The sequence below is a fragment of the Variovorax sp. GW823-FHT02B07 genome (assembly GCF_058797695.1).
Genome location: NZ_JBXAJX010000004.1, coordinates 446,850 through 560,357, shown reverse-complemented (window position 1 = coordinate 560,357; position 113,508 = coordinate 446,850). Strand labels below are relative to the sequence as shown.

The 113,508-nt window shown below is 64.2% G+C and carries 106 protein-coding genes and 1 tRNA gene (1 of these 107 cut by a window edge); 20 read left to right on the top strand and 87 right to left on the bottom strand.

What is annotated here, in order from left to right:
- Positions 1–2: 2 nt before the first annotated feature.
- Both lolD and AC1RGU_RS23395 read right to left on the bottom strand, forming a co-directional pair.
- The gene (gene lolD / locus AC1RGU_RS23400; protein ID WP_492697775.1) at positions 3–680 is read right to left on the bottom strand and encodes a lipoprotein-releasing ABC transporter ATP-binding protein LolD; all 678 of its coding nucleotides are present in this window, start codon (positions 678–680) and stop codon (positions 3–5) included.
- On the bottom strand, positions 673–1,929 hold the full coding sequence (locus AC1RGU_RS23395; protein ID WP_492697777.1) for a lipoprotein-releasing ABC transporter permease subunit: 1,257 nt from the start codon (positions 1,927–1,929) through the stop codon (positions 673–675). Before AC1RGU_RS23395 ends, lolD begins: the two co-directional genes overlap by 8 nt.
- Before the next feature lie 123 nt (positions 1,930–2,052).
- Here AC1RGU_RS23395 and AC1RGU_RS23390 point away from each other — a divergent pair, with 123 nt between their 5' ends.
- The 3 genes from AC1RGU_RS23390 (at position 2,053) to AC1RGU_RS23380 (ending at position 5,179) form a co-directional block, all read left to right on the top strand.
- Entirely contained in the window at positions 2,053–3,030 is a 978-nt protein-coding gene (locus AC1RGU_RS23390) for a hypothetical protein (RefSeq protein WP_492697778.1), read from the top strand.
- On the top strand, positions 3,027–4,748 hold the full coding sequence (gene recJ / locus AC1RGU_RS23385) for a single-stranded-DNA-specific exonuclease RecJ (RefSeq protein ID WP_062473697.1): 1,722 nt from the start codon (positions 3,027–3,029) through the stop codon (positions 4,746–4,748). The genes AC1RGU_RS23390 and recJ overlap by 4 nt, the downstream gene beginning before the upstream one ends.
- A gap of 83 nt (positions 4,749–4,831) precedes the next feature.
- A complete protein-coding gene (locus AC1RGU_RS23380; RefSeq protein ID WP_070059896.1) occupies positions 4,832–5,179 on the top strand; it encodes a zinc ribbon domain-containing protein YjdM in 348 nt (115 codons plus the stop codon).
- Positions 5,180–5,247: 68 nt separating this feature from the next.
- Here the strand turns inward: AC1RGU_RS23380 and AC1RGU_RS23375 are convergent, their stop codons facing one another.
- A complete protein-coding gene (locus AC1RGU_RS23375) occupies positions 5,248–8,394 on the bottom strand; it encodes an ATP-binding protein (protein WP_492697780.1) in 3,147 nt (1,048 codons plus the stop codon).
- Positions 8,395–8,535: 141 nt separating this feature from the next.
- On the opposite strand from AC1RGU_RS23375, the gene AC1RGU_RS23370 reads away from it, so the two are divergent.
- Both AC1RGU_RS23370 and AC1RGU_RS23365 read left to right on the top strand, forming a co-directional pair.
- Positions 8,536–8,925 carry a cupin domain-containing protein gene (locus AC1RGU_RS23370; RefSeq protein WP_492697782.1) on the top strand — a complete coding sequence of 130 codons (390 nt, stop codon included), beginning with the start codon at positions 8,536–8,538 and terminating at the stop codon, positions 8,923–8,925.
- Positions 8,922–9,737, top strand: coding sequence for a class I SAM-dependent methyltransferase (locus AC1RGU_RS23365; protein ID WP_492697784.1), 816 nt, complete (start codon positions 8,922–8,924; stop codon positions 9,735–9,737). Before AC1RGU_RS23370 ends, AC1RGU_RS23365 begins: the two co-directional genes overlap by 4 nt.
- Before the next feature lie 105 nt (positions 9,738–9,842).
- On the opposite strand, the gene AC1RGU_RS23360 is transcribed toward AC1RGU_RS23365, so the two are convergent.
- The 7 genes from AC1RGU_RS23360 to AC1RGU_RS23330 all read right to left on the bottom strand — a co-directional run bounded on the left by AC1RGU_RS23360 (position 9,843) and on the right by AC1RGU_RS23330 (position 15,109).
- Positions 9,843–9,918 (bottom strand) — tRNA-Thr (locus AC1RGU_RS23360).
- A 59-nt stretch (positions 9,919–9,977) separates the two neighbouring features.
- Entirely contained in the window at positions 9,978–10,556 is a 579-nt protein-coding gene (locus tag AC1RGU_RS23355; protein ID WP_070059899.1) for a ClpXP protease specificity-enhancing factor, read from the bottom strand.
- Between the two features lie 41 nt (positions 10,557–10,597).
- Positions 10,598–11,209 carry a glutathione S-transferase N-terminal domain-containing protein gene (locus AC1RGU_RS23350; RefSeq protein ID WP_062473683.1) on the bottom strand — a complete coding sequence of 204 codons (612 nt, stop codon included), beginning with the start codon at positions 11,207–11,209 and terminating at the stop codon, positions 10,598–10,600.
- Positions 11,210–11,304: 95 nt separating this feature from the next.
- Positions 11,305–12,081 (bottom strand): cytochrome c1, encoded by a 777-nt coding sequence (locus AC1RGU_RS23345; protein WP_062473681.1) that lies wholly within the window; start codon positions 12,079–12,081, stop codon positions 11,305–11,307.
- 37 nt (positions 12,082–12,118) lie between these two features.
- Complete coding sequence (locus AC1RGU_RS23340; RefSeq protein ID WP_070059900.1) at positions 12,119–13,555, bottom strand: cytochrome b; 1,437 nt, start codon at positions 13,553–13,555, stop codon at positions 12,119–12,121.
- A gap of 14 nt (positions 13,556–13,569) precedes the next feature.
- Positions 13,570–14,187: a ubiquinol-cytochrome c reductase iron-sulfur subunit gene (petA, locus tag AC1RGU_RS23335; protein WP_492697786.1), complete on the bottom strand. Its 618-nt coding sequence runs from the start codon at positions 14,185–14,187 to the stop codon at positions 13,570–13,572.
- A 160-nt stretch (positions 14,188–14,347) separates the two neighbouring features.
- On the bottom strand, positions 14,348–15,109 hold the full coding sequence (locus AC1RGU_RS23330; RefSeq protein ID WP_492697788.1) for a LuxR C-terminal-related transcriptional regulator: 762 nt from the start codon (positions 15,107–15,109) through the stop codon (positions 14,348–14,350).
- 923 nt (positions 15,110–16,032) lie between these two features.
- Here AC1RGU_RS23330 and AC1RGU_RS23325 point away from each other — a divergent pair.
- On the top strand, positions 16,033–16,650 hold the full coding sequence (locus AC1RGU_RS23325; RefSeq protein WP_492697790.1) for a YjbF family lipoprotein: 618 nt from the start codon (positions 16,033–16,035) through the stop codon (positions 16,648–16,650).
- Positions 16,647–19,697 (top strand): YjbH domain-containing protein, encoded by a 3,051-nt coding sequence (locus AC1RGU_RS23320; RefSeq protein ID WP_492697792.1) that lies wholly within the window; start codon positions 16,647–16,649, stop codon positions 19,695–19,697. The genes AC1RGU_RS23325 and AC1RGU_RS23320 overlap by 4 nt, the downstream gene beginning before the upstream one ends.
- 101 nt (positions 19,698–19,798) lie before the next feature.
- Here the strand turns inward: AC1RGU_RS23320 and AC1RGU_RS23315 are convergent, their stop codons facing one another.
- Positions 19,799–21,802 (bottom strand): polysaccharide biosynthesis protein, encoded by a 2,004-nt coding sequence (locus AC1RGU_RS23315; protein ID WP_492740808.1) that lies wholly within the window; start codon positions 21,800–21,802, stop codon positions 19,799–19,801.
- A 453-nt stretch (positions 21,803–22,255) separates the two neighbouring features.
- On the opposite strand from AC1RGU_RS23315, the gene AC1RGU_RS23310 reads away from it, so the two are divergent.
- Both AC1RGU_RS23310 and AC1RGU_RS23305 read left to right on the top strand, forming a co-directional pair.
- Entirely contained in the window at positions 22,256–22,690 is a 435-nt protein-coding gene (locus AC1RGU_RS23310) for a low molecular weight protein-tyrosine-phosphatase (protein WP_489058912.1), read from the top strand.
- A complete protein-coding gene (locus AC1RGU_RS23305; RefSeq protein ID WP_492697795.1) occupies positions 22,687–24,939 on the top strand; it encodes a polysaccharide biosynthesis tyrosine autokinase in 2,253 nt (750 codons plus the stop codon). Before AC1RGU_RS23310 ends, AC1RGU_RS23305 begins: the two co-directional genes overlap by 4 nt.
- A gap of 119 nt (positions 24,940–25,058) precedes the next feature.
- Here AC1RGU_RS23305 and AC1RGU_RS23300 read toward each other — a convergent pair whose 3' ends face one another.
- From AC1RGU_RS23300 to AC1RGU_RS23205, 20 genes are all read right to left on the bottom strand, one after another.
- Positions 25,059–25,367, bottom strand: coding sequence for a VanZ family protein (locus tag AC1RGU_RS23300; RefSeq protein WP_492697797.1), 309 nt, complete (start codon positions 25,365–25,367; stop codon positions 25,059–25,061).
- 59 nt (positions 25,368–25,426) lie between these two features.
- The gene (locus tag AC1RGU_RS23295) at positions 25,427–26,614 is read right to left on the bottom strand and encodes a DegT/DnrJ/EryC1/StrS family aminotransferase (protein WP_492697799.1); all 1,188 of its coding nucleotides are present in this window, start codon (positions 26,612–26,614) and stop codon (positions 25,427–25,429) included.
- Positions 26,615–26,620: 6 nt separating this feature from the next.
- Positions 26,621–27,280, bottom strand: coding sequence for an acetyltransferase (locus AC1RGU_RS23290; RefSeq protein WP_492697800.1), 660 nt, complete (start codon positions 27,278–27,280; stop codon positions 26,621–26,623).
- Positions 27,277–27,882: a sugar transferase gene (locus tag AC1RGU_RS23285; protein ID WP_492697801.1), complete on the bottom strand. Its 606-nt coding sequence runs from the start codon at positions 27,880–27,882 to the stop codon at positions 27,277–27,279. Before AC1RGU_RS23285 ends, AC1RGU_RS23290 begins: the two co-directional genes overlap by 4 nt.
- Positions 27,879–29,096 (bottom strand): glycosyltransferase family 4 protein, encoded by a 1,218-nt coding sequence (locus AC1RGU_RS23280; protein WP_492697802.1) that lies wholly within the window; start codon positions 29,094–29,096, stop codon positions 27,879–27,881. Before AC1RGU_RS23280 ends, AC1RGU_RS23285 begins: the two co-directional genes overlap by 4 nt.
- A complete protein-coding gene (locus AC1RGU_RS23275) occupies positions 29,093–30,949 on the bottom strand; it encodes a heparinase II/III family protein (RefSeq protein WP_492697804.1) in 1,857 nt (618 codons plus the stop codon). Before AC1RGU_RS23275 ends, AC1RGU_RS23280 begins: the two co-directional genes overlap by 4 nt.
- Entirely contained in the window at positions 30,946–33,105 is a 2,160-nt protein-coding gene (locus AC1RGU_RS23270; RefSeq protein WP_492697806.1) for a bi-domain-containing oxidoreductase, read from the bottom strand. The genes AC1RGU_RS23275 and AC1RGU_RS23270 overlap by 4 nt, the downstream gene beginning before the upstream one ends.
- A 15-nt stretch (positions 33,106–33,120) precedes the next feature.
- The gene (locus AC1RGU_RS23265) at positions 33,121–33,873 is read right to left on the bottom strand and encodes an AglZ/HisF2 family acetamidino modification protein (protein WP_492697807.1); all 753 of its coding nucleotides are present in this window, start codon (positions 33,871–33,873) and stop codon (positions 33,121–33,123) included.
- Between the two features lie 2 nt (positions 33,874–33,875).
- Positions 33,876–34,490, bottom strand: coding sequence for an imidazole glycerol phosphate synthase subunit HisH (gene hisH, locus AC1RGU_RS23260; protein ID WP_492697809.1), 615 nt, complete (start codon positions 34,488–34,490; stop codon positions 33,876–33,878).
- On the bottom strand, positions 34,487–35,632 hold the full coding sequence (locus tag AC1RGU_RS23255; RefSeq protein ID WP_492697810.1) for an N-acetyl sugar amidotransferase: 1,146 nt from the start codon (positions 35,630–35,632) through the stop codon (positions 34,487–34,489). Before AC1RGU_RS23255 ends, hisH (AC1RGU_RS23260) begins: the two co-directional genes overlap by 4 nt.
- 45 nt (positions 35,633–35,677) lie before the next feature.
- Positions 35,678–36,817, bottom strand: coding sequence for a glycosyltransferase family 4 protein (locus AC1RGU_RS23250; protein ID WP_492697812.1), 1,140 nt, complete (start codon positions 36,815–36,817; stop codon positions 35,678–35,680).
- Positions 36,814–37,305 (bottom strand): CatB-related O-acetyltransferase, encoded by a 492-nt coding sequence (locus tag AC1RGU_RS23245; protein ID WP_492697814.1) that lies wholly within the window; start codon positions 37,303–37,305, stop codon positions 36,814–36,816. Before AC1RGU_RS23245 ends, AC1RGU_RS23250 begins: the two co-directional genes overlap by 4 nt.
- A 362-nt stretch (positions 37,306–37,667) precedes the next feature.
- Positions 37,668–38,978, bottom strand: a complete 1,311-nt coding sequence (locus tag AC1RGU_RS23240; protein WP_492697815.1) for a lipopolysaccharide biosynthesis protein — start codon at positions 38,976–38,978, stop codon at positions 37,668–37,670.
- On the bottom strand, positions 38,975–39,604 hold the full coding sequence (locus AC1RGU_RS23235; RefSeq protein ID WP_492740807.1) for a hypothetical protein: 630 nt from the start codon (positions 39,602–39,604) through the stop codon (positions 38,975–38,977). Before AC1RGU_RS23235 ends, AC1RGU_RS23240 begins: the two co-directional genes overlap by 4 nt.
- On the bottom strand, positions 39,555–40,328 hold the full coding sequence (locus tag AC1RGU_RS23230; protein WP_492740806.1) for a hypothetical protein: 774 nt from the start codon (positions 40,326–40,328) through the stop codon (positions 39,555–39,557). Before AC1RGU_RS23230 ends, AC1RGU_RS23235 begins: the two co-directional genes overlap by 50 nt.
- Before the next feature lie 211 nt (positions 40,329–40,539).
- Complete coding sequence (locus AC1RGU_RS23225) at positions 40,540–41,445, bottom strand: DapH/DapD/GlmU-related protein (RefSeq protein ID WP_492697819.1); 906 nt, start codon at positions 41,443–41,445, stop codon at positions 40,540–40,542.
- A gap of 36 nt (positions 41,446–41,481) precedes the next feature.
- A complete protein-coding gene (locus AC1RGU_RS23220) occupies positions 41,482–42,777 on the bottom strand; it encodes a nucleotide sugar dehydrogenase (RefSeq protein WP_492697820.1) in 1,296 nt (431 codons plus the stop codon).
- A gap of 6 nt (positions 42,778–42,783) precedes the next feature.
- Positions 42,784–44,049: a UDP-N-acetyl-D-mannosamine dehydrogenase gene (wecC, locus tag AC1RGU_RS23215; protein WP_492697822.1), complete on the bottom strand. Its 1,266-nt coding sequence runs from the start codon at positions 44,047–44,049 to the stop codon at positions 42,784–42,786.
- Between the two features lie 26 nt (positions 44,050–44,075).
- Positions 44,076–45,203, bottom strand: coding sequence for a non-hydrolyzing UDP-N-acetylglucosamine 2-epimerase (gene wecB / locus AC1RGU_RS23210; RefSeq protein WP_492697823.1), 1,128 nt, complete (start codon positions 45,201–45,203; stop codon positions 44,076–44,078).
- 73 nt (positions 45,204–45,276) lie between these two features.
- Entirely contained in the window at positions 45,277–46,383 is a 1,107-nt protein-coding gene (locus AC1RGU_RS23205; RefSeq protein WP_492698268.1) for a polysaccharide biosynthesis/export family protein, read from the bottom strand.
- A 718-nt stretch (positions 46,384–47,101) separates the two neighbouring features.
- On the opposite strand from AC1RGU_RS23205, the gene mscL reads away from it, so the two are divergent.
- Complete coding sequence (mscL, locus tag AC1RGU_RS23200) at positions 47,102–47,533, top strand: large conductance mechanosensitive channel protein MscL (RefSeq protein ID WP_062473649.1); 432 nt, start codon at positions 47,102–47,104, stop codon at positions 47,531–47,533.
- A gap of 22 nt (positions 47,534–47,555) precedes the next feature.
- Here the strand turns inward: mscL and pdxA are convergent, their stop codons facing one another.
- The 3 genes from pdxA to AC1RGU_RS23185 are packed head-to-tail and all read right to left on the bottom strand — an operon-like array spanning position 47,556 to position 50,715.
- Positions 47,556–48,596: a 4-hydroxythreonine-4-phosphate dehydrogenase PdxA gene (gene pdxA, locus AC1RGU_RS23195; protein WP_492697825.1), complete on the bottom strand. Its 1,041-nt coding sequence runs from the start codon at positions 48,594–48,596 to the stop codon at positions 47,556–47,558.
- Positions 48,593–49,366: a Nif3-like dinuclear metal center hexameric protein gene (locus tag AC1RGU_RS23190; protein ID WP_062473645.1), complete on the bottom strand. Its 774-nt coding sequence runs from the start codon at positions 49,364–49,366 to the stop codon at positions 48,593–48,595. The genes pdxA and AC1RGU_RS23190 overlap by 4 nt, the downstream gene beginning before the upstream one ends.
- On the bottom strand, positions 49,363–50,715 hold the full coding sequence (locus tag AC1RGU_RS23185; RefSeq protein ID WP_492697827.1) for an MFS transporter: 1,353 nt from the start codon (positions 50,713–50,715) through the stop codon (positions 49,363–49,365). Before AC1RGU_RS23185 ends, AC1RGU_RS23190 begins: the two co-directional genes overlap by 4 nt.
- A gap of 291 nt (positions 50,716–51,006) precedes the next feature.
- Between AC1RGU_RS23185 and AC1RGU_RS23180 the strand changes: the two genes are divergently transcribed.
- On the top strand, positions 51,007–52,167 hold the full coding sequence (locus tag AC1RGU_RS23180) for a S1C family serine protease (protein ID WP_062473641.1): 1,161 nt from the start codon (positions 51,007–51,009) through the stop codon (positions 52,165–52,167).
- Positions 52,168–52,267: 100 nt separating this feature from the next.
- Here the strand turns inward: AC1RGU_RS23180 and tatC are convergent, their stop codons facing one another.
- From tatC to AC1RGU_RS23135, 9 genes are all read right to left on the bottom strand, one after another.
- Complete coding sequence (gene tatC / locus AC1RGU_RS23175) at positions 52,268–53,083, bottom strand: twin-arginine translocase subunit TatC (RefSeq protein WP_095743773.1); 816 nt, start codon at positions 53,081–53,083, stop codon at positions 52,268–52,270.
- Between the two features lie 73 nt (positions 53,084–53,156).
- Positions 53,157–53,618, bottom strand: coding sequence for a Sec-independent protein translocase protein TatB (gene tatB, locus AC1RGU_RS23170; protein WP_062471652.1), 462 nt, complete (start codon positions 53,616–53,618; stop codon positions 53,157–53,159).
- A gap of 19 nt (positions 53,619–53,637) precedes the next feature.
- Positions 53,638–53,886 (bottom strand): Sec-independent protein translocase subunit TatA, encoded by a 249-nt coding sequence (gene tatA / locus AC1RGU_RS23165; RefSeq protein ID WP_070059921.1) that lies wholly within the window; start codon positions 53,884–53,886, stop codon positions 53,638–53,640.
- 65 nt (positions 53,887–53,951) lie between these two features.
- Entirely contained in the window at positions 53,952–54,311 is a 360-nt protein-coding gene (locus tag AC1RGU_RS23160; RefSeq protein WP_070059922.1) for a histidine triad nucleotide-binding protein, read from the bottom strand.
- A complete protein-coding gene (locus AC1RGU_RS23155) occupies positions 54,301–54,690 on the bottom strand; it encodes a DUF4870 family protein (protein ID WP_056572726.1) in 390 nt (129 codons plus the stop codon). The genes AC1RGU_RS23160 and AC1RGU_RS23155 overlap by 11 nt, the downstream gene beginning before the upstream one ends.
- Positions 54,691–54,715: 25 nt before the next feature.
- Entirely contained in the window at positions 54,716–55,105 is a 390-nt protein-coding gene (locus AC1RGU_RS23150) for a phosphoribosyl-ATP diphosphatase (RefSeq protein ID WP_139701050.1), read from the bottom strand.
- Positions 55,102–55,491, bottom strand: coding sequence for a phosphoribosyl-AMP cyclohydrolase (hisI, locus tag AC1RGU_RS23145; RefSeq protein WP_095743771.1), 390 nt, complete (start codon positions 55,489–55,491; stop codon positions 55,102–55,104). The genes AC1RGU_RS23150 and hisI overlap by 4 nt, the downstream gene beginning before the upstream one ends.
- Positions 55,492–55,533: 42 nt before the next feature.
- Entirely contained in the window at positions 55,534–56,319 is a 786-nt protein-coding gene (hisF, locus tag AC1RGU_RS23140) for an imidazole glycerol phosphate synthase subunit HisF (protein ID WP_056572731.1), read from the bottom strand.
- Between the two features lie 22 nt (positions 56,320–56,341).
- A complete protein-coding gene (locus AC1RGU_RS23135; protein ID WP_492686164.1) occupies positions 56,342–57,175 on the bottom strand; it encodes a D-hexose-6-phosphate mutarotase in 834 nt (277 codons plus the stop codon).
- A 132-nt stretch (positions 57,176–57,307) separates the two neighbouring features.
- Between AC1RGU_RS23135 and AC1RGU_RS23130 the strand changes: the two genes are divergently transcribed.
- Together AC1RGU_RS23130 and AC1RGU_RS23125 are read left to right on the top strand one after the other, a co-directional pair.
- Positions 57,308–58,615 carry a dicarboxylate/amino acid:cation symporter gene (locus AC1RGU_RS23130; RefSeq protein WP_070059926.1) on the top strand — a complete coding sequence of 436 codons (1,308 nt, stop codon included), beginning with the start codon at positions 57,308–57,310 and terminating at the stop codon, positions 58,613–58,615.
- Between the two features lie 11 nt (positions 58,616–58,626).
- On the top strand, positions 58,627–59,541 hold the full coding sequence (locus AC1RGU_RS23125) for an amino acid ABC transporter substrate-binding protein (protein ID WP_492697831.1): 915 nt from the start codon (positions 58,627–58,629) through the stop codon (positions 59,539–59,541).
- Between the two features lie 15 nt (positions 59,542–59,556).
- Here the strand turns inward: AC1RGU_RS23125 and AC1RGU_RS23120 are convergent, their stop codons facing one another.
- From AC1RGU_RS23120 to AC1RGU_RS23060, 13 genes are all read right to left on the bottom strand, one after another.
- Positions 59,557–60,729: an AAA family ATPase gene (locus AC1RGU_RS23120; RefSeq protein WP_492697833.1), complete on the bottom strand. Its 1,173-nt coding sequence runs from the start codon at positions 60,727–60,729 to the stop codon at positions 59,557–59,559.
- 20 nt (positions 60,730–60,749) lie between these two features.
- Positions 60,750–61,493: a 1-(5-phosphoribosyl)-5-[(5-phosphoribosylamino)methylideneamino]imidazole-4-carboxamide isomerase gene (gene hisA / locus AC1RGU_RS23115; RefSeq protein ID WP_062471681.1), complete on the bottom strand. Its 744-nt coding sequence runs from the start codon at positions 61,491–61,493 to the stop codon at positions 60,750–60,752.
- A 63-nt stretch (positions 61,494–61,556) separates the two neighbouring features.
- On the bottom strand, positions 61,557–62,216 hold the full coding sequence (gene hisH, locus AC1RGU_RS23110) for an imidazole glycerol phosphate synthase subunit HisH (protein WP_062471685.1): 660 nt from the start codon (positions 62,214–62,216) through the stop codon (positions 61,557–61,559).
- A gap of 19 nt (positions 62,217–62,235) precedes the next feature.
- Entirely contained in the window at positions 62,236–62,853 is a 618-nt protein-coding gene (gene hisB / locus AC1RGU_RS23105) for an imidazoleglycerol-phosphate dehydratase HisB (protein WP_062471688.1), read from the bottom strand.
- Positions 62,850–63,953, bottom strand: a complete 1,104-nt coding sequence (gene hisC / locus AC1RGU_RS23100) for a histidinol-phosphate transaminase (protein ID WP_492697836.1) — start codon at positions 63,951–63,953, stop codon at positions 62,850–62,852. The genes hisB and hisC overlap by 4 nt, the downstream gene beginning before the upstream one ends.
- Entirely contained in the window at positions 63,950–64,330 is a 381-nt protein-coding gene (locus AC1RGU_RS23095; protein WP_070059929.1) for a hypothetical protein, read from the bottom strand. Before AC1RGU_RS23095 ends, hisC begins: the two co-directional genes overlap by 4 nt.
- Positions 64,331–64,342: 12 nt before the next feature.
- Positions 64,343–65,170, bottom strand: a complete 828-nt coding sequence (locus AC1RGU_RS23090) for a hypothetical protein (protein WP_095949881.1) — start codon at positions 65,168–65,170, stop codon at positions 64,343–64,345.
- 37 nt (positions 65,171–65,207) lie between these two features.
- Positions 65,208–66,530: a histidinol dehydrogenase gene (gene hisD / locus AC1RGU_RS23085; protein ID WP_159274022.1), complete on the bottom strand. Its 1,323-nt coding sequence runs from the start codon at positions 66,528–66,530 to the stop codon at positions 65,208–65,210.
- Positions 66,531–66,541: 11 nt separating this feature from the next.
- Positions 66,542–67,183: an ATP phosphoribosyltransferase gene (hisG, locus tag AC1RGU_RS23080; protein ID WP_095949879.1), complete on the bottom strand. Its 642-nt coding sequence runs from the start codon at positions 67,181–67,183 to the stop codon at positions 66,542–66,544.
- Positions 67,180–68,469: a UDP-N-acetylglucosamine 1-carboxyvinyltransferase gene (gene murA / locus AC1RGU_RS23075; RefSeq protein WP_369631365.1), complete on the bottom strand. Its 1,290-nt coding sequence runs from the start codon at positions 68,467–68,469 to the stop codon at positions 67,180–67,182. Before murA ends, hisG begins: the two co-directional genes overlap by 4 nt.
- A 42-nt stretch (positions 68,470–68,511) precedes the next feature.
- Positions 68,512–68,754, bottom strand: coding sequence for a BolA family protein (locus AC1RGU_RS23070; RefSeq protein WP_062471708.1), 243 nt, complete (start codon positions 68,752–68,754; stop codon positions 68,512–68,514).
- 19 nt (positions 68,755–68,773) lie between these two features.
- Positions 68,774–69,538 (bottom strand): ABC transporter permease, encoded by a 765-nt coding sequence (locus tag AC1RGU_RS23065; RefSeq protein WP_487847952.1) that lies wholly within the window; start codon positions 69,536–69,538, stop codon positions 68,774–68,776.
- A complete protein-coding gene (locus AC1RGU_RS23060; RefSeq protein ID WP_070059934.1) occupies positions 69,535–70,482 on the bottom strand; it encodes an ABC transporter ATP-binding protein in 948 nt (315 codons plus the stop codon). Before AC1RGU_RS23060 ends, AC1RGU_RS23065 begins: the two co-directional genes overlap by 4 nt.
- Before the next feature lie 152 nt (positions 70,483–70,634).
- Between AC1RGU_RS23060 and AC1RGU_RS23055 the strand changes: the two genes are divergently transcribed.
- Positions 70,635–72,245, top strand: coding sequence for a serine hydrolase domain-containing protein (locus AC1RGU_RS23055; RefSeq protein ID WP_492697840.1), 1,611 nt, complete (start codon positions 70,635–70,637; stop codon positions 72,243–72,245).
- 4 nt (positions 72,246–72,249) lie between these two features.
- Here the strand turns inward: AC1RGU_RS23055 and AC1RGU_RS23050 are convergent, their stop codons facing one another.
- The 20 genes from AC1RGU_RS23050 to AC1RGU_RS22955 all read right to left on the bottom strand — a co-directional run bounded on the left by AC1RGU_RS23050 (position 72,250) and on the right by AC1RGU_RS22955 (position 94,235).
- Positions 72,250–72,525, bottom strand: a complete 276-nt coding sequence (locus tag AC1RGU_RS23050; protein ID WP_062471718.1) for an STAS domain-containing protein — start codon at positions 72,523–72,525, stop codon at positions 72,250–72,252.
- A gap of 12 nt (positions 72,526–72,537) precedes the next feature.
- Positions 72,538–73,200 carry an MlaC/ttg2D family ABC transporter substrate-binding protein gene (locus AC1RGU_RS23045; RefSeq protein WP_070059936.1) on the bottom strand — a complete coding sequence of 221 codons (663 nt, stop codon included), beginning with the start codon at positions 73,198–73,200 and terminating at the stop codon, positions 72,538–72,540.
- A 166-nt stretch (positions 73,201–73,366) separates the two neighbouring features.
- Positions 73,367–74,116 (bottom strand): MlaA family lipoprotein, encoded by a 750-nt coding sequence (locus AC1RGU_RS23040; protein ID WP_492697843.1) that lies wholly within the window; start codon positions 74,114–74,116, stop codon positions 73,367–73,369.
- Complete coding sequence (gene mlaD, locus AC1RGU_RS23035) at positions 74,113–74,601, bottom strand: outer membrane lipid asymmetry maintenance protein MlaD (RefSeq protein ID WP_062471729.1); 489 nt, start codon at positions 74,599–74,601, stop codon at positions 74,113–74,115. The genes AC1RGU_RS23040 and mlaD overlap by 4 nt, the downstream gene beginning before the upstream one ends.
- A gap of 41 nt (positions 74,602–74,642) precedes the next feature.
- The gene (gene mlaE / locus AC1RGU_RS23030) at positions 74,643–75,425 is read right to left on the bottom strand and encodes a lipid asymmetry maintenance ABC transporter permease subunit MlaE (RefSeq protein ID WP_062471733.1); all 783 of its coding nucleotides are present in this window, start codon (positions 75,423–75,425) and stop codon (positions 74,643–74,645) included.
- Positions 75,422–76,285 carry an ABC transporter ATP-binding protein gene (locus AC1RGU_RS23025; protein ID WP_492698270.1) on the bottom strand — a complete coding sequence of 288 codons (864 nt, stop codon included), beginning with the start codon at positions 76,283–76,285 and terminating at the stop codon, positions 75,422–75,424. Before AC1RGU_RS23025 ends, mlaE begins: the two co-directional genes overlap by 4 nt.
- Before the next feature lie 66 nt (positions 76,286–76,351).
- Positions 76,352–77,830, bottom strand: coding sequence for a glutamate synthase subunit beta (locus tag AC1RGU_RS23020; protein WP_062471739.1), 1,479 nt, complete (start codon positions 77,828–77,830; stop codon positions 76,352–76,354).
- 35 nt (positions 77,831–77,865) lie between these two features.
- The gene (locus AC1RGU_RS23015) at positions 77,866–82,611 is read right to left on the bottom strand and encodes a glutamate synthase-related protein (RefSeq protein ID WP_307695401.1); all 4,746 of its coding nucleotides are present in this window, start codon (positions 82,609–82,611) and stop codon (positions 77,866–77,868) included.
- A 178-nt stretch (positions 82,612–82,789) separates the two neighbouring features.
- Complete coding sequence (locus tag AC1RGU_RS23010) at positions 82,790–83,491, bottom strand: transposase (RefSeq protein ID WP_492697846.1); 702 nt, start codon at positions 83,489–83,491, stop codon at positions 82,790–82,792.
- Between the two features lie 28 nt (positions 83,492–83,519).
- The gene (locus AC1RGU_RS23005; RefSeq protein ID WP_492698272.1) at positions 83,520–84,401 is read right to left on the bottom strand and encodes a class I SAM-dependent methyltransferase; all 882 of its coding nucleotides are present in this window, start codon (positions 84,399–84,401) and stop codon (positions 83,520–83,522) included.
- A gap of 14 nt (positions 84,402–84,415) precedes the next feature.
- Complete coding sequence (locus AC1RGU_RS23000) at positions 84,416–84,991, bottom strand: DUF1415 domain-containing protein (RefSeq protein WP_492697848.1); 576 nt, start codon at positions 84,989–84,991, stop codon at positions 84,416–84,418.
- On the bottom strand, positions 84,988–86,274 hold the full coding sequence (locus tag AC1RGU_RS22995) for an MFS transporter (protein WP_492697850.1): 1,287 nt from the start codon (positions 86,272–86,274) through the stop codon (positions 84,988–84,990). The genes AC1RGU_RS23000 and AC1RGU_RS22995 overlap by 4 nt, the downstream gene beginning before the upstream one ends.
- Positions 86,271–87,407 (bottom strand): deoxyguanosinetriphosphate triphosphohydrolase, encoded by a 1,137-nt coding sequence (locus tag AC1RGU_RS22990; protein WP_492697852.1) that lies wholly within the window; start codon positions 87,405–87,407, stop codon positions 86,271–86,273. Before AC1RGU_RS22990 ends, AC1RGU_RS22995 begins: the two co-directional genes overlap by 4 nt.
- 28 nt (positions 87,408–87,435) lie before the next feature.
- Entirely contained in the window at positions 87,436–88,560 is a 1,125-nt protein-coding gene (aroB, locus tag AC1RGU_RS22985; protein WP_492697854.1) for a 3-dehydroquinate synthase, read from the bottom strand.
- A gap of 33 nt (positions 88,561–88,593) precedes the next feature.
- The gene (locus tag AC1RGU_RS22980) at positions 88,594–89,142 is read right to left on the bottom strand and encodes a shikimate kinase (protein WP_062471759.1); all 549 of its coding nucleotides are present in this window, start codon (positions 89,140–89,142) and stop codon (positions 88,594–88,596) included.
- A gap of 23 nt (positions 89,143–89,165) precedes the next feature.
- Positions 89,166–91,316 (bottom strand): type IV pilus secretin PilQ, encoded by a 2,151-nt coding sequence (locus AC1RGU_RS22975; RefSeq protein WP_487847960.1) that lies wholly within the window; start codon positions 91,314–91,316, stop codon positions 89,166–89,168.
- Entirely contained in the window at positions 91,313–91,855 is a 543-nt protein-coding gene (locus AC1RGU_RS22970; protein ID WP_062471766.1) for a pilus assembly protein PilP, read from the bottom strand. The genes AC1RGU_RS22975 and AC1RGU_RS22970 overlap by 4 nt, the downstream gene beginning before the upstream one ends.
- Positions 91,852–92,532, bottom strand: coding sequence for a type IV pilus inner membrane component PilO (locus tag AC1RGU_RS22965; RefSeq protein ID WP_070059947.1), 681 nt, complete (start codon positions 92,530–92,532; stop codon positions 91,852–91,854). The genes AC1RGU_RS22970 and AC1RGU_RS22965 overlap by 4 nt, the downstream gene beginning before the upstream one ends.
- Positions 92,533–92,538: 6 nt before the next feature.
- Positions 92,539–93,159: a PilN domain-containing protein gene (locus AC1RGU_RS22960; RefSeq protein WP_070059948.1), complete on the bottom strand. Its 621-nt coding sequence runs from the start codon at positions 93,157–93,159 to the stop codon at positions 92,539–92,541.
- Positions 93,156–94,235 (bottom strand): pilus assembly protein PilM, encoded by a 1,080-nt coding sequence (locus tag AC1RGU_RS22955; RefSeq protein ID WP_062471776.1) that lies wholly within the window; start codon positions 94,233–94,235, stop codon positions 93,156–93,158. Before AC1RGU_RS22955 ends, AC1RGU_RS22960 begins: the two co-directional genes overlap by 4 nt.
- A 251-nt stretch (positions 94,236–94,486) precedes the next feature.
- Here AC1RGU_RS22955 and AC1RGU_RS22950 point away from each other — a divergent pair, with 251 nt between their 5' ends.
- Positions 94,487–96,898 (top strand): penicillin-binding protein 1A, encoded by a 2,412-nt coding sequence (locus AC1RGU_RS22950; protein WP_492697857.1) that lies wholly within the window; start codon positions 94,487–94,489, stop codon positions 96,896–96,898.
- A 24-nt stretch (positions 96,899–96,922) separates the two neighbouring features.
- On the opposite strand, the gene cyaY is transcribed toward AC1RGU_RS22950, so the two are convergent.
- Positions 96,923–97,255, bottom strand: a complete 333-nt coding sequence (cyaY, locus tag AC1RGU_RS22945) for an iron donor protein CyaY (RefSeq protein WP_062471779.1) — start codon at positions 97,253–97,255, stop codon at positions 96,923–96,925.
- Between the two features lie 12 nt (positions 97,256–97,267).
- Between cyaY and lptM the strand changes: the two genes are divergently transcribed.
- Positions 97,268–97,519 carry an LPS translocon maturation chaperone LptM gene (lptM, locus tag AC1RGU_RS22940; protein WP_070059949.1) on the top strand — a complete coding sequence of 84 codons (252 nt, stop codon included), beginning with the start codon at positions 97,268–97,270 and terminating at the stop codon, positions 97,517–97,519.
- Entirely contained in the window at positions 97,516–98,793 is a 1,278-nt protein-coding gene (gene lysA / locus AC1RGU_RS22935; RefSeq protein ID WP_492697859.1) for a diaminopimelate decarboxylase, read from the top strand. Before lptM ends, lysA begins: the two co-directional genes overlap by 4 nt.
- Before the next feature lie 7 nt (positions 98,794–98,800).
- On the opposite strand, the gene msrQ is transcribed toward lysA, so the two are convergent.
- The 5 genes from msrQ to AC1RGU_RS22910 all read right to left on the bottom strand — a co-directional run bounded on the left by msrQ (position 98,801) and on the right by AC1RGU_RS22910 (position 104,905).
- Positions 98,801–99,454, bottom strand: coding sequence for a protein-methionine-sulfoxide reductase heme-binding subunit MsrQ (msrQ, locus tag AC1RGU_RS22930; RefSeq protein WP_492698274.1), 654 nt, complete (start codon positions 99,452–99,454; stop codon positions 98,801–98,803).
- A 31-nt stretch (positions 99,455–99,485) separates the two neighbouring features.
- Positions 99,486–100,499 (bottom strand): protein-methionine-sulfoxide reductase catalytic subunit MsrP, encoded by a 1,014-nt coding sequence (msrP, locus tag AC1RGU_RS22925; RefSeq protein ID WP_159278438.1) that lies wholly within the window; start codon positions 100,497–100,499, stop codon positions 99,486–99,488.
- Positions 100,500–100,615: 116 nt separating this feature from the next.
- Positions 100,616–101,935, bottom strand: a complete 1,320-nt coding sequence (gene ccsB, locus AC1RGU_RS22920) for a c-type cytochrome biogenesis protein CcsB (RefSeq protein WP_095743751.1) — start codon at positions 101,933–101,935, stop codon at positions 100,616–100,618.
- Entirely contained in the window at positions 101,932–104,112 is a 2,181-nt protein-coding gene (locus AC1RGU_RS22915) for a cytochrome c biogenesis protein ResB (RefSeq protein WP_307584257.1), read from the bottom strand. The genes ccsB and AC1RGU_RS22915 overlap by 4 nt, the downstream gene beginning before the upstream one ends.
- 121 nt (positions 104,113–104,233) lie before the next feature.
- Positions 104,234–104,905, bottom strand: a complete 672-nt coding sequence (locus tag AC1RGU_RS22910; RefSeq protein WP_095743749.1) for a c-type cytochrome — start codon at positions 104,903–104,905, stop codon at positions 104,234–104,236.
- Between the two features lie 71 nt (positions 104,906–104,976).
- On the opposite strand from AC1RGU_RS22910, the gene yihA reads away from it, so the two are divergent.
- Both yihA and AC1RGU_RS22900 read left to right on the top strand, forming a co-directional pair.
- The gene (yihA, locus tag AC1RGU_RS22905) at positions 104,977–105,714 is read left to right on the top strand and encodes a ribosome biogenesis GTP-binding protein YihA/YsxC (RefSeq protein WP_492697861.1); all 738 of its coding nucleotides are present in this window, start codon (positions 104,977–104,979) and stop codon (positions 105,712–105,714) included.
- Positions 105,715–105,804: 90 nt separating this feature from the next.
- Positions 105,805–106,716 (top strand): alpha/beta fold hydrolase, encoded by a 912-nt coding sequence (locus AC1RGU_RS22900; protein ID WP_492697863.1) that lies wholly within the window; start codon positions 105,805–105,807, stop codon positions 106,714–106,716.
- A 95-nt stretch (positions 106,717–106,811) separates the two neighbouring features.
- Here the strand turns inward: AC1RGU_RS22900 and AC1RGU_RS22895 are convergent, their stop codons facing one another.
- Positions 106,812–107,696 (bottom strand): LpxL/LpxP family acyltransferase, encoded by an 885-nt coding sequence (locus AC1RGU_RS22895; protein ID WP_492697865.1) that lies wholly within the window; start codon positions 107,694–107,696, stop codon positions 106,812–106,814.
- Positions 107,693–108,592 carry a lysophospholipid acyltransferase family protein gene (locus AC1RGU_RS22890; protein WP_492697866.1) on the bottom strand — a complete coding sequence of 300 codons (900 nt, stop codon included), beginning with the start codon at positions 108,590–108,592 and terminating at the stop codon, positions 107,693–107,695. The genes AC1RGU_RS22895 and AC1RGU_RS22890 overlap by 4 nt, the downstream gene beginning before the upstream one ends.
- 232 nt (positions 108,593–108,824) lie before the next feature.
- Here AC1RGU_RS22890 and metK point away from each other — a divergent pair, with 232 nt between their 5' ends.
- On the top strand, positions 108,825–110,009 hold the full coding sequence (gene metK / locus AC1RGU_RS22885; protein WP_062471813.1) for a methionine adenosyltransferase: 1,185 nt from the start codon (positions 108,825–108,827) through the stop codon (positions 110,007–110,009).
- Positions 110,010–110,085: 76 nt separating this feature from the next.
- Here metK and AC1RGU_RS22880 read toward each other — a convergent pair whose 3' ends face one another.
- The 3 genes in view from AC1RGU_RS22880 to AC1RGU_RS22870 are tightly spaced (at most 37 nt apart) and all read right to left on the bottom strand, a layout consistent with a single transcriptional unit that may run on beyond the window.
- A complete protein-coding gene (locus tag AC1RGU_RS22880; RefSeq protein ID WP_492697868.1) occupies positions 110,086–112,212 on the bottom strand; it encodes a TonB-dependent receptor domain-containing protein in 2,127 nt (708 codons plus the stop codon).
- 37 nt (positions 112,213–112,249) lie between these two features.
- Positions 112,250–112,462 (bottom strand): hypothetical protein, encoded by a 213-nt coding sequence (locus AC1RGU_RS22875; protein WP_139700991.1) that lies wholly within the window; start codon positions 112,460–112,462, stop codon positions 112,250–112,252.
- Positions 112,459–113,508, bottom strand: partial view of a PepSY-associated TM helix domain-containing protein gene (locus tag AC1RGU_RS22870; protein WP_159274002.1) — the 3' portion only. Its footprint extends 153 nt past the window's final position; the window shows 1,050 of its 1,203 coding nt (coding positions 154–1,203); its start codon lies beyond the right edge, outside the window — the gene reads right to left on this strand; it ends in the stop codon at positions 112,459–112,461. Before AC1RGU_RS22870 ends, AC1RGU_RS22875 begins: the two co-directional genes overlap by 4 nt.

The following is a 113,508-nucleotide window of genomic DNA, read 5'->3' as shown; positions in this document are numbered from 1 at the left end:
GCTCAGCCCGCCAGCCGCCCCGCCACCAGCTGCAGCACGCGGTCGCAGCGCTTGGCCAGGTCCTGGTCGTGCGTGACCATCACGAAAGCCGTGCCGTGCCGGTGCGCCAGGTCGAGCATCAGCGCGAACACGGCGTCGGCCGTGCTGCGGTCGAGGTTGCCGGTGGGCTCGTCGGCCAGCACGCAGGCCGGCTGCGTGACCAGCGCGCGCGCAATGGCCACGCGCTGGCGCTCGCCGCCCGACAGCTCGGCCGGCCGGTGGTGCAGGCGCTCGCCCAGGCCCACGCTGGCGAGGATCTTGGCCGCGGCCTGCGCCGCTTCGCCGGCCTCGACGCGGCGGATCTTCAGCGGCATCGCGACGTTGTCGAGCGCGCTGAACTCGGGCAGCAGGTGATGGAACTGGTAGACGAAGCCCAGGTGATGGTTGCGCAGCCGGCCCTGCTCGGCGGCATCGGCATGCGCGATGTCCTTGCCCAGCAGCTCGACCTTGCCCGCGGTGGGCGCGTCGAGCCCGCCCATCAGGTGCAGCAGCGTGCTCTTGCCGGAGCCCGACGCGCCGACGATGGCCAGCGTTTCGCCAGCGTGCACGTCGAGGTCGACGCCGTGCAGCACCGTGAGGTCGATGCGGCCTTCGTGGAAGCGCTTGGTGAGGCCGCGGGCCTTGAGAACGACATCACTCATAGCGCAGGGCCTCGGCGGGGTTCACACGGCTGGCGCGCCAGCTCGGATACAGCGTGGCCAGGAAGGCCAGGATGAGGGAAATGATCGCGATCGGCATGATGTCGCTTTGCTGCGGGTCGCTCGGCATCTTGCTGATCAGGTAGATGTCCTTGGGCAGGAAGCTGGCGTGGAAGAGCTGCTCCAGGAAGGGCACGATCACGTCGATGTTGTAGGCGATGCCCAGGCCCAGCAGCAGGCCGCCCACGGTGCCGATCACGCCCACCATGGCGCCCTGCACCACGAAGATGGCCATGATGCTGCGCGGCGAGCTGCCCAGCGTGCGCAGGATGGCGATGTCGGCGCGCTTGTCGGTCACGGTCATCACCAGCGTCGAGACGAGGTTGAAGGCCGCCACCGCGACGATCAGCGTGAGGATGATGAACATCATGCGTTTCTCGACCTGCACGGCCGCGAACCAGGTCTTGTTCTGGCGCGTCCAGTCGCGGATGAGGAACTGGCCCGGCAGCGTGACGGCGAGCTGGTCGGCCACCTCGCGCGCCTCGTGCAGGTCTTTCAGCTTGAGGCGGATGCCGGTCGGGCCTTCGAGGCGGAACACCTTGGCGGCATCTTTCTCGTGCACCATCGCCAGCGCCGAGTCGTACTCGTAGTGGCCCGAATCGAACACGCCGACCACGGTGAACTGCTTCAGGCGCGGCACCACGCCGGCCGGCGTGACCTGTCCGCCCGGCGCCACCAGCGTGACCTGGTCGCCGGGCTGCACGAACATGGAGCGCGCCAGCTCGATGCCCAGCACGATGCCGAAGTCGCCCGGCACCAGCTTGTCGAAGGTGCCGCCCTTGGCGATGCCGCCGGTGTCGGTGACCTCGGGCTCGAGCGCGGGGTCGATGCCGCGCACGATCGCGCCCTTCATGTCTTCACCGCGCGCGATCAGCGCCTGCGTGTTGATGAAAGGCGCTGCGCCGATCACCTCGGGGTTCTTGCGGGCGTCGGCCATGATGGCGTCGATGTCCTGCAGGGCCTGGCCGTCGCGCGAGAAGATCTCGATGTGCGACACCACGCTGAGCATGCGGTCGCGCACTTCCTTCTGGAAGCCGTTCATCACGCTGAGCACGATGATCAGCGCCGCCACGCCCAGCGCGATGCCGAGCATCGACACGCCGGAGATGAAGGAGATGAAGCCGTTGCGTCGCGTGGCCCGGCCTGCGCGCGTGTAGCGCCAGCCGAGCTGCAGTTCGTAGGGGAATCGCATCAGCGGCCTCGCCCCGTGGCCTCAAGGGGCATGGGCGCACCCGCGGGGGGCGGCAAATACTCGGGGTGAGGAGCGAGGGGGTAGGTCATACGGTGGAATTGTGGCATCCCGGACAATAGGGAAATGGCCGAACCTCTCCCACGTCATCTGTTGATTCCCTTTGCCGGCCGCGGTTCCCCGGCTTGCCGCGCGGCGCTCGCGACCCTGCGGCTGCCGAACCTCGAAACCCTGCTGCTGCGCCTGACGCTCGCCGACACCGACACGCAGGACGACAGCACCCGCACCCCGCCGCACGAACGCGCCCTGGCGCGCGCGCTCGGCCTGCCCCCCGCCGACGACGGCTGCATTCCCTGGGCCGCGCTCGAAGCCCGCAAGACCGGCCTGGCCGCGCCCGGCGATCACGAGGCCTGGGGCCTGGTGACGCTGTGCAACTGGCAGGTCGGCATCGACGACGTGGCGCTGGGCGACCCGAGCGGCATCGAGATCGACGCCGCCGAGTCGATGGCCCTGCTGACCGTGGCGCAGCCGTTCTTCGAGGAAGACGGCATCGCGCTGTACCCCTCCGACACGCCGGGCCGCTGGCTCGCCCGCGCGCCCATCTTCGACGGGCTGGCCACGGCCTCCATCGACCGCGCGGTGGGGTACCCCATTTCGCAGTGGTCGCCGCTGGGCGATGCCTCGCGGCCGCTGCGCCGGCTGCAGAACGAGATGCAGATGCTGCTGTACACGCAGCGCGTGAACGACGAGCGCACCGCGCGCGGCGTGCCGCCGATCAATTCGTTCTGGCTCAGCGGCACCGGCGTCCTGAAGGACGGCGACTTGCCCTCGCCACCCCTTTCGCGCACGCCGGTCGTCGAGCTCGCGCTGCGCGACGCCGCGCTGCGCGACGACGGCCTGGCCTGGGCCGCCGCCTGGCAGGCCTTGGATGCGGGCGCCGTCGCCGGCCTGCTCGCTGAGCTGACGCGCGGCGCCGACGTGGCGCTCTCGCTGTGCGGCGACCGCGGCGCACAGCTTTTCACCGTGCAGCCGCGCGGCCTCGCCCGCTGGGCCAAGGGCCTGTTCGACCGCAACCGCGCCACGCAGGTGCTGGAGTCCCTATGAAGATCATTGCCCGGGACATCCCGCCGCGCACCGTCTGGGCGCTGGAACAGGCCGGCGTGCACCCGCTGCTGGCGCGCCTGTTTGCCGCGCGCGGCGTGCGCGGCAAGGACGAGCTCGACGACGGCCTCGCGCGCCTGCTGCCGCCCGACACGCTGCGCGGCACGCGCGAAGCCGCCGTGCTGCTGGCCGACGCCATCGCACAGGACAAGCGCCTGTGCATCGTGGCCGACTACGACTGCGACGGCGCCACCGCCTGCGCGGTCGGCGTGCGCGGCCTGCGCCTGCTGGGCGGCAAGCACGTGAGCTACCTCGTGCCCGACCGCGTGGTGGACGGCTACGGCCTGACGCCGCCCATCGCCGAGCGCGTGGCCGCGGCCGGCGCCGACATGCTGATCACCGTCGACAACGGCATCGCCAGCGTCGAGGGCGTGGCCGCCGCCAAGGCGCGCGGCCTGCAGGTGCTGGTGACCGACCACCACCTGCCCGGCCCCGAGCTGCCCCTGGCCGACGTGATGGTCAACCCGAACCAGCCCGGCTGCGAGTTCGAAAGCAAGAGCATCGCCGGCGTCGGCGTGATGTTCTATGTGCTGCTCGCGCTGCGCTCCGAACTGCGCACGCGCGGCGTGTTCGACACCGCCACGCAGCCCAAGCTCGATGCGCTGCTGCCGCTGGTCGCGCTGGGCACCGTGGCCGACGTGGTGAAGCTCGATGCCAACAACCGCCGCCTCGTGGCCCAGGGCCTGCGCCGCATCCGCGCGGGCGCGATGCCGGCCGGCGTGGCGGCGCTGTTCAAGGCCGCGGGCCGCACCGCCTCGGCCGCGACGACCTTCGACTTCGGCTTTGCCCTCGGCCCGCGCATCAACGCGGCCGGCCGGCTGGCCGACATGACGCTGGGCATCGAATGCCTGCTGACCGACGACGCGGGCCGCGCCGACGAACTCGCCCGCATGCTCGACGGCATCAACCGCGAGCGGCGCGACATCGAGGGCGGCATGCGCGACCAGGCGCTGCTGCTGGCCGAGTCGCTGTTCGCGGCCGATGGCGAAGGCGTGGAAGCGCCGCCGCCGGCCATCAGCGTGTTCGGCGCGGACTTCCACGAAGGCGTGGTGGGCATCGTGGCCTCGCGCATCAAGGACCGCTTCCATCGCCCGACCTTCGTGTTCGCGGCCAGCGCGGCGCCCGGCAAGGAGCAGGAACTGAAGGGCTCGGGCCGCTCGATCCCGGGCTTTCACCTGCGCGACGCGCTCGACCTCGTGGCCAAGCGCCATCCCGGCGTGCTGCTGCGCTTCGGCGGCCACGCGATGGCCGCGGGCTGCACCGTGGCGCGCGAGCACTTTCCTGTCTTCGAGCGCGCGCTGGCCCAGGTCGCCGGCGAATGGCTGGCCGAGGCCGCGCTCACGCGCCAGATCGAAACCGACGGGCCCATCGCCCGCGAGTACATGCGCATCGACCTCGTCGACACGCTGCACCGCGAGGTCTGGGGCCAGGGCTTCGCGCCACCCACCTTCAGCGAGGAGGTCGAGGTGGTGTCGCAGCGGCTGGTGGGCGAGAAGCACCTGGCGCTCAAGCTCAAGCACCAGGGCCAGCCCATCGACGCGATCTGGTTCAGCCACACCGAGCCGCTGCCACCGCGCGTGAAGCTGGCGTTCAGGCTCGATGCGGACGAGTGGCAAGGGGTGCGCCGGCTGCGCTTTCTGGTCGAGGGTGCGGAGGTGTGACGCGGGCGGACCAACAGGACCTGCTTCCATGAGGGCGGGCTAACATCCACGCCCTTCCACCGATACGGACCCCATCTACCGCCGTGAGCACCCTGCCCCCTTGCCCCCAATGCCATTCGGAATTCACCTACGAAGACGGCCTCAACCTTGTCTGCCCCGAATGCGCTCACGAATGGTCCGCCTCGGGCGCTGCCGCCGAAAGCGCGGCCGATGAGGCGCGGGTCATTAAGGATTCGGTCGGCAACGTGTTGAGCGACGGCGACACCGTCACCGTCATCAAGGACCTCAAGGTCAAGGGCTCGTCGCTGGTCGTGAAGGTCGGCACCAAGGCGAAGAACATCCGCCTGATCGACGGCGATCACGACATCGACTGCAAGATCGATGGCATTGGCGCGATGAAGCTGAAGTCGGAATTCGTGCGCAAGGCGTGAAACCGGCCTGACGCATGCGGCGCATGCGTCTTGCTGTCCGCTCGTCACGCCGGTGCCGCGCGGACTTCCTAGCTGGCCAACTCCCGGCAGCGTGCGGCGTCCAGCGCATGGCCGCAGGCGTGGAACTCCCGCGCCGCCGCGGCGAAGCCTTCGCGCGCGGCAGCGACACGGCCGGTGGCCCGTTCGATGTGGGCCTGCGCCTCGTGCAGCGACGCGTACCAGGCCGGCAGTTTCATCACCACGTTGGCCAGGTATTCGGACTGCTGCTGGTGGCTGGCCGCCAGGTCCAGTTCGTGCGCTCTCGCGGCCGCGATGGTGGCCGGGATGGCGAAGGTGATGCGGCAGCCGGGGCAGCTTTCCAGCGGGCCGCGCACGTTGGCCTCGGCCTCCTCCAGCACGCCCAGCGCGGCATCGGGCTGCGTGGCCATCGCGATGCGGGTGCCGTAGATGCGGTCCAGCAGGTGGAAGCCGACGTCGGACTGGCGCGCGACGTCGAGCGCTTCGTCGAGCAGGCCGCGCGCCCGGTCCATCTGCCCGCGGTAGATCGCCAGTTCGGAGCGGCGCTGCAGCGACAGCGCCTCGCCGGTCGCGCCGCCGATCGCGCGGTGCATGCGCCCGCCCGCCACCAGGTCCTGCTCGGCGGCGTCGAGCTGGCCGCTGAGCAGCCAGGCCTCGCCGCGCAGCGTGACCGCGAACGCATGCCCGCGCGCCGCGCCCAGCCGCTGCGCTTCCGTGGCCAGCGCATCGGCGAATGCGATGACCTCGGCGTACGGCCGCGAGCCGTACAGGAAGCGCTGCGTGATGCACAGGTGGCCGTCGAACACGCGCACTGCCAGCTGCGGCAGGTGGCTCGTCTCCTTGAGGTCGGCCCACACGCTGCCGTGCAGGTCGCCGCGCGCGTGCGCCGCCGCGGCCTGCGACCAGGAGGCGATCACGAGCGTGCCTTCGTCGCCCGTCTCCAGGGCGATCCGGCGCACTTCGGCCGACCGGCGCGTGCCTTCGGCGGGGCCCCCGAAGCCCAGGGCCGCCGCGCCGCTGTAGGCCAGCGCTTCGGCGAGGCGCCCCGCCACCGTGGTGGGATGCACATCCTTCAGATACTGCAGGGCACCGGGCGGGTCGCTCATCTTCACTTGCGCCAGGGCCCGCTTGGCGCGCAGTTCGTGGGACAGCGCGTCTGGCGCGACGGCGGCGGCCGCATCGTAGGCGGCCAACGTGCCTGGCCGGCCCAGCGCATCCAGGGACTCGGCGCGCAGCGCCAGGGCTTCCGGCTGCGCCGCCCGGTGCGCGAGCAGCGGCTCGACGTGGCGCAACACGTCCTCGTAGGCGCCGAGGCGAAAGGCCTGGCGCGCAGCCGCCAGCGCACACGGCATCGCCTGCTCGGCATCGCCCGCGGCGAGCCAGTGATGGCCCACCAGGCCCGGTGCCGCACCACCTTGCGCGAGCCGCGCCGCCACGTCGCGATGCCACAGCACACGCCGGTGCGGCGGGATGCCTTCGGCCAGCGCGTCCCGCACGAGGGCGTGGCGGAAGCGGTAGCGGCCATCGGCCACCACCAGCACGCCTGCGGCCAGTGCCTGGTCGAGGCGCGCCAATGCGTCGTGGCCTTCATCGGCGGCCAGCGCCACGGCCGTGGCCACGTCGAAATCTTCGGCCGACAAGGCCAACCGGCGCAGGGCCTCCGTCGTGCCGGGGTCCAGGTCGCACAGGCGTTCGGCCAGGGCCGACGACAGGCTGCGGGACATCACCGCCGTGGCGCCGTCCGACGTGGCGGTACCGCGCGCGAGCTCGACCACGGCAAACGGCAGGCCTTCGGCACGACGGGCGATGGCGGTGGCGGCCTCGGCCGTCATCGGTGCGTCGGCCGAGCGGGCTGCGAGCAGCGCCGCTTCTTCCTCAGACAGCGGCCCCAGTTCAAGGGCCTCCAGCTGGCCGGCACGCTGCAGGCGCGAGGTGTTCCGATCCAGCAGCGGCGGCAGCGCGTGCCGGCATGCGAGCAGCACGAACACCGGGGGGCCGCTCGCCGCCAGTTGCGTCAGCGCCTGGGCGCTAGCATCGTCCGCCGCGTGCGCATCGTCGACGATGAGCAGCACCGGCTTTTGCGCAGCGGTGGCCAGCAGCAGCCGGCGCACGGCGCCCACCATCTGGTGACGCCCGAGCGGCAGGGCCAGCGGCTTCACGTCGCCCGAGGCGGTCATCTGCGCCAGCACAGCCTGAGCGTGCGCACCGATGGCCTGTGCCGCGTCGGGCAGCTCGCCGAGCAAGGGCTCCACCAGGTCGGCCGCGATGCCGTAGGGCCGCGTCCAGTCGCCGGCCTGCAACGAGCGCACCTGCCAGCCCAGGCCCCGCGCTTCCTCGGCGACGCGGCGGCAGAACGCGGTCTTGCCCATGCCCGCCGGCGCGCGCACCACCGCGCCCCCCGGCCGGCCCGCGAGGCTGGCGCGCAGCCACCCCAGGACACGCACCAGTTCCATGGCACGGCCGACGAAACGCGGCGCGGCGCCCTCCAGGCCCGCCACGCATTCGCGGTACAGCGCCTCGGCCGGCGGACCGGGGCGCATGTCCATGGTCTGCAGATGGTCGCGCAGGTGGCCGTACCAGCGCAGCGCCGAAGAGCGTCGCCCGGCCGCCAGTTCCTCGCGCATCAGCTGGACATGGGCTGCCTCGTCGGTGGGGTCTTCGCGCACCAGCCGTTCCAGGTCGCCGGTCTGGCGCAGCAGCCGCAGGAACTTGTCGCGCAGCCGCTGGCGCGGCGCCTCGGTCCAGGCTTCGTAGCGGGCGTCCGGCAGGAGGTCGCCACCGTAGAGCTGTGCGGCCGCCTTGCAGGTCTGCGGATCGCCGCTGCGCAGGGCCTCGTCCGCTGCGCGCTCGAACCGCTCGGCGTCGCACGCCACCGCCTGGTCGGGCAACAGGAAAACCCGGCCGCCTCGCAGCACCAGGGCGTCGGGCTGGCCGATGAACTGGCGCGCGTGATGCGCGGCCTTGCGCAGGTTGGCGCTGCCCGCGTCGGGGTCCAGGTGCGGCCACAGGGCGTCCACCACCTGCTCGTTCGCCAGGCTGCGTCCGGGCTGCAATGCCAGCAGCTGCAGCAGCTCGGCGGCGCGCCGCGTCAGCGGCACTGAGGGAATCTGCGGGTCATCGCCGGCCACGCTCAGGTGGAACGGGCCCAGCAGCCGGATGGACACGGCTTCGGACGGCGGAGTCGGTGGGGGCGACATCGCGATTCCTTTCCCCCGGCACGGGCCGGGAACGTTTCAGGAACGCCAAGCGTGGAGCATCAGTATGCCGTCTATCGAATCTGGCGGGTGCAACGAATAGACGCATCACCCTCGCGCCCGCGGACCCTCAAGGAGTACCTCATGCATATCGCAAAAGACGCAGTCGACGTGAAGATGGAAATTCCCGGTGCCCTGATCCGGCAGCGTTTGAATTTCGGCGACGCGACCGGCTACAGCAAGATCAGCGGCGAGTACTTCACGCTGTCGGCGGGCGTCGACACGACGCCGCTCTTCCAGGGCCTGAACAGCCACAACTCCTGCCAGTGCCCGCACTGGGGGTTCGTGCTCAAGGGCCAGATCACCACCACCGACGACGCCGGGGAACAGGAGACCGTGAAGACCAACGACCTGTTCTATTGGCCGCCCGGCCACAACGTCAAGGTCGACGCCGACGCGGAGATCGTGATGTTCAGTCCGCAACACGAACACACGCACGTGATCGACCACATGATCGAGAAGGTGAAGTCATGAACCCGAACAAGGCCCTCTGGGAAAAAGGCGACTTCACCCGCATCGCCGAGAGCATGCGCGAGAGCGGTGAAGACGTCGTGCGGCACGCGCACATCACGCCCGGCATGAAGGTGCTGGACCTCGGCTGCGGCGACGGCAACACCGCCATCCCGGCCGCCAAGCTCGGCGCGCAGGTGCTGGGCGTGGACATCGCCGCCAACCTGGTCGCCGCGGGCAACCGGCGGGCGGCCCAGGCCGGGCTGTCGGCCAGCTGCAGGTTCGAGGAAGGGGACGCCTGCGAGCTGCGGCTGGAGAACAAGTCCTTCGACCTCGTCATCAGCATGTTCGGCGCCATGTTCGCGCCCAAGCCCTTCGACGTCGCACGGGAGATGGTGCGTGTCACGCGCCCGGGCGGGCGCATCCTCATGGGCAACTGGATCCCGAACGACCCCACGTTGGTGGCGCAGATCCTGAAGATCAGCTCGTCGTATGCGCCCCCGCCGCCCGAGGGCTTCGTGAGCCCGATGGGCTGGGGCTCGACCCCGAACATCATCGAGCGCTTTGGCGCGGCGGGCGTTGCTTCGGAGGCCATCAGCTGGGAACGCGACAGCTACATCTTCGACTTCAAAGGCTCGGCGGCGGAATTCGTCGACACCTTCCGGCAGTTCTACGGCCCGACCATGAACGCATTCGACGCGGCAGCCCAGGCGGGGCGCACCGACGAACTGCGCACGGAGCTGGTGACGCTGTTCCAGAGCCAGAACCAGAGCCAGTACCCCAACACCTGCCTGATCGCTGCGACGTTCCTGCGGGTGACGGTGGAGGTGGGCTGACCCGCGGCGTTCCGTCGGCTTCTGCGGCCGGTCCGGACCGCCGGACAGGTCGAGGGAGACAAAGAAAAAGCCCGGCAACGCAGGACGTTGTCGGGCTTTTTTGATTGGTGCCGCTTGTCGGAATCGAACTGACGACCTTCCGCTTACAAGGCGGGTGCTCTACCAATTGAGCTAAAGCGGCTGAAAGAAAGCAGTGCTGGCGACGATTCTAAGCGGCCGGCTTTGGGGCCGACCGCGTCGTCACTTGACGCGCTTGAGCGACGGCCGGGTGCCACCACCGGCCGGCGGGCGCGGCGGCTCGTCGGTCGGGTCGGAAGGCGCCGAACCGGCGTCGACCGTCTCGTCGCCCTCTTCGCCCGTCACCAGGTGGAACACCTTGCTGGCGTCGCCTTCGGTGCCGCGCGAGGCATCGCGCAGCGGCATGCGCGGTGCGCTGTTCGGCGAAGCCGCGGCCGAGGCGGCGTCATCGCCATCGTCGGACGTGGTGGCGGCCGGCACGGGTGCCGGGAACGCCATGCCCTGGCCGTTCTCACGGGCGTAGATCGCGATCACGCGACCGACCGGCACGCTGATCTCGCGCGCCGTGCCGGCGAAGCGGGCCTTGAACTCGATGAAGTCGTTGCCCAGCTTCAGCGAGCTGGTCGCGTCGAAGCTGATGTTCAGCACGATCTCGCCGTTCTTCACGTACTCGCGCGGCACCTGGACGGTGTCGTCGACCAGCACCGCGACATAGGGCGTGAACCCGTTGTCGGTGCACCACTCGTACAACGCCCGGATGAGGTACGGGCGGGTGGAAGAGGACTCGAGCGCGTTGATCATGAAAGGCGGCGAAAAACGAAGGAAGCAAGCACGCAGCTTACTTACTTTCGCATGACCTTTTCGGAAGGCGTCAGTGCTTCGATGTAGGCCGGGCGCGAGAAGATGCGCTCGGCGTACTTCAGCAGCGGTGCCGCGTTCTTGCTGAGGTCGATGCCGTAGTAGTCGAGACGCCAGAGCAGCGGCGCGATGGCCACGTCGAGCATCGAGAAGTTGTCGCCCAGCATGTACTTGTTCTTGAGGAACACGGGCGCGAGCTGCGTGAGGCGGTCGCGGATGTGCGAGCGGGCCTTTTCGAGCGCCTTCTCGTTGCCCTTGGCGGTGCGGTTCTCGAGCGTGGCGACGTGCACGAACAGTTCCTTCTCGAAGTTGAGCAGGAACAGGCGCACGCGGGCGCGGTCGACCGGGTCGCCGGGCATCAGTTGCGGGTGCGGGAAGCGCTCGTCGATGTACTCGTTGATGATGTTCGACTCGTACAGGATCAGGTCGCGCTCGACCAGGATCGGCACCTGGCCGTACGGGTTCATCACGCTGATGTCTTCGGGCTTGTTGTAGAGATCGACGTCGCGGATCTCGAAGTCCATGCCCTTTTCGAACAACACGAAGCGGCAGCGGTGGGAGAAGGGGCAGGTCGTTCCTGAATACAAGACCATCATGGCGAGAGACTCCTAAAAATCAAAAAGAGTGGGTCGCCTGGGCAACCCACTCTGTGGGACCGGACGCACGAGGCGCCCGGTCGGCGTGAACGGAATTACTTGACGTCTTTCCAGTACGAGGCGTTCAGTCGCCATACGAAAACCACCGACATGGCCAGGAACAGCAGCACCCAGACGCCGATGCGCACGCGGGTGTTCTGTGCCGGCTCGGCCATCCACTGCAGGTAGCCGACGAGGTCGCCCACTGCGCTGTCGAACTGCACCGGGGTCAGCGTGCCAGGGGTCACTTGCTCCCACTTGCCCGTGAACACGTCGGTGGCATGACCGTGCTGCTCGACCTTGGCGTGCACCGGCAGGCGCTCGCCCTGCAGCTCCCACAGCGGGTTCGGCATGGCGACGCTCGGGAACAGCAGGTTGTTCCAGCCGGTGGCCTTGGTGTCGTCGCGGTAGAAGCTGCGCAGGAAGGTGTACAAGTAGTCGGGGCCCGTGCCGCCGTGGCCGGCGCGCGAACGTGCGACCAGCGTCAGGTCGGGCGGCGTGGTGCCGAACCATTCCTTGGCCTGGCGCGCGTCGATGTTGGCCTTCATGGTTTCACCGACCTTGTCGGTCGTGAACAGAAGGTTGTCCTTGATCTGCTGCTCGCTGATGCCGATGTCCTGCAGGCGGTTGTAGCGCATGAAGGCGGCCGAGTGGCAGTTGAGGCAATAGTTGACGAACAGCTTGGCGCCGTTCTGCAGGGCCGCCACGTCGGTGGTCTTGTTGGGCGACTTGTCCCACGCCAGACCGCCCGATTCGGCGGATGCGGCCGCGGAGAAGGTCAGGCCCAGTGCCAGACCCATGACAGCGAGCCAGCCGGAAATTCTTTTCTTCATCGTGTTTCTCTCAAGCTCTCTTGCACTTGCGCGCGCATCAATGGGCGGCGAAGACCACGCGCTCGGGCACGGTCTTGAATTCGCCCTTGCGGCTCCACCACGGCATCAGCAGGAAGAAGCCGAAGTAGAAGAGCGTGCCGATCTGCGAGATGGTCTGGGCGATGTCCAGGGCGAACGAGCCGATGACCAGGTTGCCCCAGACGCCGGGTGCCTGGATGCCCAGGTAGCCCAGGATCAGGAACAGGAACACGAACACGCCGTAGACATACTTGTGCCAGCTCGGACGGTAGCGGATCGACTTGACTTCGCTGTGGTCGAGCCACGGCAGGAAGAACAGGATGATGACCGAGCCGCCCATGATGACCACGCCCCAGAACTTGGCGTCGAAGGTCTTGAGCAGGAAGATCACGACGGCGGCCACGACCACGGCGGCAACCTTCAGGCCCATGCCCGACTTGCCCTTGATGAAGTTCCAGACGGCAGCGGCCGCGATGATCAGCGCGAACACGTTGACCATGTCGTCGGTGGTGGCGCGCAGCATCGAATAGAACGGCGTGAAGTACCAGACCGGAGCGATGTGGTTCGGCGTCTTCAGCGAGTCGGCCGGGATGAAGTTGTTGTACTCCAGGAAGTACCCACCGGCTTCAGGCGCGAAGAAGATCACGGCCGAGAAGATCGTGAGGAACACCACCACGCCGAAGATGTCGTGCACCGTGTAGTACGGGTGCGACGGGATGCCGTCGAGCGGATGGCCGTCGGGACCGCGCTTGGCCTTGATCTCGATGCCATCGGGGTTGTTGGAACCCACTTCGTGCAGCGCGATCAGGTGGGCCACCACGAGGCCGAGCAGCACCAGCGGCACGGCGATGACGTGGAAGCTGAAGAAGCGGTTCAGCGTGGCGTCGCTCACGACGTAGTCGCCGCGGATCAGCAGGGCCAGGTCAGGACCGATGAACGGGATGGCGGCGAACAGGTTCACGATCACCTGGGCGCCCCAGTAGGACATCTGGCCCCAAGGCAGCAGGTAGCCCATGAAGGCTTCGGCCATCAGGCACAGGAAGATCGCGCAGCCGAACACCCAGATCAGCTCGCGCGGCTTGCGGTAGCTGCCGTACATGAGGCCGCGGAACATGTGCAGGTACACCACGATGAAGAACGCCGAGGCGCCCGTCGAGTGGATGTAGCGGATGAGCCAGCCCCAGGGCACGTCGCGCATGATGTACTCGACCGATGCGAACGCTTGGTTCGCGTCGGGCTTGTAGTGCATGACGAGGAAGATGCCGGTCACGATCTGGATCACGAGGACCAGCATCGCGAGCGAGCCGAAGATGTACCAGAAGTTGAAATTCTTCGGTGCGTAGTACTTGCCCCACTGGTCGTTCCAGAGCTTGGTCAGCGGGAAGCGGTTGTCGACCCAGTTGAGCAGCTTCTCGCCGGCAGGGGCGTTGGGGGAAACTTCGTGAAATTCAGCCATGTTCGTGGTCTCCCTCAGGCCTTCTTGCTGTCGTCGCCGATGAGCAGGCGCGTGTCGGACAGGTACATGTGCGGAGGCACAGGGAGGTTGTCAGGAGCGGGCTTGTTCTTGAAGACGCGACCGGCGAGGTCGAACGTGGAACCGTGGCAAGGGCAGAGGAAGCCGCCCTCCCAGTCGTTCGGCAGCGAGGGTTGCGGGCCGGACTGCAGGCGGTCGACCGGCGAGCAGCCGAGGTGGGTGCAGATGCCGACCACGACCAGCACATCGGGCTTGATCGAACGATGGCCGTTCTGTGCGTACTTGGGCGTGAATTCGTCGGGGTGACGCTTGGAGAGCGGATCGGCGAGCTGGCCATCGAGCTTGGCGAGCTCGGCGACCTGGTCAGGGCTGCGCTTGAGGATCCAGACCGGCTTGCCGCGCCATTCGACGGTGATCTTTTCGCCGACCTTCAAGGCCGAGATGTCCACTTCGACCGCGGCGCCCGCGGCCTTGGCCTTTTCGGACGGCTGGAATGTGCTCACAAAAGGGATTGCGGTGGCCACGCCGCCCGCTACGCCGGCACAGCTGGATGCGATCAACCACGTCCGCTTGCTTGTGTCGATCCGGGGCGAGCCGGAGGTCATGTCACTCATGGGGATCCTCTAAGTCTTCTTCGCTGGAGCAGGGGCTGACCTTTGCCACAGCAAGGTCAACCCGAGATTGTAGCGGGGCGCAAAAGGGTTTTTCAATGATTGCCGCGCGTGCGCACGGCGCCGCAGCACGTGCGCGACAGCGCGCGGCAACCTCTGGCGCTCAGCTCAACAGCCCGTACTGGGTCGCCTGCCGGACAGCCTGGGTTCGCGACTTGACGGCCAGCTTGCGGTAGATCCGCTTGGCGTGGAACTCGACCGTGTTGATCGAGAGGCAGATCGCTTCAGCAATCTGCCGATTGCTCCAACCTTGCGCGATCAGCCGCAGCACATTGAGCTCCCGAGGTGACAGCAGCCCGGGAGCAGGCATCGGGGGCGAGACCGTGTCGCCGTCGCGCAGCGCGGACTCGACACCCTCCGGTTTCGCGGACGCCGCAATCAGGCCGAGGACACGACGCGCGACGCGTGCGTCCATCGGCGAACCGCCGCGCTCGATCGAGCGCAGCAAGAAAGAGAGTTCGGCATCGTCGGTGCTCGTCAGCAGATAGCCGGAGGCTCCTGACGAGATCGCGGCCTCGACCAGCAAACGGTCGTCGTCCTTCGACATGGCGATGGCGTCGATCTGCGGGTAGGCACGCCGTAGGTGCGACAGGAGCGCGACGCCGCCGTCATCAGTCAAGTGCATGTCGACCAGCACCAGGTCGTAGGGCAACGCGGCCAGCAGACGGATCGCCTCCGCGTGCGTGGAGGCGATCACGACGCGGCGGCCCGGGGCCAGATCGCAAAGAAGGCGTCGCATGCGATCGGCCAGGGCTAGGTCACCCTCGACGATCAGGGCACCGAAGAATGCGCAGCCCAAGGCGGCGTACCGGCCAGCGAGTGCCGGCGCCGACTGCGCGCTGCTGGCGGACAGGTGATTCATCATGAGCAGACGCCTCCGATCACGCTACCGGCCGCGCGCCCACACACTCGCACACCCTTCGATACCCCACCTTCAGACAATCGAACCACGCATATCCCCTTGTTGTGCCCCGCGGCCTACCTTGAATGTCAACTTTCGTTTCGGGGTACTGCAGGAACAATGCCTGGGAGGCGGCCCGGCGGCCCATCGCAACGATGGCTCGGTCAGTGCGTTGATTTCATTGAAAAAATGCGGCAGTAGCGACCGGGGCCTTGCCGCTGGAGCTGCTCGTCAGTCGACGTCGTTACGGCCATCCTGGGCGGAACGTTACGTAGCATTGAGATACACATGCACCCGTCACACTCATCCACAACAATCGAGGCAATACGCGGTTACAAGGAGGCCGTGGCAAACGCCTCATCCTCCAGGCCAAATTAGTTGCGGCACACTTCTGATGCTGCTAACCTCAAGTCAAGAGCATAAAAACCCTTTGAGAGGATCACTGTGAAGACGAACAAACTGGTTGCTACCGTCGCCCTTGCCACCCTGGCAATCTCGTCGGCTTTTGCCCAAACGCAGGTTACCCCTGCGCCCGCAAGCAACAACACTCGCGCATTTGCACCAGGCCCCGCAGGCGCTCCGAGCGCAACCGCTGCTGGCCTTGGCGGCCTGACCCCCGTTCAATGGGGCGCTGTTGGAGGCACCGGCGCTTTGATGCTGGCCCTCGGTAGCAGCAACAACGGCAACGGCGGCGGCGGCTTCTTCGTCCCTGGCACCGGCACCACCGGCACGGGCACCACCGGCACGCGTTAATGCTGGTTGCCCTCCTGAAAGGAGGGCATTCGCTGAAAAGTCCGCGCGTTGCTTCCGCCACGCGACTCTTAGAACGTTGCCTTTTGGCAACGTTTTGCTTGGGCGTTGGCGGTTGCTCCTCCGGAACCTCGGCCATGCTGGATTCGGCTCGCCTGCTGTATCGCGGCGAGTCCTCAGCAACCCAGCCCGATTTCAATCCCAGCTATCGGTACCTGAGAACCAGCGTCAATGGGCGCGTCGTTTTCATGGTGCTCGGCTACATCGACCAGCGTGCCGAAGGGCCCGTCGAGGTTTGGTACAGCGGTTCGGGCGAGGTCGTTCGACTGCTGAATGGTCAACTGGTTGGCACGACCGGGCTGTCTGTCGATTGGCGTGACGTTCGACTCGCCAACCCACCCGTCTGGCAAGCTCACGCTGCCAACACCACACAGACCTACGCTCGAGAACGCGACCTGATGCCCGGCTATCGCTTCGGCATTCGCGACGACATCGCGCGCACATCGATCGCGACGCCCACCGACAGCGCGCTCGCCGGCGTGCCCGCAAGCTCCTTACGCTGGTATGAAGAACGCAGCGGGTCCCGCCCTGCGACAGCCTCCGTTCCTCCCGCCCGCTTCGGCGTTTCATTTGCTTCTGGCGCCCCTCAGGTCGTGTATTCGGAGCAATGTATTTCCCGCGACCTCTGCATGAGCTTCGAACAGTGGACACCCCCCGCACCAGCAGCCGGCACCGCGGCGCGCGCTGGTACATGAGCCCCCTCTTCCTGCGAGCCATCAGCCCCCCGCATTGGCCCCGTCGAACGGCCCTTGCCTGCGCGTTGATGGCGAGTCTTGGTGCGTTGGCGGAGCCGTCTCAGAACACGGCGACCGTCGAGCCCGCAAATGATGCCGAGGTGCGCCCCGGTGAGCGACTGAGCACTTGGTTGCTGCGTCAGCCGGAAGGCGCCGCAACGCCCGGACTGGCATGGCGCGTGCCGCAGGAACGGTTGGCTCAACAGTTTCTGAAGAACACCCTGCTCGTGCGACTTGAAGCAGCCAGCAGACGCGCACCGCGTTCCGAGCAACTCGATCGGTTGAAGCTCATCACGTGGTTGCAGAACCTGCCCGTCACTGGCCGCGTGGCGCTGGGTATCGTGGACCCTCGCTGGCTGCAGGCGCACCCAGATCAAGACCCCCTGCTGTCGGCCGGCCAGCAACTGGTTGCGCCCTCCCCGCAATTGAAAACCATCGCGGTTGTCCGCCCCAATGGCGAGTTGTGCCACGCGGCGCACGAAGCCGGCCGGACCGCCTTGGACTACGTCATCGCCTGCGCGCCCGACAGCACCCACGACTGGGCATGGGTTGCACAACCCGACGGCCGAACATCGCGCGTGGGCATCGCCCCCTGGAACGGCCACCCCTCCGATGAGCCAGCGCCCGGCGCATGGGTCTGGGCTGCGCCGCGCGGCATGACTGAACTGGTCGACGCATCGGAAGGCATCATCAAGTTCCTGGCGACCCAAGGCCCGTCGCCGCAGACAGCAGCGCTGGGCGCCACCACCGCCGCGCTTGCAGCAGCCAAGCCGGCCGCAGCAATCAATACGTCCATCCCGGTGTCAGTTCCGCCGGAAAGCGTCATCTCGGTGCGCCCCGACGCCTCGGCCCCGCAATACAAGGCGCCTCGCACAAGCAGCAACGACTGGGGCGAAACCGGCCTGCTTCAGACGCCGACGGCACGCATGGGCGAGGCCGGTGATTTCCGTACGTCGATCAGCCACGTGTCGCCCTATACGCGACTGAACGTGATGTTCCAGCCGCTGGACTGGATGGAGGCCGGCTTTCGCTACACCTCCATCAGCAACCGCGCATACGCCGCCAGCACCACTGGCCAGAGCAACAAGGACAAGAGCATCGACGTGAAGCTGCGGCTGCTGCGCGAATCCGCGTATATGCCTCAGGTTGCGCTGGGCTTTCGCGACCTTGGCGGTACCGGCCTCTTTTCGGCCGAATACCTGGTCGCCAACAAACGCTACGGCGATCTCGACTTCAGCCTCGGCATCGGCTGGGGGTATCTGGGCAACAGCGGAAACATCCGCAACCCCTTGCTGGCCCTGAGCAATCGTTTCAGAACGCGCACGGTGAGCTCAGCAACGGGCGGCGAAGCAAACTTCAAGGCCTTCTTTCGAGGGCCAGCTTCCTTGTTCGGCGGCGTCGAATGGCGCACACCCTGGGATCCCCTGACCGTCAAGCTCGAGTACGAAGGCAACAACTACAAGAACGAGCCCCAGCAGAACAACCAGGTTCAGCGCTCACCCTTCAACATCGGCCTAGAATATCGCTACTCACCCGGCGTCGCCTTCACCGCCGGCCTGGAGCGCGGCAACAAGGTGATGGTGGGCCTGACCCTGTCCACCAACATGGCGAGCATGCGAGCCAGCAAGCCCGCAGATCCGCCGCCGCCCCGCTTCACGCCCGAGGCGCCGGCCAATCCACCCGGCTGGGCCGCCACTGCTGCGGAGATCCAGGCACGCACCGAATGGACCGTGCAGCGCATCGCACCGCAGGGCGACAGCGCGCACATCTGGATCACGGAAAGCCACACGGTGTACCGCGAGGCCCGCGTGCAGCAGGTCATTGCCGTCATGCATCGCGATGCCCCGGCGTCGATCAAGCACTTCGTGCTTCACTACAACGAGCGCGGACTGGCACTGCACACGCAAGTCGTCGATCGCAGCGAGTGGGTGACGGCGCACTACCAGGCACAGACCCCCGCAGAACTGCGCGCCACGGACCAGCGCGACTACGCCCCGCCTCGCGGCCGGACCGAAGACGGGCTCTACGTGCCGACATCGCCGCAGCGCACACCCACTGATGCAACCGCCACCACATCGTCCGGCGAGACGCCGGCCATGGCGCCATGGGAGCGGCGCACGGAAAGACTCACTTTCGGCCTGACTCCGAGCTTCTCGCAGATCCTCGGCGGCCCTGATGCCTTCCTGCTCTACCAGCTCGGAGTCTCGGCCACCGCGGAGTACCGCTTCACGCCGAGCACCTGGGTGAACGCAGCACTGAACTGGCGCCTGATCGACAACTTCGACAAGTTCACCTACACGGCGCCCAGCAACCTTCCCCGCGTGCGAACCTACCAACGCGAGTACGCAACGACCAAGCGGTTGACGATGCCGGTGTTTCAGCTGACCCACGTGGGCCGACTGAACGAAGACCAGTACTACAGCGTCTACGGCGGCGCCCTTGAGTCGATGTTTGCCGGCGTGGGCGCCGAATGGCTCTACCGCCCGTGGCGCAGCAGGTTCGCGTTCGGCATCGACGTCAACCACGTACGCCAGCGCGACTTCGCGCAGGATCTCGGCCTGCGCGACTACAAGGTCAACACCGGCCACGCTACGCTCTATTGGGACACCGGCTGGAACGGGGTGCAGGCCAGAATCAGCGCGGGCCAGTACTTGGCGGGCGATCGTGGCGTCACCCTCGACATCAGCCGCCGCTTCGACAACGGCGTGACGATCGGCGCCTGGGCGACCAAGACCAACGTGTCCGCCGCACAGTTCGGTGAAGGCAGCTTCGACAAGGGTATCTACGTTTCCATTCCCTTCGATGCATTGCTGCCGCGCTCGAGCAAGTTCACTGCGAACTTTGCCTGGGCGCCACTGATCCGCGACGGTGGCGCAAAGCTGGGACGGATCAACCCGCTGTTCGAGATGACGTCGATACGGGATCCGAAGGCTTTCAGCTTCTCACCACCCGACGACAAAGCACCCAAAGCCGGGGACAACATCCTCGACTTCAAGCGGGCCCAATAGGCGCCGCCAGCTGAAAACAAAAGAGCCCCGACCCGGGGCTCTTGGTCTCACCATCACCGCCGGTAAGTCGGGCGGAAAAAGTATGAAACTGTTCTATCGAATCAGATTGCCACAGCAATCTGATTCGGCGCGGATGGCTGGTTGGCCTCGCCCACCTGCGCAGCGCTGACCGCCACTGCGAGCGGCTGAGCACGGTCACGCACACGGTGACGTTCCATATGCACCCAATCCACCACCTCTGCATGGGGCCGATAGCCGGGCAGCATCTGCGTCAGCGTGTGCTTCAGCATCGGCACATCGCTGCTTTCGAGTGCCGCATTCAGCGTCTCGAACTGGCGCCAGAGTTCATTCCAAGGCAGGCAGGGATCGTGCGCCTTCATGACACGCGGATGCGCTGTGGGCATCGCGCTGTCGCCAATCAGGAGCTCTTCGTAGAGCTTCTCACCGGGCCGCAATCCGGTCACCTGGAGTTCGATATCGCCATCCGGCGAATGTTCGTCACGGACCGTGCGCCCCGAAAGCTCCACCAGCCGACGAGCGAGGTCGATGATCCTCACCGGCTCACCCATATCGAGCACAAAGACATCACCGCCCTGCGCCATCGCGCCCGCCTGAATCACCAGCTGGGCGGCCTCGGGAATGGTCATGAAATAGCGCGTGATGTCAGCATGCGTCAACGTGATTGGGCCGCCCGCCTCGATCTGCTTTCGAAACAACGGCACCACTGAACCACTGGAGCCGAGCACGTTACCGAAACGGACCATCGAGAAGCAGGTGTCCGAGCTCTGCTGCGCCAGCCCCTGCAGCGCCATTTCGGCAACACGCTTGCTGGCTCCCATGATGTTCGTCGGCCGCACAGCCTTGTCGGTGCTGATGAGAACAAAGTTGGGAACCTTGCACTCCATGGCAATCCGGGCCGTCGTGAGCGTGCCCATCGCGTTGTTTCGCACACCCTCCGCCGGGTTGTGCTCGACGAGCGGCACGTGCTTGTATGCCGCCGCGTGATAGACCGTGTCAGGACGCCAGGCGCGCATCACTTCACGCAGCCGTGCCGCATCGCATACCGAGGCGAGCAGCGGAACAACACGTACGTTCGGCGCCAACTGCTCCAGCTCCTGGTGGATAGCATAGAGCGCGTACTCGCTCAGCTCCACAAGCAGCAGCGTGGAGGGCGACAGTTGAACGATCTGCCGACACAGCTCACTGCCGATGGAGCCGCCAGCCCCAGTCACCAGCACCACTTGGCCCTGGATGTGCTTGTGCAGCAGGTCTGCCACCGGCTCGACTGGATCCCGCCCCAGCAAGTCTTCGATGTCGACTTCGACCAGATCATTGACCTGCACCTTGCCATTGGCCAGATCGAGCAATCCCGGAAGCATCCGTACATGCAGACGCAATGGCAACAATTGGTTCAGGATTTCAACGCGACGCCCACGGCTAGCCGAAGGCATCGCCAAGAGCACGTCCGTGATGCCCCAACTGGCAGCGTTGTTGCTCAGCCAATCCGAGGACTGAATGCGCAGACCGTTGATCGTGTTGCCTTGGAGGTGCGAGTCATCGTCAACGAAAGCGCGGACGACCATGTCCCGGCTTTGGGCCAACGCCGCAGCCAGTTGCAAGCCAGCGCTACCGGCGCCGTAAATCACAACCTGAGGTAATTGCTTACGCTGCAGGGCACTCATGTAGAGGCCACCCAACCAATAGCGCGCAAACATGCGCGAGCCGGCGATGGCCAAGAACAAGAGCAACGGCACCAGCAAACCGACCGTGCGCGGCACTCCTCGCACACTAACCACCGAGAAGATCAATGCATAGCCGAGGCCAAACAGCACGCACGCGCGCACGATCGCCATGACTGCAGCCGTGCCTGCATAGCGAAAGATGGCTCGGTAGAGCCCGAAAACCACAAAGAGGGGGAGCGCAAGGGCTACAGCAACAGCAACGGCCGACCACTGAACGCCACGCAGCGCCATCCACTGCTCAAAGCGAAAGCTGAATGCCAACCAGACACACAGGACGCAGAGCATTGCATCGACCCCTAGAGCCAGCATGCGCTTCATGGGGCGCGGCAAAGCAAGCAAGGGCGCAGCCAGACGATTGATCACACTGAAAACTCCTGCGACGCTTGGGACGCGCCGCGCTGCAACAATTGTCCGTGAAGGGTACCCACCCCTCCCCCCCAATTCAGGGGATTCGCGACACTCACAATGTCATTTTTTGTATCTTTTGCATCGACATGACTTTGGTCATAGAGCAGCTGATCAGCCCGCTCGATCAGCTGTCCCTTTAGCAACCATGACCGATTCGGGCCCAGAACGCCTGCTGCCTGAGCACATCCGCGAGGCAGTGGCCGCCAATGCCCTGACTACAATGCCAAGGGCGTGCCCAACCATCCTTCGGCTCTCTTGCTTAGATGGCGCGATTCAATCGCTCAACGAAGAACAAATGGTGCGGACATTTCTGTATGACATGTGATTCATGCTGAATATGAAGCACACGGCACGCAATACGTTGAGTCCGACAACAGAGGCACAAGCCTTCGCAGGGAGCCAAGTCTCATGAAATCTGTTCTGGTGGTATGCATTGGCAACATCTGCCGTAGCCCGATGGGGGAAGCCCTGATTGCTGCAGCGTTGCCGCAGGTTCAAGTCACGTCTGCGGGGACTGGGGCCTTGGTCGGGCATCAAGCAGATCCGATTGCACGCAAGCTCATGGCCGAACGTGGCATCGACATCGAGGCCCACCGTGCGCGCCAACTTACAGCGCAGATGTGTCAGCAGGCCGACCTCATTCTTGCGATGGACGAGGCTCAGCGGATTCACATTGGGCAGCGGCATCCGCTGACCCGTGGCAAGCTGTTCCGCCTGGGTGAAGTCTCACGCGTTGACATTCCCGATCCGTATCGCATGGGCCGTCCGGCCTTCGAGCACGCCCTGCAACTCATCGCTGACGGCGCCCAAGCCTGGGCCGAACGCATTCGCAAACTCTCATGACTCCTTCTGCCTCCACATCGCCCCTCTCCGCAGCGCTCGCTCGCGACGATGACGACGATGCGATTAATCTGTCCGAGTACCTGGACATCCTGCTCGATCGCAAATGGCTGGTTGCAGGTGTTACCGCCGTCGCCCTCGCGATTGGCACGGCTTACGCGCTCCTGGCCACCCCAATCTACCAATCCAACCTGCTGATTCAGGTTGAAGACTCTGCTCCGGACGCCAAGAACTTTCTTGGCGACACCGCGAATCTCTTCGATGTGAAAACACCAGCCACGGGCGAAATCCAGATCATCCGTTCGCGGATGGTCATCGGGGGAGCCGTAGAGGCAAAACAGTTGTACATCGAGGCGCAACCACGTTATTTGCCGCTCGTCGGCGAATGGCTATCGAGACGCGCGAAAGAACTATCAAACCCAGGCTTTCTAGGCATCGGTGGATATGTTTCTGGCACCGAAGCCGTCGACATTGCCAAGTTCAATGTGCCATCCGCACTCGAAGATCAGAAGCCTTTCACGATCACCGCGCTAGGCGGCAGCCAATATGCGCTCGCCCATCCCGATCTTGCTGAACCGCTCATCGGCACTGTTGGCAAAGTACTTAATCAGCAGCTGTCCGACGGCACCATCACATTGGTGGTTTCGCGACTTGACGGCAAACCCGGCTCCGAATTTCTGGTTTCGCGTGCTTCGTTGCTCGCAACTACCGAAGACCTTCAGAAACGCCTTCAGCTCTCCGAGCAAGGCAAGCAGTCAAACGTGATCAACGCTTCGCTAGAAGACAGTGACCGTGATCGCCTGCAGCGCACACTCAATGAGATCGGCGCTCAGTACGTTCGCCAAAACGTCGAGCGCAAGGCCGCCGAGGCCGAAAAAACCATCGAATTTCTTGATCGGCAGCTTCCTGAATTCAAGCAGCAACTTGAAGACTCGGAGGATGCTTACGCACGCTTCCGCAATCAGAACGGTACCGTCGCTTTTGACGAGGAGGCCAAGGCTGCACTGGCCATGTCGGTGCAATTGCAGACCAAGCTGTTGGAGTCCCAACAACTGCGACGCGAGTTGCTGTCCCGATTCACTGAAGGCAACCCGAAGGTCCGCATGATCGACGGCCAGATCGCGGCCGTTCGCCATGAAATCGAAGGCCTTGAAACCCGCGTCAGTGCGATGCCTGCCATCCAGCGCGATGCCCTGCGACTCGAACGCGATGTTCGCGTCAATGGGGAACTCTACAAGTCGATGCTCAACAGCTCGCTACAGTTGCGCCTTGTGAAGGAAGGCAAGATCGGCAACGTGCGGCTACTCGATACGGCTATCGAACCCAGAAGAGCGATCAAGCCACAGAAGCCGCTGGTCGTCGCATTGTCTCTGGTACTGGGGCTGTTAACCGGTGTTGCATTTGCCATCCTCCGGAGCAAGCTCTCGAGCGGCATCCGCAATCCCCAGGAAATCGAAGACCGTCTTGGCCTGAATGTCTATTCCGTCGTACCGCTGGCACTCGAGCAAGAAACGATCTTGGAGCACATTGCAGGTGGTGCGAAGGGCGTTCAATTGCTAGCGGTGACCTCCCCCGAAAGCCTTGCCATTGAGAGCCTGCGCAATCTACGTGTTTCCCTGCAACTGACCTTGATGGAAAGCGGCAACAACCGCGTGCTCATCACCGGCGCGACACCAGGGGTCGGCAAGAGTTTCGTCTCCGGCAATTTCGCTGTCATCATGGCGCAGGCCGGCAAGCGCGTACTGCTGATTGACGCCGACCTGCGCAAGGGTCACCTTCAAAAGGCCTTCGGGCTGCCACGCAAGGGCGGGTTGGCGGAAGTGCTGGCAGGCGACTTGACGCCGGAGCAGGCGATCCATGTTCAAGTGATCCCGAACCTCGACGTCTTGACGACCGGCGCCTACCCGTTCAATCCAGCGAACATGATGCTGTCGTCTGCGCTGGGTGAACTGCTGAACGACTTCTCGGAACGTTACGACTTAGTGGTAATCGATAGCCCGCCGGTGCTGGTGGCCGCCGATGCCGCAGCAGTCGCGGCACATGCAGGCGCCGTGCTGCTGGTCGCTCGTGACAACTTGACCCAACTGGGCGAACTCAACGAGAGCATCAAGCGGCTCGCGCACGCAGGCCAGCAAGTCAACGGCGTGGTCTTCAACGGCATGGACCTCTCGCGACGGCACTACGGCAGCTATGGCTATAAGTACGGCGGTTATCGGTACACCGAGTACAAATACAAGGAAGAAGCGGCTTAAAGGTCTCAAAGAGTCGAACTTGGAGGGCCCATAGTGGGCCCTCTACGCTGCTCCGTACTAGATCTTGGTGAAGCAAGCTGGCGGCCATTTTCGGAGGGCCGCTCCAGCACCCATATCAACTAAGACGAACGGACGACGGGCAACCGCTGCACCATTAAGGCGAGAACTGCACCGACCAACAGCCCCACGCCATCTGCCCATAGATCGCTCCATTCGGCCAAGCGATCGGGCGTCAGCGACTGCAATCCCTCAATCAGGGCCCCGTAGCCGAGCAACCCCAACAGCGCCATAGGGATACTCGCCGGCCGCGCCCAATGCGCAAGAAACGCCAGTGCCGCAAAGCCGAGTGCGTGATTGCTCTTGTCCCAGCCAGTGCTCGGCGCCGAAATAGACGCAGGCATCAAACTGAGCACCAGCAACGCCAGCATGGCGATAGCCAGCAACCAACGCCACAAGGTCACATGGGCCGCGAGGCGACCCCAGGCTGTCACGCCGACGCCTCCGCAAGCACTTGTGCGATGACCTTGCAACTCTTGTCCATCTCGACCGAAGTCAAGGTCGGGTGAACCAAGAACATCAAGCTCGTCTCGCCCAACTCGCGCGCGACGGGCAATCGGCCAGCCGGCCGCCAGCCGGTGTCATCAAATGCGCGCTCCAGGTACACCTCGGAACACGAACCCTGATAGCAAGGCACCCCCCGCGCTTGAATGGCTTCGACGATCCGATCTCGGTTCCAATCAGCGGCCAACTTCTCGGGCTGCACATAGACATAGCACTTGTAGTGCGCATGAACACTGCCAGCCGCTTCGTGATTCACAAAGGCAGGCACACGAACCGCTGCATGTGGCTCTGCGGCCTCCCAGATGGCCTGCGCATGACGCATACGCACAGCAGTCCAGTCGGGCATGCGACGCAATTGAATGCGGCCGATGACCGCCTGCAACTCCAACATTCGCCAGTTGGTGCCGAAACTCTCGTGCACCCAGCGAAAGCCCGGCGGGTGCTTACGCTCGTAGACGGCTTCGTAGCTCTTTCCATGGTCCTTGTATTGCCACATGACTCGCCAGAGTGCTTCGTCATTGGTGGTGACCATGCCCCCCTCCCCACCAGTGGTCATGATCTTGTCTTGGCAAAAAGACCAAGCACCGGCGTGGCCGATCGACCCCACGGACTTGCCCTTGTAGTGCGCACCATGCGCCTGCGCACAGTCTTCAATGACCTTGAAATCGTGTTTGGCTGCAAGTGCCATGATCGGATCCATATCGCACGGCCACCCCCCCAGGTGCACGCAGATGACAGCCTTGGTGCGCGGCGTAATCACACGCGCGATAGTCTCTGCCGACAAATTGCCGCTGTCGGCATCGACGTCCGCAAACACAGGCGTTGCCCCCGCATTCACGACGCACGAGACGCTGGCAATGAAGGTGCGCGGCGTGACGATCACCTCGTCACCGGGACCAATGCCCATGCCCTTGAGAATCACGTCCAGTGCCAGCGTCCCATTGGCCAACGCCACGGCGTGCGCGGTGCCGGTCCATGCTGCAAATTCCTTCTCGAATTCGCGACATTCCTGACCGGTCCAGTAGTTGACCTTGTTGGACAACAGCACGCGCTGTACAGCAGCGGCCTCTTCGGGCGTAAAGCTGGGCCAGGGGGAAAAAGGAGTATTCAACACAACAGATCAACCTCTCAGAAGTGGTTTGGCGGGATTGCCAACAACAGTGGCGCCGGGCGGTACATCGCGGGTGACGACAGCCCCCATACCGATTACCGAGCCCCGACCAACAACGAGGGGCAGGCCCGGCCTACCCTGCTTGATAACGGCGCCCGCACCGACGTAGACGTGGTCTTCGATGACTACATTGCCATTGCATTTGACGCCAGGTGCGAACGTGACGAAATCGCCGATCACGCAGTCGTGCTCGACGTAGCTGTACAGATTGGCATGGAAGCACTTGCCGATGCGAATGTTGGAAGTAAGGGTCACAAACGGACTGAGCGCAGCCCCCTGGCCAAGTGTTACGTCATCCATGACGACCACATTGAAAGCTGCCACCGTCCAAGGATGCACGCCGTCGACTGCACAGCGATTGGCAATCCGCTCGCGAATCGCACCGTTGGCAATGGCCACGACGACATGCCTTGCACTCGCCTCGACACGCAAGAAGTCTTCGTATCGCAGCACATGATGTCCATTGACGATCGCAGCTTCAGGCTGGTCATCCACGAACACCAGTTGAGGCGCCGTGACGCCCTCGCGCTCCAGCTGCGAGCGAGCCAATGGCATCACACCGCGACCACAGCCACTGGCCCCAAACACGGCAAACAGTGGCGAACTCATTGTTCTGACTCCATCCGAGAACCAGTAAAGCGCGGCATCGTTGCTTCGCCTGCCGCACTGATGCCGTCCCGCACCAACACCTTGCGAACCGTGAGCCAAAGAATCTTGATGTCGAGCCACATCGAACGGCTGTCCACGTACCAGACGTCGAGCTTGAACTTCTCTTCCCAACTCAACGCGTTACGTCCGTTGATCTGCGCCCAACCAGTGATACCGGGACGCACGTCATGCCGACGGAGTTGTTCCGGTGAATACAACGGTAAGTAATCCATTAACAACGGACGAGGTCCCACCAGGCTCATGTCCCCTTTGAGCACATTCCATAGTTCTGGCAGTTCATCAAGACTGCTAGCACGCAGGAATCGACCGAATGCCGTCAGCCGTTCGACGTCGGGCAACAACTGGCCGTCAGGTGCACACGCATCCGTCATGGTTCGAAGCTTGACCATCTGGAACGGCCGACCATGCAAGCCCGGGCGAATCTGCCGGAAGAACACCGGACTGCCGAGCTTGCGACGTACCTGCCAAATCACGAACAGGAGCGGCAATGCCAAAACTAGCAAACCCAGAGCGGCTACCACGAAGTCGAACAGTCGCTTCACCTGCGCACCTCTTCAATCCAGTCTACCCAGCGATCTGCCAACAGCGTACGGCTGAACTCTTTTTCCGCCAGCGCCCTTCCGTGGTTGCCCATCGCCTTGAGTGCACTCCGATCATCGGCCGCGACCTCCAGTGCGTCAGCAAAGGCAACGGGATCGTCCGGAGGAACAGCGAAACCGCAGCGGTGCTCACCAATCATCTCTGCCAGCCAGCCGGGGTAGTTGTTCAAAACCGGCAAGCCGGCAGCAATGTAGTCAAAGAACTTATTGGGTGAAGTGCCGTAGTAGAACGCCGGCACGTTGGCCAGTATCTGCAAGCCCAAGTCAGTTGCGGCCATCAAGCCAGCAAGGCGCGCCTTGTTGACCGGGTCATGAAAAACGACGTTGGTCAGCCCATCACATTTGGCACGCGCTTGCAGGCCTGGCTTGAGTTTGCCCTGACCAATCAGCAGCAGCTTGATATCGTTTCTTCCGCGGCGCTTCAGTTCGGCGGCGGCATCAAGCACCGCATCAAGTCCATTTGCCAAGCCGTGCGTCCCAGCAAACACCGCCATCAGGTCAGTAGCTTGCACCTGAGCAGGCCTCCATGGCGTCACTTCGGCAGCGAAGATGTCCAGATCGCATCCGTTAGGGACCAGGGCGACGCGCTGTCGCGGAACACCTCGGTGAGCGATCCCCTCCACGATGCCGGGCGACAGCCCGATCAACCGGTGCGCCGAGCGGTAGCTGGCCCACTCGAGCATCGACATGGCACCCAGCACCATTGGATTGCGAATGACCCCCATCGCGCGTGGTAACTCAGGCCACAGATCGCGCACCTCGAACACGAAGGGCTTGCGACGCAGCCAACGCGCAAAGATTCCGGGAATACCTGCAGTGAGCGGCGTGGTCGTGGCAAACAGCACGTCATACCTCTCGGTAAACGCGAGTCCAATGCTACGTACGGCGAACTTCACGAAGGTGCCGGCACGCTTCGCCAAGCCGTCGGTGTTCGAGTACGCAAGATCGAACTCGACTACCTCCATGCCTGCAACCAATCCGCGGCGGCATCCCTTGACAAAGGGCATGGCGAGACCGGTTTCACCGCCGCCATAGCTGCCGCACACCATGGTGACCTCATGCCCCCGTGCGATGAGGCGTCGAGCCATTTCGTACGAACGGATGCCCGCCGAACCTTTAGGCGTCGAGAAGTGTTGGTGAAAATAAAGAACTCTCATACTGCCCAGCGCACATCCGTGGTCAAAGTGCCGGGCTGCTGGACTTCAATCTCCAGGACCGGCACAGGTGTCTTTTCAAGATAGTGACGAGACTCCCAACCCTCCACCAACTCGCAGCGAACCAGAGCCATGCTTGCCTGCACATCCAGCGTGAAGACGCCGTCGTGCCGGTTGATCAAGTGCACGGATTCCAGCGTTCGGACCAGCTCCCAGGAACCCGGCGCCAATCGCCAGCGCAGCACCGCGCGATGCATGAAACCTGCAACTTCATCCTTCACACGCAGACTGCCATCGCCAAGGCTGATGCGGCGTCGATGACTGGCACCTTGATCATCTCGGTAGCCAGCGGCGTAGTGAGCCCCCTGCGCGTCCTCGCTCAAAGGCTCCGACCATTGCGTCTTGAGCCAGTTGCCAAACAGAAAACGGCTCAACCGCGGCATCTGGTCACGTCCATCGAACTGCACTGTGTTGTGGCTTGCCGTGCCCCCGAAATAGTTCTGCCATTGCAGCTCGGTGTTGTAGCTGTAAGTCCCCGCATCGCGCAGCAGATTCTGGCCATCGAGCCACAGATCTAGATGCAACGCATCGGCCTGGCTGGGACGAAAACGAAAACGAGGGAACCGGAGCATCGCCATTGCGCCGCCGCGGCGCAGGACGGCAAAGCCGCCATCGTCGGCTACATAGTGCCCCGGCGTTGACGCCACAGCCTCGGGAAGTGGAATACCAAGCCATTGCAGCGGTGTATTCCAGGGACCATCTTCCACATAGGCTCGCCGGTCCGCAAAAAGCGCCATGGCGGTCTGCACAGTGGGTCGATGGTCGCGATAAGTTGCATCAACCAGTTGCAAGAGGCGCGCTCCATCGTTCGCACCCACATTCGGACCATCGCCGTTCAACGGATTCACCATGTGCCGCAACCATTGGGTCGCCGCCAGTGCCTGCGTCCGCCAGCGCTCTGAAAACCTAGGCAGCGCAAGATGTCGTCGCCAGACCTCTGCCATGCACAAAGTGTCGAGCATCACCCGGTGGTAGTTGAGCGAATACTGACTGAAGGTGCCCTGTGGACCGATCAGCCGAGCCGCACGATTTTCCAACCAATGACGTCCGGTGCGTGCCCACTCCTCACCCGCCGTCACGCCTTCCAGGGCGAGCCAACTGCCGCCAATGAACAAAGCAGCAGCCTCGGAGGTTCCGTGGTTGTTGTCTTGCGCCATGGCGTACTGCACTGTGGGAGCAATGCGCTGCAGATGTGCACGAACGAGATCCAGCAACCCCCGCAAAGGGCGCTGCACCTGGTCGAGCACGAGCGCGGACATGGCTAAATGCATCACCCGCAATGAAGCTTCTTGCCCACACTTCCAGTTCGGACCTCGAAAAGGCGGGTTGCATGCGCTCCAATCACCGAGCCAGTTGTTCAGCCGGTCTAGGGCCTCGGCGTCTCCGTTGCGCGCCCGCTGGGCGAACGCAAGCACCCAATCCATGCGAGACAGTTCCCAGACAAGCTTGATGTCCCCTGTCGCCGGATCGAAATCGGGGATCTGCCACCACTCACGTTCAGGCGCCGCGACTCGCCGCCCGCTGAAAGGATTGGCCATCCAGTCCGGCGATCGGGCCGTCACATTGAACGGCCAATGGCTGAACAGTTGGGCCGCAGCCCCCCAGTTGGTTGTGGCGGGTGCGGCCACCGGCGCACCGGAAGCTGACCGGAAGAATGGTGCCTTTGCGACCTCACTTTTCAGCCGGCGCACGGGATTCAAACCCAACTTCACGCCCATGCGATAACCCACAGCACGACCAATATTCGGCAACCCCAACGCAAGGGCCGTGCGAGCCTTGATTCTCAAGCCGGTCATTGCTTCCGCAATTGCTCCGCAACCTCGATGGTGGCGCGCGCCACCTCGAAGATCTCGTGCGCCGGAATGGCCGCAACGCCTTTTTCGACCGACTGCAGGAACGCGGCCGCACAAGCCTTCTGTCCCTTATCCTGCTTCCATAGATTGAGCTTGCTGAAGCCGGGCCAACCGTAACCTTTGAGCTTTCGAAAATTGTCCAATTGCAGGACGCGACCGGCCGCAAACACTTCGACCCGTTCCTTCGGGAAGCTGGCCGCACCGTTGGCGAGATACAAGATGGTGCCGAACGAACCATCTTCAAAGCCAAGGGTGATCGAAGCCTTGTCTTCGGCGATCGCAACTCCCGGGGCATCCCCCATGCGGCGCGCTTGGATAGACACAATAGGACTACCTGCCAAGAAACGCATTAAATCAATGAAGTGACAAGCTTCGCCAATGATCCGGCCACCACCCACAGCATTGTCTTGCGTCCAGTGATTGGCCGGAATGGCACCGGCATTCATAGTCATGATGAAGGACTTCGGGTCCTTGACCGCTTGCAGCAACGCCTTCATCTTCTGTATCTGCGGCGAAAAACGGCGATTGAAGCCAACAATCAATTGCGGGCCGCGGCCCGCTTGCCTGGAATTTTCGTTGCTGGCTGCATGGGCTACGGCGTAGGCAGCTTCGACATCCGCCAACTCGGCATGGTGAATGGCCAGCGGCTTCTCGACAAACACGTTCTTTCCTGCCTTGATCGCTTCAACCACAAAGCGGGCATGCGTGTCATGTCGGGTAACGATGACCACGGTATTTATGGCCGTATTGCCCAGCATCGCTGTTACCTCCGTGGAAGCCTCGGCAAAGCCGGCCTTCTCGCCATGGATCACTCCATTGATACCTCCCGCAGTAACGATGGTGTGAAACTGCGCCCCTGCCGCCTTAAACGCTGGAATCAACATCCGCGAGGCATAGTTACCCGCGCCTATAAAACCCATCACGGGACGCTGAGCGCTGAAGCTCAAGCCCTTTGCCAGCGGCACGCTACGCACAATGCGCTCACTGGCAGGCGACGTGTATTGCAGCAGGATGCCGAGACCACTCTTATCTTGGGTGAGCGCCTCATATGCCTTGGGGGCATCTTCGAAAGCAAATCGATGAGTGATCAAGGGCTTAACGTCCAATTGACCACTAGCAAGCATGTCTAGCACCGCTTCGAAATTGCGCTGCTGCGTCCAACGCACAAAGCCGAACGGATAGTCTTGCCCGCGGTCTTCATACGCGGCGTCGTAGCGGCCCGGACCGTACGAGCAGGACACCTGAAAGCTCAACTCTTTCTCGTAGAAGTCAGCGCGGCTCAGTTCCAACCCGGTCACCCCTACCAACACGATTCGTCCACGCTTGCGGCTCATACGGGCTGCCTGCGTCACAGGATCATTCGACTTGGTCGACGCCGTGATAATGACTCCATCGACGCCTTGCCCTCGGCTGAGAACCATACCGGCAACCACAGGATCCTCACCGGCGCCAGGGTTGCATATGGATGCTCCGAATTGGCGAGCCAGCATCAACTTTGAATCGTCCAAATCCACCGCCAACACGCGGCATCCGTGGGCACGCAACAGCTGCACCGTGAGCAAGCCGATCAACCCCGCGCCGATCACCACGAACGCCTCGCCCAAGGTCGGCTGGGCCAAGCGAATGCCTTGCAGACCGATACTGGCTACTACGACAAAGGATGCTGACTCGTCATCCACGTTATCCGGAATCCGCGCACAGAGATTCTTGGAAACCTTCACCACATCGGCGTGCGGGCCATTGGAAACCACACGATCCCCGGGCACGAAGCCCTCTACACCGGCTCCCACCTCTGCCACCAACCCCACATTGCAATACCCAAGCGGCAACGGTTGCGCAAGCTTGGATTGGACAGCTTCAATCGTGGCCATCAAACCATCGGTTTGAACTTTCTCCAGCACCATCTTCACCTTCTCCGGCTGCTGGCGTGCCTTTTCGAGATACGACGCCTTGCCGAATCCCACAAGCATCCGCTCCGTGCCAGCCGAAATCAATGACACCGTCGAATGTATACATAGATGCATGCGTCCAGCATGAGGCGCCGGCGCTTCGACCAACGTCGTTCCGCCTTTCGCCATGTCTTGGAGGATTTGTTTCATGAATTCACTCAATTCTCAGTTCAGGCGATCCGGTCGCATGTAGTTAATGAGCACCGCTCGATACGGCCCCTTGAAGACGAACAGGCTCCCTGCCGCCGCTCCAATCACTCCAACCTCGTTGATGAGTGTCTGCATATCTCCAACGCTTCCCGCTCCTCCCAACATCGTCAGCGGACAGGACACCTGCTGGCGTACTGCTCTAGCCAGCTCTAAGTCGTAGCCTTTCATCTCCCCGTCGCGATCAATAGAATTGATAACTATCTCACCCGCCCCCAATTCCACGGCTTTTTGACAAAATTCCATGAGATCGACTTTGACCTTTTCCTTACCATTGTGGCTATAGATGCTATAGCCAGAAAAAAGTCTGTTCTTTTTCACATCGAGAGTGACGACCACGCTCTGAGAACCAATAGTCTGGGCCATCTCGCGGATCAGCTGTGAGCGCTGCAAGGCCGCGGAGCTAATCGACACCTTCTCGAATCCAATGTTGATGATGCGCGATGCCATCTCCGCGCTATTCACGCCACCGCCGTAGCACATCGGCATGCGCGATTCCACGGCGACGCTTTTTAGCAGTGAAAAATTAGGCTCCCTCTTCTTTACAGAGGCGTCAATATCGAAGAGCGCCAACTCATCAACCTCTTTTTCATTAAATATCTTAACGGCATTCAATGGATCCCCGACGTATTTTGGCTCGCCAAACTGGCGGGTCTTCACCAACCCTCCGTTATGAAGCAATAAGCTTGGAATGATTCGAGAGCGAAGCATAATCAAATGGAAGCGAAGTTGCGAAAAACGGCCAAACCGTTATGATGACTTTTCTCCGGATGAAACTGCACACCGAAGATGTTTTCACGCGCCACCGCACAAGGGATTTCCGAGCCATAATTCACAGTGGCAAGAATCTCATTCCGGATTTCCGCATCGAAAAAATAATTATGGAGAAAATAAAATCCACTTTCAGCTTTAACGTTTTCGAATAGGGGGTGCTCTACCTTAGAGGCTAGCGAGTTCCATCCCATATGAGGCAATTTCAAAGCAGTGATAATTTTCGATGCGTCAATCTTGCGAACGCGTCCACGAATCCACCCGAGCCCTGCCCGCTCGCCCTCTTCGCTTGAGTCGGCCAAAATTTGCATACCAACACAAACTCCAAGAATATTTTTTCCCTTCTCCAACACCTGCTCATTCAGCATCGCCAACAGGCCCGATTCAGTAAGATTTTTCATCGTTGCATCAAAGGCCCCGACGCCAGGCAAGATGAGTCGATCGGCAGCACTTAACTCATCGACACTGCTGCTTACGAAATGAGCCACTTTTAACTGTTTATAGATGTTCGCAATGGCCCCCACATTGCCGGAACCATAATTAATGATTCCAATCATCGTTTCACCGATCTCTCAACACCTATAGCCTTCAAAATTTTCGCCCCAACATCAAAGAGCCATTCCTGATTTTTATAGTTCTTGTAAGTTTTCTTAGGCATCTCGTGATATTTTCTCAATTCTTGAATTGAAATTCCAAGTTTTGCCGCAATATACTCAAAATCCTCGTCAATCTTGGCTAGATCGTACGCAGGACTTTCGAGCTTCTTCAATGCCTCCTCGCGCGTCATTTGCCCTGTCAAAATGAGACTGGAGTATTGCACCCGACGAGTGTCATACCCAAACCGGGTCGGAAGCCAATAGCCCTCGTAGAAGCGCGTAAAACGAGACTCAAAGTGTTTTTGCGGGTAGGCTCTCCACCCGTACTCTCGCGTCAGCGTTTCGACTGCTTTCTCCTTTGTGTATGGAAGGTAGTTCAACGGTTTGATAACCTGCACTCGCTTGATATACCGCAGGTAAACCTTATGAAAAAGCACACTACTGAAGGGATACGTTTCTAATTTTCGGGAGCCAAATTTTCCATGGATATCCCGCAGCTGCGCCATGTCTGTCCCGTAGTACAGCCACTCTTTGGGGTTTCGAACGCATTCGGTTGATATATTCCCGCCATTCAATATGTATTTAATCCCTTGCTTATTTGCAAAGTGATACAAGGTTGCTATGAATGCGTGATCCTGAGGAATATCCAGGTGCGGCACCCCAGACTTAAAAAACGCCAACTGGAAATCTTTCATTTCTTCCCAATTTATTACCTCCGTGTACAGATCAAGGCCCAACTTGTCAACGATAACCTGAATGTTATTAACAGCAATATCCGTATTCCATCCCCCGTCAACGTGAAATACGAGGGGCCGCAATCCAAGTTCTTTTACAGCGAGATGAAGTAAATAAGAGCTATCGAGGCCACCGCTCATTCCCATGATGCAGTCGAATGGTCGCCCTTTTCCGTCCTTCTTTATTTCCTCCACATGGCGATGAAGGTCCGCATGCCCTCTTTCGTCGGTATGCCATCCCGGAAGAACGTTTGCTTTGAAGTCTTGACAATGATCACAGACCCCATCCGCATCAAATGTGATGACGCTATCACTCGTGTCCATTACACAGTTGCAACAGACTTGATATTTTTCTTTCAAAACACTCATAGTTCAACTCTCATTTTTGCAGCCATTTGCAGAAACCATATCGATTTAAATTAGAACGCGTCTAGCCAATACGCGGTAATCGAGCATCTCTTTGGCGATGGCAAAGGAGCGCTCCTTCATTTCCTCAAAATCAGAAAAAGGAAGTTCGTCAAAAATCCTTTCCAGATCTCGCTGCTCTTTTATCAACCATCCATTTTTTTTGAAATAAACAGAATGCGCCGGAACGTCATCAAGAATAATGGCACAGCGGCAACACAAACTATGTTGCATGGTTGCAGACTGCGTACCCGGCTGCAGATACACATCGGCAGCACACAAAAGATCTGTCAAATCTGACGGCGACTGCCATCCGACAAAATCAATCCGAGTGTCTTGAGAAATTAAGAGCCGCGCCTCTATTTCAATTTCCTTATCTATTGATCCGGCAATAAAGAGTCGCAATTTCTCATTTTTTACAGCCTGGAAAGCTCGCAGCGCCTCAATCAATTTTTTTCTGTGGTTCTGTTTTCCTGATTGAACCAACACGATTTCATCTGATTTCAGGCTCAATTTCTTTCGCGCCCTTCCCCTGCTGATGAAATACTCTGCGTCAGAAATTGGATACCCACCTAGGGGATAAAATTCCAGCATGCCTCGCGGAATTCCATATATCCGCTCCACAAACTCGATTGACTCGGTGGTCACGCAAAGAATTTTCTTTACCCAAGGCAATGCTCGATTTAGTATTGAACGATAGTAAATCCGATGCAGAACTTCCCGCGATATAAATGATCGAGCACTATTATTTGAATCTTCATGGCTATCGACGTAAAAAATAACCTCGGGGTTATCTTTTACATAGCGCGCAACAGTCAGCAACTCCCAACCGCACGCCCCGTGAAAAACAACGACGTCCGGTTTGAATTTTGCCAATCTCTTATATACACTCGGAAAAACTCGAAGCTTCGGTGCGATTTTTTTGGGGATGTACTTTGAATATGGCAATCGCACTACCCGTGCACCTTCTCCCCCTATGTATTCTGCCGGCTGCACATAAGTTAGCTTTCCTTCGGCGGTGTGACTTTCAGTCGACGTCAACACAAGAACATCATGACCTTGCGTCGTATGCTCACGTACCAGTTCATTTTCTTGATAACTTCGATCGTCAATATAGAAGCACGACAAGCATAGATGTGCGATTCTCATTTTTCTTCTAATTTCCTCAAAAAAACGTGAGGCTCGTTAAAATGCTGAGCCGCCAATCGAAGCTCTTCATCCCCATATGACCACCACTCAGATTCAAGAAGTTTTTCAATAACATCTTCGCTGAATCTCTTTCTTATTTCTTTAGCAGGGACTCCAGCGACGATCGAATATGGGGCAACATCATTCGTAACAACACTCCCCATTCCAATTACAGCACCGTCGCCGATAGTTACACCTGCGCGAATTTTTGCCTCATAGCCAATCCAAACATCGTTGCCGATCTTGGTTGTTGGCAAATTCATGTACTCGTGTCTTGAAAATTTTGCTTTTACGCTGTCTCTATGTGAAAGAAATACAGGACTCGTCGACACAAAATGAATGGGGTGCTGAGATCCGCCAATATAAGTGCGATCAGCAATGGAACAGAATGCACCAATTTCTGCATTCAAAATCGTGCAGTCGTACCCGCAAAACGAGTGGCGTGCCATGCTCGAGTTAATGATCTGACAACCCGATTCGGCGACCGAGGTTCGATGAATCGAGCTTCCTCTCACGGCACTCAATCTCGACTTTTTAATGATTCGAGACAAGAGATAGCTCAATGATTCAAGACCAACACTTAGCTTTCGCATAACTCGCATCTCTCAAAATCATTAAATGGCAAATAGAAAGATAAATTCCGCCTATTCACTGTGACTCGTACTGTTTCACAGACTATAAGATTCATAGTCAGATCACTCATCTCCCGAAATCAATTCAGCGCAGCAAGCCTGCCAACGCGAGGGGTCGCGGAATCCGCTTTAGGCACCATCTATTCAAACCGAATTTAGGATTCATCGGAAAAACTCAATCAACTCGAAAGCACGCAAGGCACATTGCATTTTTCTTCCTTCTTTCGAATTGTCTTCATCACAGACCCAACCACCAGCAAATAGCAAAGATAGTAAATTGCAAGTGCAACAGCAAAAAATTCGAAAATCTTCAGTGGACTAATCTGCGCCGCCAGATAGATTGCCCCTATTGTTAAAATAAATCCCCCCAACTGAAGGTAGAAGGCTTTTTTGTTGTTACTTGTTGCGTGCAATACCGTGGCAACAGGTGAAACCACAAATTGAAGCATCATGGCCGGCGTCAACCAAGCCACCATAAGGCCAGCTCGACGCCAATCCTCGCCAAAAATATGTGGGAAAATAAATGGCGAAGCTAGCGCAATGATGAGAAATGGTAAAGCACCCGTTTTGGCCAGGTTAAACATCACTGAACGAGTGAAGGAAAAAAGTTCACCTTTTTTTTCCCTCTCGCCCGACTCAGATAAATAGACCCGAGAGAGGCTACTTCCGAGCAACCCGATCGGGATACTGACTATCCGCTGAGCTAACAACAGATAACCGGCTTCACGAGGCGAAGCAAGTGCAGCAATAATCACGGTCGGAAGATTTACTGCGGCAGTATTTAAAAACGCTTCTGGAACAGAATACAGAGGGAATCGAGAGAATTTTAAAAAAACCTCTCTCAAACTCGAAGTTGAAATGCTTCTGAGCAGAACGAAATTTTTCCTAAAAAAACGAAACGCCAGACCAAAAACTCCGAAGCCGCCGTAGAGCATGTATCCCAACAAAAGGCCAAGTGAGCCTGGACTAAATACCCCCCAAATTAATTGCGTCGCGGAGCTAGCAACAGCACGAGTCAATTGAGTTCGAGCGACGGCCGGAAAATCTTTCTCGCGCACTGCCCAGAATTGAATGGCCGAATAAACAGATGCAAGCCAGACACCAAGCGGGATCAGCCACAAAAACTTTTCCATTTTTGGCTGCGCAAGAATACCGACAATAGGTTCGGGAAATAGGCACACCAGCAACATCAACACCACCGATATCAACGTGGCGGATATCGTGCCCAACGTAAGTAAGTTCAGAGCTTCGAATTCAGAAGTCGCAATCGGCGTGGCAAGATCGAATCGCAAGCAAGCTCCCACGGATAGCACCATGAGCAGGGACATATAGACGCCCAGCATCCCAAAATCCTCAGGGGAATAGAGACGCGTCAAGGCTGGCAAAACAAGCATCATTATGGCCTGCCCCAAAATGGTGCCAGAAGAGAGAATGAAAACATTCTTGAGAAATTTGCTTCCTCCCATTTGGAATATTTTTTTCAGCTTCATGACTTGCCCGAAATGTATATTGTGCGCGGCTTCGCCCTATCTTTTTCCTTCGATTTCCCATAAAGCCAAAGAACAACAATTCCAATCAAAATTCCGTGGCTAAGCAGTGCTGAGAAAAGATCACTATCCGCCCACGCTGTACGAATTGGAGTAATCAAAACCGCCGCAACCATATAAACGGGCAGGCCGCCCTTGATCAAGCCGTTCACGAAACGCAGGAAAAATCCAAGCGTTGTCGCGTAGAAAATCACCCCAAAAAACCCCGCTTGCGCGTAACCCGTCCCAACAATTCCCGCATTAAAAGCTAGAGATTTCCCTGGAACAAAATAATCCCCAAGATAATATGGAAGCAAACGCCCCGAATAGGGAGTGCTTATTAAACCGGAGAAGAAGCCATCTGACCAATATGACTTCTCAGCATTAGAGAAGAAATTTATCCAATCGAACGTCACGGAACTCGGAACAAAGAATGCACGCCTCACAACGATTGCAGCGGCGTCATCAAAGCCAAAGGACAGAGAAAAAACGAGAAATAGTCCAAGTGCAGCTCCGGCGATCAGATAAAGGCGCGATATTTCAAATTTCCCTTGATACAAAAGAAATATGAGATAAATCAAGATCGGCACAAATAGATGCACCCGGTGTTGCGTTACTGCAAAAAAAATATATCTGCATTCCTACAGAAAATATAATTAGTGCCTTCTTTTTTCTATGCAACCCGACCGCAAGCAAGAATGGATTAAGAACTTTTTCAGTCCATAGATTTATATACGCCATCAATCCGACATCTAATTGCCCGCCTGATAGCTCTCTATTTTCATAGATTTCCGCGAGATCGAAATTGATATTCGCGACGGCCCCGGACAGCACTGACCATATTAAAAAAACAAAAATGAAGAAGAAGGAGATATACAACGCCTTTTTTTCACCATTTCTTGCAATTGGGACAGCTAATCGCGGACGGTATATATTGGCACTCAGATGCGCGCTAAACAACGCAATAAGTGCAACAAGTGGCGCTAGGGCATTTTTTTCAGAATTCAACCCATACATCGACGTCATCGGAATGTATAGAAACGCCAAAGCAGAAAAAAAGAAAAGCCCGCTGAAATTTTTCTTCCCTTTGGGAACGAAGGAGACGGCCGCTATCAGAAAAGCGTATGAGCCAAGATATTGAATGAAATCAAATCTCAACTCCATCGGGGTTAAAAAGTGATCTGAGAATGCAGCATTAAGATAGTAGACGTAGCACGCATCCAAAACCAAGCGAAAAAAAACCGCCGCTCCAACATATGAAACCCAAGGATTGGCCGCAGCATTCGAAGGGCTTATAATTTTTCTTTCCGCCATATAAACCAAAAAATATTAACCGATATCTTCTGACGATCAATTGAGAGAGCAGCGAAAACAAATCCAAAGGCTCAAGCACTAAGATTCAGATGCCTGCTCCTATTGATCATTTTTAAAAAAATAGGCCTCGACTCGTATTGGATGATTTCAATTTTGCCAAAAAAAATCTACGCCCAAAGAATTTTAAAGGGCGATAACCCTATTTCTCAATTCATTTTGAGCGTACGCTTTTAACGAATTCAATCCAATCCTCATGGTCGACGGCGAAATTTCCCGTGACCCTTGTGTTTGCAGGCACGTCCTTTGTGACAACGGAACCTATCGAGATTTTTGAGTCTTTGCCAACTCGAATTCTGCTGGTAACTGTTGCACTAGGGCCAACAAAAACATTTTCGCTGAGCATTACATGCCCCATCAATCTGGCACCCGCGCAAATAATTGAAGATTGCCCAATTTGCGCGCCATGCCCGACATAGGAAAGAGCATCTATTTTTGTATTTTTTCCAACGACCGTAGGCCTGTAACTAAACCCCTTACTTATGCAAACATTTGATCCGATCTCAACGCCGTCCTCGACGATCAAAATTCCATCGTGTTTGGGACTTAAGATTCCACCAACGTGGCGTTGATGTTGAAAGGTATCCAGGCCTAAAACGGCCCCAGATCGAATGATTACATCATCTCCAATCTCAACACCCGGGTGAATAACTACATTCGACTCTATTACGCAACGCTTTCCAATAAAAACGCCATTTTCCGAAATAGAGTTTCTAGAGACGTCGTATTCACTATTAATCAGGCTCGAGTAATTTTTAAAGACACTCTTCGCGCGGAAATCAAGTAGAGAAAAGAATGCAAAATTTGGATCATCGCATTCAATCTTAAATACTCTCTCAGAAATCAAAGGTGCGTGATTTTTTTTGCAGAAAACGCCTTCGATGCATCGATTTTTATTAAGTACCTCGATGAATTTTTCATCTTTGATGTACGAAATCAGTCTTTTAGAATGCGTCGAGTGAACATCTCCAATCCCGTGGAATTCTGGAAAAGAAATAGGCCTTCCAAGCAATGTCGAAATATCAGTATCCCTTACCATCTGATGGACGATATCGGCCAAACCACTCTTGGATGTCATATTTGATTACACGAATTTCTACAGGCGAAACACCTCAAACCCGCTATTCTCTGCCTCACTCTTGTTAAAAAGACTTTTCACATCTACAAGTATCGGAGCATCACCTCTACAGAAGGCGCGAAGTTCTTCAATACTAAAACTCCGGTACTCACTATGACCTACGGCAACAACTAGCACATCAACAGGACTGTCTCTTCCAATTTCGTTTAATTTAATCCCATGCTCTCGAATTAACTCATCAGGATCAGCCCAAGAATCCGCCACAACGACATTCACACCCCACAATTCGAACTCTCGAACCATGTCGACTACTTTGCTGTTCCGAATGTCTGGACAGTTTTCTTTAAACGTAATTCCAAGCACACCAATTCGACATTGCGGCACATTCAAACCATTTTTTAGCATGAGTTTGATCGTATTGCGCGCAACATAGCGGGCCATGTTGTCGTTTATACGCCGCCCAGCAAGAATGACTTGCGGGTGATAGCCGACTTCCTCGGCCTTATGAGTTAGATAGTAAGGATCTACCCCGATACAATGCCCCCCTACCAGCCCTGGTCGAAATGGCAAGAAGTTCCACTTACTGCCGGCCGCCTCAAGCACTTCTAATGTATCTATTCCAAGCCGCGCGAAAATAACTGAAAGTTCGTTCACAAAGGCGATATTTAAATCTCTCTGCGTGTTTTCGATAACTTTCGCCGCTTCCGCCACCTTCAAGCTGCTTGCCTTGTGAGTACCCGCGGAAATAATCGAAGAATACAAAGCGTCTACCGCGTCAGCGACTGCCGGGGTGCTGCCGCTAGTGATTTTCTTTATTGTCGTCAGCGTGTTAACTTTATCGCCTGGGTTAATGCGCTCAGGACTGTACCCACAAAAGAAATCAACGTTGAATTTTTTTCCGCTGAATTTCTCCAGTACAGGAACGCAAATTTCTTCGGTCGCTCCAGGATAAACAGTAGATTCGTAAATGATCAATGCGCCGTTGGAAATCGCTTTCCCTACTGTCTCACTAGCCTTAATCAGCGGCATCATGTTTGGCCGGCTAACATTGTCGACCGGCGTGGGCACAGTTACAATAAATACTTGACAAGCCTTGAGCTCCTCCGGATCAGATGAATATTGTAAATATTGCGCAGCCTGCAAATTCTCTACACTAACCTCCAACGTGCTGTCTCTTCCTGATTTAAGATCTGAAACTCTTGCTGAGTTAATATCAAATCCCACCACTTTTCTTTTTTTCCCGAACTCCACGGCCAAAGGAAGGCCGACATAACCAAGTCCAATAACGGCGATGTTGGAATTTTCAATATTCATAATCTATTAACGCCAGATGCCACGGGTATCAATAACAATTTTCTCGCCGATAGAATCGGGCGAGATCGATTTAAACTCTTTGTGATCTACTAGAAGCAAGAGAATATCCGCGCACTCTCGAGCTTCATCAAATGATTTCAACGTAAAAATATCAACCGGATGAGCTGGAAGTTTTTCAATGTTGGGCTCCACCACCCAAACTGAACCTGTATGCTCTTCTGCGATCTTCTTGGCGATGGCGTACGCAGGACTCTCTCGGAGGTCGTCAATGTCGGCCTTGAACGTTATTCCAAAGCACGCAACGACAACGTTCTTTGATTCTTTTTTCGGATTTTCTTTTAGATAGCCGGCAATCGCCAGCCGAACCTTATTTATCACCCACTCGGGTTTTTCGTCGTTTACCTCTCTGGCAGTACGAATGAGGCGAGCCTCTTTTGGGGCTGCACTGACAATAAACCACGGATCCACAGCAATACAGTGGCCACCAACACCGGGACCTGGCTGCAAGATGTTGACGCGAGGGTGACGATTCGCGAGCTTGATAAGCTCCCAGACATTAATTCCTTGCTGGTCGCAAATAATCGATAGTTCATTTGCGAAAGCGATATTGACATCCCGAAAACTGTTCTCCGTTAACTTGCACATTTCGGCAGTTCGCGCGTTAGTGATAACGCACTCCCCTTGCACGAAGATTTTGTAGAGAGCAGCCGCAGCTGCGGAGCATCGATTCGTCATGCCACCGATGACACGATCGTTTTGCACCAATTCACGCAAGACGTGCCCAGGCAGCACCCGCTCCGGGCAGTGAGCAATCCGAATGTCAGATCCTTCACCGTGCGTTTGGGGAAAGCTCAGATCTGGCCTTGCTTCGGCCAGCCAAGCCGCCATCTGCTCTGTAGTACCGACCGGGGAAGTGGACTCTAGAATCACCAAATCGCCCTTCTTCAGGACGACTGCAATAGATCTGCTGGCCTTTTCAATGTAGCTTAGATCAGGCTGATGCTCCTCCTTGAAGGGTGTGGGCACCGCAATAAGAAATGCATCGGCGGGCTCGGGGCAGTTCGACGCTCGTAAATACCCTTCGGTCACCGCTGCATGCACGACCATATCCAAATCTGGTTCGACAATGTGAATCTTTCCCTGATTGATGGTGTCTACCGTCTTTTGATTCACATCCACGCCCACAACGCTGAGTTTTCTTGATGCAAATACCGCAGCAGTGGGCAACCCGATGTAGCCAAGACCAATAACGGAAACGGTTTTGAAGTTCATGCACTGATCAAAATAAGAAGGAAAATTTATTCAGCAAGCAAAGCTTGCGTTATGCGTTGGCAGGCTTGGCCATCGCCGTAGGGGTTGTGCGCAAAAGCCATGGCTTCGTAGGCCTTAGCGTTGGTCAAAAGGATATGGGCCTGCTCGACTATGCGATCTACATCCGTACCTACAAGCTTGACGGTCCCCGCAGCTACGGCTTCGGGTCGCTCGGTTGTGTCGCGCATCACAAGAACGGGTTTGCCGAGAGACGGCGCTTCTTCCTGAATGCCACCCGAATCCGTCAAGATAAGAGTGGCGCGGTCCATCAGATAGACGAAGGGGAGGTAATCCAAAGGCTCAATCAGGTGTACGTTGCTTATCTTGGCCAGCAGGCGATTCACGGGCTCCTGCACCTGCGGATTAAGGTGGACTGGATAGATCACCTCAACATCTTGATGATCTTGAGCGATACGGGCCAACGCTTGGCAGATTCGCTCAAAGCCTCCACCGAAGTTTTCCCGTCGATGACCGGTGACAAGCACAACGCGCTTTGAAGGATTGATGAAATCAAAGGCCTGTCTAAACTCGTTTTGCAGAGCGACATCGCCCCTAATTTTTTCGCGGACTTGCAACAGTGCATCGATGACGGTGTTTCCAGTCACGTGCACATGGGCAGGCGCTACGCCTTCCACCAAGAGGTTGTCACGCGAAGTTTGGGTGGGGGCAAAGTGCCAGCGCGCCAGTACGCTCGTAAGCTTGCGGTTGGCCTCTTCCGGCCATGGCGAATAGAGGTTCCCCGTACGCAGACCCGCCTCCACATGACCCACGCCGACACGCTGGTAGAACGCAGCAAGCGATGCTGCAAACGTGGTGGATGTATCGCCATGAACCAGCATCACGTCGGGCCGGGAATCATTCAACACGTCCTTCAGGCCTCGCAATACGCCGCTTGTGATATCGGTCAAGTCTTGGCCGGGCTTCATGAGGTTGAGATCAAAGTCGGGCGTGATGTCAAACAATTTCAATACTTGATCAAGCATCTGGCGATGCTGAGCAGTGACGCACACCTTGGCGTCGAATGCGGGATGAGCCTGGAGGTATTTGACCAACGGCGCCATCTTTATGGCTTCAGGCCGTGTGCCGAACACGAGCAGAATTTTTTGGGCATGCATGGCGTGTGAGCGCGAGGTGCGCCGTGTTGGGTCAGAGGAAAAATGGTCTGACCGTCGTCAGCCCTTGAAAGAATCAGCGATGCCTGACGTAAACCTCGCTCGCGTTGTTGACCACGGACGCAGACGGCAGGATCAAGCTAACCACCCGGTTCCACTTAACCAGCGGCACCGGGTCGACGTAGACGACGTCATGCGACTGCAACCGGAACTGGCTTGCCAGCGCCAACGTTGCCGGATTCTTGGCGTTCAAGTGGAAGATGGCTGGTGCGCCGGTCGCACCTTGGCGAATCACGTAGATCTGGCCGGCGTTGGAAGTGGTCGTCATGGGACCGCCTGCCTCGCCCAAGGCTTCGCTCAAGCTCAAGCGGCCGTTGCTGCGCATGGACAGGGCGACAGGCGCCATGATTTCACCCATCACGAAGACCTTGGAGTCCTCCCGGTGCGCCACACGGACGGTGTCACCGTTCTTCAGGGGGATGTTGCTCCCGTCGTAGCCAGCCTCGCGCAACCGGGTCATATCGATTGGGACCGAACGTCCGTCGCGAATGAGAGTCAGCGCCGAGCGATTGGCATCTGCCGTCATGCCTCCAGCGCGGTTAATCGCCTCGTTCAACGTCATGGGCAGGTCAGTGAATATCTGCGACCCCGGGTTACGCACTTCACCCTCCACATAAGCGCGGCGGCTTCGGAAGGACTGAATACGCACCGTCACTTGCGGATCGCGAACGTGCGGCCGCAGCAACTTGCCGATCAGGTCGGACGCATCGCCTTCGCTCAGGCCTGCTACGCGCACACGGCCGATGTAGGGAAAGGCGATCTCACCGTCGGCGTCAACGATGAAGCCTGGTGCCACCTGCACGCCAGTAGGGTCGGCCGACTGAGAAATGACCGCACCCGCATTGGGCAAAAGCTCGGGGTGGTCATACACGATCACGCCCACGACATCGCCCGACCCGATCGTGTAGCGAGCCCCCTTGCCAAACAACGCCTGCACATCAGGCGGCACGCCCTTCGGCGACACCTCCGCCAACGTACGCACCAGCGCCAGTGAGATGGGGGTGATTTCGCCCTCAGGCGCTTCGTCGGGAAGGTAACGGAACTGGGACGGCAACTCACCGCCTGCTTCGTAAGGCTCCACCGATCCCATGCCGGGCACCACGGCACAGCCCTGGAGCAACATCGCGCCGGCAAGCGCTACCCACGCAAGGGCTTTCGCATCTCTTCTCAATTCAGGTCCCTTGAAAGTCAGTCAGTCGTATCAACAACAACGAAGCGGCGAAAGAACAATGCCCGGAGGCATGCGAGGCTCGCACATCCGTTCTGTTGTATCGCGCTTCTTTTTCAAACACTTGTGATCGCCACCACTACGCGGCACCATTTATGTAAAAATTTGAACAGCTATAGTCGCGCTGAAACTGGCAAATTCAGGCAACAAAGGTGCAGAATTCATCGCGGGGTCACGCAAGAATCTGGCGCACCCAGGGTGAATGCGCTCTGACAGACAGAAGTCTTGAAGGTCGATTTCGCGCGGCCGCTCCCCACTGCTCCCCTCTCATCGTACCAGTGCAGTGCACTGTCAATGGGGCTTTGCCTGCGTTCCAGGATGCTTCCGGAATGCCCGCACTGCGCCGTTTTGCCTTCTTTTCGAGAGCAAAACACGACGTATCCGACCGGTTCTACCCATCCCGCGAAATTGGAAACAAGACGTTCCAAAGCGCAGTCGGCAAGGTTTAGCTACGGAGACTGGGTACCCTCCGTCCGTTCCAGGCAAGAGCCGCCAGCGGTCATGCCTCAGTTGCAGTCCAGCATCACCCGCCGCGCCGCCGTCTTGCCCTCCCGCTTCCGCAGGCATACTGGCACCCCTTTCAACAGCAGGTCTTCAGCACCCTTTCTGAATCATGAGCATCCTCAGCGAATTCAAGGAGTTTGCCGTCAAGGGCAACGTCATCGACCTCGCCGTCGGCGTGATCATCGGGGCGGCGTTCGGCAAGATCGTCGACTCGCTCGTGGCCGACATCATCATGCCGCTCGTGGGCATGGTGTTCGGGAAGCTCGACTTCTCGAACCTCTACGTGATCCTGGGCACGGTGCCGCCGGGCGTGACGAACACGCTGGCGGAGCTGAAGAAGGCCGGCGTGCCGGTGCTGGCGTATGGCAACTTCATCACGATTGCTGTCAATTTCGTGATCCTCGCCTTCATCATCTTCATCATGGTCAAGCAGATCAACAAGCTGCGCAAGACCGAAGAGGCCGCCCCGGCAGCGCCGGCGGCCACGCCGGAAGACATCACGCTGCTGCGCGAAATCCGCGACAGCCTGAAGCGCCCCTGAGCTTTTCTTACTGGCCGCGCGCTCAGGCGCCGGCCAGCGTTCGCGCCATGCGCAACGCCTCGACGAGGCTCGAGGCATCAGCCACACCCTGGCCCGCAATGTCGAACGCCGTGCCGTGATCCGGGCTGGTGCGCACCAGCGGCAGCCCGAGCGTCACGTTCACACCCTCCTCCACCCCGAGGTACTTGACCGGGATCAGGCCCTGGTCGTGGTACATCGCGATCACCACGTCGAACTCACCGCTGGACGGCACGCCGGCCTTGGCGCGCGCGCGCATGAAGACGGTGTCGGGCGCATGGGGCCCGTGGGCGTCGATGCCCTCGGCGCGTGCGGCCTCGATGGCCGGCGCGATGATGGTGCGCTCTTCCGAACCGAACAGGCCGCCCTCGCCCGCGTGCGGGTTGAGCCCGGCCACGCCGATGCGCGGCGGCCGGCCGAGGGCGTGGGTCAAGGCGCGATGGGTGATGCGCAGCGTGTCCAGCACACCGTCGAAGCGCACGGCCTCGATGGCGTCGCGCAGCGACATGTGGATGCTCACGAGCACGGTGCGCAACTCGTCGTTGGCCAGCATCATGCGCACGGGCACGTCGGCCACGGTGCGGCCCAGGTGGGCGGCGGCCTCGGCCTGCAGGAGCTCGGTGTGGCCGGGGTACGGAAAGCCGGCCGCGGCCAGCGCCTCCTTGTGCAGCGGTGCGGTGACGAGGGCCGAGATCTCGCCGCGCAACGCGGCACGCGCGGCCCACACCACGCAGTCGCCAGCGGCGCGCCCGGCCTCGGCGCTGATGCGCCCCTGCACGATGCCTTTCGGCGGCGCGATCACCTGCAGCACCGGGATGCACCCCGGCGGCACGGCAACAGCTTCAGCGACGCTGGCGATCTCCACGACCGGCCACCCCAGCCGCCCCGGCGCCGCGAGCGCCTGCGAGGCTTTTCGCAGCGTGCCGACGTCGCCGGCCACGAACACACCGCGCACGGCATCGGGCGCGTCGCGGAAGGCCTTGGCAATGATCTCGGGGCCGATGCCGGCCGGGTCGCCGAGCGTGATCGCGATCGGCGCCTTCATGCGGGGTTGTCGATGTCGATGAATTCGTGCTTCAGCCCGAGCTGCGCCGCCACATGGGCCGCCACAGCCTGCGCGCCGTAGCGCTCGGTGGCGTGGTGGCCGCAGGCCAGGAAGGCCACGCCCAGCTCGCGGGCGTAGTGCGCCTGCGGCTCGGAAATCTCGCCGGTGATGAAAGCATCGGCGCCGGCCGCAATGGCGGCCTCGAAGTAGCCCTGGGCGCCGCCCGTGCACCACGCGATGTTCTTGATCGGGCGGTGGGCCGTGTCGACCAGCGTGACGGGCCGCTTCAGCACCTTCTCGACATGGGTCGCCAGGGCTTTCGCGCTGGCGAAGTTTTCGCCGTTCTCGCGCGCGCCCAGGAAGCCCAGTTCCTGCTCGCCGAAGCGCCCAGCCGACCCCGGGTGCGCCACGAGCCCCAACTGCAGACCGAGTTGCGCGTTGTTACCCAGCTCGGGGTGCGCGTCGAGCGGCAGGTGGTAGGCGAACAGGTTGACGTCGTCGCCCAGCAGCAGGCCCAGGCGCTGCTTCATCCAGCCGGTGACGCAGCCGTCCTGGCCGCGCCAGAACAGGCCGTGGTGAACGAAGATGGCATCGGCCTCGGCGTGGATCGCGGCCTCGATCAGCGCGCGGCTGGCGGTCACGCCCGAGACGATCTTGCGGACCACGGTGCGCCCTTCGACCTGCAGGCCGTTGGGTCCGTAATCCTTGAAGCGCCCGGGGGCCAGCAGCAGGTCGAATGCGTGAAGCAGTTCGTGGCGTGTGGTGCTCATCGCGACATTGTCGCGCTCCCCGCGGCCGGCGCGCCATCGCGCATCGGGTGGCCGCGTGCGGCCAGGGGCCACAGGGCCAGAAGGAAGCCCAGCGCCGCCAGCGCGGCGACGTAGTGGGCCGGCGCCATGGTGTCGTGCTGCAGCCAGAGCGTGAGGATCACCGGCGTCAGGCCGCCGAAGACGGCATAAGACATGTTGTAGGCGAACGAAAGCCCCGTGAAGCGCACCGGCGCCGGAAAGGCGCGCACGCCCGCGATCGGCACCGTGGCGATGGTGCCCACGAAGAGGCCCACCAGCCCGTAGTGCCAGAACAGCGTGGCCGGCGTGCCGGGCAGCCCGGTGTAGAACAGGTAGGCGGTGGCAAAGAGGCCGCCCCAGCCGATGAGCATCACGGCGCGCGTGCCGATGCGGTCGCTGGCCCAGCCGACGATCACGCAGCCGATGGTCAGGGTCAGCGTGGCGAGCGCGTTGGCCTCGAGCGCCAGCGCCGCCGGAATGTGGTGCACCTTCTGCAGGTAGGTGGGCGTGTACAGCACCACCACGACGATGGCGGCCGACAGCACCCAGGTCTGCAGCCCCACGTACACGCTCGCCAGGCGGTGCTCGCGCAGCACGGTGCGCAGCGGCAGCTCGCGGGCGACCGTCTTGCGACCGGCCAGTTCCTTGAAGACCGGCGTCTCGTGCAGGAAGCGGCGCAGGTAGACCGAGAACAGCCCGAACACACCGCCCAGGATGAAGGGAATGCGCCAGGCGAAGTCGTTCACCTGCTCCGGCGAGTAATGGCGGTTGATGGCCACGGCCACCAGCGAGCCCAGCAGGATGCCGCCGGTGATGCCCGAGGTCAGCGTGCCGATGCCGAAGCCGTAGCGCTTCGCCGGCACGTGCTCGCCCACGAACACCCAGGCGCCGGGCATCTCGCCGCCGATGGCCGCGCCCTGCAGCACGCGCATGGCCAGCAGCAGCAGGGGCGCCGCGACGCCGATGCTGGCGTAGGTGGGCAAGAGGCCGATCACCAGCGTGGGCGCCGCCATCAGGAAAATCGACAGCGTGAACATGCGCTTGCGCCCCAACAGGTCGCCGAAGTGCGCAATGACGATGCCGCCCACGGGCCGCGCGAGGTAGCCCGCCGCGAAGATGCCGAAGGTCTGCAACTGGCGCAGCCAGTCGGGCATGTCGGCGGGGAAGAACAGCGCGCCCAGCACGGTCGCGAAGAAGACGTAGATGACGAAGTCGTAGAACTCGAGCGTGCCGCCGAGGGCGGACAGGGCCAGGGTCTTGTAGTCGCGCGCATCGAGCGTGCGCGCCGGAGCGGGCGTGGCGCCGTCCGTGTAGATAGCTTCTGAGGTCATGGCAGCAGGGGTATCGTGGCCGCTCGCCTGCCTTGAACCGGATAGGGGCAGAGCGTGGCACGCCGACGAAGGGATCGCCTGGCCGCATCCGCCGGGTGGGCGGCGCGGAAGGCCTGAGGGGGCGATCCGGGTCGGATCGCCTGCCGATACTAAGGGTTAGCCCGTATTCACGTCCCGAAGGCCGCGCAATCTCGACCCTGCCGCGCGGTCTATGGCGCCAGGCCGGTTGAGGGACAATTGCAACCGGCGCCGTCTTTCAGCGCTTTTCCAACGCTCTTTCTTCAAGCTTTCATGAAACGCACCTGGCTGCTCTTTGCCCAAGCCGTGACCGTCCTGCTGGCGGCCTATTTCGTCGTCGCGACGCTCAAGCCCGAGTGGATCCACAAGCGCTCGACCTCGCTGGGCGGCGTGGTGTCGATCGTGGAAGCGCCCAGTGGCGCGCCGGCCGTGCCCGCCGCGGGCAGCCTGAGCGCGGCGGCCAAGAAGGCCTCGCCGGCGGTCGTGAGCATCAACACCAGCAAGGCCGCGCAGCGCCACCCACGCAGCAACGACCCCTGGTTCCGCTTCTTCTTCGGCGACCAGGCCGACCAGCCCCAGGTGGGCCTGGGCAGCGGCGTGATCGTGAGCACCGACGGCTACATCCTCACCAACAACCACGTGGTCGAGGGCGCCGACGAAATCGAGGTCACCCTGAACGACAGCCGCCACGCGCGCGGCAAGGTGATCGGCACCGACCCCGACACCGACCTGGCCGTGCTCAAGATCGAGCTCGACAAGCTGCCGGTGATCGTGCTGGGCAACTCCGACGAGCTGCTGGTGGGCGACCAGGTGCTGGCCATCGGCAACCCCTTCGGCGTGGGCCAGACCGTGACCAGCGGCATCGTCTCGGCGCTGGGCCGCAACCAGCTGGGCATCAACCAGTTCGAAAACTTCATCCAGACCGACGCGGCCATCAACCCCGGCAACTCGGGCGGCGCGCTGATCGATGTCAACGGCAACCTGCAGGGCATCAACACGGCCATCTACTCGCGCTCGGGCGGCAGCATGGGCATCGGCTTCGCCATTCCGGTGTCTATGGCCAAGATCGTGCTCGAGGGCATCGTGAAGGAAGGCCAGGTGCGCCGCGGCTGGATCGGCGTCGAGCCGAGCGACCTGTCGCCCGAACTGGCCGAGACCTTCGGCGTGAAGGCCGACGCGGGCGTGATCATCACGGGCGTGCTGCAGAACGGCCCCGCTGCCAAGGCCGGCATCCGCCCGGGCGACGTGATCACCTCGGTGGGTGAGAAGAAGACCGACAGCGTGCAGGCCCTGCTGACCGCCGTCGCCGGCCTCAAGCCAGGCGACACCGCACGCTTCGCCCTGCAGCGCGGCACCGACAAGATGGAATTGGACGTGACACCGGGGCTGCGACCGAAGAGTCCGATCCGGCAGCAGTTGCCCAACAACGAGTAGGCGGGAAACGACAGCGGCTCCGGCCGCAGATCGGACAGCAACAAAAAAGCGGCCCGAGGGCCGCTTTTGTTTTGGGGCAGGAGCCGATCGATCCGGGGGATCAGGAACTGCCGGAAGACCCCGAACCCGCGCCCTCTTCTTCACCCTCGGGCGCCTTGCCCGTTCCTGCGAAGTAGCGTGCCCCGATGATGCCTACCTCGTACAGCAGGCACATCGGCACCGCCAGCGCCAGCTGCGAGACCACGTCGGGCGGCGTGAGCACCGCGGCCACCACGAAGGCGATCACGATGAAGTAGCCGCGGAACGAGCGCAGCTTCTCGATGGTGACCATCTCGAAGCGCACCAGCAGCATCACCACGATCGGCACCTGGAAGGCGACGCCGAAGGCGATGTACAGCGACAGGATGGCCTCCACGTACGACGAGATGTCGGGCGTGGCCGCCACCGCCGCAGGCGTGAACTTCTGGATGAAGCCGAACATCTTGTCCAGCACGAACAGCTGCACGAAGGCGATGCCGCCGTAGGCCAGCACGCTGCCGAAGAAGATCAGCGGCAGCGCAAAGCGCTTCTCGTGGCTGTACAGGCCCGGCGCGACGAACATCCAGGCCTGGTACATGAGCCAGGGCAGCGCCAGCAGCACGGCCGCCATCATCAGCACCTTGAGCGGCACGAAGAACGGCGAGAACACGCCGATGGCGATCAGCTTGGCGTCCGGCGGCATGTGCGCGCGGATCGGCATGGCGATGATGTCCATGAGCCCGCTCGGGCCGGGCCAGATCGCCAGCAGGATGCCCGCGACCACGAGGCCGTAGACGCAGTACAGCAGCCGGTCCCGAAGCTCGACCAGGTGCTGCACGAACGGCTGCTCGGTGCCCGCCAGCTCGTCTTCTTTGTTCTTGTTGTCGGAATCGGCCATGGGAGAGGAGAAAGCGTGGGAGAAGACACAGGCGCACGGGGCGCCCGGGAACGCCGCGGGGCGTGCGCGTGCGTCAGTTGATCTTGTGGGGGCGGAAGCGGGCGACCCGCGCCGCGCCCGACAGCGCCTTGGTTCGCACGCCGTTGCGCGCCTTGTACCAGTTCGGCGTGGCGCCCTGCTTCAGGCGCCAGTTCTTGCGGGGGTGCCTGTATTCGGGCACCGCCTGCTCGGGCTCGGCCAGTGCCGACAGGGTGTCGCCGGACGCGCCGGAAAACTGCTTCTCGAACTCGCTGGCGCCGGTGTGGATGCTGTGCTCCACGTCGCGCGCCGCGTCCTCGACCGTGGTCTTCATCTTGCGGAGCTCGTCGAGCTCCATCGAACGGTTGACTTCGGCCTTGACGTCGTTCACGTAGCGCTGCGCCTTGCCGAGCAGGGCGCCCACCGTGCGTGCAACGCGCGGCAGCTTCTCCGGCCCGATCACGATCAGCGCCACGACGCCGATGAGCGCCAGCTTCTCAATGCCGAGGTCGATCACGGATGTGTGCCTGCGGTGCTCAGGACTTCTGGCGCGCTTCGACGTCGATCGTCGACTTGTCGCTGTTGGCCGGCTGGCCGGTCACTTGCTGCGTGGGGGCCGGTGCAGCGGAGGCATCAGGGGAGGCCGAGCCGTCCTTCATGCCGTCCTTGAAACCCTTGACGGCGCCACCGAGATCCGAACCCATGTTCCGCAGCTTCTTGGTGCCGAAGATCATGACCACGACGAGCAGCACGATCAGCCAGTGCCAGATGGAAAAAGAACCCATGGAGAACTCCTAAGAATGTGTCCGATTTTAGTCGGGGGGAATGTGACAGTTTGGCTTAACCCTGCTCAGCCGCGAAGCCAGGGGCGGGGGCCGCCCATGACGTGCACATGGAGATGGTGAACCTCCTGCCCGCCCTCGGCGCCGGTGTTCACGACGACCCGGTAGCCACCGTCCGGATAGGGCCTGCAGCCCTGCTCCAGCGCCAGCTGGGGGGCCAGCGTCATGATCTTGCCCATGAGCGCCGAATCCTCGGGCGTGAGCTGCGCCATCGAGGCGATGTGTTTCTTGGGCACGAGCATGAAATGCACCGGCGCCCAGGGCGAGATGTCATGGAAACCGAACAGGTCGTCGTCTTCGTAGACCTTGCGCGAGGGGATCTTGCCTTCGATGATTTTGCAGAAGACGCAGTTCGGATCAGATGACATCTTTGGGTTCCATGGGACGGCCGTCGTTCATCCGGATCATGCCCTTCACGATCCGGTAGAGGAACCACAGCGAAATCAGGCTCCAGGCGATCCAGCCCGGCACGAACAGCAGCAGCCAGAGCCACGAGGTGACGATGTACAGCAGGCCGGCCCACAGCACCGAGCGGATGCGCCAGCTGAAGTGCGAGGCCTGCCAGGTGCCGGCCGCGTCGTCGCGCTTCACGAAATCGATCAGGAGGGCGATGAGCAGCAGCAGCACGGAGGCCTGCGCGCCCGGCACGACCGCGCCGATGGCCACGATCAGGTGCAGCACGTAGCTGACCCAGCCCCAGGTCTTGAGGGAGTCGTCAGGTTCCACGTTCACGATGTCATTGGCCATGGTCGATGCCCTTTCAATCGATCAGTCAGTCGTTGGAAGCTTCGCGGGCCTGCACCTTGCGCAGGGCTTTTTCCTCGATGCCGCTGGTGCCTTCGCGGCGCTCGAGCTCCGCGACCACGTCGGCTGGCGAGAAACCGTAGTGGGCCAGCGCCACCATGGTGTGGAACCACAGGTCGGCCACTTCGTTCACTATTTTCGAGCGGTCGCCGCCGTGGTCGGCGTCCTTGGCGGCCATCACGACCTCGGTGGCTTCCTCGCCGATCTTCTTGAGGAAGGCGTCGGGGCCCTTGTGCAGCAGCCGGGCGACGTAGCTTTTCTCGGGGTCGCCGCCGTTCGCGGGCAGGCGGCTCTCGAGCACCGCGGCCAGGCGGGCGAGCGCGTCAGAGGTGTTCGAATCGTTCACTGTGGCGCTCATTTGTAGATCGACTCCGGGTCTTTCAAGACCGGTTCGACCACGGTCCACTGGCCCTTCTCGTACTTGCTGAAGAAGCAGCTGTGGCGGCCGGTGTGGCAGGCGATGCCGGGCTCGTGGCCCAGCTGGGTCACCTTGAGCAGCACCACGTCGTTGTCGCAGTCGAGGCGGATCTCGTGCACGGTCTGCACGTGGCCCGACTCCTCGCCCTTGAACCACAGCTTGCTGCGCGAGCGGCTGAAATACACCGCGCGGCCCAACTCGGCGGTCTTTTCGAGCGCCTCGCGGTTCATCCACGCGAACATGAGCACGTCGTTCGTGCCTTGTTCCTGGGCGATCACGGGCACCAACCCGTTCGCGTCCCACTTCACTTCATCGAGCCAATTCATGGGGATATTGTCGAGGATAGGAAAAGACCCTTCCGGTCCCGCTCAGGCGTCGATGCGCACGGGAATCCCGCGCTCGGCCATGCGCGCCTTGGCCTCGCCCACGGTGTGCTCGCCGTAGTGGAAGATGCTCGCGGCCAGCACCGCGTCGGCGCCGCCCTTCTGGATGCCGTCGGCCAGGTCGTCGAGGTTGCCGACGCCGCCCGAGGCGATCACGGGCACGTTGACCGCGTCGCTCACGGCGCGCGTCAGGGCCAGGTCGAAGCCGCTCTTGGTGCCGTCGCGGTCCATGCTGGTGAGCAGGATCTCGCCAGCGCCGCGGCGCGCCATCTCGGTCGCCCACTGCACCACGTCCAGGCCGGTGTTCTTGCGCCCGCCGTGGCTGTAGACGTCCCAGCCCGCGCCGCGCGTGGCGGCGTCTTCGGGGCTGCGGCGCTTGGCGTCGATGGCGACCACGATGCACTGCGAGCCGTACTTCTGGGCCGCGTCGCTGATCACCTGCGGATCGGCGATGGCGGCCGAGTTGAAGCTGGTCTTGTCGGCGCCCGCGTTGAGCAGCCGACGCACGTCGGCCACGGTGCGCACACCGCCGCCCACGGTCAGCGGAATGAAGACCTGCGAGGCCACCGCTTCGATGATCGGCAGGATCAGGTCACGGCCGTCGCTGGTGGCCGTGATGTCCAGGAAGGTGAGTTCATCGGCGCCCTGCGCGTTGTAGCGCGCGGCGATCTCGACCGGGTCGCCGGCATCGCGCAGCTCGAGGAAGTTGACGCCCTTGACGACGCGGCCGCCGGTGACGTCGAGGCAGGGAATGATGCGTTTGGCAAGCATGGGGTGGTGAACCAGGGAGAAATCAGAGAACGCAAAGCTGTTGCCAGCCCTGCCATTGGGCGCCGGGCGCCAGCACGACGGGTTCGTCGATGCGGGCCGCCTCGACGCACAGCATGTGGCGGAAGCCCTCTGGGGGCATGTCCGCGAGTGTCGCACCGAGCGCGGCGCCGGGGTTCCAGACCACGGTTTCGGTGCAGGTTTCGCTCTGGGTGATTTCGAGCGTGCCGTCGGGCTGCACCAGCCGCAGCGGCTGCGCCGGGGCCGTGTAGACGCTGTCGAACTCGGCGTCGAACTGCAGCGCGGCAGCGGTTTCGGTCTGGCGCACGTCGCGCACCGCGTCCCAGCGGGCGGCGCCCTGCAGGCCTTCGAGGCGCACGGCGGCGATGTCGTCCACGCGCAGGTAGGTGTGCAGCGCGGCCGAGAACGGCCAGGGCGCGTCGCCGGTGTTGGTCAGGGTGAGCGCGGTGCGCAGCCGGCCGGCGGCGAGCGTGGCGTCCAGCCGCGCCTCGAAGGCATGCGGCCAGAGCCGGCGGGTGGCGTCGTTGTCGCGCAGCACCAGCCGCAGCGTGTCGGGCGCGCCCGATTCCTCGCGAATCCAAGGCAGATTGCGCATGAAGCCATGCTTGGGGAGCATGCCGCGCTGGTTGAACTGGGGGCAGCACAGGGGAATGCCGCCGCGGATGGCGGTTTGGCCGTCAAAAACGGCCTTCGGACTCAGATACAGTCGCTCCCCACCGCGGGCCGGGGCCCAGGAAAGCACCTGGGCGCCATGCAGCGCCACCGTCAGCGTGCTGCCATCGGCCGCCACGGCGTGCAACGCCGGCTGGCCTCGAAACTCGATCGAGCGGATATCCATGTGAGGAATTGTAGGCAGCCGCCGCATCCTGACAGCGGGCCATTGCGTGCATCCGCCTTTCTTGGATACCCTGTGCCGGGTCGGTCCCGTGCACTCGAAAAGAACCACTCTCACACGACAAAGGGGATACGCATGAAGAAAAAGCTGCCCATGGCCGCCTGGATCCTGATCGCCATGGTGCTCGGCATCATCGTCGGTTACATGATCTTCACCAGCTTTCCCGACAAGAAGGCCGCCAAGGAGATCGCGGACTACGTCTCCATCGTCTCCGACGTCTTCCTGCGCCTGATCAAGATGCTGATCGGCCCGCTGGTGTTCTCCACGCTGGTGGTGGGCATCGCGCACATGGGCGACGCCAAGTCGGTCGGCCGTGTGTTCGGCAAGGCCATCGGCTGGTTCCTCACGGCCTCGCTGATCTCGCTGGTGATCGGCCTGGTCATGGCCAACCTGCTCAAGCCCGGCGAGAACCTGGGCCTGCCGCTGCCCGACATCGGCGCCTCGGCCAACCTGGCGACCAACAAGTTCACCTTCAAGGACTTCGTGAGTCACACGGTGCCCAAGTCGTTCGTGGAGGCGATGGCCAACAACGAGATCCTGCAGATCGTGGTGTTCTCGATGTTCTTCGGCGTGGCGCTGGCCTCGCTCGGCGACAAGGCCAAGACGCTGGTGGCCGCCATCGAGGAGCTGTCGCACGCCATGCTCAAGATCACGGGCTACGTCATGAAGCTCGCGCCGCTGGCGGTGCTGGCGGCCATGGCCGCCACCGTGGCCGTGAACGGGCTGGGCATTCTCGTCAAGTTCGCCGTGTTCATGCGCGACTTCTACCTGGGCCTGTTCGTGCTGTGGGGCGTGCTCATCATGGCCGGCCTGCTGTTCCTGGGGCCGCGCGTGTTCAAGCTGCTGGTGCTCATCAAGGAGGCGTTCCTGCTGTCGTTCGCCACCGCGAGTTCCGAAGCCGCCTACCCGAAGATCCTGCAGGCGCTCGACCGTTTCGGCGTGAAGCGCAAGATCTCCAGCTTCGTGATGCCGATGGGCTACTCGTTCAACCTCGACGGCTCAATGATGTACTGCACCTTCGCCGTGCTGTTCATCGCGCAGGCCTACGACATCCACATGCCGATCAGCACGCAGATCACCATGCTGCTGATCCTGATGCTCACCTCCAAGGGCATGGCCGGCGTGCCGCGCGCCTCGCTGGTGGTGATCGCCGCCACGCTGAACCACTTCGACATTCCCGAGGCCGGCCTGCTGCTGATCCTGGGCGTGGACACCTTCCTGGACATGGGCCGCTCGGCCACCAACGCGGTGGGCAATTCCATCGCCACGGCCGTGGTCGCCAAGTGGGAGGGCGAGCTGCTGTCCGAGAGCGATGCCGAGGCCAACGCCAAGGTGCTCGACGAGGAAGCCGCGGCCACCCTCGCCCATCCGGCGCACGCGTGAGGCGCCACGCCATGACGCGCATCGCCACGCTGCCCTCCGCCGTCGCCGCATGGCTGCTGGCAGCCGTGGCCCTGGCCTTGCCGGCCGGCCCCGCGCAGGCGCAGGAGCTCCTCACCGGCACGCTGGCCAAGGTGCGCGAGAGCGGCACCATCGCCATCGGCCACCGCGAGGCGTCGGTGCCCTTCTCGTACCTCAACGCGCGCAAGGAGCCGATCGGCTATTCCATCGAGCTGTGCCGCGCGCTCGTCACGGCCATCGAGGACACGGTCAACAAGAGCCTCACGATCAAGTGGGTGCCCGTCACCTCCGACTCGCGCATCGACGCGGTCGTGAGCGGCCAGGTCGACCTCGAGTGCGGCTCCACCACCAGCAACCTGGAGCGCCAGAAGCGCGTGGCCTTCTCGCCGACCATGTTCGTCTCGGGCACCAAGGTGCTGGTGAAGAAGGGCGCGCCGATCCAGTCGTTCCGCGACCTGGCCGGCAAGAAGGTGGCCGTGACGGCCGGCACCACCAACGAGAAGACGCTGCGCGACCTGTCGCAGAAGTTCAAGCTCAACATCGAGCTGAAGGTGGCGCGCGACCATGCCGAGTCGTTCGCGCTCGTGAAAGAAGGCCAGGCCGACGCCTTCGCCACCGACGACGTGCTGCTCTACGGCCTGATCGCCCGCGACGCCGCCAAGGCGCAGTACGAGGTGGTGGGCGACTTCCTCTCCTACGACCCCTACGCGGTCATGTACCGCAAGGGCGACCCGCAGCTAAACAAGGTGGTGGTCGACACCTTCCAGGTGCTGGCGGAAGACGGCGAGATCCACCGGCAGTACAAGCGCTGGTTCATGCGCAAGCTGCCCTCGGGGGAAAGCCTCAACCTGCCAATGAGCGCGCAACTGGAAACGATCATCCAGACGATGGCGGTGAAGGCCGAGTAGGCCGGCCTGCCCTCTCTACCGCGCCGGCCACTCCCAGCGCGGAATCTCGCTCATGTCGAGGTTCGCGATGCGGGTCTCGCCGAAGCGCTTTTCGAGCACCACCGGCTGCAGGCCGTCGCTGTCGTCCAGGGCGGCGATCAGGCGCGCCGCGTGCGACACCACGATCACCTGCGACGACCGCGCGGCCTGCGCGATGAGGCGGCCCAGCGCCGGCAGCAGGTCGGGGTGCAGGCTGGTCTCGGGCTCGTTGAGCACCAGCAGCGCGGGCGGACGGGGCGTCAGCAGCGCCGCGATCCACAGCAGGTAGCGCAGGGTGCCGTCCGACAGTTCGGCGGCCGTCAGGGGCCGCAGCAGGCCGTGCTGGTGCATCAGCGTCTCGAAGCGGTCGCCGTTCGCCTGCACCTCGATGCGGGCGCCCGGGAAGGCGTCGTCCACGGCGCTGTCGAGCGCCTCGCCGTCGCCGATCTCGCGGACGGTCTGCAGGGCCGCGGCCAGATCGGCACCGTCGTTGGCGAGCACGGGCGTGTAGGTGCCCAGCTGCGGCTGGCGCGCAGGGGCGTCGGCGTCCGAGCGGAAGTGGTCGTAGAAGCGCCAGGAGCGCATCTGCTCGCGCAGCGTGAGCATCTCGGGCGCGTCGCGCGGGTCGGCGTGCTCGGTCATCATGCTGGCGAAGGCCGGGATCGGCCGGCCGACGGCCTGCCAGCCCTTGCCGTCGCGCAGGCGCAGCGCGGCGCCCTTGCGGTCGACCAGATGCGTGGAAGGGCGCAGCAGCGGGCCGCTCCAGATCGCCTCGTGCTTGATCTGCGGGTCGTGCGAGAAGGCCGAGGACGGGACCGGCGGCGGCAGGCCGATGTCGATGGCGTAGCCGAAATCGTCGGCCTCGGCGCCGGCGAAGCCCAGCTTCAGCGCCACCGGCTCGCTGCGCATGGTGCCCTGCACCGGCTGTTCGCCGCGCAGCATCGCCGCCGAAAAGCGCTCGGGCCCGGCCCACAGCGTGGAAGACAGCCCGCCCTCGCGCACCAGCGAGCGGATCACGCCACCGTTGGCGATGTCGGCCAGCAGGCGCATCGCGCGGTACACGCTCGACTTGCCGCTGCCGTTGGCGCCCGTGACCACCGTGAGGCGGCCCAGCGGCACCGTCAGCTGGCGCAGCGAGCGGTAGTTGGCAATGGCGAGCGCGGAGAGCACGCGCCGCTACAGGAAAGGCGTCAGGCGCCGGCCAGCTCGTCCGCGCGCGCCTGGGCGGCGGCGAAGTCGAGGTCGCCCGAGTAGATGGCGCGGCCGCAGATCACGCCCTCGACGCCCTCGGACTCGACCGCGCAGAGCTGGTCGATGTCGGCCATGTTCGACAGGCCGCCCGAGGCGATCACAGGGATGGTCAGCGCCTGCGCGAGCTTGACGGTGGCGTCGATGTTGATGCCCGAGAGCATGCCGTCGCGGCCGATGTCGGTGTAGATGATCGATTCGACGCCGTAGTCCTCGAACTTCTTGCCCAGGTCGGCCACCTCGTGGCCCGTGAGCTTGCTCCAGCCGTCGGTGGCGACCTTGCCGTCCTTGGCATCGAGGCCCACGATGATGTGGCCGCCGAAGGCGCTGCAGGCGTCCTTCAGGAAGCCGGGGTTCTTGACCGCGGCGGTGCCGATGATCACGTAGCGCAGGCCGTCGTCGATGTAGCGCTCGATGGTGTCCAGGTCGCGGATGCCGCCGCCCAGCTGCACCGGGATGTCGTCGCCGACTTCCTTCAGGATTGCCTTGATCGCCGCGTGGTTCTGCGGCTTGCCGGCGAAGGCGCCATTCAGATCGACCAGGTGCAGCCGACGGGCGCCGGCCTCGACCCATTTGCGGGCCATGGCGGCGGGGTCTTCGCTGAAGATGGTGGACTGGTCCATGTCGCCCTGCTTGAGGCGAACGCAGTGGCCGTCTTTGAGATCAATGGCGGGAATGAGGAGCATGGAAGTGACGCGAGTGTGCGAAAGCCGGGCTGCGAACGGTGCGGCCCGGGCGGGAATATAAGGTCAGGGATTCCAGTGGAGGAAGTTGCGATACAGCTGCAGCCCATGGTCCGCACTCTTCTCCGGGTGGAACTGGGTGGCAAAAATGTTATCGCGTGCGATGGCCGCGGTAAAGCATGCCCCGTAATCGGCCTCGCCCACGCTGTGCCGGGCATCCGCCGGACACGCGTAGAAGCTGTGCACGAAATAGAAGTAGCTCTGGTCGGGAATGCCCGCCCACACCGCGTGCGGCTGGGCCTGGCGCACCTGGTTCCAGCCCATCTGCGGCACCTTGAAGCGGCTGCCGTCGGGCTGCAGGCGACCGGCCAGGTCGAACTTGACGACCTCGCCGGGAATGAGGCCCAGGCCGTCGGTTGGGCCTTCGTCGCTGCGCGACAGCAGCATCTGCATGCCCACGCACACGCCGAAGAGCGGCTTGCTGGCCGCGGCTTCGAGCACCGACTCGAGCAGGCCCGAGTCGCGCAGCTCGCGCATGCAGTCAGGCATGGCGCCCTGCCCCGGCAGCACCACACGGGTGGCCTGGCGCACCACGTCCGGGTCGGAGGTGACGAACACCTCCACGCCCACCTGGTCGGCCGCATGGCGCACGGCCTGCGACACGGAGTGCAGGTTGCCCATGCCGTAGTCGACGACCGCGACGGAATTCTTTGCTACAGATTTCATAGCTGTTCGCCGGGGAGTTTCAGAGCGAACCTTTAGTCGAGGGAATGACGCCGACGGAGCGCGGATCGAGCTCCAGCGCGCCGCGCATGGCGCGCGCGAAGGCCTTGAACACGGTCTCGCACTGGTGGTGCGCGTTCACGCCCTTCAGGTTGTCGATGTGCAGCGTGACGAAGGCGTGGTTCACGAAGCCCTGGAAGAACTCGTAGGTGAGCTGGCTGTCGAAGGTGCCGATCATGCCGCTGGTGAAGGGCACGTGCATCACGAGGCCGGGGCGGCCCGAGAAGTCGATGACGACGCGGCTGAGCGCTTCGTCCAGCGGCACGTAGGCATGGCCGTAGCGGCGGATGCCCTTCTTGTCGCCGATGGCCTTGGCCACGGCCTGGCCGAGCGTGATGCCCACGTCTTCCACCGTGTGGTGGCCGTCGATGTGCAAGTCGCCCTCGCAGTCGATGTCCAGGTCGATCAGCCCGTGGCGGGCGATCTGGTCGAGCATGTGGTCGAAAAAGCCGATGCCCGTGGAGAGCTTGGCCTTGCCGGTGCCGTCGAGGTTGACGCTGACCGTGATCTTCGTCTCGGCGGTGTGGCGGGTGACCGTCGCGATGCGATCGGTGCTGCCCGGGGTCGTGGGGGTGGTCATAGTGAGGCTTCGAGCGCCGCCAGCATCTGCGCGTTCTCGTCGGCCGTTCCGACGGTGAGGCGCAGGCAGTTGGCGAGCAGTTCATGCATTTTAGAAACGTTCTTCACCAGCACCCCGCGGGCCTTCATGCCCTCGAAGGTACGGGTGGCATCGGGCACGCGCAGCAGGATCATGTTGGCGTCGCTGGGCCAGGTCTTCACGCCCGGCAGCCGGGCCAGCGCGGCCATGAGCTGGTCGCGCCCCTCGCGGATCTGGCGCGCCTGGGCCTCGAACACGGCCGCGTGCTCCAGCGCGAACAGCGCTGCCTCGCAGTTGAGCACGCTGATGTTGTAGGGCGGGCGCACCTTGTCGATCTCGGCGACCAGCGCCGCGGGGCCCATGAGGTAGCCCAGGCGGATGCCGGCCAGGCCGAACTTGCTCAGGGTGCGCATCAGCAGCACGTGGCGGTGCTTGGCGAGCCGGTCGATGTAGCTGCGCGCGGCGAAGGGCTGGTAGGCCTCGTCGATCACCACCAGGCCGCCCTGCGCGCCCTGAGCCTGCACGATCTTCTCGATGACGGCGTCGTCCCAGAGGTTGGCGGTCGGGTTGTTCGGGTAGGCGAGGTAGACGATGGCCGGCTTCTCGCGCGCGATGGCGGCCAGCATGGCGGCCTCGTCGAGCTCGAAATCGGCCGTGAGCGGCACGCCCACGAAGCGCAGGCCCTGCAGCTGGGCGCTCATCGCGTACATGACGAAGCCGGGCACGGGCGCGAGCACGGCGGCGCCGGGCTGGTCGCAGGCGATGCCCAGCAGCGAGATCAGTTCGTCCGAGCCGTTGCCCAGCATCAGCCCGAAGCCTTCGGGCAGGCCCGCATGGGCGGCCAGCGCGCGCTGCAGGTCGGCGCCGCGGTCGCCGGGGTAACGGTTGAGCGCCAGCGCACCCAGGCGTGCGCCCAGTTCGGCCTGCAGCGCGGGTGGCAGGCCGTAGGGGTTCTCCATCGCGTCGAGCTTGAGGAAGCCGCGCGCGTCCTGCACCGCGTAGGCGTGCATGGCGCGCACGTCGGCGCGGATGCGGTCGAGCGGCAGGCGGTTGTCGGAAGCGGAAGAATCGGAAACGGTCATCGGGTGCAGCGGTAGCTGTTGCGGAGGGCGCCGGCCATGACCAGTTGCACGGGCATGTCGGCTTCGTAGCTGTCGGCGTTGCGGCTCAGCTCGGTCTGGTAGAGCGAGCGGGCCATCGAGGGTTCGAGGCGGCGGCCCTCGATGCAGAACGGCGGCACCTGGCCGTTGCGCTGCGACGATTCGACGCCCTCGCGCAGGCCTTCGAGCACGCCGACGAGGTAGTAGCTGGCGTAGGCCTTGCCGTCCTTCTCGTTGGCTTCGAGGGTGCGCAGCTCGCGGATGCTCATGGCCTGCGCGCCGGCGCCGATCGCACCGGCCGCCAGGGCGAGCAGCAGCGCCGGCAGGCGCGGCAACAGCAGGACGGCGGCGCGTTGCATGGCCTCGCTGGCTTACTTGCGGTAGCGCGGCGGCGGTGCGTACGCGCCGTCGGCCGGAAAGGCGCTGGGCTGCGACGGCGAGGCGTCGCGGCGGGTGCGGCGCGGGGCGTTCGGCTCTTCGAGCTCGAACAGCGCGGCGCCGATCACGCCGATGTTGCGCACGTCGCCGGCCTCGGTGTTCGCGGCGTAGGCACGGCCCGGCGTGGCGAAACGGAAGGCGGCCACTTCGCTCTGGCTCTTGCGGAAGCCCTCGATGTTGAGCGTCTGCTGCGGGCGCAGCACGTAGCCGCCGTTGCGCAGGCTGCCGGGCTTGCCGTTGAGCACGTCCAGGCCGTCGACGGTGGCGATCACCTCGTAGCTGCGGTCGCTGAGGTTGCGAAAGCGCAGCGTGTAGCGCGCACCTTCGACGCCGGCGAGGCGGAACATGTCGTTGCCGCTTCGACGTGCGCGCTGCAACGGCAACGGGCGGTCGTTCTCGTCGAGCACCGACCATTCGATGTCGCCCTGGGCCAGCTGCAGGTTCAGCCGGCGCTCGGGGTTGCTGCCCGCGTCGCGGCGCACGCTGGCGGCGTCGTTGTAGCCGATCGAGGCCACGTCGTCGGGCTGGTCGGACAGGCGCTTGGCGGCCACCGTGCGGGTCTTCGACTCGATGCCCTCGCCCCATTGCGTGCCGAGCTGGGCCGGCGCGGGTGCAGGCTTTGCAGCACTGGACGTGGCCGCCATCGCCGTCGTCTCGGCGCGGTTCTGCGGCATCTGGGTGCAGGCGGCCAGCAAGGCGGCACCGGCAACGAGGCCGGTGGCGAAACGGAAAAATCGCGAGCGATAGAGGCGTTGAATCATCTGGCGTGCTCCTCCCTGAAGCGGGGTTGTTGGAGCCTCAGATCTTACGCAGGCGCATGCGCGCGGCTTCGGCGTGCGCCTGCAGGCCCTCGCCTTCAGCCAGCGTGACCGCGATCGGGCCCAGCACCTGCGCACCAGCCTCGCTCACCTCGATGAGGCTGGAGCGCTTCTGGAAGTCGTACACGCCCAGCGGGCTCGAGAAGCGCGCCGTGCCGCTCGTGGGCAGCACGTGGTTCGGGCCGGCGCAGTAGTCGCCCAGGCTCTCGCTGGTGAAGTTGCCCAGGAAGATCGCGCCGGCGTGGCGCAGCAGCGGTTCCCAGCGGTGCGGTTCGCTGCTGCTGACTTCCAGGTGTTCGGGCGCGATGCGGTTGCTGATCTCGCAGGCCTCTTCCATGCTCTTCGTGTGGATCAGCGCGCCGCGGCCGTTGAGCGAGGCGGCGATGATCTCGGCGCGCGGCATGGTCGGCAGCAGGCGGTCGATCTCGGCCTGCACGCGATCGATGTAGGCGGCGTCGGGGCACAGCAGGATGCTCTGGGCCAACTCGTCGTGCTCGGCCTGGCTGAACAGGTCCATGGCCACCCAGTCGGGCGGCGTGGAGCCGTCGGCCAGCACCAGGATCTCGCTCGGGCCCGCGATCATGTCGATGCCCACGGTACCGAACACGCGGCGCTTGGCGGCGGCCACGTAGGCGTTGCCGGGGCCGGTGATCTTGTCGCAGGCCGGGATGGTGGCCGTGCCGTAGGCCAGCGCGGCCACGGCCTGCGCACCGCCGACGGTGAAGCCGCGCGTGACGCCCGCCACGTAGGCGGCGGCGAGCACGAGCTGGTTCTTCTCGCCCTTCGGCGTGGGCACGACCATGATGATTTCGCCCACACCCGCGACGTGCGCGGGAATGGCGTTCATCAGCACGCTCGACGGGTATGCGGCCTTGCCGCCCGGCACGTAGATGCCGACACGGTCGAGCGGCGTGACCTTCTGGCCGAGCAGCGTGCCGTCGGCGTCGCGGTAACTCCAGCTTTCGCCCGAGGCCTTCTTCTGCGCCTCGTGGTAGCTGCGCACGCGGCGCGCGGCGGCTTCGAGCGCGTCGCGCTGCGCGGCCGGGAGGCCCTCGAACGCGGCCTTCAGCTCGGCCTGCGTCAGCTCCAGCTCGGGCAGCGTCTTCGCGTCGAGCTTGTCGAAGCGGTTGGTGTACTCCAGCACCGCCTCGTCGCCGCGCTTTTGCACGTCGGCGAGGATGTCGGCCACCACCTTCTCGATGGCCGCGTCGTCGTCCGCGGACCAATGCAGCCGCGCCTTGAATTCAGCGTCGAAGCTGGCTGAGTTCGTGGACAGTCGGGCGGGGGCTGCTTGCAGAGTCATGGGCTTGAGGTTCAGGCGGAGGGAATGGCGGACGCGAAGGCGTCGATGATGCGGCGAATGGGTTCGCGCTTGAGCTTGAGCGCGGCCTGGTTGACGACCAGCCGGGCGCTGATGTCCATGATGCGCTCCACCTCGACGAGGTGGTTGGCCTTGAGCGTGTTGCCGGTCGAGACCAGGTCGACGATGGCGTCGGCCAGGCCCGTGAGCGGCGCCAGTTCCATGCTGCCGTAGAGCTTGATCAGGTCGACGTGCACGCCCTTGCTGGCGAAGAAGTCACGCGCCAGGCCCACGTACTTGGTGGCCACGCGCAGGCGCGAGCCCTGCTTCACGGCCGAGGCGTAGTCGTAGTCGGCGCGCACGGCCACGCTGAGGCGGCAGGCCGCGATGCGCAGGTCCAGCGGCTGGTACAGGCCCTGGTTGCCGTGCTCGAGCAGCACGTCCAGTCCGGTCACGCCGAGGTCGGCGCCACCGTACTGCACGTAGGTGGGCACGTCGGAGGCGCGCACCAGCACCACGCGCACGTCAGGACGGGTGGTTTCAAGAATCAGCTTGCGCGATTTCTCGGGGTCTTCGGTGACCTCGATGCCGGCGGCGGCCAGCAGGGGCATCGTCTCTTCGAAGATGCGGCCTTTGGAAAGAGCCAAAGTGATCATGCGGCGGCTCCGGTCACGCGTTCAATGTCGGCACCGAGGCCGCGCAGTTTCGATTCCATGCGGTCATAGCCCCGGTCCAGGTGATAGATGCGGTCGACCAGCGTCTCGCCCTCGGCCACGAGGCCGGCGATGACGAGGCTGGCGGAAGCGCGCAGGTCGGTGGCCATCACGGTGGCGCCCGAGAGCTGTTGCACGCCCTCGACCATCGCGACCTTGCCCTCGACGTGGATGCGCGCGCCCAGGCGCACCATCTCGTTCACGTGCATGAAGCGGTTCTCGAAGATGGTCTCGGTGACCATCGAGGCGCCGCGCGCGATCACGTTCAGGGCCATGAACTGGGCCTGCATGTCGGTCGGGAAGCCGGGGTATTCGGTGGTGCTGAAGCTCTGCGCCTTCAGGTGGTCGTAGGCCGGGCCCTGCGAGCCGATGCGGATGCCGTCGGGCTCGGTCACGACGGTGCAGCCGGCGTCGCGCAGCTTGTCGATCACGGCGTCGAGGTGGTCGCCGCGCGCGTGGCGCAGGAAGGCCTCGCCGCCCGTGGCCGCCACGGCGCACAGGAAGGTGCCGGCCTCGATGCGGTCGGCCACCACGGCGTGCTCGCAGCCGTGCAGCTTCTCGACGCCCTGGATGCGGATGTGGCTGGTGCCGTGGCCTTCGATCTTCGCGCCCATGCGGATCAGCATCTCGGCCAGGTCGATGATCTCGGGCTCTTGCGCCGCGTTCTCGAGCAGCGTCTCGCCCTCGGCCAGTGCGGCGGCCATGAGGAAGTTCTCGGTGCCGGTGACGGTGACCATGTCGGTCAGGATGCGCGCGCCCTTCAGCCGCGTGCGCCCTTCGGGCAGGCGCGCGACCATGTAGCCGTGCTCGACCACGATCTCGGCGCCCATCGCCTGCAGACCCTTGATGTGCTGGTCGACCGGCCGCGAACCAATGGCGCAGCCGCCGGGCAGCGACACCTTGGCGTGGCCGAAGCGCGCCAACAGCGGGCCCAGTGCCAGCACCGAGGCGCGCATGGTCTTCACGAGTTCGTAGGGGGCCTCGGGGTTGCCGAGCTCGCCGGCGTTCAGGCGCACGGTGCCGTTGTCGTCGGCCTCGGCCGTCACGCCCATGTTGCGCACCAGCTTGAGCATGGTCGACACGTCCTGCAGGCGCGGCACGTTGTGCAGCACCACGGGCTGGTCGGTCAGCAGCGCCGCGCACAGCTCGGGCAGCGCGGCGTTCTTGGCGCCGGAAATGAGCACTTCGCCGCGAAGCTCACGCCCGCCGCGAATCAAAAGTTTGTCCATGAAGGATCCAGCGAAATCAGGAGGCCCGCAGGGGCCGGAAAGTCATTTGTCCACGGCGGCCCATTCGGCCGGCGTATAGGTCTTCATCGAGAGCGCATGCACCTCGTCGGTGTGCATTTTCGCACCGAGGGTGGCGTAGACCCGCTGGTGGCGCTGGATGGCGCGCTTGCCCTCGAATTCGGCCGAGACGATGGTCGCGTACCAATGTCGGCCGTCGCCCTCGAGCGTGATGTGCTCGCACGGCAGATGGGCAGCGATGATGGCTTGGAGTTCGTCAGCGGTCATGGGGTCTTGGAAGGCGGGATCAGCCGCGGATTTTGTAGCCGATGCGCAGGAGGTGAACGGCAATCGCACTCACCACCAGCCAGGCGGAACCGACGATGCCGAAGCTCAGCCAGGGCGAAGCGTCGCTCACCCCGAAGAAGCCGTAGCGGAAGCCGTCGATCATGTAGAAGAAGGGGTTCAGGTGGCTCACGCTCTGCCAGAACGGCGGCAGCGAGCCGATCGAATAGAACACGCCCGACAGGAAGGTCATGGGCATGATCAGGAAGTTCTGAAACACGGCCATCTGGTCGAACTTCTCGGCCCAGAGCCCGGCGATGAGGCCGAGCGTGCCCAGCATGGCCGAGCCCAGCAGCGCGAACACCAGGATCCACACCGGCGCCACGAAGCTCGGCACGGCGAAGAAGACGGTCACGGCGAACACGCCCACGCCCACCGCCAGCCCGCGGATCACCGAGGAGCCCACGTAGGCGAAGAACCAGCCCCAGTGCGACAGCGGCGTGAGCAGCACGAACACGAGGTTGCCCATGATCTTGCTCTGGATGATCGAGGACGAGCTGTTCGCGAACGCGTTCTGCAGCACGCTCATCATCACGAGGCCGGGGATCAGGAAGGCGGTGTAGCCCACGGAGCCGTAGACCGTGACGCGGCCTTCGAGCACGTGACCGAACACCATGAGGTACAGCAGCGCGGTGAGCACCGGCGCGCCGACGGTCTGGAAGCCGACCTTCCAGAAGCGCAGCGTTTCCTTGTACAGGAGCGCGCGCCAGCCCGTGACCGCCATCATCGCGACACCTCCAGCGGCGTCTGCTCGCCCGCCATCAGGTCGATGAACACGTCTTCCAGGTCGGCCTTGCGCATTTCCACGTCTTCCACCGCGACGCCGGCTTCGCGGATCGCAGCCAGCAGTTGTTCGACTTCGTGCGCGTTCTGCGCCGGTAGCTGCACGATGCGCCCGGTGATGCGCGCGTGCTGGGCGATGGCCCAGGGCAGCATGGCGTCGGTCTTGAAGCGCAGCACGTTGCTCGCGGCCGACTTCAGCAGCTCGCTGGTGCGGTCCAAGGCGATCACCTTGCCGAGCTTGAGCATCGCGATGCGGCTGCACAGCGCCTCGGCCTCTTCGAGGTAGTGGGTGGTGAGCAGCACGGTGCTGCCCTGCTTGTTGAGCTTGGCGACGAACTGCCAGAGCGTCTGGCGCAATTCGACGTCGACACCGGCCGTGGGCTCGTCGAGCACGATGACCGGCGGCTTGTGCACCAGCGCCTGCGCCACCAGCACGCGGCGCTTCATGCCGCCCGAGAGCTGGCGCATGTTGGCGGTGGCCTTGTCGGCCAGGCCCAGGCTCTGCAGCAGCTCGTCGATCCAGGCTTCGTTGTTCTTGATGCCGAAGTAGCCCGACTGGATGCGCAGCGACTCGCGCACGTTGAAGAAAGGGTCGAACACCAGCTCCTGCGGCACGATGCCGAGCTGGCGCCGGGCTTCGGCGTAGTCACGCTGCACGTCGAAGCCATGCACGCTGATCGCGCCCGCCGTGGGCCGCGACAGGCCCGCCAGCATGCTGATGAGGGTGGTCTTGCCCGCGCCGTTGGGGCCGAGCAGGCCGAAGAACTCGCCCGGCTCGATCTGGAAGGAAACCTCGTCGACCGCACGCAGCCCCTGCTTGCCTTGGGCGCGTTGCTGACGGGAGGGAGGGTAGGTCTTGGAGACCGACTGGAATGAGATCGCGGGCATGGGAGCCCGCGATTTTACGGGCGATGGGTTTTTCGGCGCTGCTCAGGGGTGAACGCGGGGAGCCGGCCGCGCTAGGCATCGGCCCGGAGTTCACCCACAATCCCGCCGGTGCCGATTCTGCGCACCGCAACCGCCCATCGCGAGGAACGCCAATGAAGTGTTTGACCCGCAGCCCCCTCCCAACCGTTGCCGCCCTGCTCCTGGCGATGGTGCTGACTGCTTGCGGGGGAGGAGGAGGTGGTGGCGGCGGAGGTGGCGGCATCGCCCTTGTTGGCGGCGGCGCAGGCGCTGGCGCAGGGGGCGGCACCGCCCAACCTTGCACTTCATCTGCCGGTTCGGCCCAGCTGCCAGCCCGCGATGCACTCATTGCGCGCGCCAAGTGCCTGGAGCTGGACACGCCCTACGTGCCACCACCCGGCGATGTGCTGGAGCACAACACGTCCGGCTATGCCAAGGCCATGTGCTCGGCGGTCTTCATCACCGGACTCGATCCTGCAGTCGCCGCCGAAACCATCGGGTACTTCACGGGGCCGTACGAACAGCGCAAGAAGGTGGGTGCGCCGGTGGTCGACCGCACCAAGAAGGAGGTCCGCATCACGATGCCCAACGGCGGCCCGACGCTGGTGGCCCGCCACTTCGGCTCGCAGGGTTGCATCACGCTGCCGCCCGGCAAGGACGATGTTCTCTTCACACCCGTCAATGTCAAGAGCGCGCTGGCCGACCCCACGACCGTGCCCTGGCCCATGGGCGATGTGCTGCCGAACGACCCGCCGCCCGCCGACGTCGACATGGCCAAGGTGAACCAGGCCCTCGGCGCCGCCTTCGAAACCACGGAGGCCTACACCGCGGCCTTCGTGGTCACGCACAAGGGGCGGCTCATCGGCGAGCGCTACATGAGCGGCATCAACGCGACAACGCCGCTCGAATCATGGTCGATGGGCAAAAGCGTCGTGGCCACGATGATGGGCGTGCTGATCAAGCAGGGCGTGTACAAGCTCGACCAGCCCGCGCCGATTCCCGAATGGCAAGGTGCCGGCGACGGCCGCCAGCAGATCCGCATTGCCGACATCCTGCGCATGTCCAGCGGGCTGCGCATCAAGGCCCCGGACGATCCGGACTTCGATCCCAACGGCACCTACCCCGATCACATCTACTACTACACGGGCCGGATCAACGCATTCAACTACGCCGCGACCCGACCGCAGCAATGGCCGCCCAACACGGTGGGCCGCTACCGCAACACCGATCCGGTGCTTGCCAATTACCTGGTCCGCCTTGGGGTCGAGAAGCGCGGCGAGGAGTACCTCTCGTTCCCGCAGCGCGCCATCTTCGACAAGATCGGCATCCGCTCCATGGTGATCGAGACCGATCCCTACGGCAACTTCCTCACGCAAGGCTACGACTTCATGTCGGCGCGCGATTGGGCCCGGCTGGCCAATCTCTACCTGCAGGACGGCGTGTGGAACGGTGAGCGCATTCTTCCCGAGGGGTTCGTCAATTTCGTGAGCACGGCCGCACCGGCCTGGACCGCAGACCAGCGCCCCATCTACGGGGGATTTTTCTGGATCAATGGAACGGGGGCACTGGCGGCGCCGACGACGGCCTACTACATGCTCGGCGCAGGGGGCCAATTCGTGCTCGTGATTCCGTCGCACGATCTTGTGGTCGTGCGCATCGGCCACTCCAAGGGAGAGCGATTCGCGACCTCGACCCTGAACAAGGCACTCGCGCTGCTGACCGCAGCAGTGCCACGCACGCGCTAGGGGGTCAGGGCGCGGCGGGCAGAAGGCCCGCGATGCCGTACAGCGCGGCCAGCTCGCGCAAGCGCGGCGACAGGCCCTTGACCGAGAACCCCCGGCCCAGCGCGCTGGATTCGCGCCGGCACTCGAGCAGCACCGCCAGCGCGGAGGAATCGAACTGGGCCAGTGCCGTGGCGTCGACCACGGTGGACGACGAATCGGTCTGGCCCTTGAGCCCCTGCTGCAGCATGCGCATGCAGGCAGGAGCCTCGTCGTGGGTGAGTCGGGAGGGAAGGACCAGCATGGCGTGCGCCCGTCAGCCCTTGCCGTTGCCCTTGTTGCGCGCGGCCAGCGCGGCAATCAGGCCATCGATGCCGCTCTTGTTGATCTCCTGCGCGAACTGGGTGCGGTAGGTGTCGACCAGCCACACGCCCAGCACATTCAGGTTGTAGACCTTCCAGCCGGCGCCCTGCCCCGGGGTCTTTTCGAGGCGGTAGTCCAGCTGCACCGGGTCGCCGCGGCCCTTGACCTCGGTGCGCACGAGCACGTCGGTGTCGGTGGGGGCGCCGCGGAACGGGCGGATGGTGACGGTCTGGTCGCTCACCTGGTCGAGCGCGCCGGCGTAGGTGCGCACGAGCAGGGTCTTGAACTCGTCCTGCAGGCGCTTTTGCTGCTCGGGCGTGGCCTGGCGCCAGGCCGGGCCGACGGCCGAGGCGGTCATGCGCTGGAAGTTGACGTTGGGCATGATCTTGCTGTCGACCAGCAGCATGATCTTGTTGATGTCACCGGCCTTGATCGACGAGTCGGCCTTGATGGTCTCGAGCACGTCGGTCGACAGGCGCTTGACGAGCGCGTCGGGGGCTTCATCGGCCGCGAATGCGCTCTGATGCACGAAGGCGGTGGCGGCGCCGAACAGCAGCGCGCCGGCCAATGCCAGGCGGCCCATGTCGCGTCGTTGCAGCAAGATCTTGTTGTTCATGGTGAGTCCCTCAGGTTGAATTGTCTTCCCTGCACGGTGCAGCCAATGGCTCCGTGCTGAGACAGGAACGGTTTCGACAGGCGCCAGGCCGACCGGGTTCCTGAAGCGGAGGTGAAGCCTTGCAACCGGATGCAAGCAGGACCACCCCATCCGCCCCCTTTTGCCGTCACTTGCCGGCGTTGTCGTCGTCCGGCGGGTTGCCGTCGTAGACCTGGTTGCGGCGGCGCTGCAGGAACGCATCGCGCGTGAACGAGTACTTGTCGAGCGCGGCTTCGTCGAGCAGGCGGGTGGCGCCCAGGTAGCGCGAGCGGGTGTCCACGACACGCAGGCCTGCCAGCGAATTGCGCCAGGCGATGTCGTGGATATGGCCCTGCGCGTCGCCGTACATGTCGAGCGGCCGGGCGATCGTGTCGCGCAGCGTCGAGGGGCCGAGCAACGGCAGCACGACGTACGGACCGGCGCCCACGCCCCAGTAGCCCAGCGTCTGGCCGAAGTCTTCCTCGTGGCGCGGCAGGCGCGCCTCGGAAGCGACGTCGAGCAGGCCGCCCAGGCCGAAGAAGGTGTTGACGTTCAGCCGCATGAAGGTCTCGGCGCTGTTCTGCAGCTTGAGCTGGGCCACGTTGTTGGCCAGGCTCCAGATGTCACCGAGGTTGCTGAAGAAGTTGGTCACGCCCTGGCGCACCAGCGAGGGCACCACGTTCTGGTAGGCAGTGGCCACGGGCTCCAGCACGGCCTCGTCGACGGTGTCGTTGAAGCGCGTCATGCCGCGGTTGTACGGCTCGAAGGGGTCGGTCGGGCTTGCGCCGGATCCGGTGGCGCATCCGGCCACGAGGGCGAAACCGACGGTGGCGGTGGCCCAACGGGCGGAGCTAGCTACACTTTTAATAGCAATCGACGAAAAAAGTCGTGTGGTCATTTCTTGTTGGCTGTTCCCGGCGCCGTATTCCCCTCGGCGGCCTTGCTGTACAGGAACTGGCTGATCAGGTTCTCCAGCACCACGGCCGATTGGGTCGCGGTGATGGTGTCGCCGGCTTGCAGGTTCTTTTCCTCGGCGCCCGCCTCGATGCCGATGTACTGCTCGCCGAGCAGGCCACTGGTCAGGATCTTGAGCGAGCTGTCCTTGGGAAAACTGTAACGGTTTTGCAGCGCCAGCGTCACATCGGCCTGAAAGGCCTTGTCGTTGAACGCGATGGATTCCACACGACCGACCACCACGCCAGCGCTCTTGACCGCGGTCTGGGGCTTGAGCCCGCCGATGTTGTCGAAACGCGCGGTGACCGTGTAGGTCTTCTGGAAGTTCAGGCTCAGCAGGTTGGCCGACTGCAGCGCCAGGAACAGCAATGCGGCGCCGCCGATCAGCACGAACAGGCCGACCCAGATGTCGTTGGTGGAACGTTGCATGGTTTGCACTCTCTGTCTAGAACGATGGAGCCGGAGCCCCTTTAGATACTGAACATCATGGCGGTGAGCAGGAAATCGAGCCCCAAGACCGCCAGCGACGCCATCACCACGGTGCGCGTGGTGGCGCGCGACACGCCCTCGGGCGTCGGCTGGGCCTCGAAGCCCTGCAGCAGCGCGACGAAGGTCACGGTGAAACCGAACACGATGCTCTTGATGACGCCGTTGCCGACGTCGCGCCAGACATCAACGCCGCCTTGCATCTGGCCCCAGAACGCGCCCGGGTCGACGCCCAGCATGAGCACGCCCACGACATAGCCGCCCATGATGCCGACCGCGCTGAACACGGCCGCCAGCAGCGGCATGGTGATAACGCCGGCCCAGAAGCGCGGCGCGAGGATGCGCTGCACCGGATCGACCGCCATCATTTCCATGGCGCTCAACTGCTCGTTGGCCTTCATGAGGCCGATCTCGGCCGTCAGCGAGGTGCCGGCCCGCCCGGTGAACAGCAGGGCCGCCACCACGGGACCGAGTTCGCGCACGAGGCTCAACGCCACCAGCAGGCCAAGCGCCTCGGACGAGCCGTAGCGCTGCAGCGCGTAGTACATCTGCAGCCCGAGCACGAAGCCCACGAACAGACCCGACACGCCGATGATGGCGAGCGAGTAGTTGCCCAGGAAATGGATCTGGTCACGCACCAGCCCGAAGCGCCGCATGATCTGCGCGCCCGGGCCGAGCAGGCGCAGGAACAGCTTGGCCGCATGGCCCATGTCGGCCAGTTGGCTGCGCACGGCAAAGCCGACGTCGGCGGGCTTCCACCAGGTCATGAGCGCCCCCCTTCCCGGTTCCCGAAATCGTCTTCGATACTGACGCCCGGATAGTGGAAGTGCACCGGCCCGTCAGGCAGCGCATTGACGAACTGATGCACCAGCGGATCGACGCTTTCGCGCACCTCGTCGGGCCGCCCCTGCGCGGCGATGCCGCCGTTGGCCAGGATGATCACGTGGTCCGCGATGCGGAAGGTTTCCTCGAGATCGTGCGACACGATGATGCTGGTGAGGCCGAGCGCGTCGTTGAGCTGGCGGATCAGCCGTGCGGCCGTGCCGAGCGAGATCGGGTCGAGCCCCGCAAAGGGTTCGTCGTACATCACGAGGTCGGGGTCGAGCGCGATCGCGCGGGCCAGCGCCACGCGCCGCGCCATGCCGCCCGACACCTCGCTGGGCATCAGGTCGCGCGCGCCGCGCAGGCCGACGGCGTCCAGCTTCATGAGCACGATGTCGCGCACCAACGCTTCCGACAGCTGCGTGTGCTCGCGCAGCGGAAAGGCCACGTTGTCGAACACGCTGATGTCGGTGAACAGCGCACCGAACTGGAACAGCATGCCCATGCGGCGCCGCGCCGCATACAGCGTCGCGACATCGAAGTGGCCGACATCCTTCCCGTCGAACAGCACCTCGCCGCGTTGGGCGCGCTGTTGGCCGCCGATGAGACGCAGCACGGTGGTCTTGCCGCCACCCGATGCCCCCATCAACGCCGTCACCTTGCCGCGCGGCACGGAAAACGACACGCCATCGAGGATCGCGCGCGCGCCGTAGCCGAACGTGACATCGCGGAATTCGACGAAGGAGGAAGACGGTGGTGTGGCTGGGTCCATCACAATAAAAAAGCCGGGCGCCTTGTGAGGCATCCCGGCATGCGGTTTCCGCGGATGATAACGGGGCCGCGAACGGCGCCGCTTCAAATGAAACAAAAATCAGCGCGGTAAGTCGCTGAATCCCATCAAAAATTCGTCGACCGAACGCGCCGCTTGACGGCCCTCGCGAATTGCCCACACCACCAGCGATTGGCCGCGGCGAATGTCACCTGCGGCGAACACCTTGGGCACATTGGTGGCATAGCCGCCGATGAAGTCGACCGTGGCGCGCGCGTTGCCGCGGGCGTCCTTCTCGACACCGAAGGCGTCGAGCACGGTGGCCACGGGGCTGATGAAGCCCATCGCCAGCAGCACCAAGTCGGCCTTGAGGATCTGCTCGCTACCGGGCACTTCCTGCATCTTGCCGTCCTTCCATTCGACGCGCACGGTCTTCAGGCCGGTGACCTTGCCCTTCTCGCCGATGAATTCCTTGGTCGAGATGGCGAACTCGCGCTCGCAGCCTTCTTCATGGCTGGAGCTGGTGCGCAGCTTGATCGGCCAGTAGGGCCAGGTCAGCGGGCGGTTCTCTTCTTCCGGCGGCTGCGGCATCAGTTCGAACTGCGTGACGCTCACGGCGCCGTGGCGGTTGCTGGTGCCCACGCAGTCGGAGCCGGTGTCGCCGCCGCCGATGACGATGACGTGCTTGCCGTCGGCGCGCAGTTGGCCCTTGACCTTGTCACCAGCGTTGACGCGGTTCTGCTGCGGCAGGAACTCCATCGCGAAGTGGATGCCGTCGAGATCGCGGCCGGGCACAGGCAGGTCGCGCGATTGCTCGGCGCCACCGGTGAGCACCACGGCGTCGAAGTCTTTCTGCAGCTGCTCGGGCGTGACGGTTTCCTTGGCCAGGTTGGTGACCTTGGAGCCCTTGCCCAGCGGGTCTTTCGCGGCACCGACCATGACGCCGGTGCGGAAGGTCACGCCCTCGGCCTTCATCTGCTCGACGCGGCGGTCGATGTGCGACTTCTCCATCTTGAAGTCGGGAATGCCGTAGCGCAGCAGGCCACCGACACGGTCGTTCTTCTCGAACAGCGTGACGTCGTGGCCGGCGCGCGCCAGTTGCTGCGCGGCGGCCATGCCGGCCGGGCCGGAGCCCACCACCGCGACCTTCTTGCCGGTCTTGTGCTTGGCGACGCGCGGCGCCACCCAGCCTTCGTCCCAGGCGCGGTCGATGATCGCGTGTTCCAGCGACTTGATGCCGACCGCGTCGTCGTTCACGTTGAGCACGCAGGCAGCCTCGCAGGGCGCGGGGCAGATGCGGCCGGTGAACTCGGGGAAGTTGTTGGTCGAGTCGAGCACCGCGAAGGCGTTCTGCCAATCGTCGCGGTACACGAGGTCGTTGAAGTCCGGAATGATGTTGTTGACCGGGCAGCCGCTGTTGCAGAACGGCGTGCCGCAGTCCATGCAGCGTGCGCCCTGCACCTTGGCCTGGTCGGTGTTCAGGCCGACGACGAATTCCTTGTAGTGCTTGACGCGCTCTTCGACAGGCTTGTAGCCCTCTTCGATGCGCTCATGCTCCATGAAGCCGGTGATTTTTCCCATCGTGCTTTCCTCTGTTCTTCGTATCTATGGCGCGCTCAGACGGCGGCCGTGGCGGGCGCGGCCAGTGCGTGCGGCTCGAGGCCGACGTGGGCGTTGTTGCCGCTGCTGGCCAGCTCGACCTGGCGGTCGTGCAGTTCGGCCAGGGCGCGCTTGTACTCGTTCGGGAACACCTTGACGAACTTGGTGCGCGACTCGGCCCAGTTGTCGAGCAGCTCGCGCGCGCGCTTGCTGCCGGTCCAGCGGTGGTGCTCTTCGAGCAGCTTCTTGAGCTGCGCTTCGTCGGTCTCGCCGCCGTGCCAGATCTTGCGATGCACGCTGGCGGTCTGCTCGGCCGAGGTGAGCACCTTGTCGAGCGACACCATCGAGAGGTTGCAGCGAGAGGCGAACTGGCCGTCTTCGTCGTAGACGAAGGCGACGCCGCCGCTCATGCCAGCCGCGAAGTTGCGGCCCGTCTTGCCGAGCACGGCCACCGTGCCGCCGGTCATGTATTCGCAACCGTGGTCACCGGTGCCTTCGATGACCGCCGTGGCGCCCGACAGGCGCACCGCGAAGCGTTCGCCGGCCACGCCGCACAGGTAGGCCTCGCCAGTGGTCGCGCCGTACAGCGCGGTGTTGCCGACGATGGTGTTGCGCGCAGCTTCACCGCGGAAGTCCAGGCTGGGGCGCACCACCACGCGGCCGCCCGAGAGGCCCTTGCCGGTGTAGTCGTTGGCGTCGCCGATCAGGTACAGCGTGATGCCGCGTGCCAGGAAGGCGCCGAACGACTGGCCGCCCGTGCCTTCGAGCTGGATGCGGATCGAGTCGTCGGGCAGGCCCTGCGGATGCACCTTGGTCAGCGCGCCCGAGAGCATCGCGCCCACCGAGCGGTTGACGTTGCGCGCCACCTCGATGAACTGCACCTTCTCGCCCTTGTCGATGGCGGGACGCGACTTCTCGATGAGCTTCACGTCGAGCGCGCGCTCGAGGCCGTGGTCCTGGTTCTCGACATGGAAACGCGGCACGTCGGCCGGCACGATCGGCAGGGCGAACAGGCGGCTGAAATCCAGGCCCGAGGCCTTCCAGTGCTCGATGCCCTTGCGCATGTCGAGCAGGTCGGCGCGGCCGATCAGGTCGTCGAACTTGCGGATGCCCAGCTGGGCCATGATCTGGCGCACTTCTTCCGCAACGAAGAAGAAGTAGTTGACGACGTGCTCGGGCTTGCCCGAGAACTTCTTGCGCAGCACCGGGTCCTGCGTGGCCACGCCCACCGGGCAGGTGTTCAGGTGGCACTTGCGCATCATGATGCAGCCCTCGACCACCAGCGGCGCGGTGGCGAAGCCGAATTCGTCCGCGCCCAGCAGCGCGCCGATGGCGACGTCGCGGCCGGTCTTCATCTGGCCGTCGGCCTGCACGCGGATGCGGCTGCGCAGGCGGTTGAGCACCAGCGTCTGCTGCGTTTCGGCCAGGCCAATTTCCCACGGGCTGCCCGCATGCTTGATCGACGACCAGGGCGAAGCGCCCGTGCCGCCGTCATGGCCGGCGATCACGACGTGGTCGCTCTTGCACTTGGCCACGCCTGCGGCGATGGTGCCGACGCCGATCTCGCTCACCAGCTTCACGCTGATGCTGGCGTGCGGCGCGGTGTTCTTCAGGTCGTGGATCAGCTGCGCCAAGTCCTCGATCGAGTAGATGTCGTGGTGCGGCGGCGGCGAAATGAGGCCCACGCCCGGCACGGCATAACGCTGCTTGCCGATGTACTCGGTGACCTTGCCGCCGGGCAGCTGGCCGCCCTCGCCCGGCTTGGCACCTTGTGCCATCTTGATCTGGATCTGGTCGGCCGAGTGCAGGTACTCGGCGGTGACGCCGAAGCGGCCCGAAGCCACCTGCTTGATGCGCGAACGCAGCGAGTCGCCGTCGTTCAGCGGCAGGTCGACCTCGACGTTGGCCGCGCCGATCACGCTCTTGAGCGTGTCGCCCTGCTTGATCGGGATGCCCTTCAGTTCGTTGCGGTAGCGCGCGGGGTCTTCACCGCCTTCGCCCGTGTTGCTCTTGCCGCCGATGCGGTTCATGGCAATGGCGAGCGTGGCGTGCGCCTCGGTGCTGATCGAGCCCAGCGACATCGCGCCGGTGGCGAAGCGCTTGACGATTTCGGCGGCGGCTTCGACCTCGTCCACCGGAATGGCCTTGGCCGGATCGATCTTGAACTCGAACAGGCCGCGCAGCGTGAGGTGGCGGCGGTTCTGGTCGTTGATGAGCTGGGCGTATTCCTTGTACGTGTTCCAGTTGTTGGAGCGCGTGCTGTGCTGCAGCTTGGCGATGGCGTCGGGCGTCCACATGTGCTCTTCGCCGCGGGTGCGCCAGGCGTATTCGCCGCCGGCGTCCAGCATGTGGGCGAGCACGGGGTCGTCGCCGAAGGCGGCCTTGTGCATGCGGATGGCTTCTTCGGCGATCTCGAAGACGCCGATGCCTTCCACGCGGCTGGCGGTGCCGGTGAAGTACTTGTTCACCGTCTCGGTGTTCAGGCCGATGGCTTCGAACAGCTGGGCGCCGCAGTAGCTCATGTAGGTGCTGACACCCATCTTCGACATGATCTTCGACAGGCCCTTGCCGATGGCCTTGACGTAGTTGTAGACCGCCTTGTCGGCGCTCAGGTCGCCCGGCAGGTCGGCGTGCATGGCCGCCAGCGTTTCCATCGCGAGGTACGGGTGCACGGCTTCGGCGCCGTAGCCGGCGAGCACGCCGAAGTGATGCACTTCGCGCGCCGAACCGGTCTCGACCACGAGGCCGGCGGTGGTGCGCAGGCCCTCGCGCACGAGGTACTGGTGCACGGCCGACAGCGCCAGCACGGCGGGGATCGCCACTTGCGTCGGGCCCACGCCGCGGTCGCTCACGATCAGGATGTTGTGGCCGCCCTTGATGGCATCGACCGCTTCGGCGCACAGCGAGGCCAGCTTGGCTTCGACGCCTTCATCGCCCCAGCCCAGCGGGTAGGTGATGTCGAGCACGTAGCTCTTGAACTTGCCCTGCGTGTAGCGGCCGATGTCGCGCAGCTTCGCCATGTCGGCGAAGTCGAGAATGGGCTGGCTCACTTCGAGCCGCATCGGCGGGTTGACCTGGTTGATGTCCAGCAGGTTCGGCTTGGGGCCGATGAAGGACACCAGCGACATCACGATCGCTTCGCGGATCGGGTCGATCGGCGGGTTCGTGACCTGCGCGAACAGCTGCTTGAAGTAGTTGTACAGCGGCTTGTTCTTGCTGGAGAGCACGGCCAGCGGGCTGTCGTTGCCCATGGAGCCGATGCCCTCTTCGCCGGCCTGTGCCATCGGGCTCATCAGGAACTTGATGTCTTCCTGGGTGTAGCCGAAGGCCTGCTGACGGTCGAGCAGCGCCACCTGGCTCACGGGGATCGCGGCCGGCTCGGCCTTGACGCTGTCGAGCTTGATGCGCAGGTTTTCGATCCACTGCTTGTAGGGCTTGCTGTTGGCGAGGGTGGCCTTGACCTCCTCGTCGTCGATCATGCGGCCCTGCTCCAGGTCGATGAGGAACATCTTGCCGGGCTGCAGGCGCCACTTGCGAACGATCTTCTGCTCGGGCACGGGCAGCACGCCCGATTCCGACGCCATGATGACCAGGTCGTCGTCGGTCACGCAGTAGCGCGAGGGGCGCAGGCCGTTGCGGTCGAGCGTGGCGCCGATCTGGCGGCCGTCGGTGAACACGATGGAGGCCGGGCCGTCCCACGGCTCGAGCATGGCGGCGTGGTACTCATAGAACGCGCGGCGGCGCGTGTCCATGGTGGCGTGCTGTTCCCAGGGCTCGGGAATCATCATCATCACGGCCTGGCTGATGGGGTAGCCGGCCATCGTCAAGAGCTCGAGGCAGTTGTCGAAGGTGGCGGTGTCGGACTGGCCGGCGAAGCTGATCGGGTAGAGCTTCTGCAGGTCGGCGCCGAGCACGGGCGACGACATGACGCCTTCGCGCGCCTTCATCCAGTTGTAGTTGCCCTTGACCGTGTTGATTTCGCCGTTGTGCGCAACGTAGCGGTACGGGTGGGCCAGCGGCCACTCGGGGAAGGTGTTGGTCGAGAAGCGCTGGTGCACGAGGCCCAGGGCCGAGACGCAGCGCTTGTCCTGCAGATCGAGGTAGTAGGTGCCAACTTGGTCGGCGAGCAGCAGGCCCTTGTAGACCACGGTGCGGCTGGACATGCTCGGAACGTAGTATTCCTTGCTGTGCTTGAGCTTCAGGCGCTGGATGTTGGCGCTGGCGGTCTTGCGGATCACGTACAGCTTGCGCTCCAGCGCGTCCTGCACGATCACGTCGTTGCCGCGGCCGATGAAGATCTGGCGCAGCAGCGGTTCCTTTTCGCGCACGGTGGGCGACATGGGCATGTCGCGGTTGACCGGCACGTCGCGCCAGCCCAGCAGCACCTGGCCTTCGGCCTTGATGGCGCGTTCCATCTCTTGTTCGCAGGCTTCGCGCGAGGCGTGTTCCTTGGGCAGGAAGATCATGCCGACGCCGTATTCGCCGGGCGGGGGCAGCGTGACGCCCTGCTTGGCCATTTCTTCGCGGTACAGCAGGTCGGGCAGCTGGATCAGGATGCCCGCGCCGTCGCCCATCAGCTTGTCGGCGCCGACGGCGCCGCGGTGGTCGAGGTTCTCGAGGATCTTCAGGCCCTGCAGCACGATGGCGTGGCTCTTCTCGCCCTTGATGTGGGCGACGAAGCCGACGCCGCAGGCGTCGTGCTCATCGGCACCGGAATACAGACCGTGTTCTTGGAGGTGTTGAATCTCGGCAGCCGTCGTCATGGCGCGCTCCTTCAGTTTTCGCAGGGAAAGGGAGCATATTGCGATGCACAAAGAATGCCAAACACTTTAATAGGGGTCAGATTCCTATTAAATCTTGAGTTTTCTTGTCAGAATTAAATTGGGGACATATTAAAAACAGAAGCATAACTCCCAACAAGGGCGAGGCTTCCGACCGCTTTCAGTCCGGATCTTTGGCGGGCGCAGGCGGCCGGCCGGCCTTGGCCTTGATCACGCGACGCTCGGTGGACTTCTGCAACGTGTCCAGAAAACCATCGTCGCCGGCCGCCCAGCCGCGCAAGGTGGCCTCGGTCAGGGCCCGCTGATCGGCCGCGCGAACCCCACCACGCACCAGTTCGGCATACGCCGCCTCCCGCGCGAAGGGCGTGTTGCCGAGCTCCCAGTACAGCGGATGCGGCGTCAGCAGCCGGTCCTGCCGCAGGCCGGCGTAGTGGCCGTGGCTGGACCACGGGAAGTCGCGCGCTTCGGTGACCATGCCGGCGCGCACCGGATTCAGGTCGATGTAGGCCATGCAGGTCAGCAGGTAGCGCTCGGTCTGGATCAGGGTCGATCTGTAGCGTCCTTCCCACAAGGTGCCGCTGCGGCCGTGGCGGTCGTTGAAGTAGCGCACGTAGCTGCGCCCGACCGACTGCATGAACTGCGGCAGGCCCGTGGCACTGTCGGGCGTGGCCAGCAGGTGGAAGTGGTTGTCCATCAGCACGTAGGCGTGCAGCGCGATGCCGAAGCGCGCGGCGTTCTCGGCCAGCAGGCCCAGCAGTTTCTCGTGGTCGGCGCGGTCCACGAAGATCGGCTGGCGGTTGTTGCCGCGCTGGATCACGTGGTGCGGCATGCCGGCCAGCGTGAGACGGGGGAGACGGGCCATGGGGACGTGGACGACGCCGTCCGGGTACTTAATCGGCGAGGCGGAAGCGTGTGTCGCCCAGCGTGTCGAGCCCGAACTGCGCCAGCAGCTCGCGCAGCCGCGTCGCCGCGCTCGCCTTGCGCTGGCCGGTGTAGCGCGCCAGGATCAGCTCGTTCTTCATGCTGTGCTCCCAGCCGACCAGCTCGGTGACCGTCACGCTGTAGCCGTTGGCTTCCAGGTACAGGCAGCGCAGCACGTTGGTGAGCTGGCTGCCGATCTCGCGCGTGTGCAGCGGATGGCGCCACAGCTCGGCCAGCGGCGTGCGCGACAGGGCCAGCGCCTTGGTCTCGCGCAGGCAGGCCGCCACTTCGGCCTGGCAGCAGGGCACGAGCACCATGCAGCGCGCCTTCTTGGCCAGGCCAAAGGCGATGGCGTCGTCGGTGGCGGTGTCGCAGGCGTGCAGCGCGGTGACCACATCGATCCGCGCCGGCAGCTCGCTCGCCTGCGCCGACTCGGCCACAGTGAGGTTCAGGAACGACATGCGCCCGAAGCCCAGCTGCTGCGCCAGCGCGCGGGAGCGCTCGACCAGTTCGCTGCGCGTCTCGATGCCGTAGACATGCCCGCCCTGCCGCGCGCGGAAGAACAGGTCGTAGATGATGAAACCGAGGTACGACTTGCCCGCCCCGTGGTCGGCCAGCGTGGCCTCGGCGCCCTCGCCCGGCAGCTCGCGCAGCAGCTGCTCGATGAACTGGAACAGGTGATAGACCTGCTTGAGCTTGCGCCGCGAATCCTGGTTGAGCCGGCCTTCGCGCGTGAGGATGTGCAGCTCCTTGAGCAGCTCGACGGACTGGCCCGGCCGCAGGACTTCGGCCAGCTCGGCCTCGGCCTTCGCAGCCTTGTTGGTGGGGTGGGCTTTCGCGGGACGGGACATGGTGTTCTTGTTGTTCATGGCGTGGCGCTTCCCGGGCCGACATCGAGCGCGGTCCAGCCGGCCGGGCCCAGGGCTTCGAGCGTCTCGATGTTGCGCTCGAAGATCGCCTCGGCCTCGGGAAAAGCCTCGACCGCGCGGTCCACGCTGTCTTCGCGCAGCAGGTGCAGCGTGGGGTACGGCGCGCGATTGGTGGCGTTGGTGATGTCGTCGGCCTCGGTGCCGGCGAACTGGAAATGCGGATGGAAGCTGGCGAGCTGCAGCACGCCGTCGAAGCCCGCGCGGGCGAGCTTGCGCTCGGCGCGCTCGGTGAAATCGTTGAAGTCGAGAAAGTCCGCCAGCGCGTGGGGGACGATCAGCAAGGTGGTGTCGCGCACCTCGGCATCGAGCGCCACGAGCGCGCGGGCCTCGGCCAGCAGCGCATCGATGAGGCGGCCTTCGTGGGTGTCGAGGTAGGTGACGTAGTGGATCTGCCCCTTCACATGCACCGCCTTGGCGAAGGGGCACAGGTTGAGGCCGATCACGGCGCGCTCGAGCCAGCGCCGGGTGTCGGCTTCGGCTTGCGCGGCGTCGGTGATCGTCGGGTCGCTCATGCCGTGGCCTCCGTGAGTCGGCGGATGCGCCCGAGGCGCGCGGCAACAGCCATGCCGGCGAGCGAACAGGCCAGCGTGGCGGTCCAGGTCCAGTGCCAGCCACCGACGCGGTGCGCCAGCCAGGCCACCGCCGGCGGCGCCAGGAACTGGCCGAGCGACGACGCCTGCTGCATCAGGCCGACGGTGGTCGAGACGGTGCTCGGCCCCGGCGCCAGCCGCACCCCCAGCAGGAACAACGTCGCCGGCACCATGCCGCCGCCGAGCGAAAAGGCGCAGATCGCGGCATAGCGCAGCGCGGGCGGCAGGCCCAGTGCCGCTGCGCCAGCGCCTTGCCCCACCTGCGCGAAGGCGGCGACACCGCCCAGCGCCATGGCCAGGAAACCCCATTGCAGCAGGCGCTCGGGCGCCACGCCGCGCTGCAGCCAGCGGCCACCCATGAGGTTGCCGACGATGTTCATCGCCGCGGCCAGCGCGGTCAGCACCGCGCTCCAGGCGGCCGGCACCTTCGCGTCGGCATAGATCGCGGGAAGAAAACCGATCACGGCCATCCACTGCGACGAGTACACGGCGAAGGTCAACGCGACCAGCCACGGCGCGCGCGCACCGACCGTCTCGCACAGCCGCGACGCCCAACCGGCCGACGCGGGCTGCGGGCTTGCACCGGCCACGTGGGCCCGATCGCGCGGCACCGCCAACCACACCCAGAGTGCCGCACCCGCCGACACCAGCGACAGCGTCCACCACCAATCAGCCCATCCGCCCCAGCCGATCAGGGCCGGACCGATCAGCAGCGCGAGCGCCACGCCGAGCGGCATGTAGGCGCCCCACAGGCCCAGCGCGGCCTTGTCGGCGCCCGCCGGTGTCAGTGCGCGGATGAGTCCCGGGCCCGGCATCACCGCCATCAGGAAGCCGATGCCTTCGGCCGCGCGCAGCACGAACAGCCACAGCACCGCGTGCGACTCGCCCAGCAGGCCGGCGCCGACGGCGCCTCCGAGCAGGCTGGCCGTCGTCAACACCGCCAGCCCGACGAGCATGCTGCGCCGCAGACCGATGGAATCGGCCGCAAGCCCGGCCAGCAGCCCGAGCGTCATGCTCGCGACCTGGACCAGCGAGAGCAGGAAGCCCGCCTCGACCAGGTCGATGCCCAGCGACGCCTGCAGCGCCGGCACGGCGGGCGGCAGCTTGCCCAGGTGCAACGCGGCACTGACGCCGCCCAGCACGACGGCGAAGGCCGCGGCCGGCACGCGGGCCGACGCGCTGTTCGAGCGCACGGCCGCCGTCATGCGATGCCCCGGCGGCCGGTCAGCCGTTCGTGCTCGCGCATGGCGAAGCGATCGGTCATGCCGGCGATGTAGTCGGCCACGGCGCGATGCCGGTCGCGGCGCTCGGCGTACGAGGCGGGCATCTCGGTGCCGCGCGCCAGGTAGGCGTCGAACAGCCCGCGCACGACCTCGCTCGCCTGGTCGGTGGTCTGCGTGACCTGCGGGTGGCGATAGAGATTGCGGAACAGGAACTGCTTGAGCGCCTCCGACTGCGCCTGCATGACGCCGCTGAAGGCCACCAGCGGTGGCGCCTGGCGCACAGCGTCGGCATCGGCGGGCGCCAGCGCCTCGATGGCCGCGCGCGTCGTGTCGATCACGTCGTAGACCTGCGCGCTGAGCATGCGGCGGATGGTTTCATAGAGCACGCGCCGGCCTTGGCCCTGCAGGTGCGGATGCTCGGCCAGCGCTTCGCGGCGGTAGCGTTCGAACAGTTCCACATCGGCCAGCTGCTCGACGCTGATCAGGCCCGAGCGCACGCCGTCGTCGATGTCGTGCGCGTTGTAGGCGATGGCGTCGGCTAGGTTGCACAGCTGCGCCTCCAGCCCCGGCTGCGTGCGGTCGAGAAAGCGGCGGGCCACGCCCTGCGGCTCGGCGACCTCGATGCGTTCGGCGTTGGCGCGCGAGCAATGCTTGAGGATGCCTTCGCGGGTCTCGAAGCTGAGGTTCAGGCCGTCGTACTGCGGGTAGCGGTGCTCCAGCGCATCGACCACGCGCAGGCTCTGCAGGTTGTGCTCGAAGCCGCCGTGCTCGGCCATGCAGGCATTGAGCGCGTCCTGGCCCGCGTGGCCGAAGGGCGTGTGGCCCAGGTCATGGGCCAGCGCGATCGCCTCGACCAGGTCTTCGTTGAGCCGCAGCGCGCGCGCGATGGAGCGGCCCAGTTGCGCGACTTCGAGCGAATGCGTGAGCCGCGTGCGGAACAGGTCGCCTTCGTGGTTCAGGAACACCTGGGTCTTGTAGACCAGCCGACGGAAGGCGGTGGAATGGACGATGCGGTCGCGGTCGCGCTGGAAGGCGTCGCGCGTGGGCGCAGGCGGCTCCGCGTGGCGCCGTCCGCGCGAGCGCGCGGGGTGGCAGGCGTACGCCGCGAGGCTCACGGCCGGATCTCCGCGTATCGCGCTGCGCTCATGCCGCGCAGCACTGCGCGAGCACGTCGCGCACCATCGCGTCGGGCGCGCTGCGCACGACGGCGGAGCCGGGCCGGTCGATCACCACGAAGCGGATCTCGCCGGCTTCCGATTTCTTGTCGACGCGCATCAGCTCCAGGTAGCGCTCGGCGCCCAGCGCCGGTCCCACGGTGGGCAGCCCGGCCCGCTCGATCAGGCGGGTCAGCCGCGCGACGAAGGCCGCGTCGACACCGCTCAGCCGCTGTGACAGCTGCGCCGCCATGACCATGCCGCAGCCGACGGCTTCGCCGTGCAGCCATTCGCCGTAGCCGAGGCCCGACTCGATGGCATGGCCGAAGGTGTGGCCGAAATTGAGGATGGCCCGCAGGCCGGTCTCGCGCTCGTCCTGACCGACCACCAGCGCCTTGATCTCGCAGCTGCGCTTCACGGCATGGGCCAGCGCGGCCGGGTCGCGCGCCACCAGCGCTTCGATGTTCGCTTCGATCCAGTCAAAGAAGGCCATGTCGTAGATCGGGCCGTACTTGATAACCTCGGCCAGGCCGGCGCTCAGCTCGCGCGGCGGCAGCGTCTGCAGCGTGTTCAAGTCGCACAGCACGAGCTGCGGCTGGTAGAACGCGCCGATCATGTTCTTGCCCAGCGGGTGGTTGATGGCCGTCTTGCCGCCCACCGAGGAATCGACCTGCGCCAGCAGCGTGGTCGGCACCTGCACGAAAGGCACGCCGCGCATGTAGCTGGCGGCCGCGAAGCCGGTCATGTCGCCCACCACCCCGCCGCCGAGCGCGAACAGCACCGTCTTGCGGTCGCTGCCGTGGCCCAGGAGGGCGTCGAAGATCAGGTTGAGCGTCTCGAGGTTCTTGTATGCCTCGCCGTCGGGCAACTCGAGCAGGTGGACCGTGCGAAAGCGCTTGGCCAGCACGGCCCGCAAGGCCTGCGCGTAGAGCGGCGCCACGGTGGTGTTGCTGACGATCAGCGCGCTGGCAGCCGCGGGAACGACACTGAAGCTGGCGGGGTCTTCCAGCAGGCCGCCGCCGATCAGGATCGGATAGCTGCGCTCGCCGAGCTGGATCTCGACGCGTTCGGGCTTTGGCAGGGCGGAAAGTGCAGGCGAAACAGACAGGGACATGGCCGCGAGTTTAGGCGCTCGGGCCTGCCGGGGTCAGTCCGAGGGCTCTTCCGGATGGGCGCCGGGTTCGACCACCCCGGCCAGCTCGAGCTGCATCACGATGAGGTTGACCAGCACCGCGATCGACGGCCGGCCGGTGTCGACCACGTCATGGGCCGTTTCCCGGTAGAACGGGTCGCGCGCGTCGTGCAGTTCGCGCAGCCGGCCCAGCGGGTCGGCCACCTGCAAGAGCGGGCGCTTGACGTCGTGGCGCAGGCGCCGGAACAGGTCTTCGGGCGAAGAACGCAGGTAGATGACGTGGAAATGGTCGCGCAGTTGCTGGCGGTTGGCCTCGCGCAGCACGGCGCCGCCGCCGGTCGCCAGCACGCCGTGGGGGTGGGCGGCCAAGTCGGCGATGACCGCCTGCTCGATGTCGCGGAAGGCGGCTTCGCCCTCGCGGTCGAAGAAATCACGGATCGTGCAGCCGATGCGCTGCTCGATCACGTGATCGGTGTCGATGAAGGGAGTGTTCAGCCGAGCACCCAGCCGCCGGCCCACTGCGGACTTTCCGGCGCCGGGCAACCCGACAAGTGCGACCGCCACGCGGTGGTTGCTACGCCCGCGCGTCAGCGCGCGGCGTTGCGGTCGGTAATCATCTTCGGGGTGATAAAGACGAGCATTTCGGTCTTGTTGGCAACGCGTTCGCGCTTGCGGAACAATGCCCCCATGTAGGGGATTTCACCCAGCACCGGCACGCGCGATTCGTCATTGGTTTCGGTGAGCTCGAAGATACCACCGATGACGACCGTGCCGCCGTTCTCGACCAGCACCTCGGTCTGCACGTGCTTGGTGTTGATGGCCGGGCCCGCCGAAGTATTGACGCCGCGGGCGTCCTTGCTCACGTCCAGCGTGAGGATGATGTTGCCCTCGGGCGTGATCTGCGGCGTGACTTCGAGCTTGAGCACCGCCTTGCGGAACGAGATCGACGTGGCGCCGCTGGAGGTGGCCTGCTGGTAGGGAATTTCCTCGCCCTGCTCGATCAGCGCCTTGGTCTGGTCGGCCGTGATGACGCGGGGGCTGGAGACCAGCTTGCCCTTGCCATCGGCTTCGAGGGCGGAGATCTCGAGGTTCAGCATGCGCGACAGGCTCGAGTTGAACAGCGAGATCGCGAAGGTGCCTGCGGCGTTGCCGGTGCCGCCAGCGTCGCCGGCGGGCAGGTTGATGAAGTTGGAGTTGGTCCAGGTGGCTGCTGCGCCGCCGACGCCGCCGGCGTTGGTGGTGGCAGGCATGACGCCGAAGGTGCCGTAGGCCGGATTGCCGTTGGCCGACGCGACGCGTTCGCGGGAGATACCGCCACCCATCCGCACGCCGAGCGACTTGCCGAAGGTGTCCGAGGCTTCCACGATGCGCGCCTCGATCAGCACCTGGCGCACGGGAATATCCAGCTTCTGGATCAGGTCGGCGACCTGGGCCAGGCGCGAGGGAATGTCGGACACGAACAGCTGGTTGGTCCGCGATTCGGCGATCACGCTGCCGCGGGGGCTCAGGATGCGCGAGGTCGCGCCGCCGCCACCACCACCGCCGCCACCCGCCGATGCACCGGTCCCCGTCAGGCCCTGTGCAATCGCAATGGCCTTCGTGTAGTTCAGCTGGAACGACTGCGTGCGCAGCGGCTCCAGGTTCTCGATCGCCGCCTTGGCTTCGAACTCGAGCTTCTCCTTGGCGTTGATCTCGTCCTTGGGCGCGATCCACAGGACGCTACCGTTCTTGCGCATGCCCAGGTTCTTCGCCTGCATGATGATGTCGAGCGCCTGGTCCCAGGGCACGTCCTTCAGCCGCAGCGTCAGTGCGCCGCTGACCGAATCGGAGGTCACGATGTTGAAGTTCGTGAAGTCGGCAATCACCTGCAGCAGCGAACGGATCTCGATGTTCTGGAAGTTGAGCGACAGCTTCTCGCCGTTGTAGCCGACACCTTGCGTGAGCTTACTCGGGTCGACCTTGCGTGCGCGGACCTCCACCACGAACTGGTTCTCGCTCTGGTAAGCGCTGTGCTCCCAGTCGCCCTTGGCATCGATCGTCATGCGCACCCGGTCGCCCGACTGCTGCGAAGTGATCAGCTGCACCGGCGTGCCGAAATCGGCCACGTCGAGGCGACGGCGCAGGCCTTCGGGCAGGGTCGACTTGGTGAACTCCACGACCAGGCTCTTGCCCTGCTGCTTCACGTCGACGCCGACCTGGTTGTTCGGCAGGTCGACCAGCACGCGGCCGGTGTTGTCGGCGCCCAGGCGGAAATCGACATCACGCAACGGCAGCGTGTCACGGTTGCGGTTCTCGGCGAAAGTGGTCGCCGCGGAAGCCGCGAGTGCCGTACCAGCCACCGGCTCGAGCACGACCAGCAGCGACTTGCCCTGGATCTCGGCCTTGTAAGCAGTAGCCTGCTTCAGGTTCAGCACCACGCGGCTGCGGTCACCGGCCTGCACCACGTTGACCGAGCGCAGGTTGCCCTGGTTCACCTCGATGGCCGAACGCCCGATGGCGTTCGTCACGCCCGGGAAGTCCAGCGCGATGCGCGCCGGCGTCTGCACCGAGAACCCGGCAGGCACGGCGGTGAGCGGCTGGGCCAGGTCGATGCGGATCACTTCCGCGCCCGACTGGGTCGAGCTCGTCACCGACTCGATTGCGTTTTGCGCATGGGCGACGGCCAGGGCACCGAAAGCCAGCAGACCCAGCCCGGCGGCGCGCAGCCACTGTGCCATCGTTGATTTTTTATGGTTCATTTCGCACTCTCTTGCAACTGCAGCGTGGCTACGCGTTCAATCCATTCGCCCGCGGCGTCCTGCACGATCTCGCGCAGGGCGACTTCGGTTTCGTTGATACGGGTGATGCGCCCGTAGTTGAGCCCCAGGTACTCGCCGACGCGCACCTTGTAGAGCAGCTTGTCCACACGCACGAGCGCCACCGGCTGGCCGTTGCGGTTCATGCTGCCGACCATCGCCATCGTGTCGAGCGGGAACGCTTCGAGGGCTTCCTTGCGGCGCGCCAGCTCCGGCGCGATCAGCTCGGACGTGCTCGGCTGGTTCGACTCCCGGCGCAGCGCCTGGGTCAGCTTCAGCATGTTGAAGGGCTCGAACGACGACGCCTCGGTGTAGGCCTGCGGCGTGAACTTCTTGGGTTCGGAGATCGGCGGCACAGAGGGCTTCACCTGCGCGCGCTGCTCGACCATCCAGCGCTGCAGGTCTTCCTGGTCGGAATCGCCGCAGGCGCTCAGGCCCAGCGTGGCCAGTGCCAGCCACAGGACTTTGGCGACCGGCTTCATTTCTTCGCCTTCGGCGCCGTGGCGCGTTTCTGGGCGGCCCGCTCGTCTTCGTCGAGGTAGCGGTAGGTGCGCGCGGTGGCGTCCATCGTCAGCACGTCCTTGTCCTTCTGCGGTGTGACGGTCACGTTGTTGAGCGTCACGATGCGCGACAGGCTGGCCACGTCGGCCGCGAAGGCGCCCATGTCGTGGTAGCGGCCCGTGACGCGCACGGCGATCGGCAGCTCTGCGTAGTAGTCCTTGACCGACACCTGGCCCGGACGGAACAGTTCGAACTGCAGGCTGCGGCCGAGACCGGCCTGGTTGATGTCCGAGAGCAGCGCGTCCATTTCCGCCTTGCTGGGCAGTTGCTTCTCGAGAAGGATCACGTACTGCTGCACCTGCTCGCGCTGCTTCTTCAGCAGGTCGAGGTTGGCGGCTTGCGCCACTTTCTTCTGGTAGTCGGTCCGGAGCGTGACTTCCTTGGCGCGCTCGGCTTCGAGCTCGTCGTTGGAGTTCGTGAGCCAGACAAACCACAGGCCCGCCAGCACCAGCGCGGACACGGCCAGGCACAGTGCGTAGCGCGGCACCGCCGGCCACATGGAAGGATCGTTCGGATTCAGTCCGCGGAACTGGTCGCCGAAGTTGCGCAATGCGGTGGCGACGTCGACTTTGGGGAGGGATCGGTTGCTGATGGCCATGATCGATTACCCCTTCGCCTGCGCCTTGGCGGCCAAGGCCTTCTCGGCCTCCGCCTTCTGGGCGTCGGTGGGCCGCTTGAGGCCGATGCGCATCGTGAAGTTCGCCACGCGGCGCTGGTCGCGCTGGCTCAGGTTCACATTGGCCGAGGTGATTTCGACCAGCTCGGGCTTCACCAGCCAGGGGCTGTTGTTGCCGAGGTTGCGCAGCAGCTCCGACACGCGCTCGTTCGACTGCGCCATGCCTTGCAGGGTCACGGTCTGGTTCTCCTGCTTCATGCTGGTGAGATAGACGCCGTCGGGCAGTTGCCGGACGAGTTCGTTGAGCAGGTGCACGGGCAGATTGCGGTCGCCTTGCAGGTCTTCCACGGCCAGCTGGCGCGCGCGCAAGGCTGCGATTTCTTCCTGCAGTGTTGAGATTTCCTTGATCTCGACTTCGAGCTTCTTGATCTCGGCCTGAAGGAAGCCGTTCTTCGATTGCTGAGCCGAAATCTGGGCCTCGAACCACAGGTAACCGAGGCCGGCGATCAGGGCACCCAGCAGCGCGGCACCACCCAGGGTGCCGTAGAAGGCCTCGCGGCGGCGCTTGCGCGCGGCTTCGCGGTGCGGAAGCAGATTGATCAGGATCACTGCAGGAACCTCCGCATGGCCAGGCCGCAGGAGGTCAGATAGGAAGGCGCTTCGCGGCGGACCTTCTTCTCGCGGATGCTGGGGCCGAAGTCCATGCCGTCGAACGGATTCACGAGCGAGCAGGCAAAAGAGGTCTGGCGGGTCACGGCATTGGTCAGACCCGGCAGCGACGACGAGCCGCCCGCCAGCAGCACGTAGTCGACGCGGTTGTGCGGCGTGCTGGTGAAGAAGAACTGCAACGCGCGCGCGATTTCCTGCGCGATGCTTTCGACGAAGGGCTTGAGCACGCCCGAGCCGTAGTCGTCGGGCAGGTCGCCGCTGCGCTTCTTCGCTTCGGCTTCCTCTGCGGAAAAACCGTACTGGCGCACGATCAGCTGGCTCAATTGAGCGCCGCCGAAGGCCTGGTCGCGGTCGTACAGCACTTCCTGGTTGCGCAGCACTTGCATGCTGGTCGTGAAGGCACCGACTTCGAACAGCGCCACGATGGCGTCCACGCCCTTGCCCGGCAGCTGCTCGATCAGGCGTGCGGTTGCGAGGCGCGAGGCATACGACTCGACGTCGAGGATCATGGCCTTCAGGCCCGCGGCTTCCGCCAGGCCCTCGCGGTCCTGCACCTTCTCCTTGCGAGAGGCGGCGATCAGCACTTCCACGTCGCCGACGGAGGTCGTGCTCGGTCCCGTCACGCAGAAGTCGAGGCTCACTTCATCGAGCGAGAACGGGATGTACTGGTTGGCTTCGGATTCGACCTGGATCTCGAGCTCCTGCTCGCTCATCCCGCCCGGGAGAATGATCTTCTTGGTGATGACCGCCGAGGGCGGCAGCGCCAGCGCCACGTTGCGGGTCTTGGTGCCGCTCTTGCGCACGACGCGGCGCACGGCTTCGGCGACTTCGTCGAATTTCTCGACGTTGCCGTCGGTGATCCAGCCGCGTTCGAGCGGTTCGATGGCGCAGCGCTCCAGAACCAGCTTGCCGCTGGCCTCACGGCCGAGCTCCACCAGCTTCACGCTGGACGAACTGACGTCCAGTCCCAGCAGGGGGGCGTTCTGACGACGAAACAATGATCCAAGAGCAGCCAAGTTAGGTCCCTCTCCCCCTGTTATTTGTAACCAATGGAAAAATATGCGTTCGGTTGCATGCTAGCAGCAGGCACAGCGCCCACCAAGCGTGCAGAAAGCCCGGAACCGACAACCGTTGTCAAAACGTGACGTCAAAGCCGCATTCTGTAACTTTCTGCTTAGCCCCTGGAGAGGGAATGCGCGAGGTAACAAAGATCCGGAGGCGCCGAGGGGGCGGCTTTTTATAATGTCCGGTGACTCTCCGGGCCCCCATGCAAGAAACTTCCAGCCCGAAAGGGCGCGCCAAGACTCCTCCACCCGAACGCCCCTTCTGGCTGAAATGGCTGTTGCGTTTCGTGTTCTGGGGGGCGGGCATCGCTGCGGCGGGCCTGCTTTCCATCCTGTGCGTGGTGGCCGTGGCCCTGGCAGTGGCCTATCCCAACCTGCCGGACATCTCGGAACTCTCCGACTACCGACCCAAGCTGCCGCTGCGCGTGTTCTCGGCCGAGGGCACGCAGATCGGCGAGTTCGGGGAAGAGCGACGCAACCTCACCCCCATCGCCGCGATCCCCAAGGTCGTGAAGGACGCCGTCCTGGCCGCCGAAGACGCGCGCTTCTATGACCACGGCGGCGTCGACTACAAGGGGCTGGTGCGCGCCGGCCTCGCCAACCTGAACCGCGTGAAGAGCCAGGGCGCCTCCACCATCACGATGCAGGTGGCCCGCAACGTCTACCTGAGCTCCGAGAAGACGCTGACCCGCAAGATCTACGAAGTGCTGCTGACCTTCAAGCTGGAGCACCTGCTCACGAAGGACCAGATCTTCGAGATCTACCTGAACCAGATCTACCTGGGCAACCGCGCCTACGGCTTCGCGGCCGCGTCCGAGGCTTATTTCGGCAAGCCGCTGTCCGAGATGACGATCGCGCAGGCCGCCATGCTCGCCGGCCTGCCGAAGGCGCCCGGCGCGAACAACCCGGTCAACAACCCGCAGCGCGCGCGCGGCCGCCAGTTCTACGTGATCGACCGCATGCAGGAGGCCGGCTTCATCACCGCCGAGCAGGCGGCCGAGGCCAAGAAGGAAGAGCTGCACCTGCGCGACGCCGCCGACCCGAACCGCCTGCACGCCGAGTACGTGGCGGAAACCGTGCGCCAGCTGATGTACGCCCAGTACGGCGACAGCACCTACACGCGCGGCCTCAAGGTCTACACCTCGCTGGTCGCCGCCGACCAGGCCGCGGCCTACAAGGCCCTGCGCAAGGGCATCATGGATTACGAGCGCCGTCAGGTGTACCGCGGCCCCGAGAAGTTCATCGACCTGCCGAGCGACCCCAAGGAGCTCGACGAGGCGGTGGACGACGTGCTGAACGACCACCCCGACAACGGCGACGTGATGGCGGCCGTGGTGCTCAAGGCCACGCCCAAGGAAATCCAGGCCATCCGGGCCAACGGCGACGCCGTGCAGATCACGGGCGACGGCCTCAAGCCCGCGCAGTCCGGTCTGTCGGACAAGGCACCGCCCAACATCAAGATCCGCCGCGGCGCCGTGATCCGCGTCGCCAAGACGCCCAAGAACACCTGGGAAATCACCCAGCTGCCCGAGGTGGAAGGCGCGTTCGTGGCCATGGACCCGCGCGACGGTGCCATCAAGGCGCTGGTCGGCGGCTTCGACTTCGGCAAGAACAAGTTCAACCACGTCACGCAGGCGTGGCGCCAGCCGGGCTCGAGCTTCAAGCCCTTCATCTACTCGGCGGCGCTCGAAAAGGGCTTCACCCCCGCCACCGTCATCAACGACGGCCCGCTGTTCTTCGACGCCGGCACCACCGGCGGCCAGCCCTGGGAGCCCAAGAACTACGGCGGCGGCTTCGACGGTCCGATGTCGATGCGCACGGCGCTGATGAAGTCGCGCAACCTCGTGTCGATCCGCATCCTGCAATCCATCGGCACGCGCTACGCGCAAGACTGGATCACCAACTTCGGCTTCGACAAGGACAAGCACCCCGCCTACCTCCCGATGGCGCTCGGTGCCGGTGCCGTCACGCCGATGCAGATGGCGGTGGGCTATTCGGTGTTCGCCAACGGCGGCTACCGCGTGAATCCGTACCTCGTGACCCGCGTCACCGACCACAAGGACCGCGTGCTGGTCGACGTCCAGCCGCCACTGCTCAACGAAGCGTCGCGCGCCATCCCGCAGCGCAACGCCTTCATCATGGACACGCTGCTGCAGTCCATCACGCGCGCCGGCACGGCCGCGAAGGCGCAGGCGATGCTCAAGCGCCCCGACCTCTACGGCAAGACCGGCACCACCAACGACTCGCTCGACGCCTGGTTCGCGGGGTTCCAGCCCACCATGACGGCGATCTCGTGGATCGGCTACGACACGCCGCGCAACCTGGGCGACCGCGAAACCGGCGGCGGCCTGAGCCTGCCGATCTGGATCAACTACATGGAAACCGCCCTCAAGGGCGTGCCCGTGACCGACCTGTCGACCACGCCGCCTTCGGGCATCGTGAGCGTCGGCGGCGAGTGGTACTACGACGACTACGCGCCGGGCCGCGGCGTGTCGAGCCTGGGCGTGGAATCCTCCGCGCCGGTGGCACCGGCCGAAGCCCTGAGCGGCCCGGCAATCAGCGCGCCTGCGCCACCCGAGGAGCGCAACCGCATCCTCGACCTGTTCAGGAACTGATCAAAAAAGACAGAGCGCGGCGGCTCAGGCCGCCGCGAACACCAGCGGCTGCCCCGCTTGCAGGGTCGCTTCGCGCGACAGGTTGCCGAAGAACTCTTCCCCGGTCTTGGTGTCCACCCACACCCGGCCGTCGTGCCGGTAGTGGTAGCCGCCGGAGCGTGCCGCCAGCCAGATTTCCTGCAACGGCTTCTGCAGGTTCACGATCAGCTGGCTGCCGTTGCGAAACGACATCGTGATCATCCCGCCGACCCGCTGGTTGTCGATGTCGGCGTCGGTCGCGTCGTTGATGCGGTCGCAGCCCTGCTCAATGGCAGCAAGCGCCGCCTCGGCGCGGTCCATGTACTCGGTGTCGGTCATTACAATTTCAGCATGTTGAATGTTCGCCAAATTCTAGTGAGCGCTCGCGCCCGCACCGCGCTCATGGTCTGCCTTGCCGCCAGCGCGGCCGGCCTTGCGGCGTGCGGACAGCGCGGCGCGCTCTACCTGCCGACCGATCCGGCGGCCGCCCAGCGCGCCACCTTGCCCCAATTGCTCACCCCCGGCGGCTCCAAAGCCACCGACAACGAAGCGGCCCCCAAGCCCGCCGCAGCCAGCAGCGCCCCCGCCTCCCCCCAGAAATGACGACGAACACCCCCCTGCCCGGCCACCCCCACATCGCCCACCGCGACGGCGCCCTGCACGTCGAGGGCGTCGCGCTCGACGCGCTGGCACGCACGCACGGCACGCCGCTGTTCGTCTATTCGAAGCAGTGGATGCTCGACGCTCTGGCCGCTTACCAGCGCGGCTTCGAGGGCCGCGACGCGCTCATCTGCTACGCGATGAAGGCCAATTCCTCGCTCGGCGTGCTGCGCGTGTTCGCCGAAGCCGGCTGCGGCTTCGACATCGTCTCGGGCGGCGAGCTGTCGCGCGTGCTGGCCGTGGGCGCCGATCCCAAGAAGATCATCTTCTCGGGCGTCGGCAAGACGCGCGCCGAGATGCGCCAGGCCCTGGCGGCCGGCATCGCCTGCTTCAACGTCGAGAGCGAAGCCGAGCTCGACGTGCTCAACGAGGTGGCGCTGGCCGAGAAGGTGCGCGCGCCGATCAGCATCCGCATCAATCCGAACGTCGACCCGAAGACGCACCCCTACATTTCCACCGGCCTGAAGGGCAACAAGTTCGGCATCGCGCACGACCGCGCGGTGCAGGCCTACCAGCACGCCGCCCGGCTGCCGGGCCTCGAGGTGGTCGGCATCGACTGCCACATCGGCTCGCAGATCACCGAAGCCTCGCCCTACCTGGACGCCTGCGACCGCGTGCTCGACCTGGTGGAGGCCATCGAGGCGGCCGGCGTGCCGATCCATCACCTGGACTTCGGCGGCGGCCTGGGCATCGACTACAACGGCGAAGTGCCGCCCAAGGCCGATGCGCTGTGGCAGCAGCTGCTCGCCAAGCTCGACGCGCGCGGCTTCGGCCAGCGCAAGCTGGTGATCGAACCCGGCCGCTCGCTGGTCGGCAATGCCGGCGTGTGCGTGACCGAGGTGCTCTACACCAAGCCCGGCGAAGACAAGAACTTCTGCATCGTCGACGCGGCCATGAACGACCTGCCGCGCCCCGCGATGTACCAGGCCTTCCAGAAGATCGTGCCGCTGCGCGAGCGCGCCGGCGACGCGCCGACCTACGACGTGGTGGGCCCGGTCTGCGAAAGCGGCGACTGGATCGGCCGCGACCGCGCACTCAACGTGGCGGCCGGCGACCTGCTGGCCGTGCTGTCGGCCGGTGCGTACTGCATGAGCATGGCCAGCAACTACAACACGCGCGGCCGCGCCGCCGAGGTGCTGGTGAGCGGCGCTACAACGAAGCTGATCCGTCGCCGCGAGACGATGGAAGACCAGTTGCGCGCCGAGATCGACGGCTGATCCGGTCTCAGCCGGTGCGCAGCGGCTTCTCGCTGCCGCGCACGGCCACTGCGGGCCTGGCCTGGCGCTTGCGCGCGAAATTCCAGATGCGCCACGCCAGCAGCACCCCGATGATCGCGGCATAGACGAACACCTCGGCGAAGTTGTTCTTGCCCGCGCGCATCCAGAAGAAGTGCAGCAGCCCGAGCCCCGCGATCACGTAGACCAACTTGTGCAGCAGCTGCCAGCGCTTGGCGCCCATCGCCTTGATCGCGCGGTTGAACGAGGTGGCCGCCAGCGGCGTCAGCAGCACGAAGGCCGAGAAGCCCACCAGGATGAACGGCCGCTTGGCGATGTCCTTGGCGATTTCGCCCCACTCGAAACCCATGTCGAACCAGCTGTAGCACAGCAGGTGCAGCACCACGTAGAAGTACGCGAACAGGCCCAGCATGCGGCGCAGCCGCGCCAGCGCGTTGAGCTTGGCGATCACGCGCAGCGGCGTCACCGCCAGCACGATGCACAGGAAGCGCAAGGTCCAGTCGCCCGTCGCGCGGATCAGGAACTCGGCCGGGTTCGCGCCCAGCCCGTCGGTGAAGGCACCGAAGGCCAGCCGCGCGAACGGCAGCAGGCACAGCAGGAAGACGACCGGCTTGGTCGCCGGGTGCATGAGCAGCTTGTTCAGCATGGCGCAACGACCGGGCGGGCGCGCCCGCTCAGTAGTTCTTCTTCAGGTCCATGCCGGCGTAGAGCTGGCCGACCTGTGCCTCGTAGCCGTTGAACATCTCGGTCTTGCGCCGCTTCGCGAACAGGCCGCCGCCGTCGCCGATGCGGCGCTCGGTCGCCTGGCTCCAGCGCGGGTGGTCGACGTTCGGGTTCACGTTCGAATAGAAGCCGTACTCCTGCGCCGCCGCCTTGTTCCAGGCCGTGCTCGGCTCCTTCTCGACGAAGCGGATCTTGACGATCGACTTGGCCGACTTGAAACCGTACTTCCATGGCACCACGAGCCGCACCGGCGCGCCGTTCTGGTTGGGCAGCACCTCGCCGTACATGCCGAAGGCCAGCAGCGTGAGCGGGTGCATCGCCTCATCCATGCGCAGGCCCTCGGTGTAGGGCCAGTCGAGCACGCGCGAGCCGACGAAGGGCATGGTCTTCGGGTCGGCCAGCGTCACGAACTCGACGAACTTGGCATTGCCCTGCGGCTCGACCTTCTTGATGAGCTCGGCCAGCGAATAGCCGACCCACGGAATCACCATCGACCAGCCCTCGACGCAGCGCAGGCGGTAGATGCGCTCTTCCTGCGCGCTGAGCTTGAGCAGGTCCTCGATGCCGTACTTGCCCGGCTTCTTGACCAGGCCTTCGACCTCCACGGTCCACGGCCGCGTCTTGAGCGTGCCGGCGTTCTTCACCGGATCGCCCTTGTCGACGCCGAACTCGTAGTAGTTGTTGTAGCTGCTCGCGTCCTTGTAGTCGGTGAGCTTTTCCATGGTCTGCGCGCCCGGCACGGCCGACTTGGCGCCCGGCAGCAGGGCCAGCTTGTGCGGGCCGGTCGCCTGGGCGAAGGCCTCGCGCCCGGCGAAGGTGGCGAGCGCCGCACCCGCGGCACCGCCGGCCATCAGCTTGAGCAGGTCGCGCCGGCCTTCGTAGGCGGCGCGCGGCGTGATCTCGCTCGACAGCGGATGGGTGAAACCCTGGGTGTCGCGACGGTGCGAACGGGAATGGAACGACATGGCAGGCCTTTCGCGTGAATCGTTGTGCTCAGGGTAGTTCGTGACATGCCCCGGTTTGGTTACGCGCCATGGCGGCGCGTGGTTTCAATTCTTCGCAAAAGGCGCCAGGCCTGCGCTTACAGCGTGCCGTAGCTGTGCAGCCCGCTCAGGAACATGTTCACGCCGAGGAAGGCGAAGGTGGTCACGGCCAGGCCGGCCAGCGCCCACCAGGCCGCCACGGTGCCGCGCAGGCCCTTCACGAGGCGCATGTGCAGCCAGGCCGCGTAGTTGAGCCAGACGATCAGCGCCCAGGTTTCCTTCGGGTCCCAGCTCCAGTAGCCGCCCCAGGCGTCGGCCGCCCACAGGGCGCCGAGCACGGTCGCGATGGTGAAGAAGGCGAAGCCGACGGTGATCGACTTGTACATGACGTCGTCGAGCACCTCGTTGGCCGGCAGGCGCGCCGCGATGCGCTTGCGCCCCAGCAGGATGCCTGCGGCGATCAGCGCCGAGATGCCCGCGTAGATCACCCAGTAGCTGCCGCCGGCTTCCTGCACGCGCTGGCGGAACGCCACCGGCACGAAGCACAGCGCCACGCCCAGGAGCCAGATCGGCGTGAGCTTGTACCAGCGGGTTTCGCTCGCCTGTTCCTTGATGAGGTAGGCGAAAGCCACCATGGCCGCGAGCGCGAAGGTGCCGTAGCCGATGAAGTTGGCGGGCACGTGCAGCTTCATCCACCAGCTCTGCAGCGCGGGCACCAGCGGCTGGATCTCATGCGCCTCGCGCACGATCGTGTACCAGAGCAGGAAGCCGACCGCCGCGCTGACCACCAGCATCACGAAGGCGCCCAGTGCGCGCGTGTTGTAGCGCTCTTCGAAGTACAGGTAGAACGCCGCCGTCAGCCAGCAGAACAGCACGAACACTTCGTACAGGTTGCTCACCGGGATGTGGCCGATGTCCGGGCCGAGCTGGTGGCTTTCGTACCAGCGCACCATGGTGCCGATCAGCGCCATGGTCACGGCCGCCCAGGCCAGGCGGGAGCCGATCAGGTCGAAGGTGTCGGCCTGCTGCTTGCCGGCGGCAAAACCGATCCAGTAGAACAGCGTGCTCATGAAGAACAGCACGCTCATCCAGAGGATGGCCGACTGGCTCGACAGGAAGTACTTGAGCCAGAACACCGAGTCGGCGCGCGCCAAGTCGCCCTGGTAGGAGCTGATGGCCAGCAGCGAGGCCGCGGCCACCACCAGCGTCAGCACCCGCAGCGGGCGCCAGAACCAGCAGATGCCGATGACCGAAATCAGCGCGGCCACGAGGATCGGCTTTTCGTAGCTGTCCATCGAGCCGGCGTGGCGCATGAAGGCGAACGCGCCGCCGGCCAGCACCAGCGCCGCGAACACCCAGTCGAACAGGTTGCGGCGGGAGAGCCAGCTTTCGTGGAGCGTGAGGGTCGTGGTGTTCATGGTGACGCCGGTTCTTCTTTCTTCAGGGCGAGCAACCTGTGCTTCAGGTGCTCGAATTCGCGATCGCTGTCCAGGGTCTTGCGGTTGACCGAGAACGCCATCGTGGCGACCGTTTCGCGGCCGTCGTTGTCTCCAGAGGCGCCGCCGCCGGGTGTCAGCCACACCCACAGGCGGCGCTCGCGCACGTACAGCATGGCAAAAATACCGACGATCAGCAACAGACACCCCAGATAGACGATGTTCTTGCCAGGGGCGCGCGCCACCTGGAAGACGCTGGCCTGCACCTGGGTGAAGTCGGTCATCATCATCGCGACGGGCGCCGGATAGAAGTGCGCGTCGCTCAGGGCCAGCACGGCCTGCGTCAGGTAGCCCTGCGATTTCTCGTCGTTCGGCAGCGCGGCCAGTCCGGCGCCCTCGCGGCTCAGGTTGAGCACCTCGAACAGCACGTCGTTGAGAATGCGCACCAGCACCGTGCCGGCGCGCTCGCGCTCGGCCTCGGGCACGTTGGCCTCCATGAATTCGGCGATCGCCTGCCAGCCGCCCTGCGACGCGGCGTCGGCCTTGGCGCGCTCGGCCCCCGAGAACAGCGCCAGCGCACGGGCGGCCGACACGCGCAGTTGCTCGGCCATTTCGGGACGCTTGGGGTCGGTCGCCTTGGCGATGTAGCGCTCGATGGCGCGCTCGCGCGTGGCGGGGTCGCCCAGCGCGGTGCGCATGCGCACGAAGCCGTCCATCGAACCCTGCTCGTCGGCCGGCACGCGCAGGTAGCGGAACGGCTCCTCGGGCTTCTCGCGCATGCCCAGCAGGAACACCGGCTGGCCGTCGCCGGCGTCGACCGGCACCATGTAGTTCTGGTACTCGCGCGCCTGGCCGGCCGCGTCACGCAGCTTGTAGCCGATGCTGGGGCCGATGTTGCGCAGCACCTTGGGCTTGTTGGTCTTGTTGGCGGCGCCCAGGCGCGACTCGATGCCGTGGCGCAGGTCGACCTTGCGCACGTCGGCGCCGCTGCCCATGGCGCCACCGTCGGCGAAGTTCTCGACGTTGATCACGCGCAGCGCGGCGTACTCGAGCGTGAGCTTGTCCTTGCCGTTGGTGATCTCGGTGCTCGGGCCGCCGATGATGCCCTCGACCTCGAAGGGCTTGGCCGCGGCCGCCATCGGCACCGCCTTGAGCTTCACCGTGGAGCCGCCGTCGTCGAAGCTCGACTGGTAGATCTCCACGCCCTTGTAGCTGGCCGGGTGGTTCACCTCGATGCGCGCGGGCACCTGCTCGCCGCTCTCGCGGTCGTGCAGCACCACCTCGCTGGCGAACAGCTTGGGCATGCCGGTCGAGTAGTAGTCGACGATGAACTTCTTCAGCTCTATGGTGAACGGCAGCTCCTGCAGCAGCACGCCGTCGGCCTGGTTCAGGATGGCCACGTTGCCCCGCCCGCCCTCGGGCACGAGGATGTTGCCGCGGAAGGTCGGGTTGGCGGTCGACAGGCGGTGCTCGGGCGCCACGTCGGCGATCATGCCGCCGCCCGTGAACACGCTCTTGCCGTTGAACCAGGTCTGGGCGCGCACCACCAGGTCGCCGTCGAGCAGGCCGCCGATGCACACCAGCACGATGGCGCTGTGGGCGGCGATGTAGCCCAGCTTGTGGGCACCGCCGGCGCGCGCCGCGACCATCCAGCCCGCCGCGGCCTTGCCGTCGGCGCTGGCGTTGCGCTGCTGCAGCTTGACCTTCCAGCCGCCGCTCACCAGCAGCTGGCCGATGCGGTTGGCCGCCATGTCGGGCGTTTCCGCCAGGCGGTTTTCGGCGCGCTGACCGAAGGCCTTGAGGCTCTGCGCGCGGATGTCTTCCTTGAAGGTGCGCAGGTCGATCAGGATGCGCGGCGTGTTGCGCGCGACGCACAGCGACGTGCTGATCACCAGGAACAGCAGGATCAGCAGGAACCACCAGGCGCTGTAAACCGAGTCGAGCCGCGCCGTGCGGAACAGCTCGGCCCAGAAGGGCCCGAACTGGTTGATGTAGTTGTTGATCGGCTCGTGCTGCTTGAGCACGGTGCCGATGATCGAGGCGATGCAGATGACCGTGAGCAGCGCGATCGCGAAGCGCATCGACGACAGCAGTTCCACCGCGGCGCGAAGCAGCTGCGGGCCGCGATGCACGCGAAGGCCATGGGTGGAGACGGTCATCGGGAGGGAACCAGGAAAGAGGAAAAAAACAAAAGGGCGGGCCATCCTCCTGGATCGGCCCGCCCTTTGTTTGGGATTTTTATCGGCGGTTAGTTCACGCTGGACAGCGCGACGGCGGAAATCAGCGCAGGCCGGCGATGTAGTCGGCGACAGCCTTGATTTCGCGGTCGTTGAGCTTGGCGGCCACGCCGTTCATGGGCGAGCTGTTCAGGCGGACGTTGTCGCGGAAGGCCACGAGCTGGGCCACGGTGTAGTCGGCGTGCTGGCCGCCCAGGCGCGGGTACTGGGCCGGCAGGCCGGCACCGTTCGGGCTGTGGCAGCCGGCGCAGGCCGGGATCTGGCGATCGCCGATGCCGCCGCGGTAGATCTTCTCGCCGAGGGCGACCGTGTCCTTCTCCTTCGAGAAGCCCGGCTTGATCTTCTTGGAGCCGACGAACCAGGCGATGTTGCGCATGTCTTCTTCGGACAGCGCCGACGCCAGCGGCTTCATGATCGCGCTCTTGCGCTTGCCGGACTTGAAGTCCTGCAGCTGCTTGAGGATGTATTCGGGGTGTTGTTGCGCCAGCTTGGGGTTGGCTGCGATGGCCGAGTTGCCGTCCGCGTTGTGGCACGAAGCACAGCTTTGGCTGTTGGCCGGCGTCGCATTGAACAGCGTGTCGCCCTTGGCGGGATCGGGCTTGGCCGGCTTGGCGGCTGCCGCTGCGGGGGCAGCTGCATGCTCATCGGCTGCAAAACTCGCGCTGGCTGCGACGCCCATGAGGGCTGCAAGCAGAATATTGGCAAACAACTTCATATCGGGGGCTTCGAATTTATGGCGCAAAACCCCGCGATTCTACAATGGCGCCCCGTTCCGAAAGCCCATTGATGACCTCCCCGCGCGCCAAGTCCGCCGCTTATCCTCCCCGCGCGGCCCCTGCCGTGGACCCGCAGGTCGCTGAACGCGAGCGCGTGGCCCTCGGTTGGCTGCACACCGCCCACTTCCTGACCAGCGCTCCGCAGCTGGAACACCTGCCCCCGGTCGACCTGCCCGAGATCGCCTTTGTCGGCCGATCCAACGCCGGCAAATCGACCGCCATCAACACCCTGACGCAGCAGACACGGCTGGCCTTCGCCTCGAAGACGCCGGGCCGCACGCAGCACATCAACCTGTTCGGCATCGGCAAACAGAAGGTCGACGACGCCGTGCTGGCCGACCTGCCCGGCTACGGCTACGCGGCCGTGCCGAAGGAAGCCAAGCTGCGCTGGCAGCGCGTGATGGGCAACTACCTCATGACGCGCGAAAGTCTGCGCGGGGTTGTCCTGATGTGCGATCCGCGCCACGGCATGACCGAGCTCGACGAGATCCTGCTCGACGTGATCCGTCCGCGCGTCGAGCAAGGCCTCAAATTCCTGGTGCTGCTGACCAAGTCCGACAAGCTCACGCGCACCGAAGCCGCCAAGGTGCTGTCGATTACGCGACTGAACGCCGGCGGCGGCGAGGTCAAACTGTTCTCGGCCCTGAAGAAGCAAGGGGTCGGCGAAGCGGCCGAACTGCTGTGGCGCTGGGTGCACCCCGACGACGCCGCGGCAACGCCCGCGCCGCCACCGGCCGAAAACGCCTGATGCGCTAGAGGAACCGGCTGCATCGAGCGCCTCGCCTGCGAAGTTCACTATCAAAACAATAGCGACAATCAACCCAAGGAGACACGAAGCATGATCGAGACCTTCCAACGCAGCCTGCCCAACGGCACCACCCTGAGCTGCCGCGCGGCCGGCAAGCCGGGCCAGCCGCTGATGGTGTTCCTGCACGGCTTCCCCGAAGCCGCGTTCATCTGGGACGAACTGCTCGCCTACTTCTCGGACCCGGCCCACGGCGGCTACCGCTGCGTGGCGCCCAACCTGCGTGGCTTCGAGAAGTCCAGCGCGCCCACGGAAGTGGCCGACTACAAGGCCCACCTGCTGATCCAGGACATCCAGCAGCTCGTGGCCACCGAGAGCGCCGACGGCACCATGGCCGCGCTGGTGGCCCACGACTGGGGCGGCGCCTTCGCCTGGGGCTACGCCAACGCCTTCCCGCAGCAGGTCGGCAAGCTGGTCATCATCAATTCGCCGCACCCGGGCACCTTCACGCGCGAGCTGCGCAACAACCCGGCACAGCAGCAGGCCAGTGCCTACATGCACTTCCTGGCGCGCCCCGACGCTGAAGTCCTGCTTGCGGCCGACGATTTCAAGCGCATGTGGCCCTTCTTCCTCTTGATGAAGGCCGGCCCGGACGGTTTCGGCTGGCTCACCGAAGAGGTGAAGCAGCAGTACCGCGAAGTCTGGAGCGCGGGCCTCACAGGCGCCTGCAACCTGTACCGCGTGACGCCGATGAAGCCGCCACTGCCGGGCCAGTCGATCGACAGCATTCCGGTGCTGCCGCGCGAACGCCTCACGGTGACCATGCCGACCTTCGTGTTCTGGGCACTCGACGACGCCGCGCTGCTGCCAGGCCTGCTCGAAGGGCTGGAAGAGTACGTGCCCCAGCTCGAGGTCAAGAAGGTGCCGAACGCCACCCACTGGATCGTGCACGAGCAGCCGCAGCTGGTCGCGCGCGAGATCGAGGGCTTCCTGGCACGCAATTGAGGCGGCCGCCGCCGGGCCGCCCCAAGGCGGGCCGCGCCTCCCCCTCGGGGGGTGGAGTTACACGCAGCGAAGCGAAGTGAAAAGCTGGGGGGCTTTCAATAGATCGGCGGCTCGCCCTCGGGGCGGGTCTTGAACCTGCGATGCACCCAGTAGTACTGGGACGGCATCGTGTCGATGTAGCCCTGCAGGCGCTCGTTCATGAGCGCCGTGTCGGCCTCGACGTCGTCGGTCGGGAAGTTCTGCCACGCCGACAGCACCTGGATCTCGTAGCCGCCCGGCGTGAGCTTCGCCACCACCGGCACCACCTTGGCCTTGCCCAGCCGCGCGAAGCGCGAGAGCGACGGCACGGTGGCCGCCTGCACGCCGTAGAAGGGCACGAAGATGGTCTGGTCGCGCCCGAAGTCCATGTCGGGCAGCAGGTACAGCAAACCGCCCTTGCGCAGCCCCGAGAGGATGGGCTTGATGCCGTCCACCCGGTTGAGCGCCGCCACGTCGCCGAAGCGGGTGCGGCCTTCGCGGATCCAGGCGTCGACCATCGGGTCGCGCTGGGTCGTGTAGATCGTGGCCGACGGGCGCGCCGTGTGCATGGTGAGCGCGGTGGCCGCGGCATCGAGGCCGTAGAAGTGCGGCGCGAACAGGATCATCGGCGCGTCGCCCTCGGCGATCTCGCGGATTTCCGAGGCAGAACCGACGATCTTCAGCCGGCTCTTCACCACCTGCTCGGGCGCATGCCAGAGCCAGCTGCGGTCCAGCCATGACTGCGCGACGAAGACGAAGGTCTCGCGCGCGATGGCGCGGCGCTCGGCCTCCGATTTCCCGGGGAAGCACAGGGCCAGGTTCCGGTCGACCACGCGCCGCCGCGGCACGGCGATGGTGTGCAGCAGGCGGCCGAGAACCCTGCTGAAGCCGCGCACGAGCGGCAGGGGCAGCGGGGCCAGCACCCGCATGAAGCCGATACCGAGTCGGGAACTGAGGCTCATGGCGCAGCCCCTCCAGCGGCATTGGCCACCACGGCGGGTTCGCCGCGCGGCTCCTTGTAGCGCGCGTAGTCCCACACGTACTGGCCGGGCAGGCTGTGGATCAGGCGGCCGATGCCGTCGTTCATGGCGGCTGCGGCGTCCTCGATGGAGGCCTCGGGGTCCGTGAGCGCGGTGCCGACGATCGGCTCGAAGCGGATCACGTAGCCCGCGCCGCGCGGCAGGCGCTCGCACACGCTGAGGAAGCAGGCGGCACCGGTCTGTTGGGCCAAACGGGGAAGCAGGGTCATGGTGTAGGCGGGGCGGCCGAGGAAAGGCGCCCACACGCCCTGCCCCAGCGGCGGCACCTGGTCGGGCAGGATGCCGGTGTAGCCGCCGCCGCGCAGCGTGCGGATCAGGCCGCGCACGCCGGTGTTGTTGGTCGGCAGGGTCTGCAGACCGGGCCGGTCGCGCGAACCCGCGGCGATCAGGTCGGCCATCCATTTCTTGCGCGCCGGACGGAACAGCGCGGTGATCGGCCCGAAGTCCGCGAGAAAGCGCTCGCCGATGGCCTGGCCGCACATCTCCCAGCTGCCCAGGTGCGGCGCCACGAGGATCACGCCCTTTTTCGCGCACATCGCGGCCTCGAAGGCCTCGACGCCTTCCCAGCGCACCACGCGCGTCAGCACGCTCTCGCCCTGCGGGCGCAGCCACAGCCAGGGCAGCTCGGACGCCATGTGGCCGGCGGCGGCGATGGCGGGACGGTACTGCGCGGGCGAGAAGCCGGCGCTCTCGGCGTTGGCCTTGAAGCGGCGGCGGTAGTCCGGCGCGCACCACCAGACCAGCCACCCCAGCAAGGCGCCGAGCCGATGCATCAACGGCATCGGCACGCGGGCAAGCAGGCGGAACAGGGTGATCATTGAACGGGGAGGGGGAGAGAGTCAGGGAGGGTCAAAAGGCGGACGCGCGCGCATGGTATTGCGCGGCTCGAATAGAATGCAAATTGTCGCCGAGTTACGGAACAACTTGCAGGGCGACACCCACAAGCGCGAATGCGATTGTGTCCCGTCGATTCATCGACATCTGCTAAAGCGTTCGCCAGGGCTCCGCAGAGTTGGCAACGCGCCAATTGAACTTCAAGGAGTGACCACAGTGGCGAACGACTTTCTCTTTACCTCCGAATCGGTCTCCGAAGGCCATCCCGACAAGGTCGCGGACCAGATCTCGGACGCGATCCTCGACGCGATCTTCGAACAGGACCCCCGCAGCCGCGTCGCCGCCGAAACGCTGACCAACACCGGCCTCGTGGTGCTCGCCGGCGAGATCACGACCAACGCGCACGTCGACTACATCCAGGTCGCGCGCGACACCATCAAGCGCATCGGCTACGACAACACCGAGTACGGCATCGACTACAAGGGTTGCGCGGTGATGGTCTGCTACGACAAGCAGTCCAACGACATCGCCCAGGGCGTGGACCACGCCTCCGACGACCACCTGAACACCGGCGCCGGCGACCAGGGCCTGATGTTCGGCTACGCCTGCGACGAAACGCCCGAGCTGATGCCCGCGCCGATCTACTACGCGCACCGCCTCGTGGAGCGCCAGGCCCAGTTGCGCAAGGACGGCCGCCTGCCCTTCCTGCGCCCTGACGCCAAGAGCCAGGTCACGATGCGCTACGTGGACGGCAAGCCCCACAGCATCGACACCGTGGTGCTCTCCACGCAGCACAGCCCCGACCAGAGCGAGACGCCGACCAAGATGAAGGCCTCGTTCAACGAAGCCATCATCGAGGAGATCATCAAGCCCGTGCTGCCCAAGGAATGGCTGCAGAACACGCGCTACCTGATCAACCCGACCGGCCGCTTCGTCATCGGCGGCCCGCAGGGCGACTGCGGCCTCACCGGCCGCAAGATCATCGTCGACACCTACGGCGGCGCCTGCCCGCACGGCGGCGGCGCGTTCTCGGGCAAGGACCCGTCGAAGGTCGACCGCTCGGCCGCCTACGCCGCGCGCTACGTGGCCAAGAACATCGTGGCCGCCGGCCTGGCGCGCCAGTGCCAGATCCAGGTGGCCTACGCCATCGGCGTGGCCCAGCCGATGAACATCACGGTCTACACCGAAGGCACGGGCGTGATCCCCGACGAGAAGATCGCCGAACTCGTGCGCGAGCACTTCGACCTGCGTCCGAAGGGCATCATCCAGATGCTCGATCTGCTGCGCCCGATCTACCAGAAGACCGCCGCCTACGGCCACTTCGGCCGCGAAGAGCCCGAGTTCACCTGGGAAGCCACGACGCAAGCTGCTGCACTGCGCGCTGCGGCCGGCCTCAAGTAAGCACTGCGACTACCGGGTCTCAAGGCCCGCCGTCCCCTCGGGGCGGCGGGCCTTTTCCTTTTCGTGGTGCGTTCGCTCAGAAGCGGTACGCGCCGCTCAGGCCCACCGTCCAGTTGCGCCCCGGCGCGGGCTCGTAGAAGCGCGCATTGCCTTCGTTGACGATGACCGAGCCCATGTAGCGCCGGTCGAACAGGTTGTCGACGCGCGCGAAGGCGTTGAAGTCCCAGCGCTCCCACTTCTTCAGGTAGCCGGCGTACAGCGCCGCCACGGCGTAGCCGTGCGCGCTCGCGGTGTTCAGGTCGTTGGCCTGGATGCGGCTCAGCGCGCGCATCTCGACGCCGGCGCGCCAGCCCTCGGGCGGCACCCAGCCGAGCGAAGCGAACAGCGACTGCCGCGCGATGCCCGGGATGCGGTTGCCCGCGTTCACCGCGTTGCCGCCCGCGCAGGGCGACGGCGAGCAGAACGCATCGCGGTAGGTCGCGTCCAGCCAGGTGTAGGCCACCTGCGTGCGCCAGTGGTCGGCCGTTTCGTGCTGCCAGCCCAGCTCGAAGCCGTTGCGCCGCGTGCGCCCCGCGTTCTGGAAGGTGGCGCGGCCGCCGCTGTTGGTGGCGGTGACGATCTCGTCGCGCGTGCGCGTGTGGAACAGCGCCGCCGTCAGCAGGCCGCCGGCCAGCCGCGCCTTCGCGCCCACCTCGAGGCTGTCGTTCACCGAAGGCCGCAGCCCGAAGTTGAGCCCGCTCGCGCCGCCCGGGCGGTACGACAGCTCGTTGAGCGTCGGCGTCTCGAAGCCCCGGCCGACCGAGCCGTACACCGCGAGATCGGGCGTGGCCTGGTAGCGCAGCGAGGCCACGGGCAGGGTCTTGCTGTAGCTCGCGCTGCCGCTGTCGTCGCGGTTGGCACCACCGATGTAGAGGTCGTGCGAATCGAAGTGCACACGGCTGCGACGCACGCCGGCCTCGAGCGTCCAGCGCTCCGCGAAGCGCCAGGCCGCCTGCGCATAGGGATCGAGGTTCCAGACCTCGTTGCGCTCGTTGCGGCGCAGCCGCCCCTGCTCGCCCAGCAGGGGCGCGGCCACCGGGCCCAGGTAGTTCTCGTAGCCGCGGCGGCGCTCGCGCAGGCTGTCGTAGCCCAGGCCCGCCACGAGGTCGAAGGGCCGGTCGGCCAGCTGCAGCGCGGCGGTCCAGCGCAGGTCGACGCCGCCGTACTGGCGCGTGAGGTCGATCACGCCGCCCGCATGCAGCGGGCTCTGCTGCGCCGACGGCGGGATCGACTGGAACTGCACGGTCTTGCGTTCGCCGCCGTAGACCATGAACTGCAGCGCCTGCTCGGCATTCAGGCGCCGCTCGTAGCGCAGGCCGACCTGCGTCTGCTCGACCGTCTTGCGCGTGTCGTACTGCAGCGCCAGCGGCGCCTTGCGCGGTGCCTGCGCGACCTGCTCGGCCGTCAGGCCCAGCGGGTCCTGCGCCTCGATGCGCACGCTGTTGAACACCAGCGTCAGCTTGTCGCCGTTGTCGAGCGCGACGCCCAGCTTGCCGTTCGCGATGTTGCGCCGCGCGGCACTCTGCTCACGCCAGCCGTCGGTGCGAAAGTGGCTCGCGCCGAGCAGGTAGTCGACCGCGCCCTGCGAACCGCTCAGCTGCAGCGACTGGCGCCAGCTGCCGAAGCTGCCGCCCGCCAGCGAGTACGACAGGCGCGGCGCGCCCTCCCCCGAGGCCGTGAACGCCTGCACCACGCCGCCCGACGAATTGCCGTACAGCGCCGAGAACGGCCCGCGCAGCACTTCGACGCGGTCGACCGAGCCGATGTCGATGTTCGAGGTCTGCCCCTGGCCGTCGGGCAAGGTGGCCGGAATGCCGTCGACGTACAGGCGCACGCCGCGCACGCCGAAGGTCGAGCGCGCGCCGAAGCCGCGCACCGACAGCTGCAGGTCCTGCGCGTAGTTCATGCGGTTCTGCACCTGCAGGCCGGGCACGGCGCCCAGGCTCTCGGACAGGTTGACCTGCATCCGGCTGTCGCGCATCTCGTCGCCGTCGACGCGGTCGACCGAGCCGGGCACGAGAAAGGGTGACAGCGTGCCGCGCGGCGTGGAAACGGTGACGTCGCGCAGCGTGCCGGTCGGCGACGTGGCGGGCTGCTGGCCATGCACGGCCAGCGGAGCGCCCAGGATCAGCAGGCGAAGCGGGTAGGAGAGTGCGGCATTCATCGGCACCGATTCTGCGTCGGTGCCCTGCCCCTTCCGCCTAGCGGGAACCCGTGCGCGGCGACCGGCGCCAGCCGTACCAGGCGCACACGAGCACCGGAACGCCCAGGCCCACCCAGGCCACCATGTCGCCGAGGCCGCCGTCGCTGAACAGCGCGGTGATGAGGCCTACCGTGGTCATCACGCCCAGCGCGATCGGCCAGCCCCACATGCGCCAGAAGGACTGGTGCGGTGCCTTGTGGTGCGTCGTCATGCCTGCACCTTCATGGCCGGTGCCGGGTCGGGCTGCGGGCCCGAGGCCGAGGGCGGCGCACGCTCCGTGCCGGGCGCCGCGGTCGGGGTCGCCCGGGCCGGCACCGTGTTGCCGCGCTTGAGCCACAGGTACAGCCCGCTGCCCAGCACGATGATGGTCGCGATGTCCAGCAGCGCCCACAGGATCTGCATCGGCATGCCGCCGTAGTCGCCGAAGTGCAGCGGCTGCGACACCAAGAGGCCCGTGAGGTACCACGGCATCTTCGGCGCTGCCGTCACCTCTGCGGTCTTGGCATCGACCAGCACCGGCTGCAGCAGCTTCGAGGTGAAGGGCTCGTTGCCGCGCAGGAAGAAGGTCGTGTGGTGCGGGCTCGAGAACGAGGTGCCCGGGAAGGCGATGAACGACAGCTTCATGCCCGGCGCCTTCTGCATCGCGCCTTCCATCGAGCGCTGCAGCGAGCCGCGCTCGGCCACCGGCACCACCGGCTCGTTCTTGTAGGGCGCGAGCAGCGTGCTCAGCTGGTCGTACTGCCAGTACTTGATGATCAGGTCGGCCCAGGTGTTGATCATGCCGGTGGAGCCCACCACGAACAGCCACACCAGCGTGACGATGCCCAGCAGGTTGTGCAGGTCGAGCCACTTCAGGCGCGGACGCTTCTCGCGTCGCACGGTACCGAAGTCGAGCTTGCGCATGAACGGCGAATACAGCACCACGCCCGAGACGATGGCCACCAGCAGCAGCAGCCCCATGAAGCCCAGGAACAGCTTGCCCGGCAGCCCGGCGAACAGGTCGACGTGCAGCTTGAACATGATGTACATGAAGCCCTGGCTGAACTCCGGCTGCGCCAGCACGACGCCGGTGCGCGCATCGACCGCCACCGACTTGAAGTCTTCGGTGGGTTCGGGCGTGGGCGTGAGCGTGACGAACCACAGGCCGTCGTCGTCCTCGGGCTGCGAGACGAACTGCACCACGCGATCGGGGTGCTTGGCGCGGCCGATCTCGACCACCTTGTCCAGGCTGATGCGCGGCGTGTTGGCCGGCATCTT

Bases quoted from the DNA above. Each gene is read 5' to 3' on its own strand.
- AC1RGU_RS23355 (WP_070059899.1), bottom strand. From the start codon at position 10,556: ATGATCAACGCGCTCGAGTCCTCTTCCACCCGCCCGTACCTCATCCGG.
- AC1RGU_RS23300 (WP_492697797.1), bottom strand. From the start codon at position 25,367: ATGCTGGCGTTGCTGGTGCTCAGTTTGATGCCTGCGTCTATTTCGGCG.
- hisI (WP_095743771.1), bottom strand. From the start codon at position 55,491: ATGAATTGGCTCGATGAAGTGAAGTGGGACGCGAACGGGTTGGTGCCC.
- wecB (WP_492697823.1), bottom strand. From the start codon at position 45,203: ATGCATGCCCAAAAAATTCTGCTCGTGTTCGGCACACGGCCTGAAGCC.
- AC1RGU_RS23010 (WP_492697846.1), bottom strand. From the start codon at position 83,491: ATGGCCCGTCTCCCCCGTCTCACGCTGGCCGGCATGCCGCACCACGTG.
- AC1RGU_RS23340 (WP_070059900.1), bottom strand. From the start codon at position 13,555: ATGGCTGAATTTCACGAAGTTTCCCCCAACGCCCCTGCCGGCGAGAAG.
- AC1RGU_RS22975 (WP_487847960.1), bottom strand. From the start codon at position 91,316: ATGAACCATAAAAAATCAACGATGGCACAGTGGCTGCGCGCCGCCGGG.
- AC1RGU_RS23045 (WP_070059936.1), bottom strand. From the start codon at position 73,200: ATGAACAACAAGATCTTGCTGCAACGACGCGACATGGGCCGCCTGGCA.
- hisA (WP_062471681.1), bottom strand. From the start codon at position 61,493: ATGCTCCTCATTCCCGCCATTGATCTCAAAGACGGCCACTGCGTTCGC.
- AC1RGU_RS23160 (WP_070059922.1), bottom strand. From the start codon at position 54,311: ATGTCATCTGATCCGAACTGCGTCTTCTGCAAAATCATCGAAGGCAAG.
- hisG (WP_095949879.1), bottom strand. From the start codon at position 67,183: ATGATCACTTTGGCTCTTTCCAAAGGCCGCATCTTCGAAGAGACGATG.
- AC1RGU_RS23325 (WP_492697790.1), top strand. From the start codon at position 16,033: ATGCTGGATTCGGCTCGCCTGCTGTATCGCGGCGAGTCCTCAGCAACC.
- AC1RGU_RS23270 (WP_492697806.1), bottom strand. From the start codon at position 33,105: ATGAAACAAATCCTCCAAGACATGGCGAAAGGCGGAACGACGTTGGTC.
- AC1RGU_RS22910 (WP_095743749.1), bottom strand. From the start codon at position 104,905: ATGAAGTTGTTTGCCAATATTCTGCTTGCAGCCCTCATGGGCGTCGCA.
- aroB (WP_492697854.1), bottom strand. From the start codon at position 88,560: ATGTCCCTGTCTGTTTCGCCTGCACTTTCCGCCCTGCCAAAGCCCGAA.
- AC1RGU_RS23230 (WP_492740806.1), bottom strand. From the start codon at position 40,328: ATGGCGGAAAGAAAAATTATAAGCCCTTCGAATGCTGCGGCCAATCCT.
- AC1RGU_RS22995 (WP_492697850.1), bottom strand. From the start codon at position 86,274: ATGACGGCGGCCGTGCGCTCGAACAGCGCGTCGGCCCGCGTGCCGGCC.
- AC1RGU_RS23130 (WP_070059926.1), top strand. From the start codon at position 57,308: ATGAAGAAAAAGCTGCCCATGGCCGCCTGGATCCTGATCGCCATGGTG.
- AC1RGU_RS23365 (WP_492697784.1), top strand. From the start codon at position 8,922: ATGAACCCGAACAAGGCCCTCTGGGAAAAAGGCGACTTCACCCGCATC.
- AC1RGU_RS23155 (WP_056572726.1), bottom strand. From the start codon at position 54,690: ATGGCCAATGACATCGTGAACGTGGAACCTGACGACTCCCTCAAGACC.
- AC1RGU_RS23095 (WP_070059929.1), bottom strand. From the start codon at position 64,330: ATGCAACGCGCCGCCGTCCTGCTGTTGCCGCGCCTGCCGGCGCTGCTG.
- AC1RGU_RS23090 (WP_095949881.1), bottom strand. From the start codon at position 65,170: ATGATTCAACGCCTCTATCGCTCGCGATTTTTCCGTTTCGCCACCGGC.
- AC1RGU_RS23310 (WP_489058912.1), top strand. From the start codon at position 22,256: ATGAAATCTGTTCTGGTGGTATGCATTGGCAACATCTGCCGTAGCCCG.
- AC1RGU_RS23205 (WP_492698268.1), bottom strand. From the start codon at position 46,383: ATGTTGCTCCAGGGCTGTGCCGTGGTGCCCGGCATGGGATCGGTGGAG.
- AC1RGU_RS23265 (WP_492697807.1), bottom strand. From the start codon at position 33,873: ATGCTTCGCTCTCGAATCATTCCAAGCTTATTGCTTCATAACGGAGGG.
- AC1RGU_RS23280 (WP_492697802.1), bottom strand. From the start codon at position 29,096: ATGAGAGTTCTTTATTTTCACCAACACTTCTCGACGCCTAAAGGTTCG.
- AC1RGU_RS23185 (WP_492697827.1), bottom strand. From the start codon at position 50,715: ATGACCTCAGAAGCTATCTACACGGACGGCGCCACGCCCGCTCCGGCG.
- hisH (WP_062471685.1), bottom strand. From the start codon at position 62,216: ATGAAATCTGTAGCAAAGAATTCCGTCGCGGTCGTCGACTACGGCATG.
- AC1RGU_RS22895 (WP_492697865.1), bottom strand. From the start codon at position 107,696: ATGAGCCTCAGTTCCCGACTCGGTATCGGCTTCATGCGGGTGCTGGCC.
- AC1RGU_RS23050 (WP_062471718.1), bottom strand. From the start codon at position 72,525: ATGCTGGTCCTTCCCTCCCGACTCACCCACGACGAGGCTCCTGCCTGC.
- murA (WP_369631365.1), bottom strand. From the start codon at position 68,469: ATGGACAAACTTTTGATTCGCGGCGGGCGTGAGCTTCGCGGCGAAGTG.
- msrP (WP_159278438.1), bottom strand. From the start codon at position 100,499: ATGTCGTTCCATTCCCGTTCGCACCGTCGCGACACCCAGGGTTTCACC.
- hisC (WP_492697836.1), bottom strand. From the start codon at position 63,953: ATGACCGTTTCCGATTCTTCCGCTTCCGACAACCGCCTGCCGCTCGAC.
- AC1RGU_RS23245 (WP_492697814.1), bottom strand. From the start codon at position 37,305: ATGGCACGCCACTCGTTTTGCGGGTACGACTGCACGATTTTGAATGCA.
- AC1RGU_RS23250 (WP_492697812.1), bottom strand. From the start codon at position 36,817: ATGAGAATCGCACATCTATGCTTGTCGTGCTTCTATATTGACGATCGA.
- AC1RGU_RS23060 (WP_070059934.1), bottom strand. From the start codon at position 70,482: ATGCCCGCGATCTCATTCCAGTCGGTCTCCAAGACCTACCCTCCCTCC.
- AC1RGU_RS23150 (WP_139701050.1), bottom strand. From the start codon at position 55,105: ATGAGCGCCACAGTGAACGATTCGAACACCTCTGACGCGCTCGCCCGC.
- AC1RGU_RS23040 (WP_492697843.1), bottom strand. From the start codon at position 74,116: ATGACCACACGACTTTTTTCGTCGATTGCTATTAAAAGTGTAGCTAGC.
- AC1RGU_RS22875 (WP_139700991.1), bottom strand. From the start codon at position 112,462: ATGACGACGCACCACAAGGCACCGCACCAGTCCTTCTGGCGCATGTGG.
- AC1RGU_RS23255 (WP_492697810.1), bottom strand. From the start codon at position 35,632: ATGAGTGTTTTGAAAGAAAAATATCAAGTCTGTTGCAACTGTGTAATG.
- hisB (WP_062471688.1), bottom strand. From the start codon at position 62,853: ATGACCACCCCCACGACCCCGGGCAGCACCGATCGCATCGCGACGGTC.
- AC1RGU_RS23000 (WP_492697848.1), bottom strand. From the start codon at position 84,991: ATGAGCGACCCGACGATCACCGACGCCGCGCAAGCCGAAGCCGACACC.
- pdxA (WP_492697825.1), bottom strand. From the start codon at position 48,596: ATGAAGGCGCCGATCGCGATCACGCTCGGCGACCCGGCCGGCATCGGC.
- mlaE (WP_062471733.1), bottom strand. From the start codon at position 75,425: ATGACCTGGTGGAAGCCCGCCGACGTCGGCTTTGCCGTGCGCAGCCAA.
- AC1RGU_RS23055 (WP_492697840.1), top strand. From the start codon at position 70,635: ATGAAGTGTTTGACCCGCAGCCCCCTCCCAACCGTTGCCGCCCTGCTC.
- recJ (WP_062473697.1), top strand. From the start codon at position 3,027: ATGAAGATCATTGCCCGGGACATCCCGCCGCGCACCGTCTGGGCGCTG.
- AC1RGU_RS22915 (WP_307584257.1), bottom strand. From the start codon at position 104,112: ATGACCGTCTCCACCCATGGCCTTCGCGTGCATCGCGGCCCGCAGCTG.
- yihA (WP_492697861.1), top strand. From the start codon at position 104,977: ATGACCTCCCCGCGCGCCAAGTCCGCCGCTTATCCTCCCCGCGCGGCC.
- AC1RGU_RS23125 (WP_492697831.1), top strand. From the start codon at position 58,627: ATGACGCGCATCGCCACGCTGCCCTCCGCCGTCGCCGCATGGCTGCTG.
- lysA (WP_492697859.1), top strand. From the start codon at position 97,516: ATGACGACGAACACCCCCCTGCCCGGCCACCCCCACATCGCCCACCGC.
- AC1RGU_RS22890 (WP_492697866.1), bottom strand. From the start codon at position 108,592: ATGATCACCCTGTTCCGCCTGCTTGCCCGCGTGCCGATGCCGTTGATG.
- AC1RGU_RS23330 (WP_492697788.1), bottom strand. From the start codon at position 15,109: ATGATGAATCACCTGTCCGCCAGCAGCGCGCAGTCGGCGCCGGCACTC.
- wecC (WP_492697822.1), bottom strand. From the start codon at position 44,049: ATGAACTTCAAAACCGTTTCCGTTATTGGTCTTGGCTACATCGGGTTG.
- hisD (WP_159274022.1), bottom strand. From the start codon at position 66,530: ATGACTCTGCAAGCAGCCCCCGCCCGACTGTCCACGAACTCAGCCAGC.
- AC1RGU_RS23390 (WP_492697778.1), top strand. From the start codon at position 2,053: ATGGCCGAACCTCTCCCACGTCATCTGTTGATTCCCTTTGCCGGCCGC.
- AC1RGU_RS22970 (WP_062471766.1), bottom strand. From the start codon at position 91,855: ATGAAGCCGGTCGCCAAAGTCCTGTGGCTGGCACTGGCCACGCTGGGC.
- AC1RGU_RS23345 (WP_062473681.1), bottom strand. From the start codon at position 12,081: ATGAAGAAAAGAATTTCCGGCTGGCTCGCTGTCATGGGTCTGGCACTG.
- AC1RGU_RS23180 (WP_062473641.1), top strand. From the start codon at position 51,007: ATGAAACGCACCTGGCTGCTCTTTGCCCAAGCCGTGACCGTCCTGCTG.
- AC1RGU_RS23015 (WP_307695401.1), bottom strand. From the start codon at position 82,611: ATGACGACGGCTGCCGAGATTCAACACCTCCAAGAACACGGTCTGTAT.
- tatA (WP_070059921.1), bottom strand. From the start codon at position 53,886: ATGGGTTCTTTTTCCATCTGGCACTGGCTGATCGTGCTGCTCGTCGTG.
- AC1RGU_RS23190 (WP_062473645.1), bottom strand. From the start codon at position 49,366: ATGAGCACCACACGCCACGAACTGCTTCACGCATTCGACCTGCTGCTG.
- AC1RGU_RS23290 (WP_492697800.1), bottom strand. From the start codon at position 27,280: ATGAGTTCGCCACTGTTTGCCGTGTTTGGGGCCAGTGGCTGTGGTCGC.
- AC1RGU_RS23305 (WP_492697795.1), top strand. From the start codon at position 22,687: ATGACTCCTTCTGCCTCCACATCGCCCCTCTCCGCAGCGCTCGCTCGC.
- AC1RGU_RS23020 (WP_062471739.1), bottom strand. From the start codon at position 77,830: ATGGGAAAAATCACCGGCTTCATGGAGCATGAGCGCATCGAAGAGGGC.
- AC1RGU_RS23220 (WP_492697820.1), bottom strand. From the start codon at position 42,777: ATGAATATTGAAAATTCCAACATCGCCGTTATTGGACTTGGTTATGTC.
- AC1RGU_RS23350 (WP_062473683.1), bottom strand. From the start codon at position 11,209: ATGATGGTCTTGTATTCAGGAACGACCTGCCCCTTCTCCCACCGCTGC.
- cyaY (WP_062471779.1), bottom strand. From the start codon at position 97,255: ATGACCGACACCGAGTACATGGACCGCGCCGAGGCGGCGCTTGCTGCC.
- AC1RGU_RS23320 (WP_492697792.1), top strand. From the start codon at position 16,647: ATGAGCCCCCTCTTCCTGCGAGCCATCAGCCCCCCGCATTGGCCCCGT.
- ccsB (WP_095743751.1), bottom strand. From the start codon at position 101,935: ATGAACACCACGACCCTCACGCTCCACGAAAGCTGGCTCTCCCGCCGC.
- AC1RGU_RS22950 (WP_492697857.1), top strand. From the start codon at position 94,487: ATGCAAGAAACTTCCAGCCCGAAAGGGCGCGCCAAGACTCCTCCACCC.
- AC1RGU_RS23070 (WP_062471708.1), bottom strand. From the start codon at position 68,754: ATGACCGCTGACGAACTCCAAGCCATCATCGCTGCCCATCTGCCGTGC.
- AC1RGU_RS22900 (WP_492697863.1), top strand. From the start codon at position 105,805: ATGATCGAGACCTTCCAACGCAGCCTGCCCAACGGCACCACCCTGAGC.
- AC1RGU_RS23240 (WP_492697815.1), bottom strand. From the start codon at position 38,978: ATGAAGCTGAAAAAAATATTCCAAATGGGAGGAAGCAAATTTCTCAAG.
- AC1RGU_RS23275 (WP_492697804.1), bottom strand. From the start codon at position 30,949: ATGACCGGCTTGAGAATCAAGGCTCGCACGGCCCTTGCGTTGGGGTTG.
- lolD (WP_492697775.1), bottom strand. From the start codon at position 680: ATGAGTGATGTCGTTCTCAAGGCCCGCGGCCTCACCAAGCGCTTCCAC.
- hisH (WP_492697809.1), bottom strand. From the start codon at position 34,490: ATGATTGGAATCATTAATTATGGTTCCGGCAATGTGGGGGCCATTGCG.
- hisF (WP_056572731.1), bottom strand. From the start codon at position 56,319: ATGCTTGCCAAACGCATCATTCCCTGCCTCGACGTCACCGGCGGCCGC.
- AC1RGU_RS23395 (WP_492697777.1), bottom strand. From the start codon at position 1,929: ATGCGATTCCCCTACGAACTGCAGCTCGGCTGGCGCTACACGCGCGCA.
- mlaD (WP_062471729.1), bottom strand. From the start codon at position 74,601: ATGCAACGTTCCACCAACGACATCTGGGTCGGCCTGTTCGTGCTGATC.
- AC1RGU_RS23370 (WP_492697782.1), top strand. From the start codon at position 8,536: ATGCATATCGCAAAAGACGCAGTCGACGTGAAGATGGAAATTCCCGGT.
- AC1RGU_RS23025 (WP_492698270.1), bottom strand. From the start codon at position 76,285: ATGCCTCACAAGGCGCCCGGCTTTTTTATTGTGATGGACCCAGCCACA.
- AC1RGU_RS23135 (WP_492686164.1), bottom strand. From the start codon at position 57,175: ATGGATATCCGCTCGATCGAGTTTCGAGGCCAGCCGGCGTTGCACGCC.
- AC1RGU_RS23005 (WP_492698272.1), bottom strand. From the start codon at position 84,401: ATGTCCCGTCCCGCGAAAGCCCACCCCACCAACAAGGCTGCGAAGGCC.
- AC1RGU_RS23065 (WP_487847952.1), bottom strand. From the start codon at position 69,538: ATGATGGCGGTCACGGGCTGGCGCGCGCTCCTGTACAAGGAAACGCTG.
- AC1RGU_RS23375 (WP_492697780.1), bottom strand. From the start codon at position 8,394: ATGTCGCCCCCACCGACTCCGCCGTCCGAAGCCGTGTCCATCCGGCTG.
- tatC (WP_095743773.1), bottom strand. From the start codon at position 53,083: ATGGCCGATTCCGACAACAAGAACAAAGAAGACGAGCTGGCGGGCACC.
- mscL (WP_062473649.1), top strand. From the start codon at position 47,102: ATGAGCATCCTCAGCGAATTCAAGGAGTTTGCCGTCAAGGGCAACGTC.
- lptM (WP_070059949.1), top strand. From the start codon at position 97,268: ATGTTGAATGTTCGCCAAATTCTAGTGAGCGCTCGCGCCCGCACCGCG.
- AC1RGU_RS22965 (WP_070059947.1), bottom strand. From the start codon at position 92,532: ATGGCCATCAGCAACCGATCCCTCCCCAAAGTCGACGTCGCCACCGCA.
- petA (WP_492697786.1), bottom strand. From the start codon at position 14,187: ATGAGTGACATGACCTCCGGCTCGCCCCGGATCGACACAAGCAAGCGG.
- AC1RGU_RS22880 (WP_492697868.1), bottom strand. From the start codon at position 112,212: ATGAATGCCGCACTCTCCTACCCGCTTCGCCTGCTGATCCTGGGCGCT.